Genomic DNA, 113,374 nt, shown 5'->3' with positions numbered 1-113,374 from the left:
GTATTGGGAGTCCCTTGGCATGAGCGTACGCACGGTAAATCCGACAACGCACCCGACTGTCTTCGCCGAGGGTGGTCCCGTCCTCAGGGCTGAATTCGATACTGATGCATCCGACGAGTCGTACAGTATCGGGGCTACTGCTCCCTGCTCGCAGGGCGACGCTTGGACCTTGAATGAGGAGGACAGTGCCGAGCGGGATCAAGGCAAGGTCCTCCCCGGAGACGAAGGCCTGGTCCTTCAAGACCCTCCGCAGTAACTCCACAATGCAATTACCCCTCCCGGCGCCCCGCCCGCAGGTTCCGGTGGGACCGGCTGGTCTTCTAAAGCCCTTAATCGAAGGAATGAAATGTCCGCCGCTAAGCCACATATAAGGATCCTCACGGCAGCGGCTTCCGCGCTCATGATGGGAATGACAATAACCGCATGCGCCGAGAAGGAGCCCAGTACGGCAATCAGTGCCAGGGAAGGCCGGGACCGGGTGGTGGAACTCGTGTTCAATACCGCCGAACAGCTCGACGTCACCGGGTGGTGGCCCCGCAACGGGTCAGCGGGGGCGCGGGAGTGCACCCCCGAAAGCAGCCGTGGACGGGAGGATGCCACCGCCAGTTACAGCTACGACCGCTGGGCACCCCGGGGAACCGACCATATTGGGGATGCCAAGCGCGTCGCCGAGTATTGGGAGTCCCTTGGCATGAGCGTACGCACGGTAAATCCGACAACGCACCCGACCGTCTTCGCCGAGGGTGGTCCCGTCCTTAGGGCTGTATTCAATACCTATGCAGCGGACGAGTCGTACAGTATCGGGGCTACTGCTCCCTGCTCGCCGGGCGACGCCTTTACCTTGAATGAGGAGGACAGCGCAGAGCGGGATCAAGGCAAAGTCCTCCCCGGAGACGAAGGCCTCGTGCTTCAGGACCCTCCACAGTAATCCCACAATGCAATTACCCCTCCCGGCGCCCCGCCCGCAGGTTCCGATGGGACCGGCTGGTCCGCTAAAGCCCTTACTCGAAGGAATGAAATGTCCGCCGCTAAGCCACATATAAGGATCCTCACGGCAGCGGCTTCCGCGCTCATGATGGGAATGACAATAACCGCCTGCGCCGAGAAGGAGCCCACTACGGCAATCAGTGCCCGCGAGGGGCGGGACCGGGTGGTCGAGCTCGTTTTCAATACCGCCGAACAGCTCGATATCACTGGGTGGTGGCCCCGCAACGGGTCAGCGGCAGCGCAGGAGTGCACCCCCGAAAGCAGCCATGGACGGGAGGATGCCACCGCCAGTTACAGCTACGACCGTTGGGCGCCCCGTGGAACCGACCATATTGGGGATGCCAAGCGCGTCGCCGACTATTGGGAATCCCTCGGCATGACCGTACGCACCGTAAATCCGACAACGCACCCGACTGTCTTCGCCGAGGGCGGTCCCGTCCTCAGGGCTGAATTCGACACCTATGCGTCCGACGAGTCGTACAGTATCGGGGCTACTGCTCCCTGCTCGCCGGGCGACGCGTTTACATTGAATGTGGAGGACAGTGCCGAGCGGGATCAGGGCAAAGTCCTCCCCGGAGACGAAGGCCTGGTCCTTCAAGAGCCTCCGCAGTAACTCCACGAAGCAATCCCAGCCTGCCCCGGCGCTGAGCGCTGGCCGTCCGTCGGACAGTTCTCATTTGGTGTGGAGCAGGGGTTATTCGGTTACGGAATGTGGTGGAGTTCCGCTTCAACGTCTAGATCCCTCGCCTGAATCAGTAGAAATGCTGCCCTCCGCGAAAGCGTCTGAGGACGGCCAACGTCACCCTGGATGGTTGTATCGATCATCAGGAGGGCATCGCCGACGATGAGACGCACGCACACTTCCGCGGTGCAGGATCTCAAGGACCCCGACCGGACCTCGGACGGGGTACTCGTCGGCAGTGGCAGGCTGGCGGCAGGGCTGGACCGGCTGGACCTGATTGATGAGTACAAGTTCCTCGTCCAGCCCGAATCACCGGCCACGGTCCCCCACCCTCTACCAGGGTCTTCTCGACAGCACGCGCCGCCTCGAGCTGATCTAGGCGGAACAGCTGAGCAACGGTGCAATCTCCGCGCACTACCGGCGGGCTGGCTGAGGTCCACCGCTCGGGTGCTGCACAGCCACCAGGGCCCTCCCGCTGCCTGAAGTGCACTAGGGTAACCGGCATGGACCGTAGAGACATGGATGGCGCCGCGACACTCATGACCCTGCTGCCTCGTGGGAAGCGCCCCTCATCGGTCCGCACGCTGCTGTCGGGATGGGACATGCTGCAGGCCGATGTCCCATCACGGGAACAGATAGAGACGGCAGCATCGATCCTGGTCGGTTCCGGCCTTGCTGAGGTCGACTCGTCCTGGGGGATGCGGCTCACGGTGGAGGGCGGACGGCTCACAAAGTCCGTGAACGGTTGGCAGGGGATGCGGTTGATCCCGGGGGCGATCGGAGATCTGCTGGCAGGACGCCAGTTGAGCCATGCACCGCTGACTCTGCCTCAGGCGCTTTATGATGCGGCGTGCGAGGACTATTACGACGCGGCCCGACGCCGGGCTGAGCGGGAGCGCGAGCGCCGATCAGGACATCGCTGGTGGTGGCCTGGGCCCTTCTAGGAGCGGCTCCAGGCCAGATAGGCGTCGGCCAGCTGGCGGTGGACGCCGGGGGCAGCCTCGCGGATGGGCGCCACCTGCGGGCGGGTAATCGTCGCAACGGCAACGAGGACCTCGAGGGCCTTGATGTCCTGCCGGATGGCGTCTGCGTCCTTGAGCACGGAGAGCAGCTCATCGAGGGCATCAAGGGCCGGCTGCTGCAAGTGCCCCAACGCTGAGGCATCCTTCGAACCGGAGCGTGCCTGCAGGCCAATGGCGTCAATGAGCGCCCCAAGTTCCATGTCTACCAGCCGGGCGAGCAGGTCGGCCCACGCCGCCGCCGGATCCTGCCCCGCAGCCCCGCGTGCGGCGGTGACAGCATCCAGAATGCGCTCCACCGTGTCTTCAACCACGGCATAAACCAGGTCGTAACGGGACGGGAAATTCCGGTACAGGGTCGCGATACCCACGCCGCCCGCCGCAGCGACCACCTCGAGGGCCACATCACCGCCCCGCTCCGCGAACACATGCTTCGCAGCCCTGATGATTCCCTGTCTGCGCCGTGCCGCGTCAGCCCTCAACGGGACTCCCTCCGAATTGATCCACCGCTCACATCGGCTCCCAGTCTAACCGGAGCAAAAACATCCGGTATTATGTGGAGGGAATTCCTCCACAAAGAAGGTGCACATGTCGACTCCCACTGCTTCCCGAGGCAAGCCCGCGATCATCTGGGCAGGGCTCACACTTGGACTCTCAGTAGTCCTGTTGGCGTTGCTGATGCTGTTTATTTCCCCCTCGCTGTTCTCCGGTCCGCGTGATCTGGGCGTGGGCGTCGTCGGCACGCCTGACCAGGTCGGCACGGCGTCCCGGTACTTGGAGGATCGCTCGCCGGGGGCCTTCGCTGTGCGGAGCTATGACAGCGACGCCGAGCTCGAGCAGGGCATCCGCGACCGGGAAATCGTTGGCGGCTTCGATCTATCCGGCCCCAAAGTCGAGGTCTATGTCGCCAGCGCCGGCTCCACAGCCATCTCCGGCACCGTAAGTACCTCCGGGGCAGCGCTGGCAGGCAGCATGCGGGCGGAAGCCGAGATTGTCGACGTCGTGCCGCTTCCGGCCGCGGACCCGACAGGCGTGGGCATCGGGGGACTCGCCTTCCCCCTGGTCTTTGGAGGCATTGTGCCGGCCGTCGCCTTCCGCTCGATGCTCCCCGGACGGCGAGGCTGGATCTTTGCCGGGCTTCTCGGCTTCTCGGTCGTCGGCGGATTCGTTGTCGCCGGGGTGCTGAAGTACGTCTTCGGCAGCTTTGACGGGGCCGTCCTGCCGGTTGCCGCGAGCGTTGCGCTGGGTATTTCAGCGCTTGCCCTGCCGCTGGCAGGGCTTCATGAGTGTTTCGGCGGGAAGGGCTTTACCATCGCGGCCATGACCATGATGTTCGTGGGGAACCCGTTTGCCGGCATTGCAACCAGTGCCCAATGGCTCCCCTCTGGAGTGGCAGTGATCGGGCAGCTGCTGCCGCCCGGGGCAGCGGGGACGCTCGTTCGGTCCGTTGCGTACTTCGGGGGAGGGGGCGGTGCGGGAGCAGCACTGACCCTCGCCGTATGGGCACTGCTCGGGATCCTGCTGTGGGTCATCGGGCCGCGCCTCAAGCCCGGCACCCAGCCGGGCGGCTCCGCTCCGGTGACGGAGCAACCGGCTGCCGCCTAGGTTGTGTCCGGGGACGGCGCCGGCTGGCACTGAACTTACGTCAAGTGATCAGTTGCTCACACCGAAGGCTTTGCCGATGGTGGAGTCATCGGTGAGGATCCCGAGCATGCATGCCGCAAGGTCGCCGCGGGCGATCGATCCGCGCAGCTTGCCGCCGTCGCCCACCTGATGCGCCTGCCAGGTGCCCGCCGGTGCCTTATCGGTGAGGCCGGTGGGCCGCACGAGCGTCCAGTCCAGGCCGGAGCCGGTCACGGCAGCCTCCTGGGCGTTGTGATCGGCCAGCGGTTTGGCCAGCACGACCCGGGTGATCAGCCCCAGTACGCCGGGCAGCTGCGAACCTGAATCTCCGGCTCCAAGCGAGGACTGCACCAGGAGCCGGCGGACACCTGCCTCCTGCATGGCGTCAACGACGGTCCGGGTGACCGCAGCGCGCTGGTGGGCAATGCCCTTGGCTCCGCCCACCGTGACCACAACGGCGTCAGCTCCGACAACTGCCTCGGATGCCACGGCTGGATCCGTTGCATTGCCCGTGATGGCCCGGACCCCGGCCGGGGCACGGCCGCTGCGCGAAACGACGGTGACAGTATGGCCTGCGTCGTGTGCCAGCGAAGCCAGCTGCGCTCCGGTGCCTGTCGAGCCGCCGATGATGGTGATTTTCACGAAAGTCCTTTGTGTCGTCGTCGTGCCGGGTGGTATCTCCAAGTTTAGTAGGGGCCTGCTCCTACCGGATCAGGGAGGCGGAGCGAAGGGCTGGCATCCTTTTCCCAGCGCATTGCGGGGCGAAAAGGACCCGGTGTGTAATCATCACAGGGTGCCGTCGACCCTGGGAGTTCGGAAAATGCGCTTGAACCGCCTGACCACGCTATGCGCTTCAGCCGCTGCCATTGCCGCACTGGCGCTGGGCGGATGCACCCCCGAGCAACGGGTGAACGACGTGCCCAGCCCAACACCCACTCCGGGCGGGGAAATATCCGTCGCCGAGTCCGGCGTCGTGAATTCCTTCAATCCGCAGACCACGGCGGGCAATACGAGCATCAACCGCAAGCTGGCCTATGCCACCCACTCCGGTTTCAACTACGTGGACAACAACCTGGAGATTGTCCCGCTGGAGGATTTCGGCCGGTACGAAAAACTCTCCGATGACCCGCTCACGGTGAAGTACACCGTCAACGACGGTGTGGCCTGGTCCGACGGCGCGCCGGTAGGCGCTGACGACATGGTCCTGGCGTGGGCGGCGGGGTCCGGGCGGTACGACGACGAGCGGATCGGTGACAACGGAACACCGGTGTCCGGGACCCGCTATTTCGACTATGCCGGCTCCACCGAAGCCCTTGCCCTGACGGGGCTGCCCGAAATCGGCGACGAGAACCGCTCCATCACGCTGACCTACTCCCGGCCATACGCGGACTGGGAAACGGCTTTCGGATCGCTGACGGACAGCGGAGGCATTGCGGTTCCGGCCCATATCGTGGCCGAGGGCGCCGGCCTGGCCGACGAAAAGGCGCTCACCACGCTGCTGCTGCAGACGCCACGGGGCACCCCGCTGGAGCCGGCGCCTGTCAATCCGGAACTGCGCGCCGTCGCCGACTACTGGAACACCGCGTTCAGCGCCGCGGACCTGCCCGAGGACCCGGCTCTCTATCTGTCCAACGGGCCATTCATTGTCCAGGACATCAGCCCCGGCTCCTCGCTGACCCTGGTCCGGAACGAGGACTATGACTGGGGGCCGCTCCCTGAACTTGATGAGATCACCATCCGGTTCATCGAGGATCCCACCGCGCAGGTGGCTGCGCTGAAGGACGGTTCGGTGGACATTATCAGTCCGCAGCCGGACGCCGACCTGCTGCCCGGGCTTCAAGCCCTGGGAAATACCACCCTGCATCAGGGGAACCAGCTCGCCTACGACCATCTGGACCTGAACTTCAACGGCGTCTTCGCCACCCGGGCCGTCCGCGAGGCCTTTATGGAAACGGTTCCCCGGCAGCAGATCGTGGAAGCCACCGTTGCCCAGCTGCAGCCAGGCGCGCAGCCGCTGGACTCCCAGGTGTTCCTCACCGACCAGGCGGGGTATGAGGCGGCAGCGGAAGCGAACGGATCCGAGGCGTTCGCCGAGGCTGATCTGGAGCGTGCCCGGGAACTCCTGGACGGAGAGACGCCCGAGGTCCGGGTCCTTTACGACCGCGACAATCCCTACCGGGCCCGGGCCTTCGAGCTGATCCGGGGCTCGGCGGCACAGGCGGGGTTCACAGTGGTCGACGGCGGCCTGCCCGCCGCCGAGTGGGCGGCCGGGTTGGGCACCGGCAGTTACGACGCGGCGATCTTCGGCTGGACCGCCAGCGGGGTGGGGGTGGCCGGCGTGCCGCAGGTCTTCCGCACCGGCGCCGCGTCCAACTACAACGGGTTTTCCAGCCCGGATGCCGATGCCCTGATGGCCGAGCTGGTGGCGGAGCCCGATGCGCAGCGCCGGGACGAACTCCGGATCGAAATCGACCAGCTGATCTGGGATGCCCGGTACGGACTGCCGCTGTACCAGCTGCCCGGGCTCTCCGCCTCGGCAGACACCATCGAGAAGGTGGAATACATGCCCAATTCCACCGGACTGTGGTGGAACTTCTGGGAATGGGCGGTTGTCCGCTGACGGGTTCGGCGCGGACCACGGGGTTTTACACGCGGATTCCGTCAAAAGACACCATTGCGTCTTAACACGACGCCCGTATGCCAAATCGTTACATCCGCATGTGTTTCTATGTATTTCCTTATCGGCGCTGGGTTCAGGGCCGGAGGCAGGCCTGCCGAAGACGCGACACGGTGATTTGGGACTCCCCGGAGTGAGTACGGTAAACCCCAAAGCCCTATGCTTTTGACTTTGTGAGTCGGCTCACTATCAGCGAGCCGCGGCGCCGACGCCAAAATTGTCGGCCTTATACAGAACATTAGGAGGCGGAATGCGCTTCACACGCACTTCCAAACTGCTCAGCGTTGCGGCTGTAGCCATGCTGGCGCTCAGCGCCTGCGGCGGGGGATCCGACGAGTCCGGCTCGACTGAAGGCGCCGGCGATGCCACTGCCATCATCACGGCCAACGGCACCGAGCCCCAGAACCCGCTGATGCCCGTGAACACCAACGAAGTTGGTGGCGGACGCATCATGGACCTGCTCTTCGAGGGCCTTGTCAGCTACGACGCCAACGGCGCCACGGTCAATGAACTCGCAGAGTCCATCGAGACCGAGGATTCCCAGACCTACACGATCAAGCTGAAGGCTGACCAGAAGTTCACCAATGACGAGGCCATCACGGCCAAGTCCTTCGTGGATGCCTGGAACTTCGGTGCTGCTGCAAAGAACGCGCAGCTGAACTCCTACTTCTTCGAGAGCATCGAAGGGTATGACGACGTCAGCGCCGAAAACGCCACCGTGGACACCATGAGCGGCCTGACCGTCGTTGATGACACCACCTTCACCGTGAAGCTGAGCCAGCCGGAGTCTGACTTCCCGCAGCGCCTTGGTTACACCGCGTTCTTCCCGCTGCCGGCCGGTGCCGTTGAAGATCCGAAGACCTTCGGTGAGAACCCCGTCGGCAACGGCCCGTACATGCTGGCCGGAGAAGGTGCCTGGGAGCACGAGATCGATATCGACCTCGTCGCCAACCCGGACTACACCGGTACCCGCGTGCCGCAGAACGGCGGAGTGACCTTCAAGTTCTACTCCTCCTTCGATGCCGCCTACGCCGACCTGCAGTCGGACAACCTGGACATCCTGGACACCATGCCCAACAGTGCCCTGAAGACGTTCAAGACTGATTTGGGTGAAGGCCGCTACTCCGAAAAGGCGTACGCCGGCAACCAGACCATCACGATCCCGGGCTACCTGCCCGAGTTCTCCGGCGAGGCCGGCCAGCTGCGCCGCCAGGCCATCTCGATGGCCATCAACCGCGACGAAATCACCGAGGTCGTCTTCTCCGGTTCCCGCGAACCGGCCACCGAATTCACCGCTCCCGTGATTGACGGCTACAGCGACAGCGTCCCCGGCAACGAGGTGCTTGAGTTCAACCCCGAGAAGGCCAAGGAACTCTGGGCCCAGGCCGAGGAAATCTCGCCCTGGCCCGCCGGTCAGGCCTTCACGCTTGGTTACAACGCCGACGCCAACCACAAGGAATGGGTTGACGCCGTAGCCAACGGCCTCAAGAACAACCTGGGCATCACCGCCGAGGGCAAGCCGTACGCAACGTTCAAGGAACTGCGCGCCGACGCCACCGCCAAGTCGCTGACCGGAGCCATCCGCACCGGCTGGCAGGCAGACTACCCGTCGCTGAACAACTTCCTGGGCCCGCTGTACGGCACCGGCGCAGGATCCAACGACGGCGATTACTCGAGCGAAGAGTTCGACTCCCTGCTCAGTGACGGCCTTGCAGCTTCTTCACCCGAAGAGGGCTCCAAGATCTTCAACCAGGCACAGGAAGTCCTGCTTAAGGACCTCCCCGTCATCCCGCTGTGGTACCAGGTGGCACAGTCCGGCTGGTCCAACAACGTGGACAATGTTGAAACCGGCTGGAACGGTGTTCCCGTTTACTACAACGTCACGGCCAAATAGCAGAATCTAGACCGACCGAACCGGGGCCCGCCCACAAGGCGGTGCCCCGGTTCGTTTTCGGGTTCTAACCAAGAACAGGTTTATTCATGCGAAATCCACATCCCCCCACACTGCCCGGAGGCCGTTCCTGATGGCCGGGTACGTGATTCGACGCTTCCTCCAAATGATCCCGGTTTTCTTCGGGGCCACATTCCTTGTCTACTTCATGGTGTTCTCCCTTCCGGGTGACCCCATCGCCGCACTGTTCGGCGACAAGCCGGTGAACGAGGCCGTTGCCGCCCAGCTGCGGAGCCAGTACAACCTGGACCAGCCGTTCATCGTCCAGTACCTGCTGTATTTGAAGAACCTGGTGACGTTTAACCTGGGCTTCGACTTCTCCGGCCGCCTGGTCACCGACGTGCTGGCACAGGCCTTCCCCGTGACAATGCGGCTGGCCGTGCTCGCGCTGCTCTTCGAGGCCGTATTCGGCATCGTCTTTGGCCTGATCGCCGGGCTGAAGAAGGGCAAGATCTTCGACAGCACCGTCCTGATTGTCTCGCTCATCGTCATCGCCATTCCGGTGTTCGTCCTGGGCTTCCTGCTCCAGTTCGTGGTGGGCGTCAAGCTGCAATGGACCAGTCCCACCGTGGGCGGCAACGCCGGCTGGACGGACCTGATCCTGCCGGCCATCGTGCTCGGTCTTGCATCCTTCGCCTATGTGCTTCGCCTGACCCGCACCTCGGTGATCGAGAACATGAATGCCGACTATGTCCGCACCGCCACGGCCAAGGGCCTGTCCCGGCCCCGCGTGGTCACCGTCCACATCCTGCGTAACTCGCTGATCCCCGTGGTGACATTCCTCGGTGCGGATCTGGGTGCGCTGATGGGCGGAGCGATCGTCACCGAAGGCATCTTCAACGTGCCCGGCGTCGGCCAGCGGCTGTACCAATCGGTTATCAGGGGCGAAGGGCCCACCATCGTTTCGATCGTGAGCGTCCTTGTCCTTGTCTACGTCGTGGCCAACCTTCTCGTAGACCTCCTGTACGCCTGGCTTGATCCGAGGATCCGTTATGCATAAAGACACCACCAACATCGAGCACTATGTGGCTCCGCTGGAGGAGACCCCTCTGGCTGAGACCGACAAGGTCAAGGACGACGTCCAGCCGCTGAGCCTCTGGGGGGAGGCCTGGCGGAACCTGCGCAGGCAGCCGACGTTCATTATCTCGTCCCTGCTCATCCTGCTGATCCTTGCCGCGGCCGCCTTCCCGGGCCTTTTCACCAGCGCCTCACCGGATGAAAACTGCCTGCTGGCCAACTCCAACGGTGATCCGGTATCCGGGCATCCGCTGGGGTTCACGTTCCAGGGCTGCGACGTTTACGCCCGCGTCATCTACGGAACACGCGCCTCCCTGATGGTTGGCGTGATCACCACCCTGGCCGTCGTCATCATTGGCGGAATCCTGGGTGCGCTGGCGGGCTACTATGGTGGCTGGCTCGACGCCATCCTGGCCCGGCTCGGCGACATTTTCTTCGCCCTGCCGCTCATCCTCGGCGCCATCATCATCATGCAGCTCCCGGCATTCCGGGAGAACCGCACCACTCTCACCGTGGTGTTCACGCTGCTGGTGTTCGGCTGGCCGCAGGTTGCCCGCATCACCCGCGGCGCGGTGCTTTCGGTGCGCAATGCCGACTTTGTCATCGCTTCCCGCGCCCTGGGCGTCTCGAAGTTCTCGGCACTGGTCAAGCACGTCATTCCCAACGCCATGGCGCCGGTCATCGTGATCGCCACCATTTCGCTCGGTACGTTCATTGTCGCGGAAGCAACGCTTTCCTTCCTGGGCATCGGCCTGCCCCCGAGCATCATGTCGTGGGGCAATGACATCTCCTCGGCCCAGAGCTCGCTGCGGACGGACCCGGCAGCCCTGCTGTGGCCCGCCGGCGCCCTGTCCCTTACCGTGCTGAGCTTCATCATGCTCGGTGACGCTGTCCGTGATGCTCTTGATCCGAAGGCGCGCAAACGATGACCATCAACATTGAAAAAACCGCACCGGCGCAGCCGCTGCTGGAGGTCCGCGACCTCGCCATCACCTTCACCACCGCGAACGGCGATGTGCAGGCTGTTCGGAATGCACACCTGACCATCATGCCGGGGGAAACCGTGGCGATTGTGGGGGAGTCCGGTTCGGGCAAGTCCACCACCGCGCTTGCCGCGATCGGCCTGCTTCCGGGCAACGGCCGCGTCAGCTCCGGGCAGATCCTGTTCGACGGCGAGGACATCTCCAACGCCAGCGCCAAAAGGATCCAGGAACTGCGCGGAAACTCCATCGGCATGGTTCCGCAGGACCCGATGTCCAACCTGAACCCGGTGTGGAAGATCGGCTTCCAGGTCAAGGAAACCCTCCGTGCCAACGGGCTTCCGCACGCACCTGCGGATGTTGCCAAGGTACTGGAGCAGGCAGGTCTGCCCGACGCCGCCCGGCGCGCCAAGCAGTACCCGCACGAGTTCTCCGGCGGCATGCGCCAGCGCGCACTGATTGCCATCGGCCTCTCCTGCCGCCCCCGGCTGCTGATCGCCGACGAGCCCACATCGGCCCTGGACGTCACCGTCCAGCGGCAGATCCTGGACCACCTGGAAACGCTGACCGAGGAACTCGGTACCGCAGTGCTGCTGATCACCCATGATCTCGGCCTCGCCGCGGAGCGCGCCCAGAAGGTCGTCGTGATGTACAAGGGGCAGGTAGTGGAATCCGGGCCGGCCCTGGAAATCCTCACCAATCCCCAGCATCCGTACACCCGTAAGCTCGTGGAGTCCGCGCCGTCGCTGGCGTCCAAGCGCATTGACTCGGCGAAGAGCCTGGGCATCGCCAGCGAGGACCTGCTGACCACCGAGGACAGCGGCAAGCTGGCCGTGGCGGACAACGTCATCGAGGTCAAGGACCTGACCAAGGTCTTCAAGCTGCGCAGCGGCCTGGGACGGTCCACCGACTTCACTGCAGTGGACAACGTCTCCTTCAATATCAAGCGCGGCACCACCACGGCAGTGGTAGGCGAGTCCGGTTCGGGCAAGTCCACCGTTGCCCGCATGGTGCTGAACCTGGAGACGCCCACCAGTGGGTCGATCCTGTTCGACGGCGTGGACATGACCACGCTGAACAACAAGCGCCTCTTTGCGTTCCGCCGTCGGGTGCAGCCCATTTTCCAGGACCCGTTTGGTTCCCTGGATCCGATGAACAACATCTTCCGCACGATCGAGGAGCCGCTTCGGGTCCACAAGATCGGGGACTCCAAGTCCCGCGAGGCCAAGGTGCGTTCGCTCCTTGACCAGGTGGCCCTGCCGTCCTCGGTGATGCGCCGCTTCCCGAACGAGCTCTCCGGCGGCCAGCGCCAGCGGGTGGCCATCGCGCGCGCGCTGGCCCTGGATCCCGACGTCGTCATCTGTGACGAAGCCGTGTCCGCGCTGGACGTGCTCGTCCAGGCCCAGATCCTGAACCTGCTGGCTGACCTGCAGTCGGAACTGGGGCTGAGCTACCTGTTCATCACCCATGACCTGGCCGTGGTGCGCCAGATCGCGGACTTTGTCTGCGTTATGGAAAAGGGCAAGCTGGTGGAGACCGGTACCACCGACCAGGTGTTCGACGCTCCGCAGCAGGCCTACACGCAGGCCCTGCTGGCTGCTATTCCCGGTTCACGCCTGGAACTGCCGCCCGAAGTGGCCTAGCGCCCTGCCCCGCCCGGACCGGGCATGCAGAAGGCAGGCGCCCCGCGGGGCGCCTGCCTTCTGCATGGGGCTGCAGTCCGCCGGCGACACGTCCATTAGGGAACTTATGGTCTTCGGATTAGAATGGTAGCGTGCCCGCTGACGGCGGCGCCTTCGGTACATTCTTTACGGAGCATACGTGTAGAGCGGGATTCGTACAGAACGGCCGGATTGACCCGGAAACACCCCGGGCTACTGTGCACCACCTTCGAACTTATCTCCTATGAATTGAGTCCTCACGCATGTCAGAAACCAACACGGCTGTAAATACCGCAGTACGAAGCGATCTCCGCAACGTTGCGATTGTGGCCCACGTTGACCACGGTAAGACGACCCTCGTCGACGCCATGCTGAAGCAGACGAACTCGTTTGCCGCCCACGGAAACGTGGAAGAACGCGTGATGGACTCCGGTGACCTGGAGCGCGAAAAGGGCATCACCATCCTGGCCAAGAACACCACCGTGTTCTACAACGGCCCGGCTGCCAAGGGTGAAACCATCACCATCAACGTGATCGACACCCCCGGCCACGCCGACTTCGGCGGCGAGGTCGAGCGCGGCCTGTCCATGGTCGACGGCGTTGTCCTGCTTGTTGACGCATCCGAAGGTCCGCTGCCGCAGACCCGCTTCGTGCTGCGCAAGGCCCTGGCCGCCAAGCTCCCCGTCATCCTGCTGGTCAACAAGACCGACCGACCTGACTCCCGTATCGACGAGGTAGTCAGCGAAGCCATGGACCTGCTCCTGGGCCTGGCCTCGGACCTCGCGGACGAAGTTCCCGACCTGGACCTGGACCTCGTCCTGAACGTTCCGGTTGTCTACGCAGCAGCCCGCGTCGGCGCCGCTTCCCTGGAGCAGCCGGCCGACGGCTCCGCTCCCGCCAACGACAACCTGGAACCGCTGTTCCAGACGATCATTGACCACATCCCGGCCCCGACCTACAACCCGGACGGCGTCCTGCAGGCCCACGTCACCAACCTGGACGCTTCGCCGTTCCTGGGACGCCTGGCCCTGCTGCGCATCTTCAACGGCACCCTGCACAAGGGCCAGACCGTTGCCTGGGCCCGCGCGGACGGCACCCTGAAGTCCGTAAAGATCACCGAACTGCTGGCCACCAAGGCCCTGGACCGTGTTCCGACCGAATCCGCCGGACCCGGCGAAATTGTTGCCGTTGCCGGTATCGAGGACATCACCATCGGTGAAACCCTCACCGACATCGACAACCCGATGCCGCTGCCGCTGATCACGGTTGATGATCCGGCGATCTCCATGACCATCGGTATCAACACCTCGCCGCTGGCCGGCCGGGTCAAGGGCGCGAAGGTTACCGCCCGCCAGGTCAAGGACCGCCTCGACAAGGAACTGATCGGTAACGTTTCGCTGAAGGTTCTTCCGACCGAGCGTCCGGATGCCTGGGAAGTCCAGGGCCGTGGCGAGCTCGCGCTGGCCATCCTCGTGGAGCAGATGCGCCGCGAAGGCTTCGAACTGACCGTGGGCAAGCCCCAGGTTGTGACCAAGCAGATCGACGGCAAGAAGTGCGAGCCGATGGAGCACATGACCATCGACGTACCCGAGGAATACCTCGGCGCAGTGACGCAGCTGATGGCTGTCCGCAAGGGCCGCATGGTCAACATGTCCAACCACGGCACCGGTTGGGTCCGGATGGAATTCATCGTTCCCGCCCGTGGCCTCATCGGCTTCCGCACCAAGTTCCTCACGGAAACCCATGGCGCCGGCATCTCCTCGTCCATCGCCGAGGGCTACGAGCCCTGGGTCGGCCCGATCGAGTACCGTACCAACGGTTCGCTGATCGCTGACCGCTCCGGCGTCGTCACTCCGTTCGCGATGATCAAGCTGCAGGAACGCGGCTCCTTCTTCGTGGAGCCCACCTCCGAGGTGTACGAGGGCATGATCGTCGGCGAGAACTCCCGCGCCGATGACATGGACGTGAACATCACCAAGGAAAAGCAGCTCACCAACATGCGTGCCGCTTCCTCGGATACCTTCGAGAACCTCACCCCGCCGCGCAAGCTGACGCTGGAAGAATCCCTCGAATTCGCCCGTGAAGACGAGTGCGTCGAGGTCACCCCGGAGTCCATCCGTATCCGCAAGCTGGTCCTCAACGCTTCGGAGCGTGCCAAGGTCACCCGCGCACGCGCCAAGGGCTAATCATTACCACCGCATCAGGGAAGCTGCACCGGGTTCCGCGTTGGCGGGCCCCGGTTGCGGCTGTCCTCGGCGGCCTGCTGGCCGCCGTGCTGGGGACCGGGCTCCACGCCCAGATCCTCTATCTCGGGGACACTGCGGTGCCCCTGGGGGCCGTTGGAGCCCTGGTCCTGAGCTGCGCGATAGCAGTCTTCGCCGGGCTGTGGGCCGGATCGGCAGTCTGGAGTGCAGCGGCGGGCGCCATTGCCTACCTTGTGCTGGGGCTCTTTTCCCTGGACCTGGGGGACACCCCGCTGATCATCACCGGCACTGCCCTGGAAGAACAGCCAGGCATTGTCCTGGCCGGCCTGATCTGGCTTTACGGCCAGGCTGCCGTGACCGTCCTGGCAGTACTCCTGACCAGGCGGGTGCAGGCCCGGGAGCGCAGGTTCCTCGCGGAACAGGCAGCCGCAGAAATGCCAACGCCTTATCCGCCGCCCTATCCGGGCTGAGCAACAGCACAGCTGCACGAAACCAACAGCCGCTGCGGGAAACCGCGGCGGCTGTTTGGTTTTAAGTGGCTGTTCTCCGCGGAGCCCGCCGCGGCGGAGGCGGCGGGATTTCCTTTCCAGCGGTGACCAGGGACCAGGGGACCGTCACCTCGCCGCGTCGTCCGGCCACTGTCACGTCGTCTTCACCGGCGCGGACCAGGGGTCCCAGGACATCGGTGAAACCGCCGTCGATCCGGTAGCGCAGCACCACGCGGGTCCCGGGAGGCAGGGCGCGGAGGACGGCGGAGGGGCTTCGAGCGTTCACCGTTACATGGTACGCGGCACCTCCCGGCTGGGAGATAATGATCTGGGCTACTAACGTGGAACCAACACTTAGTGGATTTTCCCCGTCCGGGATTCTCCGCAGATCAGGAAGGCAAGGGACGTGACGTACGTAATTGCGCAGCCATGCGTGGATGTAAAAGACAAGGCATGTATCGAGGAATGCCCGGTGGACTGCATCTACGAAGGTGAACGCTCCCTCTACATCCACCCCGACGAATGTGTCGACTGCGGTGCCTGTGAGCCTGTCTGCCCCGTCGAGGCCATCTACTACGAGGACGACACCCCCGAAGAATGGGCCGAGTACTACAAGGCCAACGTTGAGTTCTTCGATGACCTCGGCTCCCCGGGCGGCGCCGCCAAGATCGGCAACACGCACAAGGACCACCCCATCATCGCCGGCCTGCCGCCGCAGAACCAAGAGGCATGAGCGCGGTCCCTTCCCGCACCTTCGGGCTGGACCTGCCGGAGTATCCGTGGGAAGCCATGGCGCCGTTTGCCAAGCTGGCCGCCGCGCATCCGGAAGGCGCGGTCAACCTGTCCATCGGCACGCCTGTGGATCCCACGCCGGCCGTGATCACCGACGCGCTGGCGGCTGCCGCTGACGCACCGGGCTATCCCACCACGCACGGCACCCCCGCCCTCCGCGAGGCCATCGCCGCGTGGTACGCCAGGCGCCGCAATGTTCCCGGACTGGACCCGCAGGACATCATGCCCACGGTCGGCTCCAAGGAACTGGTGGCCTGGCTGCCCCTGCTCCTGGGGCTGGGGGAGGGCGACGTCGTCGTTCGCCCCACCGTTGCCTACCCCACCTACGACATGGGCGCCATCCTGGCCGGCGCCACACCGGTGGCAGCGGATGACCTGGATGAGCTCGACGACGCCGTGCGTGCCCGTGTGCGGTTGGTCTGGGTCAACTCGCCGGGCAACCCGACGGGGATTGTGCGCAGCGCAGCGTCCCTGCGGCGCCTGGTGGATTCGGCCCGGGCGGTGGGCGCAGTTGTCGCCTCGGACGAATGCTACGCGGAGCTGGGCTGGGGGGACTGGGACACTGCCCGCGGCGGAGCGCCGGTCCCCAGCATTCTGGACCCGGAAATCAGCGGCGGCAGTAATGACCTGCTTTTGTCGGTATATTCGCTGAGCAAACAATCCAATATGGCCGGCTACCGTGCGGCTTTTGTGGCCGGAGACAGCGGCATCATCGCCAACCTGGTCAACAGCCGCAAGCACGCCGGCATGATTGTTCCCGCGCCGGTCCAGGCAGCCATGATCGCCGCCCTGTCCGACGACGGGCACGTTGCCGCCCAAAAGGATAAGTACCGGGCACGCCGTGAGCTGCTGGTGCCCGCCCTGCAGGCCTTCGGTGCGACCATCCACCACTCTGAAGCCGGCCTGTATCTGTGGGCCACCACCGGCGAGGACACCTGGGCCACGATCGAGCGGCTCGCCAACCTCGGCATCGTGGCGGGTCCCGGAGTCATCTACGGCGACGCGGGAGCCGGTTTCATCCGGATCGCGCTGACAGGCTCCGACGAGCGCGTGGCAGCAGCCGCCGCCCGGCTCTCCGGCGCCAACGCATAACTCCTTCACCGGGGGAGTTCCATGTTTCGCTTCGACAACAACCCGGTTACCGATTAGTGGTAAAGCCTGCCAAAAGGGTAGCGTTTTGCCTGAATAGATTTAGCGGAATTGACTCTATGGGCGCCTCCCCACTCCATGCGACGCCCGTAGCTCTGGTTTCTTCAAACTCCTGAAGGAGACTTAATGACTGAGCGTCCCAGTGCACAGCTGCACTATGGGGAAAACACCGACGACCGTCTGGAACTTCCCCGCGTCGCCGCGGCGGAAGGAAACGACGGCTTCGACGTTTCCAAGCTGCTGAAGCAGACCGGAACCGTCACGTTCGACCCCGGCTTCATGAACACCGCGGCCACCACGTCCGCAATCACCTACATCGACGGCGATGCCGGCATCCTGCGGTACCGCGGGTACCCGATTGAGCAGCTGGCCAAGCACTCCACCTTCCTGGAGACCTCTTACCTGCTGATCTACGGGAACCTTCCCACGCCCACCGAACTGGATGCCTTCGACCAGCGGATCCGCCGCCACACCCTGCTGCACGAAGACCTCAAGGGCTTCTTCGGCGGCTTCCCCCGTGACGCGCACCCGATGCCGGTGCTCTCCTCCGCCGTCAGCGCCCTGTCGACGTTCTACCAGGACTCGCTGGACCCGTTCGACGACGAGCAGGTGGAACTGTCCACCGTCCGCCTGATGGCCAAGCTGCCCGTCATCGCTGCTTACGCGCACAAGAAGAGCATCGGCCAGCCGATGCTCTATCCGGACAACTCCATGAACCTCGTGGAGAACTTCATGCGCCTGAGCTTCGGCCTGCCGGCCGAGCCCTACGAAATCGACCCGGACCTGGTCAAGGCCCTGGACCTGCTGCTCATCCTGCACGCAGACCACGAGCAGAACTGCTCCACGTCCACCGTGCGCCTGGTCGGCAGCTCCAACGCCAACATGTTCGCCTCCGTCTCCGCCGGGATCAGCGCCCTCTTCGGACCGCTACACGGCGGTGCCAACGAGGCAGTGCTGAACATGCTCCGCGACATCAAGTCCACGGGCATGGCGCCCGAGACGTTCATGGAGAAGGTCAAGAACAAGGAAGACGGCGTGAAGCTCATGGGCTTCGGGCACCGCGTCTACAAGAACTACGATCCGCGCGCCAAGATCGTCAAGGCCACCGCCCACGACATCCTGGCCAAGCTCGGCGGCAACGACGAGCTGCTGGACATCGCGATGCGCCTGGAAGAGAAGGCACTGGCCGATGACTACTTCATCGAGCGCAAGCTCTACCCGAACGTAGACTTCTACACCGGCCTGATCTACAAGGCCATGGGTTTCCCGGAGAAGATGTTCACCGTCCTCTTCGCCATCGGCCGCCTGCCGGGCTGGATTGCCCAGTGGCGCGAAATGATGCAGGACCCGCAGACCAAGATCGGCCGCCCGCGCCAGCTGTACACGGGTGTCCCCGAGCGCAACTACCCGACGCGCTAGAGCCGACGGCAGTAAAAAAGGGCCCCCGGAATCCTTTGCGGATTCCGGGGGCCCTTTGCTGTCCGGTCAGGACCTGCTGATCAGGACGCGCAGGTCAGGAGGCGTAACCCTGCGGGTTGTTCTTCTGCCAGCGCCAGTGGTCCTCGCACATGGCTTCCAGGCTGCGGTGCGCCGACCAGCCCAGGTCTGCCAGGGCCGCCGAGGGATCGGCGTAGCTCACGGCGGCGTCACCGGGCCGGCGCGCGGTGATCTCGTAGGGGATCTCCTTGCCTGCGGCCTTGGAGAATGCTGCCAGCACTTCGAGCACGGAAGAGCCGTTGCCGGTGCCAAGGTTCCAGCGGTGCACGCCGGACTTCACTGTGATGTACTGCAGCGCCGCGAGGTGCCCGGCGGCCAGGTCCACCACGTGGATATAGTCACGCACGCCGGTGCCGTCGGGGGTGGGGTAGTCGTTGCCGAAAACCATGACCTTCTCGCGCCGGCCCACTGCCACCTGCGCCACGAACGGCAGCAGGTTGTTCGGGACTCCGGTGGGGTCCTCGCCGATGCGGCCGGACTCGTGCGCGCCGGCCGGGTTGAAGTAGCGCAGCAGGGCAATGTTCCAGCGCCCGTCGGCCGCACCCAGGTCCGCCAGGATGTCTTCGATCTGCTCTTTGGTGCGGCCGTAGGGGTTGACGGCGTCCATCGGCATTTTTTCGGTCAGCGGGACCTCTTCGGACGCGCCGTACACAGTGGCCGAGGAACTGAACACCAGGGTGCGGACATCATGCTTGTCCATCATCCGCAGCAGGGTCAGGGTCCCGCCCACGTTGTTGTGGTAGTAGTACAGGGGCTTGGCCACCGATTCGCCCACGGCCTTGAGCCCGGCAAAATGGATGACGGCATCAATGCTGAAACGGGAAAACACGGCATCCACCGCTGCCTCGTCCAGCAGATCGGCGTGCACAAAGTCCGCCGTACGGCCGGCCAGGTCCTGGACCCGCTTCAGGGATTCTTCGCTTGAGTTGGCCAGGTTGTCCAGCACCACCACGTCGTGGCCGGCCTCCAGCAGGGCCAGCGTTGTGTGGGAACCGATGTATCCCGTGCCTCCGGTAACTAGTATTCGCATAGAGCCAGAGTAGTGGATTTACGCAGCGTGTTTTCGGCTCAGGATTGTTCGGCGACTTCGAAGACGGTCATGACCACGGCATTGTCCGACGTCGGCGCCGGATCCCAGGTGCCGGTGGCCCGGGTCCACCGCTGCTTGTCGAACGCCACCGAGTCCAGGGACAGCGCCTCGGCGTTGGCCACCGCCCACTGTGCCACGGACCAGCCGTAGGAACCCGTTCCGGCTACCGTAATGCGGTTCCCCTCCACCGTTGCATCCACCGGGCCGTAGACCGCGGTCAGGGACGCCAGCACCGCGTCGGGGCTCCCGGAGGTCGACGGCGGCCCCAAGGTACAGGTGAGCGACGCCGGCGACTGTCCGGTCAACGCCGACGCGAAGGCCCGGGCCTCGGGCTCATGGTCGGCGTAGGCATCGGGAAAGGCACTGCGCTGCACGGTCTGGGCGGCAACGGTCAGCGGCAGGTTCAGATAGTCCGGCACCTTTTCCAGGGCGTTGTAGAACGCATTGGAGGCATACACCGGGTCCATGATCTGTTCCTCGCTGCCCCACCCCTGGGACGGGCGCTGCTGGAACAGGCCGCGGGAGTCCGGGCCGGCTTCATCCCCGTAATCGAGGTTGCGTAGCCCGGACTCCTGGATCGCTGTTGCGATGGCTATGGATGCAGCCCTCGGGGGCATGCCCCGCTCCACCGAGATCCCCGCGATCAGGGCTGCCGTAGCCGCCCGGCCCGGAGTCAGCGAGTACTGGACCCCGTCGGCGGTCGCGGTGCACTCGGCGGCGGCCGGCGGCTCATCCTCGGGCTCGCGCAATACCGACACCGCGTAAACGGTGACGGCGACGAGGAAGAGCACTATCAGCGCCAGCACCGGCAGGAACCCGGTGCGGCGTGAGCTGGAATTCAGGGGCATAGGCAGAGGGCCACAGATGCTAGTTGGCGTGCAGAGCGGCGTTCAGTTCCACGCTCGCTCCGCTGCGGGCAAGTGCTTCAACGGTACCGGTGAGCGAATTGCGGCGGAAGAGCAGGTTCGGGACGCCGGAGAGTTCCACGGCCTTTACCGTTTGCGGCTCCTCGCCGGGCACCAGGACTGCCACCCGCGTGCCGGCCGTGACATAAAGGCCTGCCTCCACCACTGAGTCGTCGCCGATGCTGATGCCCACCCCCGAGTTGGCGCCGAGCAGCACCCGCTCGCCGAGGGTGATCTTCTCCCGGCCGCCGCCGGAGAGGGTGCCCATGATCGAGGCCCCGCCGCCGACGTCGGTCCCGTTGCCGACCACTACGCCTGCCGAAATGCGGCCTTCCACCATGGAGACGCCCAGTGTGCCGGCGTTGAAGTTCACGAAACCCTCGTGCATCACGGTGGTTCCTTCCGCCAGGTGTGCGCCGAGGCGGACCCGGCCCGCGTCGGCGATCCGGACGCCGGAGGGCACCACATAATCGGTCATGCGCGGGAACTTGTCCACGCCAAACACGGTAACCGGTCCGCGGGCGCGCAGCCGCAGCCGCACGGCCTCAAAGCCGTCCACGGCGCAGGGCCCGAAGCTGGTCCACACCACGTTCGGCAGCTGGCCGAAGATGCCGTCCAGATTCAGGCTGTTCGGTGCCGTGAGGCGGGCGGAGAGCAGGTGCAGCCGAAGATAGGCATCTGCGGTGGAGGAGACCGGGGCGTCCAGGTCAATCTCGGTGCGCAGGACCTCGCCGCGGGTCCCGCGGGCTGTGTCGGTCATGGCGGCGGCAGCGGCCGAGAGCTCGGCGGCGAGGCCGTCCGGCGCATCATCCGCAGCGGAGGCCAGGGGCGCGAGGGCAGGGCTCGGATACCAGACATCCAGGACGGTGCCGTTCTCGGTAACGGTAGCCAGGCCCAGGCCGGAGGCGGTGCGGGTGGTCGGAGCGGGGGAGGTGCTTGAAGTCATGTTCTTCAGTCTACCGAGCGCCCCGCTGCTTCCACCGGTGCGGGCGGATCCGGCCGCGGGGGAATCGGTAGGGTGGAGGAATGACTGTTTCGCCATCCCCTGCCCTTGACCTGACCCAAGATGTTGCGTCGCTGACCGCCGAGCTGATGGACATCCAAAGCGTGTCCGGCAACGAGCAGCGCATCGCCGATGCAGTGGAGGCGGCCTTGCGTACCCTGCCGCACCTGGAAGTGGTGCGCGACGGCGACTCCATCATCGCCCGCACCATGCTGGGCCGCAGCGAGCGGGTGATCCTGGCCGGGCACCTGGACACCGTGCCGCTGCCCACCGTTGAAGGATCGCGTGGAACGGTTCCCTCCTCCTGGGACGGTGACGTTCTGTACGGCCGCGGCGCGACCGATATGAAGGGCGGGGTGGCCGTGCAGCTGGCCCTGGCCGCAGGGCTGGCCGAACCGTCACGGGACGTCACGTTCGTGTTCTACGACCATGAGGAAGTCGAAGCCTCGCTCTCCGGGTTGGGCCGGCTGCAGGACAGTCATCCGCAGTGGCTGCAGGCGGACTTTGCCGTGCTCCTGGAACCCACCAACGGCACGGTGGAAGGCGGCTGCAACGGCACCATGCGCTTCCACGCCAGCACCGCGGGCAGGGCAGCCCACTCGGCCCGGGCGTGGATGGGGGAGAACGCCATCCACGCGGCGGCCGAAATCCTGACCCGGCTGCGCGACCATGAACCGGCCACCGTGACGGTCGAAGGACTGGATTACCGGGAGTCGCTGAACGCGGTGAAGATCTGGGGAGGCACTGCGGGGAATGTCATTCCCGATGCAGCGACGGTCGAAATCAATTACCGCTTCGCGCCGGACAAGTCCATTGACGAAGCAGATGCGTACGTGCGGAACCTGCTTGCCGGGTTTGACCTGGTCCGGACCGACGCCGCAGCGGGGGCCCGGCCGGGCCTGGACCAACCGGCCGCCGCCAGCTTTGTCGCCGTCGTCGGCGAGGAACCCAAGCCCAAATACGGCTGGACCGACGTGGCCCGCTTCAGCGCGCTGGGTATCCCGGCCGTGAACTTCGGCCCGGGCGACGCGCTGCTGGCCCACACCGACAATGAGCATGTGCGGGCGCAGGACATCCGCGACTGCCTGGCTGCGCTGCGGACCTGGCTGAGCTAGTAACCGGCATGACAAAGGGGAGGACAGGCGTCGCCTGTCCTCCCCTTTGTTGGTGCAGCTTCGGGTGCCGCGGATATCCGCCGGCGCTATTTCACCGGCGCTTCGACACCTTCGGGATCGATGGCGTCTTCACGCTCCAGCAGCTTTCCGGCCCGCGCGCCGAGCAGGCGCGAGAGGCGCTGCGCGGTGAAGGTCAGCAGCATGTTGATCAGGATGAAGATCAAGGCCGCCACGAGCAGGGACGGCAGCATGTTGCCGGCGCCTGCGCCGAAGCGCTGGGCGTTGGCGAGCAGATCGGTGTACCCGATGATGTAGCCCAGCGCGGAGTCCTTGAGGATCACCACGAACTGGCCCAGCAGCGCCGGCAGCATGGCCACGAGGGCCTGCGGGATTTCGATGCTGCGCAGTGACTGCGACGGTGTCAGCCCGATCGCCAGGCCTGCCTCGCGCTGTCCCTTGGGCAGCCCGAAGACGCCCGAGCGTACGAGCTCGGCGATGACTGATCCGTTGTACAGGGTCAGCGCCACCACCACGGCCCAGAACGGTGCGTCCGAAGCCTCCATGGGAGTGGACTTGGCGAAGAACTGGTACAGGAAGATCATCATCAGCAGCACCGGCACGGCGCGCAGGAACTCAACGACGACGTCGCACACCCAGCGCAGCGGAGCCAGCTGGGACAGCCGGCCGAAGCCGAAGACCAGCCCGAAGGCAATGGAGGTGATGACGGCGACGCCGGCAGCCTTCAGGGTTGCGAGCAGGCCCGGCAACAGGGTGTACTGCCAGGTCTCCCACTCCAGGAAAGGCGTCCACTTGGCAGCCTCGAACTGGTCCTTCGCCGCCAGCCCGTTGACGGCAACGGCCAGGATACCCAGCACCAGCAGCGCGCCCAGGACATTGAAGACCAGGATGCGGCGCTTGGCCCTGGGCCCCGGGACATCGAACAGAACAGCCTGCGTGCTCATCGGGCCACCGCCAGTTTCTTCGAGGCCCACGTGGTCAGCAGGCCGATGGGGATCACAATGACGACGAATCCGATGGCAAAGGTCAGGAAGACCTGGGTCATGACGTCGGGCCGGAATTCGATCATGGTCTTCATCAGGCCGGAGGCCTCGGCCACACTGGCCGCGGCGGCCACGGTGGTGTTCTTCACCAGGGCGATCAGCACGTTGCCCAACGGGGCGACGGCGCCGCGGAATGCCTGCGGCAGGATGATCAGCCAGGCGGCGGGGAGGAAGGAGAGCCCGATGGAACGCGCGGCCTCAGCCTGTCCCAGCGGCACCGTGTTGACGCCGGACCGGATGGCTTCGCAGACAAACGCTGCGTGGTAAATGCTCAGCGACAGCACGGCCAGCAGGAAGAAATTGAGCTCGAAGTCCTTGGTGAAATTGACCTGGAGCTGCCCCCACAGGCCCAGGACGGAGAACACCATGATGATGGTCAGGGGGGTGTTGCGGAAGATATTGACGTAGGCGGTGCCGAACCAGCGCAGGCTGGCGATCGGCGAGATCCGCATGACGGCGAGGATGGTGCCGAGCACCAGCGACGCGATGGCAGCCCAGAACGCCAGCTGGATGTTGACCCAGAACGCAGCGACGACGTCGTAATCCTCGAAGAGGGCGAAGAAACCACCCATGATGTACCTCTTCTGTGATGGAAAGAACCGGTGCGTGTGCGCAGAAGGGACTCCCTTCTGCGCACACGCACCGGAGGTTACAGCGGCCGGTCAGCCGCCGGTTGCCTGGCTAGGCGCAGGCCGCCGGGGTCGGCGGGTTCAGCTCGGCGTTGAAGGTGTAATCGGCACCCTCGGTGTTGGCCTTGATGGCCTCTTCCCAGGCGCCTTCTTCGATCATCTTGGTGATGGCCGCATTGATGTCTTCGCACTTCTCGTTGTCCTTGGAGATGCCGACACCGTACTGCTCTTCGGTGAACGGGTTTCCCACGACCTTGAACTTGCCGGCGTTGGCTTCAGTGGAAGCAAGGCCGGCGAGGATGATGTCATCGGTGGTGACGGCGTCAACCTGGCCACCCTGCATGGCGGTGACGCAGTTGGCGTAGCCGCCCTGCTCCAGCAGGTTCACGCCTGCGGCGTAGGTGTCCTTGATCTTCTGCGCGGACGTGGAACCGGTGACCGAGCACAGGGTCTTGCCGTCCAGGTCCTCCGGGCCGTTGATGTCGGAGTTGTCGGCGTTGACCAGCAGGTCCTGGCCGGCGATGAAGTACGGTCCGGCGAAGGCCACGCGCTCCTTGCGGGCGTCGGTGATGGAGTAGGTAGCGAAGATCATGTCCACTTCGCCGTTTTCCAGCACGTTCTCACGCTGTGCGGAAGGGGTTTCCTTCCACTCGATCTGGTCCTCGGAGTAGCCGAGCTCCTGGGCGACGTACTTGGCGACGTCGACGTCGAAACCGGTGTACTCGGCACCTTCCTTGAAGCCCAGGCCCGGCTGGTCGAACTTGATGCCTATGGTGATTTTCTCTCCGGAACCGGTGGAGTCTCCGCTGGCTTCGTTGCCGGCGTCGCTTCCGCAGGCGGACAGGGTCAGTGCTGCGGCGGCGGCGAATGCCACTGCTGCGTAGCGGGTCTTGCGCATGATGTCTCCTTGTTTAGCGGCCTCCCGGACGGGGATGGCCTTGCTTCAAGGGGTTGCCCCCAACTGGTGAAACGAACTGGTGAAACTGGAACGCTGGTGAAAATGTGGTCCGGGAGCGGTGAAACCCCCGGCCGGTACAACTGGTGAAGCGGAAGGTGGTTAGTGGGCGAGGATCTTCCCCAGGAAGTCCTTGGCGCGGTCGCTCTTGGGATTGGTGAAGAATTCCTCCGGAGAGGCCTGCTCGACGATCTGGCCGTCTGCCATGAAGACCACGCGGTCGGCGGCCTTGCGGGCGAAGCCCATTTCGTGGGTCACCACGATCATGGTCATGCCCTCCTTGGCCAGGCCCACCATGGTGTCCAGGACTTCGTTGATCATTTCCGGATCCAAGGCCGAGGTGGGCTCATCGAACAGCATCACCTTGGGCTTCATCGCCAGCGCGCGCGCAATTGCCACACGCTGCTGCTGGCCGCCGGAGAGCTGCGCGGGAAGCTTGTTGGCCTGGTTGGCCACACCCACGCGCTCCAGCAGGTCCATGGCAAGCTTCTTGGCCTCGGCGGACTTCATACCCTTGACCTTGACCGGGCCGAGCGACACATTGTCGACGATGCTCTTGTGCGCAAAGAGGTTGAAGGACTGGAAGACCATTCCGACGTCGGCACGCAGCTTTGCGAGCGCCTTGCCTTCCGCCGGGAGGACCTTGCCGTCGATGGCGATTACGCCGTCGTCGATGGTCTCCAGCCGGTTGATGGCACGGCAGAGTGTCGATTTTCCGGAACCTGACGGTCCGATTACCACTACCACTTCGCCACGGGCAACATCGAGGTTGATGTCCTGGAGGACATGGAGGTCGCCGAAGTGCTTGTTAACGTTTTTCAGTGAAACGAGTGGTGCGGCAGTATCAGGCGTCGCGCCTGCGGATGTGTCACGGGTCATAAGTGAAGATTATCCAAAGATTGTGTCCATTATGTGTCAGGGGGCACAATTACGCGTCAATCGTGACGCAAGAGCAACCAAACGACTCCACCTTGGCGCCTTGTGAGCCCGCACACCTGCAAATGGCTACCCTTGAACCATGGAATTCAGCGACAACACTTCGCCTGCCCGTGCCGTCAGCCCGCGTAAGAGGGGACCCGTGGAACTGCGCCGCGCCCAGGCCGGTTCGCCGCAGTCGGACGCCTATCTGCTGGACACCCAGGACCAGACCCATTTCACGCACACCGACCCCTGGCGGGTGATGCGGATCCAGAGCGAGTTTGTGGAGGGGTTCGGCTCCCTGTCGGAGCTTGGCCCGGCGGTCAGCGTATTTGGTTCCGCGCGGAGCCTGCCCGGCTCCGCCTATTACAAGCTGGGCGAGGAAGTGGGGCGGCTGCTCGCGGTTGAAGGGCTGGCCGTGATCACCGGCGGCGGGCCCGGATCGATGGAGGCAGCGAACAAGGGTGCGGTGGAAGCCGACGGGGTGTCCGTGGGACTGGGCATCGAACTGCCGTTTGAGACCGGCCTGAACGACTGGGTGGATCTGGGGATCAACTTCCGGTACTTCTTTGTCCGCAAGACGATGTTCGTGAAGTACGCCCAGGGCTTTATCGTCCTGCCGGGCGGATTCGGCACCATGGATGAACTCTTTGAAGCCATGACGCTGGTCCAGACCCAGAAGGTCACGTCCTTCCCGATCGTGCTGATCGGTACGGCGTTTTGGACGCCGCTCCTGGACTGGGTCCGGAACACGCTGCTCGCCGAAGGCATGGTCTCGGCCAAGGACCTGGAGCTGATCCATGTGGTCGACGACCCCGCGGAGGCCGTCCGGCTGATTATCGCCGACAGTGCCGGGCACCTTTCCCCCTAGCCGGAGCGGGACCCGGGACAGGGAGCGGGACTGGGAGCAGGGGAGGCGGCGACCCATCTGGCACGATGGACAGGTGACAACCTTCCTGGTCTTCGTAGCTGTCCTGGCCGCCGGGGCAGTGGCCCTGGCGGCAACCGGACTCCCGGACTCCCGATTCTCCCGGGTGCTCCCCGGGGTCCGGCCGTCCCGTCGTTCTGCCACAGGGGCGGCCGTGCCCGCCGACCCCGGCCTGGCTGAGCCTGATCCGCGCCTGCCGCCGGTGTTGCTGCCCGAGCATCCCCGGCCATCCGATATTGGCAGGCTGCGGTTTTCCGTAGGGCTGCGCGGCTACCGCATGGACCAGGTGGACGCGGTGTTGGACCGGCTGGCCACGGCGCTCGCCGAACGCGATGCAGCCGTGGCCGATCGCGATGCCGCGCTCGCCGCCGCACGGCGCCCTCCCGCCGCCGATCCCGGCCGGCCGGGCCAGGCATGAGCGTTGTGAAGGGGGCAGACGGACGGCTTCGCTGCCCCTGGGCAGGGGCCAGCCCCGACTACCAGCGCTATCACGACGAGGAATGGGGCCGGCCGGTCACCGGTGAAACGGCACTCTTTGAACGCCTGAGCCTCGAAGCCTTCCAATCCGGGCTGAGCTGGATCACCATCCTGCGCAAGCGGCCGGCCTTCCGGGCAGCGTTTGCCGGTTTCGACCCCGCCGCGGTTGCACGCTTTACCGATGCGGACCGCGAGCGCCTGCTGGCCGACGCCGGAATTGTCCGTAACCGGGCCAAGATCGACGCCGTCATAACCAACGCCCGGGCGCTGCTGGAGCTGCCCGACGGCGAGAGCCTGGGCGGCCTGCTGCAGGCGCACCGGCCCGATCCGGCACGCCCGGCACCGGTGGACAGCTCCGATGTTCCGGCCATCACGCCCGAGTCCACGGCACTGGCAAAGGCCCTGAAACAGCGGGGCTTCCGTTTTGTCGGGCCCACCACTGCGTACGCCATGCTGCAGGCCACCGGCTACGTCAACGACCATCTGGAGAACTGTTGGGTGCGGCATGGAGGGTAGGGCAGCAACGGAGCGCGTGGACCCGCCGCCGCCGTCGGGCCCCAACGCCGCCCTGGCAGGCATCGCCGCCTCCCTGGGCGGTGCCTTTGCCCGCTGGCCCTGGTATGCCCGGGTCGCGCTGGTCTGGGCACTGGCCCGGGTCTTCTCCTTCGGCGTTTTTGTGGCGGTGGCAGCCCGCCAGGGACTGAACCCCTGGGGCTGGGCGGGACCGCCGTCGTACCTGCAATTCATCGGCGCCTGGGACAGCGAGTGGTATCAGCAGATCTTCGCGGGCGGCTACCCAACGGAGATTCCCCGCGATGCGACCGGCCGCGCCCTGGAGAACGAGTGGGCGTTCTACCCGCTCTTTCCCGGCCTGGTCCGGGCACTGGATGCGGTCACCGGGCTGGGCTGGCAGGTGCTCGGCCCGCTCGTCGCCACGGCAGCGGGGTTCGCGGCAGCCCTGATGGTCTACCGGCTGTTCGCACTGCGGGCTCCGGCGGGCACCGCACTGTGGGGCGTGGTGTTCGTGGCGGTCTGCCCGGTGTCCCCGATCCTGCAGGTGCCCTACGCGGAATCCCTGAACCTGCTGCTGCTGGCGGCGGCCCTGTACCTGCTGGTCCAGCGCCGCTACCTCACCGCTGTGCCGGTGGTGCTGGTGATGTGCCTTTCCCGCCCCGTGGGAGTTGCCTTCGCCCTGATGATGGCGGTGCTGTTCATCCGCCGCTGGATCCGGCACCGCGCCGAGCCGTTTCCCGGAACCGAGGCCTGGCGCATGATTGTGCTCGGCCTGGCGTCCGGTATCGGCGCCCTGGCCTGGCCGGCGCTCGCCTGGGCCGCCACGGGGGAACTGCGGGCCTACACGGACACCGAAACTGCCTGGCGCGGTGACAGCCTGGCACTGTTCAAGCCCTGGTTCGTGGAGGCTGAACGGCTTTTCGGGCCGGTCTGGGGCCCGGTTGTGCTGCTGCTGCTGGTGGCCTTTGCCGCCCTCTATCTGAATTCCGGATCCGTCCGCCGGATTGGGGTAGAGCTGCAGGTGTGGTGCGGGGCCTACTTCCTGTACCTTCTGGCGTTCCTGAATCCGCTGACCAGCACCTTCCGGCTGCTGTTGCCGCTGTTCCCGCTGGGCCTGGCCCTGGCTTCCCTCAGTGGTTCGCGGGCCTACCGGTGGAGCGTGGCCGTGGCATTTCTGGTCCTGCAGATTGTCTGGGTCACATGGCTCTGGCGGTGGACTCCGCTGCCCGGCGGAGGCGATTATCCACCCTGACTCTGTGTCGCGGAACACATGAAATTTCGTTTGCTTCGTGTTTGTACGGAATAATGAAGGACAATTGCCGCCGGAGCTGGTTTGAGGCCGTGCGACAGAGGATTACATGTGTGACTGGGGGATCGCCCGCAGCGCACTGTGAAAGGGGAACTGGAACATGGCTGCAATGAAACCGCGCACAGGGGATGGGCCTATGGAGGTCACCAAGGAAGGGCGGAGCCTGATCCTTCGGGTACCGATCGACGGCGGCGGCCGCCTTGTCGTGGAACTGAACGCCGAGGAAGCCGGCATGCTCAAAGACTGCCTGCTGGGCGTCACGAGCAGCTAGGAAGCGAAACCATGCAGCTGCCTTCCAATGGATCCGCCAAGGCCGCCCCGAAGAACAGGGCGGCCCCCGGGCCTGATCTGCCGGGCACGGCGATGACCGCTGTGTCCGCAATCGGGCAGCTAAATGCACGGACCGGCGCCCCCACCGCCGGGACCGGGCTCCACCCTGCTGCCTCCGAAGGTGTTGATGTCCTGGTCGTGGCACTGGCTGCCGCAGCAGAAACCAGCGCCCGGGAAGACACGGAGGAAGCACTGCACCCCACTCCGGCGCCCCGCAGGGGCGCCGTGGAAACGGCGCTGGCCTACGGTGTGGACGTGGCAGCCCGTGCTGCCACCGCCGGTTTTACCGGCAAGGCCGGGGAAACGCTCCTGGTCCAGCCGCCGTCGGGCCGCGCTGAAGAGCTGCCGGGCAAACTGATTTACCTGGGCGTCGGCGACGAGTCGGTCCAGGGCATGCGCAAGGCCGGCGCCGCGCTGGCCCGGACAACCCGGGGAGACGCGAAGGTCCGGGCGGCAGTCCTCGACGGGCTGGGCGCTGAGGCGCAGCAGGCATTCCTTGAAGGCTTTTTCCTCGGCGGCTACCGTGCCCCGAGACTGGGCAAGACGCCCGCGGGTCCGCCCATGGCCCGGGAAATGGAACTTACCGGGCTTGATCCCGACGCCCTGCGCCTGGCGGAAATCACCGCCCGCGCGGTCTGGTTCTCCCGCGACCTCACCAACCTGCCACCCGATGTCGCCACCCCGGAGTGGATGGCAGCGCAGAGCCGCGCTGCCGCCGCCCGCGCCGGGCTGGAAATCACTGTCCTGGACGAGGCGGAGCTGAAACGCCGCGGCTTCGGGGGCCTGCTTGCCGTCGGATCTGGGTCCGCGAACCCGCCGCGGCTGGTCCAGGTCTCCTACCGCCCGGCAGCGGAGACCGGAGCGCACGTTGTCCTGGCCGGCAAGGGCATCACCTTCGATTCCGGCGGCATCTCCCTGAAGCCGCGCGACGCCATGATGAGCATGAAAATGGACATGGCCGGCGCCGCCGTCGTCCTGGCCGTCGTCGAGGCTGCTGCAGCCCTGGGCCTTGAACACCGTGTCACTGGTGTGCTGGCGCTGGCGGAAAACGCCATCGGCGGCTCGGCCTACCGCCCCGGGGACGTGGTGAGGACCTATAACGGCACCACGGTTGAAATCGGCAACACCGACGCCGAAGGCCGGATGGTGCTGGCAGATGCCCTCGCCTACGCCGCGGCCGAACTGTCCCCGGATGTCCTGGTGGACATTGCCACGCTGACCGGTGCCGCGGCCCTGGGCCTGGGCCAGCAGCACGGGGCACTGTTCTCCAACACGCCCGGGCTGCTCAGGGCCATGGAACAGGCCGGGCAGGTATCCGGCGACCGGATCTGGCAGCTGCCGCTGGTGCACGAATATGAATACGCCCTGGAATCAGACACCGCGGACTTGGCGCATGTGGCGCCGCCGGCCCTGAAATTCGGTGCCGGGGCCATCGTGGCCGCACTGTTCCTGGAGAAGTTCGTCGACGGCGTTCCGTGGGCCCACCTGGACATTGCCGGACCCATGCGGGCCGGATCGGACAACCATGAAACCGCCAAGGGTGCCACGGGCTTTGGCACCCGGCTGCTGATTTCGTTCCTGCGTAATGCAACATTTCCGCCGAAGGCGCAGGACGCCGGCTAGGACAGTCCGCGCCTTAGGCGCCGGCCCTAGTAGTTGGTCTTGACGGCCAGCAGCAGGCCGTCGCCGGTGGGCAGCAGCGAGGAAACCAGTTCCTCGTTGTCGCGGATGGCCTTGCCGACCTTGCGCATGGTGGTGGTGGTCGCGTCCCGGATGGCCGGGTCCGAAACCTTGCCATGGTCCAGTGCGTCATTGACCACCAGCATTCCTCCCCGTTTGAGCAGGCGCACGGCCTGGATGACGTACAGGGGGAAGTTCGGCTTGTCGGCGTCGATGAAGACCATGTCATAGGCGCCGTCGGTCAGCCGGGGGAGGACCTCGGCGGCCCGGCCGGAAATAGTGCGGGTCCGGTTGCCCGCCACCCCTGCCTCGCGGTAGGCCTCGCGGGCGGCCCGGAGGTGGTCCACATCGGAGTCAATGGTCGTCAGGACGGAGGCCCGCCCCAGGCCGCGCAGCAGGCTCACACCCGATACCCCGGCGCCGGTTCCCACTTCCACGACGGTCTGGGCCTTGGAGGCAGCAGCAAGCACGGTCAGCGCCGCACCCACGCCCGTGGACACCGGAGTGACACCCAGCTCATAGGAGCGGTCCCGCGCCCGCAGCAACACTTCGTCCTCGAAGGGCAGTCCCTCCGTGTAGGACCAGCTGGTCTGCTTGTCGGCGCTCATTCATGTCACTTTCATAGGAGGGAACCGTGCTCAGTCAAGCTTAAGGCCCAGCGGGGCCCCGTCCGGCCTCTTAGTGCAGTCCGCCACGCCGGAAACGCGCCTATCTGCACAAGGGCGCCAACCCAAGGCCGCGGATGCGAACCTTGCCTGCCTGCACCAACCGTGCTAACAGAGAACTCCCAGATTGATGGGCCAACATTAACGAAAAGCAGAAACAGCACGGAGAATCGTCACGCCTACGGCGGGACAGCGACGCGGAAGGGAAGGAGGAAGACAATGACGACGACGTCCTCTGCGGCAGCCGGCACGCCGGAAGACTCCGTTTGGGTGCGACCCTCATGGGAGGAAGTCGTGACTGCCCATTCTGCCAAAGTATACCGGCTGGCCTATCGGCTGACGGGAAACCGGCACGACGCCGAGGACCTCACCCAGGAAGTGTTCGTCCGCGTCTTCCGTTCCCTGGCTAACTTCCAGCCTGGCACCCTCGACGGCTGGCTGCACCGCATCACCACCAACCTCTTCCTCGACCAGGCGCGCCGCAAGAGCCGGATCCGGTTTGACGGCATGAGCGAGGAGACCGAGAGCCGGCTGCCGAGCAACGGACCCGGCCCGGAACGCAGTTTCGAGTTCAACAACCTTGACGTGGACATTGCCCGCGCCCTGGAGGAGCTTCCCCCGGATTTCCGCGCCGCCGTCGTCCTCTGTGACTTGGAAGGCCTGTCCTACGACGAAGTGGCACGCGCCCTCGGAGTCAAACTTGGAACGGTCAGGTCCCGGATCCACCGCGGCCGGACCATGCTCAAGGAGAAGCTGGCGCACCGGGACCCGCAGGCCCGCCGCCCTGCCGCACCGCGGCTCTCCCTTCCCCGCGTGGCAGGCGCCAACTAAGCTGATGCGCCATCCCAAACGCCTCCTTCAGGAATACCTGGATGACCAGGCCACACCCTCCCGGGCCGCGGCCGTCCAAGCCCACCTCGCGCGCTGCGCTGCCTGCCGTGCCGAGGCCGCCCGTGAACGCCGGCTGCGCAGCAGGCTGCGAACCGCGGAGGTTCCCGTTGCCCGACCGGAACTGCGCGAGCATACCGACCTTGCCGCGCGGCGTGCTGCCGGGGGAGACGCCGGCGGATATGCAGCAGAGCCGGACCCAGCCGCACACCGGCGGCGCCACCGGCTCATCAGCGCAGCGGGAGCAGTTGCGGCAGCCGTCGGGCTGGTGCTTTCCACCGCCTATCTGCTGGGCAGCTGGAACAACGGCGAATCCCTGAACAACGCCGCACCGGGGCTGGCCGCAGGCTGGACCGAGGTAACCGATGGTGCCGGCGGCACCCTCTCCGCCGACCAGATCACCGACCTGCGGGCCCGCGGCTGGGCATGTCCGGAACTGCGCTCAACCGGCATGTCCCTGGTTGCGGCAAAGGCAGCACGGATTGACGGCCAACCGGCAGTGGTCATGACCCTTCAAGGCCAGGGCAGCACCGTGACCATCTACGAGACCCGGCCGGCCGGTTCCAGCTCCAATGCCCCGGTTGTGGATGGCGTGACCGGACGTGCCGTTAAGGACGAGGGTTTTGTTCTGCAGGAACAGGAGCCGGGCCGACCCCAGGTATGGCTGCATCCGCAGCGCCCGCAACAGGCGGTGCTGGCGGCCGAGGGAGTGGCCTACACCGTGGACGCCGCGCCGCCCGGAGAGGTCCTCGACAATGCGGTGCGCGAGATTTCGCTGACCGAATCATCCCGGCTGGTGCTGCACCCGCCCGAAAGCGCCCAGGGCGTCTGGGACCGCATCCAGCGGGGACTGGCAATTATGGCCGGCAACGGAAACAACAGGTGACCCCCAGCCCAAGTGGCTCCTTGCAACGCGGAAAAGGTAGTCTTCACAAGTGATCGGAATCAATGGCTATGAGCTGCTCGTCCTGGCGATCCTTGCCGTGGCCGTGCTCGGGCCCGAACGCCTCCCGGAGTATGCCTCCCAACTGGCCCGCCTAATCCGCGAACTGCGGCGGATGGCCTCCGGTGCACGGGACCAGCTCCGCGAAGAGGTGGGACCGGAAATCGACGAGGTGGACTGGCGGAAGCTTGATCCGCGCCAGTATGACCCGCGCCGGATCATCAAGGAAGCCCTGCTGGACGATTTCGAAGACGCCGTCAAACCTGTCAGCGCCAAGCCTTCTGCCGCCCGCACCCCGGCTGCCGGCAGTTCCGCTGCAGCCGGCGTTGCTCCTGCTCCGGGAACCCCGTCACAAGATGCCGGTCCGGCCCGAACGCAGCCGCCCGCCGTCACGCCGCTGGTGCGGCTGGAAAGCGGCGCGCCGGCGCCGTTCGACACCGAAGCGACCTAGGCTACCGCGGACTGACGTCCAATTTCAGGCCGGAGAGCCCGCGCGGACGCCGGGCAAGGACACCGGCAATCCGCCGCAGTTCCGCCCCGGCCGACCCCTCCACCGACGCCGCACGGGAAAGCACCACCGGCGCACCGGCATCTCCGCCCGTACGCAGGTCCACGTCCAGGGGGATGCTGCCGAGCAGGGGAATGTCCTTGCCGAATGCCGCACTGAGCCGCTTGGCGACAATATCCCCGCCGCCGGAACCGAACAGCTCCATCCGTTCACCGGTGGGTAGTTGCAGCCAGGACATGTTCTCGATGACGCCGGCTACGCTCTGGCCCGTCTGGGAAGCCACTGAACCGGCACGTTCGGCCACGTCGGCAGCTGCCGCCTGCGGCGTGGTGACCACCAGGATTTCGGACTGCGGCAGCAGCTGGGCCACGGAGATGGCAATATCGCCGGTGCCCGGGGGCAGATCCAGGAAGAGCACGTCCAGATCGCCGAAATAGACATCCGTCAGGAACTGCTCCAGGGCCCGGTGCAGCATCGGACCGCGCCAGGCGACCGGAGCATTGCCGTCCACGAACATGCCGATGGAGATGGTCTTGATCCCGTAGGCCACGGGAGGCAGGATCATCTCGTCCACACGGGTGGGCGGCGCGGTGATGCCCAGCAGGCCCGGCACGGAGAACCCGTGTACGTCGGCATCCACGATCCCGACCCGCAGGCCGGCAGCAGCCATGGCCGCCGCGAGGTTCACCGTGACGCTGGACTTGCCCACCCCGCCCTTGCCGCTGGCCACGGCGTAAACCCTGGTCAGGGAGCCCGGACGGTTGAACGGGATGTCTTTGGCCCCGCCCGGACCGCGCAGCTTTTCCTTCAGCGCGGTGCGCTGGTCGGCGCTCATGACGCCCAGGTCCACCCGAACGTCGGTGATGCCCTCGACACCGGCCAGGACGCGTTCGACGTCGGCGGTGATGGTCTGGTGCAGCGGGCACCCGGCGATGGTGAGCAGGATGCCCACTGAGGCGGCGCCGTCGTCGTCCACTGACACGCCGGCGACCATCCCCAGCTCGGTGATGGGGCGCCGCAGCTCCGGATCCAAAACGGAATCCAGGGCTGCCAGGGCACGGTCTGCTGTTGATTGCATAACCACGCCCCTAGCCTTCCCTCCCGCCGGGATTGAGTTTCGGCATGGATTCCGTGGCGGCTGAATCGCGCCGGCGGTTTCCGCGCCGTGCATGGCCGTCCTCGGGCGGATCATTGGCTTCCAGCAGCTCCTCGAGCAGGCTGCGGAGTTCGGAGCGCACATAGTCACGGGTTGCCACTTCGCGCAGGGCGATGCGCAGTTCGGCGATCTCCCGGGTCAGGTATTCCGTGTCCATGAGGTTGCGCTCTGCGCGTTCGCGGTCCTGGCGTACTGACACCCGGTCGCGGTCATCCTGCCGGTTCTGGGCCAGCAGCAGCAGCGGTGCAGCGTAGGAGGCCTGCAGCGAGAGCATCAGGGTCAGCAGCGTGAAGCCCAGGGCGACGCTGTCAAAGCGCAACGGCTCCGGCCCCCACGTGTTCCAGACCAGCCAGACCACGCAAAAAATCGTCATGTAGACGAGGAACGTCGGCGTGCCCATGAAACGGGCAAAGTTCTCGGTGGCGTGGCCGAAGGCGTCAGGGTTCGGCGAGAGCCGCGGCAGCCAGCGGGTGCGGGCGGTACGGGGCGTATCCAGGCCGCTGGTCTGGGACTTTACTTTTTCAGCCATGGGTCCTTCCCTGCTTAGCATCAGTGGCGGTGTCGTCGGAGGCGCGCCAGTCATCGGGGAGCAGGTGGTCCAGGACATCGTCCACTGTCACCGCCCCCACGAGCCGGCCGCCGTCGTTCACGACGGGGAGCGAATTGAGGTTGTAGGTGGCGAGCATCCGGGAGACCTCGCTGATGCTCGCGTGGTCCCGCACCGGCTCCAAGTCTGTATCAAGGATATTCCCCAGTGCTTCGGGAGGTGCCGACCGCAGCAGCTGCTGGATGTGCACGACGCCGAGGTAGCGTCCGGTGGGCGTCTCCAGCGGCGGCCGGCAGACATAGATGGAGGACGCCAGGGCGGGGGTGAGCTCCTCCCTGCGGACGTGGGCAAGGGCCTCAGCCACCGTCGCTTCGGGCGGGAGGATCACCGGCACCGGCGTCATCAGCGACCCGGCCGTGTCCTCCTCATATTCCATGAGGCGCCGCACGTCGCGGGCATCCTCGGGTTCCATGAGCTGCAGGAGCTCTTCCTTTTGCTCCTCGGGCAGCTCGTTCAGGAGGTCGGCGGCGTCGTCGGGATCCATCTCCTCGAGGACGTCCGCGGCACGTTCCACATCCAGGGACTGCAGGATCTGCACCTGGTCGTCGTCGGGCAGCTCCTGCAGCACATCCGCGAGGCGTTCGTCCTGCAGCTCACTGGCCACCTCGATGCGGCGCTTCCCGCTCATCTCGTGCAGCGCCTCAGCAAAGTCGGCGGCCTTCATGTCATCGTTCTGGGCAACGAACTGAGTGGCTGCCTGCGGTCCGCTGATATCCCAGTGGTAAATGTCAGCCCAATCAATGATGACGGGCTCTCCGCGGCGGCGCAGGGACCGCAGCCGCGGCGCAGCGGCGCCCCGGCGGACAAACAGGTTGGAGACATGCCAGTCGCCGGCCCTGTTCTGCTCAATGGCGATGTCCTCAATGGTGGCTTCGCCGCTGCCGTCCCGCAGGAGGACCCTGCGGTCGAAGAGCTCGGCCACCACGAGCATTTCCGCACCGCGTTGTTCGAAGCGGCGCAGGTTCACCAGCCCCGTGCAGATGATCTGGCTGGGGTCCATCGAGGTGATGCGGGTAATCGGCACGAACACGCGTTTCTTCCCGGGGACCTCCACCACGATGCCGACGGCCTGCGGAGGACGCCCCGGCCCGCGGTCGAGCACGACGGCGTCGCGCAGCCGGCCCAGCCGGTCACCGAGCGGGTCGAAGACGTCGAGGCCGAGCAGGCGCGCAATAAAGACACGGGTAGGATTTTTGCTCACATTCTTAGGCTACGTGGTGGCTGGTATATCCGGCGTATCCGGGTGAGGGTCCGCAGCCCCGGCGGCCGACCCTCACACCTGCCGCAACGGTGCAGGTACCCGGGGTGTTCCTTAGTTCACCGGAAGCGATAAGGGCACCGACGGAGCCGGATGTGGGACAGAATGGAGGAATGTCAAACCTCTTCGGTTCAAAGCCGCCACGCGATGAAGGCCGCAGCCTGCCCCAAGGTGAAACGGTGGGCCGGTACACCGCCTACCTGGACGCCCAGAAGGCCGTTGATTATCTGGCGGACAGCAAATTCCCGGTCCAGATGGTCTCCATCATCGGCAACGAGCTGAAGTCGGTTGAACGGGTTACCGGCAGGCTGTCCTATCCGAGGGTGGCGTTGTCCTCAGCGGCAACCGGCGCCTGGTTTGGATTGTTCGTTGGGCTGGCGCTGATGCTGTTCGCCGGCGGCGAGTCCTACATCTCCCTGATTCCGTCGATGGCCCTGGGCGCGGTGTTCTGGCTGCTGTTCGGAATCCTGGCCTACGCGCTGCAGCGCGGACGGCGCGATTTCACCTCCACCAGCCAGGTGGTGGCCACCAGCTACGACGTGATTGTTGCAGCCAACGCCGCAAACGACGCCCGGCACCTGCTCCGGCAGCTCCCGATGGTCGGCCAGCACGGCCATCCCCAGCCGTATCAGGGCCAGCCGCCGTACCAGGGCCAGCCGCCGTATCAGGGCCAGCCGGGCGGACCCGGCACTGCTCCCGAGCGTCCCGCAACCTGGGCCAACCCGTATGGTGCAGCCACAGGCAACCAGCCGGGTGCTGACGCGTCCGCGCCTGCCGAGGGCGCGCAGGCGCCGGGAGCCTCCACTGCCGGACAGGGAAGCGTACCCCGCGGGCAGTTCGCCGATCTGCCGGACGGCCGCCCGCAGTATGGGGTGCGGCTTCCGTCCCCGCAGGAACAGCCGGCCGCCGGCACCGCCGAAATCGGCGGGGGCGGTCCCGGCGAGGGCGGTCCCGGCACCGATGTGGACCCGGACGCACAGAGCAATGATGCACAGAGCAATGATGCACAGAGCAACGATGCACAGGCCAAGGACGCCGGCGCCCGGGACAGCCGGTAGCCACGCCGCCACACAATTGGCTCAAACAAGAGGCTCCGTACCCCCGATGGGGTGCGGAGCCTCTTGTGTATGAAGGTGCTTGCCTAGCAAACTGCTGCCTACTCGGCGGCGTAAATGCCTGCCATCCAGTTTTCGACGTCCTCCGGGTTGCGCGGCAGGGCCGCACTGAGGTTGACCGGCCCCTCGGCGGTGATCAGGATGTCATCCTCGATCCGGACGCCGATGCCCCGGTATTCCTCGGGAACCGTCAGGTCTTCGTTCTTGAAGTAGAGGCCGGGCTCGATCGTGAAGACCATGCCTTCTTCGATGATGCCGTCCAAGTAGAGTTCCTTCCGCGCCTGGGCACAGTCGTGAACATCCAGGCCAAGGTGGTGGCTGGTGCCGTGCGGCATCCAGCGGCGGTGCTGCTGGCCTTCGTCGGAAAGTGCCTCGTCCAGCGGTACCGGAAGCAGGCCCCAGGAGTCGAGGCGCTCGGCCAGGACCCGGACGGCGGCGGCATGGACATCGCGGAACTTTGCGCCCGGGACTGCGGCGGCGAAGCCGGCATCTGCGGCATCCAGCACGGCCTGGTAGATCTTGCGCTGCACGGGGGAGTACGTGCCGTTGACCGGGATGGTGCGGGTGACATCGGCGGTGTACAGGCTGTCGGCCTCAACTCCGCCGTCCAGCAGCAGCAGCTCACCGGCGTTGACGGTGCCGTTGTTGCGGATCCAGTGGAGCACGGTGGCGTTGTTGCCGGCCGCGGCGATGGTGTCGTAGCCGAGGTCGTTGCCTTCTTCACGGGCCCGGGCGAAGAAAGCACCCTCCACCACGCGCTCCCCGCGCGGGTGGGCAATGGCCCGCGGCAGGGCCTTGACCACGTCGGTGAAGCCGTTGACCGTGGCAGCCACTGCGGCTTCCATCTGCTTGATTTCCCAGGCGTCCTTGATCAGGCGCAGCTCGGACAGCGCCTCCGTCAGTTCCCCGTCCAGGGCATCAAGTGCACCCAGGTCAACGTTCTCCGGGTCCATGGCGGTGTTGTAGCGGACAGTGTCCACCAGCGCGTCGACCATCTCATCAACCTTGCGCAGCAGGCGAACGGAGACGCCGCCGAACTGCGGGTCTCCGACGTTGGACGTGATGGCGGTTTCGGCTTCGTCCAGGTGGCGGGTCGGGAGGTCCAGCAGGGCGCTGACCTGCTCCAGGCCCAGCCGGGACCCGATCCAGAAGGCACCGTAGCGGGCGTTGGAGTAGAACTCTTCGCTGTCCGTGCCGGCGAGGGGGCGGAAGTACAGGACCGCGGTGTGGTTGCCGCCGTCGTCGCCAGTTCCCGGCTCAACCGGTTCCATGATGAGGATGGCGTCGGGTTCCTGGTCCAGGCCCAGCCCGGTCAGGTGCGCAAAGCCGGAGTGCGGCCGGAAGCGGTAGTCGGTGTCATTGGAACGGACCTTCAGCGGTCCGGCGGGAACCACCAGGCGTTCACCCGGGAAACGCTCCGACAGCGCACGACGGCGCCGGGCGGCATGGGGGGCCACTTCGGCGGTGGCCGGAAGGGCTGTTTCGTCGTCGGCCCAGCCGGTGGCCATGAACGCCTTGTAGGCTGCGTTGGAGGGCTTCTGCGAGCGGTTGTTCACGCGGTCATCCAAGGGCTGCCCTTCCGAGGGCTCCTCGAGTCCCGACGTGTTGGCGGTGGTCAGTGGATTCGCATCAGTAGTCACCCCTCCATGGTCTCACCGCCCGGGCTGGGCAGCCAAACATCCCGGGGCGCCTGTACCCGTGCCGGTTCCGGTCCCCCGTGCCGGACCAAGTAGATTGAGCAGGTGAGAATCGACCTGCACACGCACTCAACAGTCTCCGACGGAACCCAGCCGCCGGCGGAGGTGATGCGGTCCGCCCGCCAGGCGGGACTCGACGTGGTGGCACTGACGGACCACGATTCGACCGCCGGCTGGGACGAGGCGGCCGAGGCGGCGCAGGAACTGGGCCTGGGCCTGGTGCGGGGCATGGAGGTGTCCTGCCGCAGCGAAGAGGGGATCAGCGTCCACGTGCTGTCCTATCTGCACGATCCGACCCATCCGGAGCTGCTGGCTGAAATTGCCAAATCCCGGACCGCCCGGGTCTCGCGCGCCGAGCTGATGGTCCAGCGGCTCGCGGAGGACTATCCGATTAACTGGGAGCTGGTGCAGGAACACGTGGCGCCCGGGGCAACGATCGGCCGGCCGCACATTGCCGATGCCCTGGTCGCAGCGGGTGTGGTGCCCAACCGCTCCGCTGCCTTCTCGGGCATCCTCACCGCCCGTTCACGCTACTTCGTGGCGCACTACGCACCGGACCCGGCCCGCGCCGTCGACCTCATCCGGCGCGCCGGGGGAGTTCCGGTGTTTGCCCATCCGGTGGCTTCCTCGCGGGGGCGGGTGGTGGGGGAGAAGACCTTCCGGGACATGATCGACGCCGGCCTGCTCGGGGTGGAGGCCGACCACCGGGACAACCCTGCCGAGGGCAGGGTCTGGCTGCGGCAGCTGGCTGCGGATAACTCGCTGCTCGTCACCGGCTCCAGCGACTATCACGGCACGGGCAAGCCGAACCTGCTGGGGGAATTCACCACTGACCCCGCCGTCCTGGAGAAAATGGGCGAACTGGCCACCGGAACGCCGATCCTCTTCGCCTGACTTTCCCTGCTAGCCGACGGCGTCGGCCGGCAGGGGAGCTGCAGCGCCCGGCGCGGAAACGATGTCGGCGGCATGCCCCAGCCGCTTGGACATCACGTCGATTGCCTGTGGATTGGCATCCACGCAGACAAACTTCCGGTTCAGTTTCGCTGCCACGGCGCCCAGGGTGCCGGAACCGGCGAAGAAGTCCAGGACCCAGTCACCCTCACGGCTGCTGGCAGCCACGGTCCGCCGGAGCAGGCCCTCGGGTTTCTGCGTGGGGTAGCCGGTTTTTTCCTTGCCCGTGGGCGAGACAATGGTGTGCCACCAGACGTCGGTGGGCAGCTTCCCCAGAGCGACCTTTTCCGGTGTCACCAGCCCCGGGGCCATGTACGGTTCACGGTCCACTTCGGCGTTGTCGAAGTGGTACGCGGCGGGGTTCTTCACATAGACCAGGATGTTGTCGTGCTTGGCCGGCCAGCGGTTTTTCGCCCGTCCGCCGTAGTCATAGGCCCAGATGATTTCGTTGAGGAAGCAGTCCCGGCCGAACAGGGCATCCAGCATCACCTTGGCGTAGTGCACTTCGCGGTAGTCCAGGTGCACGTACAGGGTGCCGTCATCGGCCAGCAGCCGCCAGGCTTCGGCCAGGCGCGGCTCCAGGAACGCCCAGTAATCGTCAAAGGCGTCGTCGTAGCTGGAGAGCAGGCCCTTGACCGTGCTGTAGCTGCGGCCCTTGAAACCGACGCGGTCGCCGCTGCCGTCGGCGCTGCGGACCATGGTGGTCTGCTGGCGGCGCTGGGACCGGCCGGTGTTAAACGGCGGATCCACATAGATCATGGTGAAGGCGCCGTCCGGCAGGGTAGGCAGGAACACTGCGTTGTCCGCGTGTACCACCAGCGACCTGCCGTCCGGCGACCAAAGGGGTGTGCTCATGGGCTGTGGTGACTGCCCGGCTATTCGGCTGCGCTGTTGTCGACCACTTCGCCGTTGCGGCGGCGGGTACGGGTGCGGCTGCGGCGGGGACGGTCGGCAGCGGGTTCAGCTGCCACCGGCGTCTTCTCAGCCTTCGCGGGGGCAGCAGGGGCCTCCGCGGAACGGCGGGTTCCTTCGCGCTTGTCCGAGCGGCCCCGGTCGCCGCCGCGGGGACGGTCGCCCCGGGTGCCGCCGGAACGCGAACGGTCGCCGCTGCGGGCGCCGTCGCGGGAGCCTTCCCGGGAGGACGACGCCGCAGTGTTCTTCTTGCCGGTTTCGCCCAGGTCTTCGATTTCCTCGGCATTGATGCCGGCCAGGGTGCGCTTGTTGCGCGGCAGGCGGCCCTTGGTGCCTTCGGGGATATCCAGGTCCGTGTACAGGTGCGGCGAGGAGGAGTACGTTTCCACGGGCTCGGCCTGGTCCAGGCCCAGTGCCTTGTTGATCAGGCCCCAGCGGGGAACGTCGTCCCAGTCAACGAACGTCACTGCCGTGCCCTTGTTGCCGGCACGGCCGGTGCGGCCCACCCGGTGCAGGTAGGTCTTTTCGTCTTCGGGGCACTGGTAGTTGATCACGTGCGTGACGTCGTCGACGTCGATGCCGCGCGCGGCGACGTCGGTGGCCACGAGCACGTCGACCTTCTCGTTGCGGAAGGCGCGCATGGCCTGCTCGCGTGCACCCTGGCCCAGGTCGCCGTGCATGGCGGCAACGGCAAAGCCGCGGTCGGCCAGCTCTTCGGAGAGCTTGGCGGCGGTGCGCTTGGTCTTGGTGAAGATGATGGTGCGGCCGCGGCCCTTGGACTGCAGGATGCGCGAAACCACTTCACTCTTGTCGAGGTTGTGGGCGCGGTAGACAACCTGGCGGATGTCCTTCTTGGTCATCCCCTCGTCATCCGGATCGGCGGCGCGGATGTGGGTGGGCTTGGTCATGTAGCGCCGGGCCATGGCGACGACGGCGCCGGGCATGGTGGCCGAGAAGAGCAGCGTCTGGCGGACGGCCGGGGTGGCGGCCATCAGGGTTTCGACGTCGGGCAGGAAGCCCAGATCCAGCATCTCGTCGGCCTCGTCGAGCACGACAATGCGCACGTTCTTCAGCGACAGGTGCTTCTTGTTGTAAAGGTCGATCAGGCGGCCGGGGGTGCCGACCACGATCTCCACGCCCGCGGTGAGGGCTTCGAGCTGGGGCTCGTAGGCACGGCCGCCGTAGATGGTGACAATGCGGGCGCCGCGGCGCTTTGCAGCCGTGGACAGATCGCCGGCGACCTGCACGGCAAGCTCACGGGTGGGGACCACGATCAGGGCCTGCGGGGCGCCGGGTACGGCGAGGGTGGCGTACGCCTCGTCGTCGGGCGCGATCACACGCTGGATCGCGGGAATGCCGAAGCCCAGCGTCTTGCCGGTACCGGTCTTGGCCTGGCCGATGATGTCATGGCCGCCGAGCGCTACGGGCAGCGTCATGGACTGGATGGGGAACGGATGCGTGATCCCGGCCTCCGCCAGCGACTCGACGATGTCGGAGCGGACACCGAAATCGGCGAAGGTCAGTTCGGGAATTTCGGCTGCTGCCTGCGTGGTGGCCAGGGTCTCGGCCACGTGCAAAGCTTCGTTGCTGTCATCGGCGGTGAGGTGACGGGAGTCGTCCACCTGGGAAAGTTCAGTGTTCAATTAAATACCGTTCAGTTAGGCATCGCGGCACCAGGCTCGACGAGTGGCTGTAACAGCCCATACCGGAGCGGATGGCGCGCGCATGATGCGTCCAGCGGAAGCCGATCGCGGGCTAACAACTGCAGGCCGGCCGCGGGGCATAGGGCCTTCGCCGGCGGCCGAAAATATCAAGATCGCGTAGGTATTGCGGGTCTGGGTCTATCAGACGACCGGGCATCCATTTACTACCACCCAAGTCTACCCGGTGGGTGCCGGTGCCATCGCATTGGTGCGCGCGGCGCGCGGGGCCGCTTGGGGACAAGGTGCCCCCCACCCCGGCCCGGTGCGGCCCTGACGCGGGGCCGAAGGTACGCTGGGGTCCATGACTGAGCGGACACCCACCGAGCCCCTTTCCCCTCTCGGCGCCGATTCCCCGGCCGATATTTACCGCCGCTTCCTTGCAGACCTCTTTGGCGTCATGGCCTATGGAGAGCTTTCGGCGTTTGAACGGATGTCCTCCGATGCCCGTTTTTCACCGACGCTGCATGACCGCACGGTGCTGGGCGCTCTGGCGGTGCGCGAGTACGAGCACTTTGAACGCGTGAGCGCCCATCTGCAGGAGCTGGGCCTGGACCCGGAGGAAGCCATGCGTCCATTCCAGCCCTCGGTGGATGCCTTCCACGACCGGACCAAGCCCGCTGACTGGTTCGAGTCGCTGATGAAGTTCTACGTCACCGATGCCATTTCGGATGACTTTTACCAGGCTGTCGCGGCCCGGCTCGACCCCGAAACAGCGTCACTGGTCCTGGGCCTGCAGGAAGCCGAGCCCACCGGCGGGGTGCTCGAGGCGCGGCTGCAGCAGGCCCTGGCCGATGACCCGCGGCTCGCGTCGCGGCTGGCCCTGTGGGGCCGCCGGCTGGTCGGCGAAGCACTGACCCAGGCCCAGCGGGTACTCCTGGAACGCGCCGTCCTGGGCGGGCTGCTTCAAGGCACGGTCCAGGGGATCTACGAAGACGAAGTCAAGATGCTCTTCGCCGCCCTGACCCGCAGCCACTCCCGGCGGATGAACCGGTTGGGACTTACCGCCTAAGCCGCGGCCGCGACACGCCCGCAGCCGAACCGGCAGGGCGCACACCGGTTGTACGCTGTGCTCGCCGGGCTGATCGCCGGCCGCAGCCGGAACGTAGTCCGCTGCGAAGAAACGGTGTCCGCCAGGGGCGGAACCTCGTGGGGGGTGCCTCTATGGTTTTCGTCAAGCAGCTGAAGGCAGGTTCTTCAGCGCTGCGGCGCGTTGCCCTGACACTGTGCGCCGGGATCCTGCTGGTGTCCGGCGCCGGCGTTGGCACCGGGGCCGAGCCGGCCTCGTGGGACCAGCCGCCGTCGTCCCAGGCCCCGGACCGAACTCCGGCCGGCACTGGCTGCCGCCAGGCGCTCGGCGGAATCGAGCGGTCCTCCCGGGTGTGTGCAGCGGTATCAGTACATGGGCACGGTTCCCTGATCCGGGTGCCGGGCCTGGAAAGGATGATGACGTATGACGCGGCGATCGCCCGCTCAGCTGTCGTCATCGGCGATTCACAGACGGGGCCGGATACGTGGGTGGACCGCGGACTCAAAGAACTGGGCTTCCGGACGGTCCTGCGGGGTGCGGGAGGCACGGGCTACACCGTGGGAAACGGCACAGTGGGCAGCTATTACACGGCCCTTGTCAAGGAGCAGTGGCTGCTGCCGTACGGAAACCCGAAGCTGGTGATCCTGCAAGGGGGCGGCAACGACGCCGGACGCGCAGCAGATTCCGAGATCGCCAAGGCCGCAGCCGGGCTGGTCCGGGAGATGCGCCGCACCTATCCGCACTCGAGGCTGGTGATGGTGGGGGTCATCTCCACCAAGAGAACATCCGCCGGAATCCGCCGCGCTGAGGTGGACCAGGTGCTGGCTGGCGTGGCGGCACAGGAAGGAGTGGAGTTTCTGAGCGTGGGGGACTGGTGGGACCGGTACTCGCTGAGACCGTTGCTGCAGCCTGACGGGCGGCACTTCACCGCCGCGGGACACCAGGCAGCCGGGACGGTCTTCGCCACGGAACTGGGGCGACTGCTTGAAGGCGCGGGCCCAGGCCCAGGCTAGAGACGCAGGATCGCTTCCAGCGCGGCGTCGTCTTCATCCCGTCTCCGGGGACCCACGATGAGGGCGGCAGCGACGGCTGCGACAGCACCGGCGAGGGGCGGCGCCGCCCACGTCAGCCAGAAAAGATCAGGGTCGGAACCGGTGCCGATCAGCTGCAGGACCAGCCACAGAAGCAGGCCGGCGGCCATGGCCAGGCCGGGGAGCAGGAAGATGCCGTAGCGCGAGCGGCGCTTGTCGATACCCCACACGATGAAGCCGGCTGCCAGCGAGGCAAGCGCGGACACAACCAGAGTGATCATCTTCCTGCCTTCCGGTGAGGGCCTAGAGCGCGCCGAAACCGACGCGGCGGACCTCTTCGGCTCCGATTTCCACGTAGCCGATGACGCCGGCCGGAACCAGGATCAACCGGCCCTTCTCGTCCTTCAGGCGCAGTTCCTTCGACCCGCTGATGGCTTCGGCCACCAGATCGGCAACGGCGTCGGCGTTCTGGTTCGACTCAAAGACAATCTCGCGGCCAACATTCTGAATACCGATTTTTACTTCCACCGTGAGGCCTCCTGTATTAATGAACGTATCCGGATGTAAGAACGGATCCGGTTCGAAATCTACTCTAGATCTCTTTCGGGAACCGACTGATTCCGCGCCAAGCTAAACGGTAGACAAGTTCGGACGCCGCATCGATGTCCAGGTCTCCGTCGGTCTCCAGCCAGTAGCGGGCACTCACCTGAGCCATTCCGGCCAGGGCCCGGCCCAGCAGGGTGGCCTCCAGAGGGGAGAGTTTGGTGTCTTCGGCAATCACCCCGGCAATATTGCTGGCGAACAAGGCATTGAACTCCTCGATCCGGGCACTGATCTCGACGTCGGACGTGAGGTCGGATTCAAACACCAGCCGGTGCCCCTGGCTGTCCTGGGCCACGAAGCGGAAATACGCGCGCATGGTTTCCCGCACCCGCAGCTTGTTGTCGGTGGTGGAGTTCAACGCGGTGGTGAGGAACTCCGTCAACGTCCCCAAGTGGTTCTCCAGCAGCGCCAGGTACAGCTCGCGCTTGCCGGGGAAATGCTGGTACAGGACCGGTTTGCTGACTTGGGCTGCTTCGGCAATGTCATCCATGGCCGCGCCGTGGAAACCGTTGCTGACAAAGACCTCCTGCGCGGCGCTCAGCAGTTGGCGGCGGCGTTCTTCCCGGGGTAGCCGGGTTGACTTGCCGGTTTGCTGGTTGCTCACGGGTATGGACCTCTCAACGTTCCCGGACAAGGCGCCCGGGCAATGTTGCCCAGTTTACCCGCGGGTAATAAAAGCGGCAGCTTCCGCGCCGGAAATGGGGCATTAGATTGGGACCTATGACTGAGGCCAACAGGACACTGCCACCACTGGTCGCCCCTGCCGCGGAACTGACCCGCGAGGAGACCCTGCGCTATTCACGGCACCTGATCATGGAGGAGTTCGGGCTCCCGGCCCAACTCCGGCTGAAGAATGCCCGCGTCCTGGTCATCGGAGCCGGCGGCCTGGGGTCGCCGGCGCTGCTCTATCTTGCCGCGGCGGGGGTGGGCACCCTGGGGATCCTCGACGACGACACGGTCGAGGGGTCCAACCTGCAGCGCCAGGTGATCCACGGTGTCTCGGACATTGGCGGTTCCAAGGCCGAGTCGGCCCGGCGCAGTGTCCTGGAACTGAACCCGCATGTGTCGGTGCAGCTGCATCCCGTGCGCCTGGACGCCTCCAATGCCCTGGAGATTTTCGCCGGCTACGACCTGGTGCTGGACGGCACCGACAACTTCGCCACCCGTTACCTCGTTAATGACGCCGCGGAAATCCTGGGCCTGCCCTATGTCTGGGGGTCCATCCTGCGGTTTGACGGCCAGGTAAGCGTGTTCTGGGGACGGCACGGCCCGACCTACCGCGACCTGTATCCGCAGGCCCCGCCGCCCGGCTCGGTTCCCTCCTGTGCCGAGGGCGGTGTGCTGGGCGTGTTGTGCGCACAGATTGGTGCGGTCATGGTCAATGAGGCCATCAAGCTGATCACCGGAACCGGGAGGACGCTGCTGGGCAGGGTCCTGGTGTTGAACGCCCTGGACATGGCCTGGCGGGAGATCCGGCTGCGGAAGGACCCCACAGCGCAGCCGGTCACCGGGTTGGCTGACTATGAGGCGTTCTGCGGACTGCCCGCAGCCGGCGCGCAGGGTGCCGACGCCGGCGTCCCCGAGATTGGTGTCCATGACTTGGCCCGGCTGCTGGCCGACCGCGCCGCCGGCGCCGGCGAGTTTGATCTGCTGGATGTCCGCGAGCCCGGGGAACACGCCGTGGTCCGGATCGATGGGTCGGTGCTGATGCCGCGGGGAAGCATCCTGTCGGGGGAGGCGGTGCCGGTGCGCGGACGAACGCTCTATATCCATTGCAAGTCCGGTGTCCGGTCAGCGGAAGTCGCGGGATTCCTTCGCGGCCAGGGCTATACCGACGTGTTCAACGTGGCCGGCGGCGTGGTGGAGTGGGTGCGGGAAATCGAACCGGCGAAACCCTTGTACTGAACGGAACGTACTGAACGGAACCTGTACCGGGGAACCCCGATACTGAGCCGGAAGTGTACTGGGCCGGGTCTGGCTAGGCGGACTCTGCTTCGTCTGAAGCAAGGTCGCCGTGTCCGGGGTGGCCGTGCTCCGGGGCGGCGGGGCGGTGGCGCTGGACCGGCCGGTCCGGTGTGATGCCGAAAAGCGCTTCGAGGCCCTTGATGTAGTCGTCCTGCTGGCCGCTGGCGGCCAGTTCACGGGCCCGGACGGTGGGCACGTGCAGCAGCTGCTTGACCATGCGGCGCATGGCGAACTCGACTTCGTCTGCAGCGCCGGTGCAGCCGTGCTGGGCGCGGACCTTTTCCAGTTCCGAATCCAGGACATTCAGGGTGTGGCGGCGCAGGGCCACGATCGCGGAGTCCATCTGCCGGCTGAGCTGCTGTTCGGAGAAGGCCTTGGCGGCGTCGGCGACGATCCCGCTGGCCTGCTTCAGGGACTCGGCCTGCTCGGCGGGTGCTGCGAGGCGGACCGATTCCAGGGTGATCAGGTCTACGCCGTCCACTTCCCGCACTGCGGGTTCAAAGTCATGGGTCAGGGCCAGGTCGATGATGATCAGCGGCTGGGTGGACTGTGCCCGCACCCGGCGGATGTCAGCGGCGCTGACCTGGCTGTCGCTGCCGCTGCAGCCGATGACGACGTCGGCTGCGGCCAGTACGGCGGGCAGGGAATCGCGGGTCAGGGGAGTGCCTCCGCGCGACGCAGTGAAGGATTCGGCGCGGTCAGAGGAGGAATAGACACTGATGTTGGCACAGCCGCGTTCCTTCAGCAGGGCCATGGTGGCGCCGGCGTAGGCGCCGGTTCCGAAGACGACAACTTCCTTGTTCCGCCAGTCGGTGTCCACGGAAAGGTCGGTGGCCAGCTCAAGGGCCACAGAGACAATGGACAGCCCCCGCTTGCCCAGCGCGGTCAGGGCGCCAACGTCCTTGGCTGTACGGGAGGCAGTCTGGAAAAGCCGGGTCAGGCCGCCGCTGGCGGTGCCTTTTTCCTGGGCTTCGATCAGCGCCCGCCGGACCTGGCCGGCAATTTCGCGTTCGCCCACGACGGCGGAGTCCAGCCCCGCGCCCACGGCAAACAGATGCTTGGCCACGGATTCGCCGGTATTGGTGGTGAAGGATCGGGACACCAGATCCTTGGCCAGGCCGGAGTGCCGTGCTATCTCCGCGACGACGGCGGAGCGGGCGGCTTCAATGTCCGCCTCCGACTTCGCCTCGCAGTAGACCTCGAACCGGTTGCACGTTGCCAGGACCACTGATCCGGACACCGCCGATCCGGTTTCAAGCAGGGAGGAGGAGACCTGGGAAGCGCCGGCGCTGAGGCGGGCAACAGTTTCCAGATCAACATCGGAATGGGTCGCAATAAGGGAAAGTAGAACCACAGTGCCTCAATAGTAGCCACCGCGGCTGTGTTCACCCCAATAGGGAGCCCTAACTCACATCACATTTGGGCGTGTTTCACCTCACTAGTGGAGCGCCTGGCCACGCTCTGGGCACGTTCGGTTATCCATTGGCGCCGATTTTGGAGAGAATCAGGGTATGACTCTTAGCGCCTCTCATCCGCTCATGGATGGCCGCACGGCCGATTCCCCCCTGATCACCGCCTACCGGGGTGGAACCCCGTCCCGCCGGCCGGTCTGGTTTATGCGCCAGGCCGGAAGGTCGCTGCCCGAATACCGCAAGCTCCGCGAGGGGACCGCGATGCTGGATTCCTGCCTGGACCCGGCCATGGCCTCCGAGATCACCCTGCAGCCGGTCCGCCGGCACGACGTCGACGCGGGGATCTTCTTCTCGGACATTGTGATCCCGCTGAAGCTGGCCGGCGTCGACGTGGACATCGTTCCCGGCGTCGGCCCCGTCCTCGGGACGCCGGTGCGGACTGCCGCCGACGTCGCCGCGCTGCCGGTGCTGACCGACGCGGCCCTGGAACCGATCCGCGAAGCCGTCCGCCTCACCGTGGCGGAACTGGGAAAGACGCCCCTGATCGGCTTCGCCGGAGCACCCTTCACCCTTGCCGCCTACATGGTGGAGGGCAAGCCCTCCCGCGACCACCTTGGCCCGCGCACCATGATGCATGCAGATCCTGATGCCTGGCAGGCACTGACCTCCTGGGCTGCCGATGCCTCGGGCATGTTCCTGCGCGCACAGCTCGAAGCGGGCGCCAGCGCCGGCCAGCTGTTCGATTCCTGGGCCGGATCGCTGGGACTGGATGACTACATCCGCCACGTTGCCCCTGCCTCCGCACGCGCCCTGGGCCATGTCCGGGATCTGCAGGCTCCGCTGGTGCACTTTGGCACCGGCACCTCCGAACTGCTGGTCGCCATGCGCGACGTCGGCGTGGACGTTGTAGGCGTCGACTACCGGCTGCCCCTGGATGAGGCCAACCGTCGGCTCGGCGGCAGCACCCCGCTGCAGGGCAACATCGACCCGGCCCTGCTGAATGCGCCCTGGCCGGTGCTCGAAGCCCATGTCCGCGACGTCCTCGCCGCCGGCGCAGGGGCCCCCGGCCACGTGGTGAACCTGGGCCACGGCGTCCCCCCGGACACCGACCCGGACGTCCTCACGCGGGTGGTCAAGCTCATCCACTCGGTGGAGCCGTAACCATGCCGCATCGCCCGGTCCTTCCCCATTTCGCCGCCGGACGCAAGCCCGCCCCAAGCGCGGACCCCACGGAAACCGCCGTCCCTGTCCGCACTGCGGTGGTCATCGGTGGCGGGATCTCCGGCCTGATCGCAGCCCGCGACCTGGCTCGCAGCGGGCTGTCCGTGACATTGCTGGAAGCCGGCCCGGAGCTCGGCGGCTGCGTGGGAACGCACCGCGTGGCCGGCCTGGCACTGGACAGCGGGGCTGAGTCCTTCGCGACCAGATCGCCGGCCGTTGCCGACCTGGTCGCCGAGCTGGGCCTGGCCGACGCCGTCGTCAGTCCCATCCCCGGCGGCGCCTGGCTGCAGCTTCCGGGCGAGGACGTTGCCGCTGCGGCCCAGCCGATGCCGCAGAGCGGGATGCTCGGGATCCCCGCGGATCTGCGCGGGCCCGAAATCGTCAAGGCAATCGGCCGTGCCGGGGCCGCCCGTGCCGCCCTGGACAAGGTGTTGCCGGTGGGCGGCCTGGCCCGCCGGGAAAGCGTCAGCCTGGGCGAGGTGGTCCGCGCCCGGATGGGTGAGGCGGTGCTGCGCCGGCTGGTGAGCCCGGTGGTCGGCGGCGTCTACTCCTCCGATCCGGATGTCCTCGATGTCGATTCCGTGGCGCCGGGACTGCGTGCCGCCCTGGCCAAGCACGGCTCACTGGCCGCCGCGGTGGGCTCCCTGCGCGCCGCCGCGCCCGCAGGGTCAGCTGTTGCCGGCCTGGCCGGCGGCATGGGGATGCTGAGCCGTGCCCTTGAAGAGGATCTGCTGGCCCGCGGCGTGAAGCTCGAAACCGGCACCGCCGTCGACGCCGTTGACCGCGCTGGCGACGGTTGGACCGTGAGCGCCTCCGGGCGGACCTTCAGCGCTGATGCGCTCGTCATGGCCACCGACGGCCCCGCCGCCGTGGACCTGCTGGCCGCCACTGTCCCGGAACTGGCGGCAGCCCGCCCGGGCCCCGGCCCCGGCGTCGCCCTGGTGACCCTGGTAGTGGACCAGCCGGACCTGGATGCCCATCCCCGTGGCACCGGAGTACTCGTGGCAGCGGAGGTCGACGCCGTCGACGCCAAAGCCCTGACCCACGCCACCGCCAAATGGCAGTGGCTGGCGGACTCCACCGGCCCCGGAACGCACGTGCTGCGCCTGTCGTACGGGCGGGCACTCTCGGCTGCCGCGGCGGCCGGCGATACCCGGCCCGGCCCGGTGGACCGGGAGGACGACGACCTCTTTGCCCAGGCGCTGGCCGACGCCTCCGTGCTGCTGCAGGTTCCCCTGGGCGTGGACGACGTCGTCGGCTGGGACGTGGTGCGCTGGGTGGGCGCACTACCCTCGGCCGCCGTCGGGCACCGGGACCGGGTGGCCTCGGTCCGCGCCGCGGTGGAGCAGGTTCCGGGCCTGGAAGTCGTCGGCGCCTGGCTGGCCGGCACCGGACTGGCCGCCGTCACCACCGATACCCGCGCCCGGATCCGGGGCCTGGTGGAGCAGCTGTAGGAAGCTGTGACATTTACCACTTTCTACAAGAAGTAGAAGTGGAGTATTTCGTCTAAGCCTGCCCGGAAGGGCAGACTGTTAATCATGAGTGAGCCCATGGGTCAGAGCACCGAAGCAACAGCCGCAAACGAAGAACAGTTCTTTACCCTCTGGACCGTTTTCAAGCGGTCCGCTGCGGGTGGAGCGGGCGCTACGGCGGCCGGATCCGAAGAGGATACCCGGGCCTTCGAGGCCCTCACCGCACAGCTGGCGGACCGGCACGTCACCCTGCGCGGGCTGTACGACGTCTCCGCGATGCGCGCCGACGCCGACATCATGGTGTGGCTGCACGGCGGCCGCGCCGAAGACCTGCAGTCCGCCATCCGCGACATCCGCCGCTCGGGCCTGTTCGCCGGCACCGAGATCGCCTGGTCCGCGATGGGCGTGCACCGCGATGCCGAGTTCTCCAAGAACCACTGGCCCTCCTACGCCCGCGGCATCGATCCCGAAGCCTGGATCTGCGTCTACCCGTTTGTCCGCTCCTACGAGTGGTACCTGCTGCCCGCCGAGGAACGCGGCAAGATGCTCCGCGACCACGGCATGCTCGGCCGCGAATTCCCCCAGGTCCTGGCCAACACCGTGGCCTCCTTCGCCCTGGGCGACTGGGAATGGATCCTGGGCCTGGAAGCCCCCAACCTGACTGACCTGGTGGACATGATGCGCCACCTGCGCTCCACCGAGGCGCGCAACCACGTCCGCGAGGAAATCCCCTTCTACACCGGCCGGCGTATTGCCGCCGCCGAAGTTGCCGAGGTACTGAAATGACAACCACCGCTCCCAACGAGTCCGCAGCGTTCGACCCCTTTGAGGGCGTTGACGAAAACGGCCGGATGGCACCGAAGCATTACGACGCCATCCTGCTGGCCTCCTTCGGCGGCCCCGAAGGCCAGGAAGACGTCATTCCCTTCCTGCGCAACGTCACCCGCGGCCGGGGCATCCCGGACGAGCGGCTTGAAGAAGTGGCCACGCACTACCGGGCCAATGGCGGCATCAGCCCCATCAACGAGCAGAACCGTGCACTGAAGGCTGCCCTCGAGGCCGAGCTGAAGCGCCGCGGCATCGACACTCCGGTGCTGTGGGGCAACCGCAACTGGGCGCCGTACATCAAGGACGTGCTGCAGGAGGCCTACGACACTGGCTACCGCCGGCTGCTGATGGTCACCACCAGCGTCTATTCCTCGTACTCCAGCTGCCGCCAGTACCGCGAAGACCTGGGCATGAACCTGCTCGCCACCGGGCTGGACAAGAAACTGCAGGTGGACAAGGTCCGGCAGTACTTCGACCATCCCGGCTTCGTGGAGCCTTTCGTTGAAGGCGTCCGCGATTCGCTGGCGAAGGTGCGCGAACAGCTCGCTGAGCGCGGTGACGACGAGGGCAAGATCGAGATCCTCTTCTCCACCCACTCCATTCCCACCGCCGACGCCGAGGCCTCCGGCCCGCGCGACCGTGAGTTCGAGGAGGGCAGCGCCTACGTGGCGCAGCACCTCGCCAACGCCCGGGCCATCATCGACCGCATCCCCGAGGCCGCAGGCCTGGACTGGCAGCTGGTCTACCAGTCCCGTTCCGGATCCCCGCACACCCCGTGGCTGGAACCCGACATCAACGACGCCATCGCAGAGCTGCCCGCCAAGGGCGTCAAGGGCGTGGTGATTGTCCCCCTGGGCTTCGTCAGCGACCACATGGAGGTCCTCTGGGACCTCGACACCGAAGCCATGGCCACCTGCACCGACCTGGGCCTGGCGGCACACCGCGCACCCACCCCCGGTATCCACGACACCTTTGTGGCCGGGCTGGTGGACCTGCTGACCGAGCGCACCGTTGAAAACAACATTTCCGACCGTCCGGCCGTGACCAAGCTGGGTCCCTGGTACGACGTCTGCCGCCCCGGCTGCTGCGCCAACCTGCGCGGCGAGAAGCCGACCATCGCCGGCGCCGATTCCACAGTGGGTGTGCAGTAGTGGCGCATTCGCCGGTGTTGATCGGTACCCGGGGCAGCGCCCTGGCCGTCACCCAGACCACCACGGTGGCCAACGCCCTCTCCGAGCTGGGCGGGTTCGAGGTTGACCTGGTCCGGGTCCGCACCGAAGGCGACATCAACCGCGCCGCGCTCTCGCAGATCGGCGGCACCGGCGTCTTCGTGGCGGCACTGCGCGATTCGCTGCTGCGCACGGACTGCGACGTGGCCGTTCACTCCCTGAAGGACCTGCCCACCGGGCCCGCCGAAGGACTGACCATTGGCGCTATTCCGGCCCGGGTGGATGTCCGGGACGCCCTCTGCGCCCGTGACGGGCTGACCCTGGCCCAGCTGCCGGCCGGAGCGCGCGTGGGCACCGGCTCCCCGCGCCGGGCCGCGCAGCTGCGTGCTGCCCGCCCCGACCTGGAGATCGTGGACATCCGCGGCAACGTCGACACCCGCCTGGGCCGCGTTGCCGGCCTGGTGGAGGGCGCCCCCGGCGACCTCGACGCCGTCGTCCTGGCCGCCGCAGGGCTGGCCCGCCTGGGCCGGCTGGGGATGGTCAGCGAATTCCTTGATCCCTCCGTTATGCTGCCCGCCCCCGGGCAGGGCGCCCTGGCCGTGGAATGCCGCACCGCCGACGCTGCCGAGGGTCCGCTCAGCCGGGCCCTGGCCGGCTATGACAACTACGCCTCCCGGCTGACGGTCACTGCCGAACGCTCGCTGCTGAACCGGCTGGAAGCCGGCTGCACAGCACCGATCGGCGCCCTGGGCTCGCTGACTGAATCCCGCCTGCACCTGGAAGCCGTGGTGTGCAGCGACGACGGCACGCAGGTCATGCGGCGCTCCGCCGCGACGGCCGAACTGGACGAAGACGGCGCACGCGCCCTGGGCGTGCGCCTCGCCGAGGACCTGCTCGCGGCCGGCGCGGCGTCCCTGACGGACCTGCCGGTGCGCTGATGCGTCTGCTTCAGAGCCGCTGACGTGGCAGAACGCAAAACCGGGCCGGACCTGGCCGGGCTCCAGGTGATCCTGCCACGGACACCGGACCGGGCGGCGCCCATGGTGGACGAGCTGCGCCGGCATGGGGCAGCGGTGTCCCTGATGCCGCTGATCGACTTTCAGTTCCCGGCCGACACAGCCGCGCTGGACACGGCACTGAAGTCGCTGCGCAACGGACGGTTCGCCTGGGTGGTGTTCACCAGCGTCACCACTGTGCGGGCGATGGTCCGGCGCTGCGCCGCACTCGGCGTTCCGGCCGCCACCGCGGTGCCGGCCGGAACCCGGATTGCCGCCGTCGGAACCGGAACGCGGCAGGCCCTGGAAGAGATCGGCCTGGATGTTGACCTGATGCCCGAGGGCGACCACTCCGCCCGCGGCCTGGCCGCTTCCTGGCCGCACCCCGAGGACTCCGATCCGGAGGGCGCGGCACTGCGCATCCTGCTGCCGCAGGCCGACCTGGCCGACCCCGCGCTGCGGACCGACCTGGACGGTCTCGGCTGGGACGTCCACGCCGTCACCGCGTACTGCACCGTCGACTATCCGGCGACCGGAGTGCGCTTCACCCCCGAGGTTCCCGCCTCCGAAGACCTGCTCACCCCGGAGGCCTTTGCCGCCGCGCCAGCCGGCCCGCGCGCCGTCGTCCTCACCTCACCCAGCATCGTCCGCCGTTTCCTGCGGCTGTGCTCCCCGGTGCCGCCGCAGACCCTGCTGGTGGCGATCGGTGACAGTACCGCAGCCCAGATGGAGCAGCAGGGCCTTTCCCCGCATGCCGTGGCGGCCCAACCGACCCCGGCGGGAATAGCCCGGGCCCTTGCCGTTGCTGTCTCTACTGGCCCCTTGACCTAATTTTCCCCAGATCCGGAAGGCAGAACTTTTCATGAGTTTCCCCCAGCACCGTCCCCGCCGCCTCCGCACCACGCCCGCCATGCGCCGGCTGACCGCGCAATACCGCCTGGATCCGGCCGAGCTGATCCTTCCGGCCTTTGTCCGTGAGGGCATCACGGAACCCAATCCGCTGAGCTCCATGCCCGGCGTCGTGCAGCACACCCTGGATTCCCTGAAGAAGGCCGCAGCGGAAGCAGCTGAACTGGGCGTGGGCGGCATCATGCTCTTCGGCATCCCCGCGGAGCGCGACGCCGTGGGCAGTGCCGGCACCGATCCAAACGGAATCCTGAACCGGGGCATCGCCGCGGTCCGGGAGGAAGTGGGCGACGAACTGGTCATCATGAGCGATGTCTGCCTGGATGAATTCACCGACCACGGACACTGCGGCGTGCTGGATGCCCAGGGCCGCGTGGACAACGACGCGACCCTGGAGATCTACGGCCGGATGGCCGTGGAGCAGGCCCGCGCCGGTGCCCACGTGCTGGGTCCGTCCGGCATGATGGACGGCCAGATCGCCGTCATCCGCGCCGCCCTGGATGAGGCTGGCTATACCGATGTGTCACTGTTCGCTTATGCGGCCAAGTACGCCTCCGCGTTCTACGGCCCGTTCCGCGAAGCCGTGGACTCCCAGCTCACCGGCGACCGCCGCACCTACCAGATGGACGCCGCCAACCGCCGCGAGGCGCTGCTGGAGGTCGAGCTGGACCTCGAAGAAGGCGCCGACATGGTGATGGTCAAGCCCGCCATGAGCTACCTCGACGTACTGGCCGACGTCGCCGCCATGTCCCCGGTGCCCGTGGGCGCTTATCAGATCTCCGGCGAATACGCGATGATTGAAGCTGCCGCCGCCAACGGCTGGATTGACCGCCGCCGGGCCATTGAAGAGTCCGTGCTGGGCATCAAGCGGGCCGGCGCGAACATGATTCTCACGTACTGGGCCGCCGAACTGGCGACCTGGCTGAAGGAAAGCAAGTAATGGCCTCCGTAACACCAGTTTCCACTACCTCCTCGCAGGAGCTCTTCGACCGCGCCCGTGCGCTGATGCCGGGCGGGGTGAACTCGCCGGTGCGCGCCTTTGGCTCCGTGGGCGGCACACCGCGGTTCATGGTCTCCGCCAAAGGCCCGTACATCACCGACTCCGAGGGTCGGGAATACGTGGACCTGGTCTGCTCCTGGGGGCCGGCCCTGGTGGGGCACTCCCATCCGGACGTCCTCGCGGCAGTCCACGCCGCCGTCGACAACGGCCTGTCCTTCGGGGCCTCCACCCCGGCCGAGGCGGAACTCGCCCAGCTGGTGATGGACCGGATTCCGGCCGTGAAGCGCCTGCGCATGGTCTCCACCGGCACCGAAGCCACCATGACCGCCATCCGGCTGGCCCGCGGCTTCACCGGCCGCAACCTGGTGATCAAGTTCGCCGGCTGCTACCACGGCCACCTGGACGGGCTGCTGGCCGCCGCCGGCTCCGGCCTGGCCACGCTGGCCCTGCCCGGCTCCGCCGGCGTCACCGAGGCCACGGCTGCGGAAACCCTGGTGCTGCCGTACAACGACGTTGCCGCGGTCGAGGCAGCCTTCGCCGAGCACGGACCGAACATCGCCGCCGTCATCACCGAAGCGGCTCCGGCCAATATGGGCGTGGTCACGCCGGAACCGGGCTTCAACGCCGCGCTGTCCCGCATCACCGCCGAGCATGGCGCACTGCTGATCCTGGACGAGGTCCTCACCGGCTTCCGTACCGGCCCGGCCGGCTACTGGGGCCTGACCGGCGCCGTCGAGGGCTGGACTCCGGACCTGTTCACCTTCGGCAAGGTCATCGGTGGCGGCATGCCCGTTGCCGCCCTGGGCGGCCGTGCCGATGTCATGGACTACCTCGCCCCGGTGGGACCCGTCTACCAGGCCGGCACTCTCTCCGGTAACCCGATTGCCATGGCGGCCGGTGTTGCCACCCTCAAGGCGGCAACGCCAGAGGTCTACGCCACCGTTGACGCCCGCTCCGCCGAGCTTTCCGCCGCTGTGTCCGCAGCGCTGGACGCCGCGGGTGTGGACCACAGCATCCAGCGGGCCGGGAACCTGTTCAGTGTCGCCTTCGGTACCTCGGCCACCGGAGTCCACAACTACGAGCAGGCCCAGGCGCAGCAGGCGTACCGGTACAAGCCGTTCTTCCACGCCATGCTGGAGGCCGGGGTGTACCTGCCGCCGTCGGTCTTCGAGGCCTGGTTCCTGTCGGGCGCGCACGACGACGCCGCCATGGAGCGCATCTATGCCGCACTGCCGGCCGCGGCCCGGGCTGCTGCCGACGCCCAGCCGTAGGAGCGGGTTTCCCGCAGGCAAAAAAGTACCCCGCACCGGTCACCGGTGCGGGGTACTTTTATGTGCTTTGCGGCGGGAACCGGGCCTAGAAGGCTGCGGTCACGTCACCGTTCGGCCAGGTCTCTTCGATGAAGGCCTTCACCTCGGGGGAGTGCAGCAGCTCTTCGAGCTTGTCGATCCGGGCGTCCTTATTGCCGGTCTTCCAAGCCAGGAAGTTGGCGTACGGATTGTTCTCCACGGATTCCACCAGCAGGGCGTCATCGGTGCTCAGGCCGGCAGCCAGGATGTAGTTGCCGTTGAGGATGGCCAGGTCCACAGTGGGATCGCTGAGGTCGTTGACCAGCAGTTCGGGCTGGTTCTCGACGAAGTCCAGTCCCTTGGGGTTCTGCTCGTCCGTCAGGGCGAGCACCGAGGCATCGGCGTCGATGTCCTTCAGCAGCCCGGCTTCTTCGAGCAGCGTCAGGGCGCGGGCCTGGTTGGAGGGGTCATTGGTGATGGCCACGCGGGCACCCTCGCCGACGGCGGTGACGTCGTCGTGCTTTTCCGAGAACACCGCGTACGGCTCCACATGCACTCCGGCGCCGTGCTCGAAGTCGTAGCCCTGGGACTGGACCTGGGACTCGAAATAGGGCAGGTGCTGGTAGTAGTTGGCGTCCAGGGATCCGTCATCGAGGGCGATGTTCGGCGTGATGTAGTCGTCGAATTCCTTGATGTCCAGCTCCAGGCCGGCGTCCGCTGCCAGGTTGTCCGCCACGAACGCCAGGACCTGCGCGTGCGGCATCGGGCTGGCGCCGACGGTCAGGGTCACGGGGTTTGCCGGATCCAGGATGTCCACGCTGGTGGAGGCGTCGGAGCCTCCACAGGCCGACAGCGTCAGGGCTGCGGCCACGGCGGTGGCTGCGAGGGTCAGTGATTTACGCATTGGATGCGTTCCTTTCAAGTGACACGGGCCGGGAGACTTCCGGTCCGGACAGGGGCAGCTAGCGGCTACTGGCTGCAGATTCTGTGGCGTGGTCCCGGGGACCGTTTTCGCGGGGGAGGACGGCGGGGGCTGCGGCGGCGGGGGCTGCTGCGGCTGCGCGGCGGCGCCGCTTGGCTCCGCCGTCGGCCGAGCGGTGGTCAACGCGGCCGGCGATGGTGTCGCCGACGATCTGGATGACCTGCACGATCGCGACAATGACGATGATCGTGACCACCATGACGCCGCTGTCAAAGCGCTGGACGCCGTAGTTGTACGCGAGCTTTCCCAGCCCGCCGCCACCCACGATGCCCGCCATGGCCGAGTAGCCCACGAGGGTGACCATGGTAGTGGTCAGCGCCGAGACCAGGCCCGGAAGCGCTTCGGGCAGCAGGACCTTGGTGATGACCTGCATCTTGGTGGAGCCCATCACCAGTGCGGCGTCGATCTTGCCGCCGGAAACATCGCGCAGGGCGGTTTCGACCAGGCGGGCGAAGAACGGGATGGTGCCGATGCTCAGCGCGACGCAGGCAGCGATCGGCCCGATCGAGGAGCCGGTGATGAGCCGGGCCAGCGGAATGAGCGTGACCATCAGGATCGCGAACGGCACCGAACGGGTGATGTTCACGATGATGTCGCTGACAATCCGGTTGGTCACCCGCATCGGGCGCAGCCCGCCGGGGGCGCTGGTGTGCAGGAAGATGCCCAGCGGCACGCCGATCAGCAGCGTCACGATCCCGGAGATGGCGACCATCTGCAGGGTTTCCACAATGGCGTCCGGCAGGGCCTTGGTGATGCCCGGGTTGTTCAGGAGTTCGGTGAGGAAATTCATGCTGCCACCTCCACGGCGACGCCCTGTGCGGCGAGGTAGTCGGTCACGGCGGTCATATCGGTATGGACATCTAGCTGGATCCTCAGCCGTCCAAAGCGGCGGCCGGCCAGGGTTTCCACGCTGCCGGCGAGGACGTTCACGTCGGTGTCGAAGCGCCGGGTGAGGGCGGAGAGCACCGGATCCGTGGCACTGGATCCGGTCAGCAGCAGTTCCAGGACCGGGCCGGTGGGATCCCCGGGGAGGATGGGCGTGGCGGGCAGCGGAATGAGTGCCTTGGCCAGGCGGCCGCCGAGATTGGAAGCCACTTCGTTCAGGGGTCCGTGTTCGGCCACGCGTCCGGCCTCCAGCAGGGAGACGGAATCGCAGATGCGCTTCACCACGTTCATTTCATGCGTGATGATCAGCACGGTCAGACCCAGGCGGTGGGACAGATCGGCAATCAGGTCCAGGATGTCGTCGGTGGTGGACGGATCCAGGGCCGACGTCGGTTCATCGCAGAGGAGGATGTCCGGGTCGGAGGCCAGTGCACGGGCGATGCCCACGCGCTGTTTCTGCCCGCCGGACAGCTGGGCCGGGTAAGCTCCGGCGAAGCTCTCCAGCCCGACCAAGCGCAGAAGGTCAGCGACCTTGTCCTGGATGACCTGCTTCTTGGCTCCGGCGAGCTCCAGCGGATGGGCGATGTTCGCTGCAGCGGTGCGGGAATCCATCAGGTTCGCGTGCTGGAACACCATGCCGATGCGGCGGCGCGCGGTACGGATTTCGGAGTCCTTCACCGCGGTCAGTTCCCGGCCGTCAATGGTTACCGAGCCCGACGTCGGCCGGTCCAGCAGCGTGAGGCAACGCACCAGCGTTGACTTGCCGGCGCCGGAGTGTCCGATGATCCCGTGAATGGATCCCTTCGGCACGCTCAGGCTGACGCCGTCAAGCGCGGTGACATCGCGGTCGCCCTGGCGGTATACCTTGCGCAGGTCGGTAACTGTGATCATTGATCCTCGTGGTCTACGTATCGGTGCTGGTCAGCGGGCAGTCGCCGGGCACAGGGGAGGTGCTGGGCAGATCAGTGTGCCGGGCCAAACTGGGGGTGTCTGCCAATCGCGTGGCACGAGACGCTTGGTCCCTTTTAAGGAGCCTTGGAAGGAATCTCCTTCGGAACGCCTGGGGCGCCATCAGCGCCTGACACAGCCCTCAGTATCTCATGTACGGGGCCAAGGACATGACTTGGGGACTCTGCATGAAGCCGCGCTCCGGCGGCGTCCGGCGTGGATGCCGGTCCCTCGTCAGGCGCGGGCGGGCCAGGTTCCGTCGACCACTGCTTCGGGATCCTTGCGGCGGAGATAGTCCTGGAAACTCGCCGCCTGGGCACTGGCCCAGCCGATCTGCGCCTGATGCAGGAATCCGGCGTCGCCGTGCAGCACGGGGAACTTTCCGGCCATGGCACGGGCAACCCCGATGGTGGCCATCACATCGGCGGCGGACGTGTGGGCGTTCTCGAAGCCGACGCCGTAGTGCTCGGTCAGCGCCGTCAGCGTGCGCTTGCCGCGCCGGTACTTGTCCACCTGCTTGTCCAGGATGTAGGGGTCGATCACCGGGGACGGAATCGGGGCGTTCAGGCCAAAGCGTTCGCATTCACGGTTCAGGACCGTGAAGTCATAGGAGGCGTTAAAAGCCAGGACGGGTATGCCGGCGGCAAACATGCCGCCAAGCACGCCGGCAATTTCGGCCGTGACCTCGGCAGCGGGGCGGCCTGCGGCGCGGGCATGTTCGGTGCTGACGCCGTGGATGGCTGCGGCTTCCTCCGGGATGTCCTCCTCGACGGCGGCGAGCCACTCATGATGCTGGCGGACCTCCCCCTGGCCGTCCACCAGGATGATGGAGGCGGTGACGATGCGTGCGGTGTGCGGGTCCCGGCCTGTGGTCTCAAGGTCGAAGGCCGCGTGGGGGAGTTCATGCCAGCTGTTCATGAAATAAACGTACCGGCGGGCACCGACATTCGAAGATTCCCGGCCCCCGTGCCCGGAGGATTAGGCTGGGTGGCATGGGCGATGAGTATGTCGAAGCCGTGCGCTCGGTGGTGGCGCTGATACCTTCGGGCCGTGTCCTGTCCTACGGGGACATCGCGGAAATCCTCAACGAGGGCGGTCCCCGGCAGGTGGGCGCCGTCCTGTCAGGCAACGGCTCGAACCTGCCCTGGTGGCGGGTCATCCGTGCCGGTGGCGAACCTCCCCTCGGCCACGGCGGCCGGGCGCTGGCGGAGTACCGCGCGGAGGGAACGCCGCTGACGGGGGAGCCGGACGACGACGGCGGTGGTTACCGGGTGCGGATCGGAGCGGCCCGCTGGTTCCCCTCGGAGCAGGACTGGAACGTGATCGAGGGGGTCCGTGCCCGGCTGGCACGGCGGAACGGGAATGTCGGCGGGACGTGATGAAGTAGAGGCATGAGCGTAAAACTGCACCTGGTTGCCCCGTCGGCCGGTTCCCTCGAGGCTCCGGCCCTGAGCCCGGACCAGCAGGCCGTGGTGGACCTGCCCGCCGGCAGCGGACCGGTGCTGGTCCTGGGCGCCCCCGGCACCGGAAAGTCCACTGTGCTGGTCGAAGCTGCCGCTGCGCGGATCAGCCGCGGCCTGGACCCGGCCGGACTGCTGCTGCTCGCGCCCACCCGACTGGCCGCAGCCTCCCTGCGTGATGCCCTCTCCGCCCGCCTGCAGGGAACCCTCAGCACCTCTCCGGCACGCACCTGGGCCTCCTACGCCTTTGACCTGATCCGGCGGGCCAAGGCGGAGGGCCGGCTGCCGTACATCACCCGGGCACCGAAGCTGCTCTCCGGCGCCGAGCAGGACGTCATCATCAAGGAACTGCTTGAGGGTCACGGCCAGCAGGGAGTTCCTGCCCTGCCGTGGCCCGAGTCCCTGGACCTGGCGCTGCCCACCCGCGGTTTCCGGCAGGAGATCCGCCAGCTCTTTGACCGCATCATCGAATACGGGATACCGGCGGAGCAGGTCGCCGATCTGGGACGCCGGCACAACCGCCCGGACTGGATTGCCGCCGGGGCCCTGTACGCCGAGTACCGCGATGTCCTGGACATCCGGATGCCCGAAGCGTTCGACCCGGCCGGGATCATCACCACCGCCCTGCAGATCCTGGAATCAGACCCGGAGTTCCTGGCTGCCGAGCAGGCCAGGCTGCAGTTGATCCTGGTCGATGACCTGCAGGAAGCCAACCCGGCCATCCACGCCCTGCTCGGGCTGCTCGCCCGCGGACGGGACACCCTGGTCACTGCCTGCCCCGACACCGTCGTCCAGGGGTTCCGCGGAGCCCGACCCGATCTGCTGGGCAAGCTGGGCGACACCTTGGGGGACCAGCTGCAGACTTTCGTGCTCTCCGGTCCGCACCGGCTCACCGGGTCCATCGCCACCGCATGGCTCCGGACCGCGTCGCGGATCTCCGTGGTGGGCCAGCTTCCCCGCTACCGTGCGGCGGTCCTCCCGGCAGCCGCCGGGGAGCCAGCCGGGGAGCCCGCCGTGGAGCCAGCCGGCGAGGGCGCCGTCGTCGCCGTTCCGGACGGAACCGCCGGCCGCGCCGAGGCCCATGTGGTGGACTCACCCATGCACGAGCTGCGCTACATCGCCCAGCGGATCCTCGAAGCGCAGCTGCTGGACGGGCGGCCGCTGGAGGACATGGCAGTGATCGTACGCACCGGCGGCCAGCTCGCCCGGATCCAGCGCTTCCTCAGCGGCCAGGGCATCGATGTGAAGGTCCCCGTCGCGGAAAAGGCGGTGCGGGACGAAGCAGCCGTGCGGCCGCTGCTGGAGGCCTTCGCCATCGTGCTCGATCCGCAGCTGCTCACACCGGAGGCAGCCGTGTCGCTGCTGACCTCCCGGATCGGCGGCGCCAGCTCCATTGAACTGCGCCGGCTGCGCCAGTCACTGCGCCGGGAGGAGCTGCGCGGCGGAGGCGGACGCACCAGCGACGCCCTGCTGGTGGAAGCTCTGCTGGACCCGCTGTCCCAAAGCGGCCTGGCGCTCGCAGGCCTGTCCTGGGAGGCCCGCTCGGCGCAGCGCACCGCGGCGATGCTGCGGGCCGGGCGGGCGGCGGCGGAACAACCCGGAGCCACTGCCGAAACGGTGCTCTGGGCACTCTGGTCGGCATCCGGATGGTCCAAGAAGTGGGCCGAGACGGCCCTGTCCGGGGGACCCGCCGGAGCCCGCGCGGACCGCGACCTGGACGCCATCATGGCCTTGTTCCAGACCGCTGAACGCTATGTCGACCAGCTGCCCGGCTCCACCCCCGCCCAGTTCCTGGACTACCTGACCAGCTCGGAACTGCCGATGGATACCCTGGCAGCCCGTGCCCAGCGCCGCGACGCCGTGGAACTGCTCACGCCGGCCAGCGCCGCCGGGCGGGAATGGCCCATGGTCATCGTCGCCGGGGTGCAGGAGGGCGTGTGGCCCAACCTGCGCCTGCGTGGGGAACTGCTGGGCAGCGGAGACCTGGTGGCCGCCATCGAGCACGGCGACGGCTTCGCCAAACACCGCAGCCCGCAAACGCTGATGCACGCCATCCGGCACGATGAACTGCGCAGCTTCTCCACGGCCGTGTCACGGGCCAAGGAGACGCTGATCTGCACGGCCGTGTCCTCCGACGACGAGCAGCCCTCCGCGTTCCTGGACCTGGTGGAACCGTTGCCGCCGCACGCGGTGAAGCGGGAGCGCACCGAGGTGCTGCGCCCGCTGACGCTGCGCTCCCTGGTGGCGGAACTGCGCGCCTACACGCAGCAGGCAGCCGACAAGCCGGAGCTGGCCAGGGAAGCGGTCCATCACCTGGGCACCATGCTCAACCATCCGGTCCGGGTGCCCGGCGCGGCGCCGTCGGACTGGTGGGGGCTGGCCGAGCTGTCCACCACCGCGCCGGTGATCCCCGATTCGACGCCCATTCCGGTCTCCCCGTCCAAAGTCGACGCCGTGCTCAAGTCGCCGCTGAGCTGGTTCGTCTCCGCTGCCGGCGGCGAGCAGGCCACGGACTTCGCGCGGTCCCTGGGCACGCTGGTACACCAGATCGCCCAGGACCTGCCCGATGCCTCGGGCGGCGAATACGTCCAGGAGCTGCAACGGCGCTGGCCCGCACTGGGCATGAAGGACAACTGGGAAGGCAAGGTGGACTTCAAGCGGGCCGAGACCATGGTGCGCAAACTCGCCGAGTACGTGCTCGCCATGCGCCGGGACGGACGGTCCCTTGTGGACGTGGAACGTGATTTCGCAGCCGAGGTTCCCGTGGAGGTCAGGGGCGTGGAACGCACTGCGCTGCTGCGCGGCCAGATCGACCGGCTGGAGATCGACGCCGAGGGGCGGCTGTTCATCGTTGACCTCAAAACCGGTAAATCCGCGCCCAAGGGCGAAGACCTTCAGTCCCATCCGCAGCTGGCCGCCTACCAGGAGGCCATCCGCGAAGGCGCCGTGAACCGCGCCAAACCGGACGAAGCCGATGAACCGGCGGCCGCGCCGTTGCTGCCGGGCGGAGCCGCCCTGGTCCAGCTCGGTACCACCAGCAAGGGTGTTGCCGTGCAGCAGCAGCCGCCCCTGGAGCCGGAGGACACCAGTGCCCGCGACATGGTCCGCCAGGCGGCAGCACTGATGTCCGATGCCAGCTTCGAAACCGTCCACGACCCCACCCGCAGCGGATTTGGCGGCCACGGCTGCCGTTTGCCCGAAATCTGCCCGCTGTGTCCCGAAGGAAAGCAGGTCACCGAATGAGTGCCTCCCTGACCGAAATGCCGCCGGCCGAAACCCCCGGCGCGCCCCGGTACTCGGCACGGGAGCTGGCTGAACTGCTGCACACCGACCCGGCGCACCCGGTGCAGTACCCCACCGATGATCAGATCGGCATCATCGAGGCACCCCTGGAACCGCTGCTGGTCATCGCAGGCGCCGGGTCCGGAAAGACCAAGACCATGGCGGACCGGGTGGTGTGGCTGGTTGCCAACGAGCTGGTGCGCCCGGAGCAGATCCTGGGAGTGACCTTCACCCGCAAGGCCGCCGGCGAATTGGACAGCCGCATCCGGCAGCGGCTGGACCTGCTCTACCGCGTCCAGGCATCCGGCACCGCCGACCCGTCACTGGTGCCGCCGGGAACCGATGCCGCCGACGGCACCGATGCCCGGCTGGATCCAACCGTTTCCACGTACCACTCCTACGCCAACGGCATTGTGAACGACTACGGGCTGCGCCTGGGGGTGGAACGCGATTCAGTCATGCTGGGCGGGGCCCAGTCCTGGCAGCTGGCCACCGAAGTCGTCGAGGCGTATTCGGGGGACTTCGAGCACTTCACCTCAGCCAAGTCGACCCTGGTCAACGGCGTCCTGCAGATGGCCGGCGAATGCGCCGAGCACCTGCGCAGCCCGGCCGAGGTCCGGGAACACCTGGATGCCCACCTCGACGCCGTCGCCGCCCTCCCGTATCTGGCGGGCAAGCCCAAGGCGGCACCGGCGGCAGTGCAGAAGCTGATTGACAGGCTGCGGACCCGGATTTCCGTAACCGAACTGGTTGACGCGTACCGCCGCGCGAAAGCCGAACGCCGGCAGCTGGACTTCGGTGACCTGGTGGAACTGGCGGCCCGGATCGCTGCCACCATCCCCGAGGCCGTGGAGATGGAGCGGGCCAAGTACAAGGTGGTGCTGCTGGATGAATTCCAGGACACCTCCCACGCCCAAATGGTCCTGTTCTCGCAGCTGTTCGGAGACGGCCGCGCCGTCACCGCAGTGGGGGATCCGCACCAGTCCATTTACGGGTTCCGCGGCGCCTCTGCCGGCCAGCTCGGGACCTTCCGGGACCAGTTTCCGCTCTTCCTGCCGGACGGCACCCGCGCCCTGGCACCGGTCGCCAACCTCTCCGTGGCCTGGCGCAACTCCACCGCCATCCTGGCCACCGCCAACGCGGTGTCAGCCCCGCTGAACAAGACCGCGCCCTGGCTGACCCACCAGCGGCTGCCGCATGTGCCCGAACTGGAGGCCAAACCCAAGGCCCCCGTGGGCGAGGTGTATCTGGGCCGCTACCTGGCGGATGTCTCGGTTGCCGCGGCCGGTGATCGCCCGGCCATCCTGGGCGAGGCCGACGCCGTGGCCGAGCAGGTGCTCGCACACCGCAACCGCTGGTTTGAGACCGACGACGCCGGGAACCGTCTGCACCCCACCGTGGCGGTGCTGTGCCGTGGCCGCAAACAGTTCGGCCCGATCCGTGAAGCCCTGGAGGCACGCGGGATTCCGGTGCAGATTGTCGGCCTGGGCGGTCTGCTCTCCACCCCCGAAGTGGTCGACGTCCTGGCGGTGCTGCGGGTGCTCGGCGACCCGGGCCGGTCCGATTCCATGCTCCGGATCCTGGCCGGAGCCCGCTGGCGCATCGGACCGGCGGACCTGATGGCCCTGGCCGATTGGTCGCGCCATCTGGCGAGTGTCCGCGAACGGGCCGTCTCCGTGGCCGATGCCTCCGACGTGCACCGTCCAGACGAGCTGGCCGGCACCGAAACCGTAGTGGAAGCGGACCTGGTGGAGGCCGGTTCCCTGGTGGAAGCCGTTGACTCGCTGCCGCGGCCGGACTGGGTGTCCGGGGCGGGCCGGTCGATCTCGGCAGAGGGCCTGCGCCGGCTGCAGCTGCTGCGCGATGAGCTGCGGGACCTGCGCGGCTACGTCGGTGAAGACCTCACCACCCTGATCGGGGAAGTGGAGCGGCGCATCCTGCTGGACATCGAAGTGGCTGCCAAGCCCGGCATCACGATCCATGAATCCCGGCGGAACCTGGACGCCTTCCTCGACGCGGCAGCCAGCTTCAGCTCCTCCAGCGAACGGGTGGACCTCACTGCCTTCCTGGCCTGGCTGGAAGCCGCCAACGACGAAGAAAACGGGTTGCCCGTCACCCAGCTCGAAGCAAGCCGCGAGGCGGTGCAGCTGCTGACCGTGCACGCCTCCAAGGGCCTGGAATGGGATGTGGTGGTGGTCCCGGGGCTGAACAAGGGGCAGTTCCCGAACGACCGCGACTCCCGCTGGAGCAGCGGCGAGGGATCCATTCCGTGGCCGCTGCGCGGAGACGCCCCGGACCTGCCGCAGTGGGACTGGGAACAGGAGGACCAGAAAAGCTGGGTGCAGAGTGAAAAGCTCTTCAGCGAAGATGCCCGGGGCCATGCCGAACGCGAAGAGCGCCGGCTGGCCTATGTGGCTTTCACCCGCGCGAAGTTTGTCCTCATCTGCACCTCAAGCGTGTGGGGCGGCGGGCGGTCCAAGCCGACGGCGGTTTCCCCCTATCTGCAGGACCTGTACGACCTGGGGGAGGCTGGGGCGCCCGGTTTCACCCTGTTGTCCTGGGTACAGCCGGAGGATGAAGGGGACGCCAACCCGGCCAACGCGGACGTGCGGCGGCAAAGCTGGCCGATCGACCCGCTGGGCGGGCGGCGCGCAGCGATGGAAGGCGCAGCGTCAGCCGTGCTTCAGGCGGCCGCCCGGCAGGCCGGGCGCGTGGGCCAGGCGGAAATCGACATCCTGGACGGGATGGACGGACTGTCGGAAGAACCCCCGCACGAGTCCTCTCCGAGCGTGTTCGAACCCACCCGGTGGGCGCGGGAAGTGGAACTGGTCCTGGCCCGGCACCGCCCGCCGAACGAGGTAGTGGAGGTGGAGCTGCCCGCTCACATCTCCGCCTCCTTGCTGGTGGATTTGAAGGACGATCCCGACGAGGTCACCCGCCAGCTGCGTCGCCCCGTACCGCGGGAACCCGGAATGGCGGCGCGCAAGGGCACCGCCTTCCACGCCTGGGTGGAGGAGTTCTTCGGTACCGCCGGGATGCTGGACATTGACGAACACCCCGGAGCCGCAGACGCGTATGTGGACGAGGCGTACCAGCTCGACGACATGATCGCCACGTTCGAATCGTCCCCCTGGGCCCAGCGCACGCCCGCCTATATCGAGGTGCCGGTGGAGACCCGCGTGGACGCCGTGGTGGTCCGCGGCCGGATTGACGCCGTCTTCCAGGATGCGGACGGAACCTGGGACCTGATCGACTGGAAAACCGGCGCACCCCCGTCAAAGGAAAAGCTGGAGGTCCGCTCCGTGCAGCTGGCGGTGTACCGCCTGGCCTGGGCGCGGCTCAAGCAGGTGCCGCTGGAGAAGGTCAACGCGGCGTTCTACTACGTCGCCGCAGACAAGCTGATCCGCCCGTTCAACCTCCTGGGCGAGGCAGAGCTCGAGGACATCATCCGGGCGGCGAACTCTGCATCCTAGCGGTTGAAAAAAGGGTGCCGCCGTCCCGGCTGGGACGGCGGCACCCTTTTCCATTCGGACTAAGGAGTGGCCCGGCGCAGCGTCCCGTAGGATCCGGCAGCCAACACCACGCCTGCCAGCAGGAGCCAGCCGGTCAGGACGAGCGGGGTCAGCTGGACAAACCATGCCCCAACAGCTGCCCACGATTCGGTCCAGGTGGCTGCTGCGACCGCTCCCAGCAGAATCAGCGCGAGGCCGATAAAGGCGATCGTCAGGCCGGTGGAACGCCACCGCTTGTAGACCGTGGCGAACCAGAAGCCGGCCATGAACAGCAGGGTCGTGAGGGCGAAGTACAGCAGGATCTGCGTGTACCAGGCTGCCTCAGCGATCCAGGGAAGGGCGAAAATATGGGCCTGGATGCCCCATCCGTTGGTGGCTTCCTCCACGATGCCCAGCAGCCAGTAGAGGACGCCGAGCCCGAAGGCCATTACCGCGAAGAGGCCAAGCGTGCCGAAATAAAAGGAACGCCGGCTCACGCTCATCGCCTGGGAAAACGGGAACGTGAGGGTCAGCGCCTGCACCCCCATCCCGAGGAAATACCACATGACCGCCTGGCCGGAGAAAGCCAGGTTGGGTGCACCGCTGTCCGGAATGACGGCGATGATGGCCAGGGCAATCAGGGTGGAGGAAACGAGGATGATTGCCGGGATCCACAAATAGATCCACTTGTTGAGCAGCTGCATCCGGGCTACTGCGAATGCGCGGTTCATTGCAGGACCTCCAGGTTCTTGTCGCTGTCCTCCGCCGGGGAGCCGTAGGATTCGTCGGCCCGCAGTGTCCGCCGGACGACCAGCTGCTGCAGGGAGACCGGAGCCAGCTCCAAACCGAGGGCCAGCGCGAGCTCACGGTCGCCGTCGCCCAGCGGCGTGTCCACGGTGACCGACGCCAGTGCGCCCAGTCCGTCCCGGTGCAGGACCGGTCTTCCGCCCACGAACTTCTCCACCGCGGCGGAGGATCCGGCGACGGCAAAGGCGGAGCCGGTGATGGAGTCCACCTCGTCGTCCATGACGATCCGTCCGTGGTCGATGACGATGACGTGCTCGAGCAGGTTGGCCACTTCATCGATCAGGTGGGAGGAGAGGATCACCGTGCGGGGATGCTCCGCGAAGTCGGTCAGCAGCCGGTCGTAGAAGAGCTGCCGGGCCACGGCATCCAGGCCCAGATACGGTTCGTCGAAGAAGGTCAGCTCCGCCCGCGATGCCAGGCCAATGATGACGCCGACGGCAGAGAGCTGGCCACGGGAGAGCTTCTTGATCCGGTGCTTTTTTGGTTGGGGGAGCTGGAAGTCTTCCAGGAGTGTCTGCGCCAGGTCCTTGTTCCAGCGGGGAAAGAACAGCGCCGCAGCGTCCAGGGCATTGCAGATGGTGAAGTCGTCGGGGTACTTCTGCGATTCCCGGACAAAGCACAGCCTGGACAACACGTGTTCATTTTCGAACGGGTCGGCGCCGAAGACCCGCACTTCACCGGAGCTGGCGAATTCCTGTGCGGTGAGGATGGACATCAGCGTGGTCTTGCCGGCGCCGTTGCGGCCCAGCAGGCCGTAGATGCGGTTGGGCTCCAGATTCAGGGTCACATTGTCCAGGGCCAGTTGGTCCCGGTAGCGGCGGGTGAGGCCGCGGGTCTGGATGACGTTCATGGTGCCGGGGTCCCTTCATGTTCAACGGCACTGCGGTGGAGGAGCTCGGTAAGTTCCGCGACGCCGATCCCCAGTTTTCGTGCTTCAGCGGCGACGGGTTGTACGTACTGGCGGTAGAACTGCCCGCGGCGCTTGGCCAGGACGATGGCACGGGCGCCGGGAGCAACAAACATGCCGATGCCGCGCCGTTTGTACAGCAGACCCTCGTCAACCAGCAGATTGACGCCCTTGGCCGCGGTTGCTGGATTGATCCGGTAAAACGCGGCGATCTCGTTCGTGGAAGGCACCTGGCCCTCTTCGGGCAACACACCGTCCAGGATGTCCCCTTCGATGCGTTCGGCAATCTGCCAGAAGATGGGCCGGGTGTCATCGAAAACGCTCATGGCGTAGGGGTGGAGTTCATGAGGGCCTCAGCGGTCAGTTGGTTAGTTAGTGATGTAATGAACCATAGGACTGACGGCGGGTCCGGGCAAGGGGTACCGCAGGGTTTTTTCGGGGCCGAACGACTACTTGGAAGCGGTATCCGGTTTCGGGGAATCCACGGGCAGGACGGTCACCGCAGCCAGGGTTCCGGTTTCGGGGCCGGCCACGACTTCATCCTTCACGGCAGCCGGCGAACCGGTTTCGTCAGGTCCGGCGGTGTCCTCGGCCGCGGCGTCCTGTGCCACCGGGGCTTCGGGTGTTATGGGGCTCACGCTGACCCGTGCCGAGCCGGCATTGGCCGAGGCTGCGCTGTTCGAAGATGCACTCTTCAGGGCTGTGCTGCCCGACGCCGCACCGGGCAAGCCGGCACCGTTCCGGGGCGCGGCGGACGGGGCAGCGGCCGGAGCGCGGCCTGCCGCCCGGGCTCCGGCTGCCCGGGCTTCAGCAGCATCTGCGGCAGCCTGGTCCGCCATCGCGGCTTGTGCGGCGGCAGCGGTGGCGGCTTCTTCGGCGGCCTTGGCTGCGGCCTCCTGATCCAGGATGTCCGCTTCGAGGGTGGCGAGCATTTCCTCGGCCTCGGCGATCATGGCAGGATTCTCTGCGGCAACGCCGCGGACCAGCCACTGCGCCAACGCGAATTCGGCAGACAGGGCCGCCCTGCGGATCAGGTGCGGGTCCGGCGTTTCGGAGCGTGCGGCGTTGTAGGCGGAATGAACCGCCTCCGTGAACGTGGGGTCGTTGGCGGCGATCAGCCAGGCAAAATCATCTGCCGGGTCGCCGATGCGCAGGTCAGTCCAGCCGGTGACCGCGCTGATACGTCCGTTGGAGACCAGCAGATTGTCTTCGTGCAGGTCGCCGTGGACCACTGAAGGGTTGAACCGCCACAGGGTGACGTCTTCCAGGGCATGCTCCCAGCGCCGCAGCAGGACGGCGGGGATCTTGCCGGTGGTGGCAGCCTGGTCGAGTTCGTTCAGCTTGCGCTGGCGGAATTCGTTGGCCGAGTAGCTGGGCAGGTCGGCGTTGTTCACCAGGTCCTGCGGCAGGCTGTGGATGGCAGCCATGGCCCGTCCCACCTCGCGGGGGAGCGTTCCGCCTTCGGCAACCAGGGAATCAATGTCCCGGGTGGAACCGGGCAGGTCCGAATACACGAACGTGCACAGATCTCCCTGCCGTACCGTGCCTGCGACGTAGGGCAGGGCAAAGGGCAGCTCCGCCCGGACTGCGGGTACGAAGGTGCGCAGCACCAGCAGCTCGGTCTCCAGGCGCATGCTGGCGTCTATGTGCTTGGGTGAACGCACGCGCCATTGCTTACCGGCTTCGTCGACCAGAACGGCAGCGTCGAAGTCGGCAGCGTCGTCGGGGGAGCCGGCGACACCGGTCGGGGCGAGCCCGGGGACGGCGGCGCTGGCCATTGCGGCCAATTCCATGGGGGTGCGTTTCACATCTCCAACGGTAGAGGTATATGTGGTGTGAATAACCATAGGCCGGCGGCGAGTCGCCGGATGCGTGAGCAATAACTCACGCGCGGCAGGCAGCCGGGCACCGACTACAGGTTCGAGCGCGCAAGTCAGTACGGTAGAGGCATGAGCAGCCCAGCACCGGTAGCAGTCATCCCCCCACTCGGAATCTTGCCGCTGGCCCGCACCGCCGTGGACCGCGGTTCGGACCGCCGGATCGCGGCGGATCTCTTTGAACAGATCCGTACCGGGCCCGCCACCCGGGTCATGTACATGGCCGGCGGCAGGGCACTGATCAGCGACACCGAGGTGGTGCTTTCCCCGGTGGCGGAGTCCGGCTTCGGCGCCGTTCCCGTCTATCTGGGCCGCACCCTGGCCGACGCACAGGAACCGGCCGGCACCGACGTCGTGCTGGTGACCCTGGCACAGGAGGATCCGCTGCTGGAGAACGACGGCGCCCGCTGGGCATCGCTGCGCGACGCCGCGGTGCTGCTGGGCGAACTGGACACCGCCTTGTTCGTGGAGGCCGCCGCCATTTCCAACTGGCACGCCACCCACACCCACTGCCCGCGCTGCGGAGCTCCCACCGTTCCCGAACAGGGCGGCTGGGTCCGCCGGTGCACCGAAGACGGCAGCCAGCACTTCCCGCGGACCGATCCGGCCATCATCGTGGCGATCACCGATCCTGCGGACCGGCTGCTGCTCGGCTCCGCCGCCGCATGGAAGGGCAACCGCTACTCCACGCTCGCGGGCTTTGTCGAGCCCGGGGAATCCCTTGAGGGCGCCGTCATCCGTGAGGTCGCCGAGGAATCCGGGCTGAGGGTCCACTCGCCGCAGTACATGGGCTCGCAGCCCTGGCCGTTCCCGTGTTCGCTGATGCTTGGCTTCACCGCCCGCACCGAGGACCCTGCGGCCACGCCCGACGGCGTCGAAATCTCCGATGTCCGCTGGTTCACCCGGCAGGAGCTGGGGGAGGCCGTGGCCAGCGGCGAAATCACCATTGCCGGCGGCATCTCCATTGCCCGGAACCTGATCGAACAATGGTACGGCGGCCCCATCGCCGAACCGGATGCCGGAGCCCGCGCATGAGCGCTGAAACCGTCGAATCCCGCATCCTCGCGGGCCTGGATGACGAACAGCGTGAAGTCGCCACCTCCCTGACCGGTCCGCTGTGTGTCCTGGCCGGCGCCGGCACCGGTAAGACCCGGGCCATCACGCACCGGATGGCCTACGGTGTGCACACCGGCGTGTACAAGCCCCAGCGCGTGCTGGCCGTAACCTTCACCGCCCGCGCCGCCGCGGAAATGCGGACCCGCCTTCGGGACCTGGGCGCCGGCGGGGTGCAGGCCAAGACCTTCCACGCGGCAGCGCTGAAGCAGCTGCAGTATTTCTGGCCGCAGACCGTGGGCGGCCAGATGCCTGACCTGCTCAGCCACAAGGCCCAGTTCATCGCCGAGGCCGCCCGCCGGCTGCGGCTGTCCACCGACCGGGCCGCCATCCGCGACGTCGCAGCCGAGATCGAGTGGGCCAAGGTTTCCATGCTCACGCCCGAGAGTTACGTTTCGGCAGCCAAGGACCGGGACGCCCCGGCCGGCTTTGACCACATCGCCATCTCCCGGATTTTCCAGGCCTACGAAGACGTGAAGGTGGACCGCAACGTCATCGACTTCGAGGACGTCCTGCTGATCACCGTGGGGATCCTGCAGGAAGACCCCCGCGTGGCGGCGACCGTGCGGGACCAGTACCGGCACTTCGTGGTGGATGAGTACCAGGATGTTTCCCCGCTGCAGCAGCGGCTCCTGGATTTGTGGCTCGGCGGACGCGACGAGTTGTGCGTGGTGGGCGATTCCAGCCAGACCATCTACTCCTTCACCGGCGCCACCTCCAAGCACCTCCTGGGCTTCCCGTCCCGTTTCCCGGATGCGCCCATCGTCAAGCTGGTCCGCGACTACCGGTCCACTCCGCAGGTGGTGGGCCTGGCCAACCGCATCCTGGCCGCCCGCACCGCCGAGGGCGAGCGCTCGCGGTTCGCCCCGCCCTGGCCCAAACCGCTGGAGCTGATCGCCCAGCGTCCGGCCGGTCCGGAACCCACCTTTACCGAGTGCGCCGACGACGACGCCGAGGCCGCCTCCGTGGCCGAACGCATCAAGGCGCTGATCAAGGAGGGCGTGCAGCCTGCCGAGATTGCCATCCTGTTCCGCACCAACGGGCAGTCCCAGGCGTATGAGCAGGCCCTGGCCACCGCCGGCATCGGCTACCAGCTGCGCGGCGGCGAACGGTTCTTTGCCCGCCGCGAGGTCCGCGACGCGATGCTGCAGCTGCGCTCCGCCTCCCGCTCGGTGGGCAACGAGCCGGTGCCCCAGCTGGTCCGGGACATCCTGGTGTCCCTGGGCTACACCCCGGAGGCACCGGACGGCGGTGGAGCGGTGCGGGAAAAGTGGGAGTCGCTCGCTGCCCTGGTCTCGCTGGCCGATGAACTGCACACCACCCGGACGCAGGATCCGGATTCCATCTTCACGCTGATGGATTTCGTGGCGGAGCTGGAGGAGCGCGCTGCCGCCCAGCATGCTCCCACGGTCCAGGGCGTCACGCTGGCGTCGCTGCACTCGGCCAAGGGCCTGGAGTGGGATGCGGTGTTCCTCGTGGGCCTGAGCGAGGGCCTGATGCCCATCTCCTTCGCGGATACCCCCGAAGCGGTGGATGAGGAGCGGCGGCTGCTGTACGTGGGCATCACCCGTGCCCGCGTCCATCTGAACCTGTCCTGGTCCACGGCGCGCACTCCGGGCGGCCGGGCCAACCGGAAGCCTTCCCGGTTCCTGGACGGCCTGCGCCCGCAGACTGCCCGCGACGTGCAGCGCTCGGTGGCGCCCAAGGCCGTCTCGCGGCGCAAGGCCAGCGGTCCGGCCAAATGCCGGGTCTGCGGATCCCTGCTGGAGACCGGCGCCGAACGCAAGGTGGGGCGCTGCGGGGACTGCCCCGTGACCTACGAGGAAAGCACCTTTGAGGCACTGCGGGAGTGGCGCCGCGAGGCAGCCGCGGAAGCCGGCGTCCCGGCGTTCGTGGTCTTCACCGACGCCACGCTGGTGGCCATCGCCGAAGACCGCCCGCCGTCCCTGAACCGGCTCGCCACGCTGCCCGGCGTGGGGCCGTCCAAGCTTGAGCGCTACGGCGAGGCGGTCCTGCAGGTGCTGGCCGCCAATTAGCGCTGCGGGATGGATTCCCGCAGCTGCTACGAAGCGGCCGGGGAATCCTGCAGCTGCAGCCGGCAGCCGCACTCGGGGTGAAAGCGCAGCTTTTTCAGGCCGAGGTGCCCGTCGGCAGCCCGCAGGGCCAGGACCGCCGACCAGGTGGTCGGCTGCACCACGCCGTCCAGGAAGGCCAGCACCTGCACTGCGGCGGCTCCGGCGGCCAGTACGGCGCCGGCGCCTTCCTCCCCGGCCGGCACTGCTTCGGCCCCGCCCCGGCCGAGGGCTTCGGCTGCGGCGTACCAGTTCAGGTCGCCGCCGGCCAGCGCCAGCTCCAGGCACTCGAGGCAGGGGGTGAGCCCGGGGACCACCAGCGGGCCGATGTCCACGCCCGTCTCCTGGACCGTCACCGCGAGGTGGGGGTGCTCGCGTGCCGGCCTGCCCGGAGCGCGTCCTGCTATCGGCGGTCCGCCGATGCTGACCGCCAGGTCCAGGTGCGCCGGCTGCAGGCCCGGGGTCCGGGCGGCGTTCGGCAGGACCTGGACAGTGGGGTCGAGCCGGTAGATCTGCCGCTTCACTGCCTGCGCCCGCCCCATGCCCAGGTCCGTCAGCGGGTAGCCGGGACCAATGTCGACCGGCAGCACCACACCCGGATCGGACAGGACCAGGGTGCCCACCCCGGCGGAAGCCAGGGTCCGGGCCAGCAGGGAACCGATCCGCCCCAGCCCGGAGACCTCCACTGCGGCACGTGCCCGGCTGCGCATAAACACTGAGCCGTCCAGCCGGTACGCAGCCGAAAGGCGGTCGCTGTCCCCGGCCAGCCGTTCCGAGCGCAAGCCGGGAATCGAGGGGCCGGACCGGTCCGGTGCGCCGGGGCCCGGACAGGGGAGCAGGACCGGGGCCAGGGCCTGGGTCAGCGACCTGGCACGCTGCGCGGGAACCGAACAGCGGCTGGCCGCGGCGGCCTCCGCGCCGTCGGGCAGCCCGCTGCGCAGCGCCGCGAGGAACGCCAGATCGCTATCCTGCAGTCCGCGCAGCACCAGGGCGTCCGGCCCCAGCCCGAACTGGCGGGCTGCCCGGGAGAGCTCCACCACGTGAAGCCCGGGATTGATCCTCATGTGCGAATCCTCCTGTCGGAAACCGGCCATGCCGTAGCAGCTCTCCGGCTGCGGGCCCGCCGGCCCCGGCTCCGCCATCTTGGCACCTCGGAAGGAAGCCGCTCCGGGGTTATCCACAGGCGCACGGGCCCGGCAGCGCCTCGCCTAGGGTTAAGCCATGCCTTCAGGAGATCTGCCTAGCTCGAAACACCGCGTCCAACGGCCCGCCGCCGCCGTTCCGTCGGTGACCAGCACCGGTATTCCCATTGAAGTCCGCCGTTCGGCCAAGCGCCGGCGCACGGTGAACGCGGCCTTCCGGGATGGAAAGGCCATCATTTCGATTCCGGCGCACTTCACCCACGCCCAGGAAGCCGAATGGGTCCAGCGCATGGTGGTGCGCCTGGAACAGCGCACGGCCCGCTCCCCGCTCGCGGATCCGCAGTCCGCTCCGGAAGAACTCGCCGCCCGCGCGGCCGAGCTGTCCCGGCGCTACCTCAACGGCGAGGCACAGCCGGTGTCCGTCCGGTGGGTCAGCAACCAGAACTCGCGCTGGGGGTCGGCCACGCCGGCCCGCGGAACCATCCGGCTCTCCGACAAGCTGCAGGGCATGCCCGGATGGGTGGTGGACTACGTGCTGCTCCACGAGCTGGCACATCTGATCGAGCCGTCGCACTCCGCTGCGTTCTGGCGCCTGCTGGCGTCCTACCCGCAGACGGAAACAGCCAAGGCCTACCTCTCGGGCGCGGCCTTTGCCAGCTCCCGCGGCCTGGAAGGCCCCATGACGGAAGACCAGGGAGCCGACGAGCCCCCTGAAGACTAGGCGGACCAGACGAAGCGCTACCGGGAACGACGACGGCGGCCGGGAAGGTCCGGTAAGGAACCTCCCGACCGCCGTCAGCAACACCGTCAGTTGGGCTGTTGCGGATCAGGCCTGGGGCCGGCCGCCCTCGGGCGCGTCGCCGTCGTCGTCTTTGCCGTTATCGCCGGGATCATTCCCCTCGCCGGGGGTGGTGTCGGAGCTGTCGGAATTATCGGAGCTATCCGAACTGTCCGCATCCGGCTCAGGGGTGTCGAAGTCACCGTTGAGCAGGCGCGTCAGGGCTGCATCGACGTCGGAATCGGACGCTTCGAGCAGTTCGCGGCGCTTGCTGAAGCCCTTCGGATCATCCAGGTCCTTGGATGTCGGCATGAGGTCGGGGTGCTCCCAGACGGCGTCGCGCCCTTCGATGCCCCGTTCCTCGCGCAGCTGCGACCACAGAGCAGCTGCGTCACGGAGCCGGCGCGGCCGCAGTTCCAGGCCCACCAATGAGGAGAACGTGTGCTCGGCGGGACCACCACTGGCCCGGCGGCGCCGGATCATTTCCCGCAGGGCGCCCGCGGACGGAAGGTTGACGGTGGCGGCAGCGGTGACTTCATCCACCCAGCCCTCCACCAGGGCCAGTGCCGTTTCGAGGCGCTCCAGTGCGGCCGACTGGGCAGGGGTCCGCTCCGGCTGGAAAACGCCGCCGGAGAGGGCTTCCTGAATGGACTCCGGATTGGAGGGGTCCAGGTCCCGGGCGACTTCCTCGATCTTGGATACATCGATGTGGATGCCGCGGGCATAACTTTCGATGGTGCCGAAAAGGTGCGAGGACAGCCACGGGGCATTCGCGAACAGGCTGGCGTGGGCTGCTTCGCGGACAGCCAGGTAGAGGCGGATCTCAGCCTCGGGGATGTCCAGGCCCTCACCGAATTTGGCAACGTTCGCCGGGAGCAGCGCCATGGTTCCGCCGGCCAGCGGAAGGCCGATGTCGGTGGAGCTGACTACTTCCTTGGACAGGGCGCCGACGGCCTGGCCCAGCTGGATGCCGAACATGGCACCACCCATGTTGGCCAGCATGGACGAGGCGCCACCCATCATCGCCTTCATTTCCTCGGGCAGCTGGGTCGTGATGGCGTTGGAGAGTGCCTGGGAGATGCTCACGGCCACCGGCTCGGTCAACCGCTTCCAGGAGTCCATGGTGGCCTCTACCCATTCCGCCCGGCTCCAGGCCTTGCCCAGCGCTGATGTCGTGGCAAAGTCGGTCACCGGATCGAGCCACAGCTGGGCCAGGCGCAGCGCTTCGTCCACTTCCCGGCTCTGCGCCGGCTGCACGGAGGGATCACTGTCGGTGGCGGCGACCCGGCGGGCGTTGTCCTTGGCCAGCTGCCAGTTGACCGGGCCCTCGGAGGAAGCGGTGAACATGGCCTGAACCTGCTGCATCATCATCGCCATGGCGTTGGGGTCCGAGGGCAGTCCTGCTGCCTTGGCCAGTTCCTGCGGATCCATACCGCCCGCGCCTGCTCCGCCGAAGAGCTTGGCGAGCATCTCGGAGAGCGGATCCTGGGGGTTGTCCCCGGAGTCGGAAGGGTTGGAGCTCATGGATACCACCGGTCCTGTGGAAGATTTATGTGCATAATCCGGCGCAGGCAGGGCGTTCGGTAAGGGCTCTGGCTGCTCCGGACCACGGCCGTTGCGTAACGGCCCTGGTTTCCCCACGTTACCGGCAGCTCCTGAATCCTGTCCTGCATTCGATGATCCGTTCGCTGACGGCAAAGACCCTGGGCCGCAAATCCCCGCCGCCGGAAGGCGCCGGGGCGTAGGCTGGTGGCAGTATCCGCCGTGTCAGCCGCCGCAGAGCACTGCCCGGCTTCCCGTCTCAGAAAAGGGTTGGCCGCTTGCGCCCCTCAGATCGTCCGCATGACCCTCCCGTGTCACCCGCCCCCTTCCGGGAAGCTGCTCCGTACCGGGCCGACCCGCGCTCCCGTGCAATGACGGTCTGCGCGGCGCTGGCCCTGGGTCTGGGCGCCGCCGCCCTGTTCCTGCCGGCACCGTATGTGGTGGAGTCCCCGGGCCCCACCTTCAATACGGTGGGTACCGTGAAAAACGACTCCGGCGGGGAAACGCCGCTCATCGAGATCGAAGGCCGCACCAGCTATCCCACAAACGGGGAACTGGATTTGACCACTGTCTATGTGGCCGGCGGCCCCGGCTCCAACATGGGCTTCCTGGAAGCCGTCGGCGCCTGGCTGGACCCCCAGGACGCCGTCGTTCCCGAGGAGTTCGTCTATCCGCGTGGCACTACGGGGGAGGACGTGGACGAACAGAACGCCGCAGCGATGACCTCCTCGCAGGAAGCTGCCGTCGCCGCGGCGCTGCGCGAGCTGGACATCCCCTTCACCGAGGAGCTCTCCGTAGCCGAACTGGTGGAGGGGTCCCCCGCCGCCGGCAGCCTGCAGGCAGGAGACGCCCTGGTCCGGGTGGACGGCACGGACATTGACGGGATCGATACCCTGCGCACGCAGCTGCAGGACAGCGCGGGCGAGCCCGTCGAGGTCGGGTTCCGGCGCGACGGCGTGGAGCAGTCGGCGTCGATCACCCCGGAGCAGGGGGAAAACGGCAACTATCAGCTGGGGATTTTCCTGGCCACCAGTTTCGAGTTTCCCTTTGAGGTGACCATTGCCCTGGACAATGTCGGCGGTCCGTCCGCGGGCATGATGTTCGCCCTGGGCATCGTGGACCGGCTGACCCCGGAGCAGCTGACCGGCGGAAAGCACTTCGCCGGCACGGGCACCATCGACTCGGCCGGGAACATCGGTGCGATCGGCGGGATCCAGCAGAAGATGGTGGGCGCCTCCGACGCCGGTGCGCAGTTCTTCCTGGCCCCGGCGGACAACTGCGGGGAGGTCGTGGGGAACATCCCCGACGGACTCGGCGTCGTCCGGGTTGCCACGCTGGATGAGGCACGCAGCGCGGTTCAGGCGCTCGCATCCGGCACCAATCCGGCGGACCTGCCGCAGTGCGCGGCGGGCTAGGAAGGCCCGGAATCGTGCGGGCGTCGCATCACGATCGTGAAAAGGTTCGTAGCGTCATCCCGTCCCAGTGGTCCGGCGCAACGAAGACAAGGCAGAATGAGAAATGCACGGCAACTTGCAAAGGGGACAAAAAAATGTCCATCGCATCCCATAGCAGGCACCGTGGACCGACGCACCGAACGATGAGGTAAAAGTGACTTCCGGACCAAACGGCCCATTCTCCCGACCAACCCCGCGTACGGGCACCCGCCAGGGCAACAGGCGCGGCCCCAGCCCCCTGATTGCCACCCTGATCGTGGTGGCCGTACTGGTGGTGGGCTTCGTCTACTTCTCCCAGGTGTACGCCGATATCCTCTGGTACAACCAGCTGGGCTACCTCGAGGTCTTCGTCAAGGAAAACCTGACGCGGATCGCCATGTTCGCCGCTGCATTCATCGTGATGGCCGGCTGCGTCTTCGCCAGCATCCGCGCGGCCTATGTCTCCCGCCCGGTCTATGCTCCGGACAGCGCCCTGCAGGATAACCTGAACCGCTACCAGGCCCAGCTGGAGCCGGTCCGCAAGCTCCTGATGATCGGCATCCCCGTCGTCGTCGGCGGCTTTGCCGGCACTGCAGCCATGTCCATGTGGCAGCAGGCGCTGTTGTTCTTCAACCGCCGGGAGTTCGGCCAGACCGATCCCGAATTCGGCCTGGACTTCAGCTTTTACCTCAACACGCTGCCGTTCCTGGGCTTCATCGTGGGCTTCCTGATCAGCGTCGTCGTCATTTCCGGTATTGCCGGCCTGCTCACCCATTACCTGTACGGCGGCATCCGCCTCGAGGAAAAGGGCATCTTCACCTCCCGGCAGGCACGCATCCACATTGCCGTGATCGCCGCGGCCTTCCTGCTCCTGCAGGCTGCCAACTTCTGGCTGGACCGCTTCGATACCCTGTTGAGCACCTCCGGCACCTGGACCGGCGCCCTGTACACGGACGTTGAAGCGGTCATCCCCACTAAGACCATTCTCACCGTTGCCTCGGTGATCGTGGCCCTGCTGTTCATCGTTTCCGCGTTTATCGGCCGGTGGCGCCTGCCGATCATCGGTACCGCCATGCTGATCATCACCGCCATTGTGGCCGGCGGCGTGTATCCCTGGATCGTCCAGCAGTACCAGGTCAAGCCCTCGGAGCTGAGCAAGGAATCCCCTTACATCCAGCGCAACATCGAGCTGACCCGTGAGGCCTATGGCCTGGACGAGACCGAGGTCATCGATTACAAGGCCACCGTTGAAGCCAACGCGCGGGCCCTGGAGAAAGACTCAGGCACCACGTCCAACATCCGCCTGCTGGATCCGAACGTGGTTTCCCCGGCCTTCTCGCAGCTGCAGCAGTTCCGCCAGTACTACCAGTTCCCGGAAACCCTGAATGTTGACCGCTACGAAATCGACGGCGAGGTCCAGGACACCGTGATTGCGGTGCGTGAACTGAACACCGAAGGAGTCCCCTCCGGCTGGGTCAACGAGCACATCCTGTACACGCACGGCTACGGTGTGGTTGCGGCCCGCGGCTCCACGGTCCAGGCCGACGGCAAGCCCAGCTTCATGGAATCCGAGATTCCGTCCACCGGTGTGCTTGGCACCTACGAGCCGCGCATCTACTTTGGCGAGTCCTCGCCCGATTACTCGGTGGTGGGAGCACCCGATGGATCGGCGCCCCAGGAGATCGACCGTCCGCAGACCGGCGAATCCGATACCGAGTCCCAGACCACGTTCGACGGCGAGGGCGGCCCCAGCGTGGGCAACCTGTTCAACCAGCTGGTCTACGCCATCAAGTTCCAGTCCACCGAACTGCTCCTCTCGGATGCCATCAATCCCGAGTCCCAGATCCTCTACGACCGTGATCCGCGCGAACGCGTGGAGAAGGTCGCCCCGTACCTGACCGTGGACGGCAATGCCTACCCCGCAGTCGTGGACGGCCGGGTGAAGTGGATCGTGGATGGCTACACGACCAGCAAGTACTTCCCGTACTCCACCCAGCAGGAACTGCAGGCGGCCACCACCGACTCCCTGACCACCGGCGCGGCAGCGCTGCCGGCGGATAAGGTCAACTACATCCGCAACGCGGTCAAGGCCACCGTGGATGCCTACGACGGCTCCGTGACCCTGTACGCCTGGGATGACGAGGACCCGCTGCTGCAGTCCTGGCAGAGTGTCTTCCCGTCCACGCTGAAGCCGTACAGCGAGATGTCCGCGGACCTGATGGCGCACGTACGCTACCCGGAGGATCAGTTCAAGGTCCAGCGCGAGCTCATGGGCAAGTACCACGTCACCAACGCCGATTCGTTCTACAAGAACGACGACGCGTGGAGCGTTCCGAACGACCCGACGGTGGCGAACTCCGATGTGAAGCAGCCGCCGTACTATCTGTCCCTGCAGATGCCGGGCCAGGACGAGACAGCCTTCTCACTCACCACGCCGTTCATTCCCTTCGTTTCCCCCAACGGCGAGGCCCGTAACGTGCTGTACGGGTTCCTGTCCGCCGAGGCGGATGCGGGAACCGGCGAGGCCGGTGTCAAGAGCGAGGACTACGGCAAGCTCCGGCTGCTGTCGCTGCCGACTGACACCGTGGTTCCGGGGCCGGGCCAGGCCCAGAACCGGTTCAACTCCGACCCGACGGTCTCCAATGCGCTGAACCTGCTGCGCCAGGGTGCCTCCGAGGTTATCAACGGCAACCTGCTGTCCCTGCCCGTGGGCGGCGGCATGCTCTATGTCCAGCCGGTCTACGTGCAGTCCTCCGGCGACGCGTCGTACCCGACGCTGCAGCGCGTGCTGGTCAACTTCGGTGAGAAGGTGGGCTTCGCTCCCACCCTCGACGAAGCGCTGAACCAGGTCTTCGGCGGAGACTCCGGTGCCATTACCGGCGACTCCGAGAATGTCGGGCAGACGCCGGGCACCGGAACCGGAGAGGTTCCGGGCAACACCACAGCCGAAGCCGATCTGGCCGCCGCGCTGGACGACGCCGGTGCCGCCATCCAGGAGGGGCAATCCGCACTGGCCGCGAACGACTTCGCAGCCTATGGTGCAGCCCAGGACAAGCTCAACCAGGCCATCCAGCGCGCCATTGCGGCGCAGGAAGCCATGGAAGCTGCTGCCGGAAAGACCGACGGCGGAACCACCGGTGCCACGGAGGGTGCGACTCCCGCACCGACCGAGGGCGGCTAAGGCCCGGCTCCGGCCGGGTGTTGCAGGGGCCGATTTGCAGCCGGGCCCCGCGGCGGGTAGAGTTAACTATCACGCCGCGGGGTGGAGCAGTTCGGTAGCTCGCTGGGCTCATAACCCAGAGGTCGCAAGTTCAAATCTTGCCCCCGCAACCAAATAGCAGAAAACGGGAAGTCCCGGTCAGCGATAATGCTGACCGGGACTTTCTGCATTGTGGCCGGCACCCGGCCTAGACTCCCACCATGGGCAGACGCGCAGTGCCTGCAGATAACGGCAAGGACCACACACCGGCTGAACCGGCCGGTTCGACAGTGGAGCGCAGGGAAACCGCACTGGAGAGAACCGACCGCAACTGGAACGACCTGCTGCAGGAGCTGCGGGTGCTTCAGACCGGCATCCAGATCCTCACCGGCTTCCTGCTCACCCTTCCCTTCCAGCCCCGGTTCCAGGAACTTACCCCGGTGCAGGTCCTGGTGTACCTCAGCCTGGTTCTCATGTCGGTGCTGATTACCGCCCTGCTGATGGCGACGGTGGTGATGCACCGGACATTTTTCCAACAACGGATCAAATCCGAGCTGGTGCGCAGCAGCGATGTGCTGCTGCGCATCACCATTGTCCTGGTCGGCCTGATCCTGGTCGGGACGCTGGGGCTGATCTTCGACTTGGTGCTGGGGTCCGGCGTCGGACTCATTGCGGCAGGCACCTTCACCATCGTCCTGGTGCTGTTGTGGGCGGTCCTGCCACGCCACATCCGCACGCGGGCACTGCGCCGTCGAAACGGCTAGGCCGAAACGGCTGGCCATCCTCTGGGGGAGAGGGCGACCATAAACGCCGAACGGGCGGCACCCGGTACAGCGGGTGCCGCCCGTTCGGTGCGGGAGGCGTCAGTCCGGGCCGGAGAGCAGGGACTAGTTCTGGCCGATTGCAGACTGTCCGGATCCGGCGCTCTTCAGGGCGGCCAGACGGGCCTCGACCTCGGTCTGCTCGCCCAGGTCTTCCAGGCTCTCGAACTGGGCGTCCAGGCTGGAGGCCGCAAGTTCGTTGGCTCCACGCACCCTGGCTTCCTCGCGGCGGATCTTCTCTTCGAAACGTCCCACCTCGGAGGTGGAGTCCATGACGTCGATGCTCTTCATGGCCTCGTGCATCTGGGTCTGCGCGTGCGCGTTGCGGGCACGGGCAATCAGTTCGTCGCGCTTGCTCTGCAGCTGGTTCAGCTTGCCCTTCATCTGGTCCAGGCCGGTCTTGAGCCGTTCCACGATTTCTTCCTGCGAGGCGATGGTCGGCTCGGCACCCTTGGCTTCGTTCTCCGATGCCATCTGCCGCTGGATGGCCACCTTGGCAAGGTTGTCGAACTTCTGTGCGTCAGCGGTGTTGCCGGCGGCACGGAATTCGTCGGCCTTCCGGGAAGCGGCCAGCGCCTTGTTGCCCCAGTTTCGCGCGTTCTGGATGTCCTCGTTGTAGTCATCCTGCAGCATGCGCAGGTTGCCAATGGTCTGGGCGACGGCGCTTTCGGCCTCAGCGATGTTGTTGCTGTAGTCCCGGACCATCTGGTCCAGCATCTTCTGCGGGTCCTCGGCCTGGTCGAGGATGGCGTTGATGTTGGCCTTGGCCAGCTGGGTGATACGTCCAAAGATTGACTGCTTTACCACGGTGTCTGCCTTTCGATTGTGCGAACTGGACCTGCTGAAAAATCTCATTGTCGTGCCTCGTGCCGCATGCCTTGCCTAGAAGCTTCCGCCGCCGCCACCGAAACCGCCGCCGCCTCCACCGCCGCCGAAGCCGCCGAAGCCGCCCCCGCCCCAGCCGCCGCCTCCGCCTCCGCCGCGGAGGATGGAGTCGATGAGGATACCGCCCAGGATGGCACCACCCAGACCGGAACCACCGCCGCGTCCGCCGTACATGCCGCCGCCGCCGAAGCCGCCGCCCATCCCGCCGAACCCATCGACGTCCTGCTGGGCCATATCCGCTGCCTGCGCCGCCAGGGCATTGGCCTGCTGGGCGTAGGCCAGCGCGCTGACCGGGTCCGAGGACTGCAGGGCAATAGCCTGCTGGAGGTTACGCTCGGCCTCCGCAAGCCGGGTCCTGGCCTCGCTGCCGACACCGCCCCGGCGGGCGCGGATGTAGTCGGAGGTGCCGGAAATCTGAGCCTGCGCAGCCATCACGGCGTGCTGCAGGGAATCCCTCGCCCGCCGTTCCTGTTCCTGCTGGTCCCGGATCCCTTCCAAGGCGGTGTCCAGCTGCGCATTGGCTGCTTCCAACCGGCGGAGCAGGTCCACGGGGTTGTTCCTGACCGTTGCCTCCCGCTCAATGGCGGCCAAGGCTGCCTCCACGCCGGCCACCGGGCCGGCCAGGCCGGCGTTGGCGCCGTTGGCTGCGACGGCGCGGGCCTGCGCCAGGTCCTGCCGGGCATCGGCAACCGCCCGCTGCAGTTCGTTCCGGGCGGAGTCCAGTTCACGGCCGGTTCTTTCGATCGCGTCCAGCAGCACGTTGGACTGGTGGACGCTCTCCTCGGCGGCCCGGACTGCCACCACTGCTCCGGCCGTGTCGCCTTCATCTAGGCGTACCTGCGCTGTGGAAGCGGCGTTCTCGACGAATTCCAGCCGTTCGCGGGCCTGCTCGATGTTGTCGGAGATCTGGGTGATCGCGGAATCCGCGTAGCGCTGGCGCAGCTCGGCAAGGGACCGTTCCGCGGCATCGAGCCGTCCGCCGGCGGACTGACCGTTCCGGCGTGCCTCGGCGACGGCGGCGGGAGCGTTCTTCTCCAGCTCCCGCAGCGCGTCGAAGTCTTCCTTGTGTGCCTGCAGGGACTGGTTAACTGCCTCGCACCGGCGGATGATGTCCTTCAGCCAGCTGCGCTGCTGCGCCTCGGTGTCGGGAATATGGTCATCCAGCTGCTGCTGCATCTTGAACGATTCGCTCATGTGGTTCTTTGCCGCGGCCAGGTCCTCGGTGAAGGTCTTCACCGCCTCGTCTCCGTAGGAGGCCATCGCGAAGGCGAGCTCCTGCTCGCTGGACTTGATGGCGTCGTCGGCCGCCACCAGCAGACTCCCTGCCCGCTTGCGCAGGTCAGCCACGCTGAGTTCGTCCAGCGGATCAACGGGCGGGGCGGGCTCGCCGCGGGCGGGGCCGGCGGTAACGGCGCCCTTGCTGCGGCTGCGGAAGAACAGGAAGGCTGCACCGCCGCCCAGCAGCACGATGCCGCCGATCAGGAGGACCGGCGCCAGGCTGGCTCCGCCGCCGGAACCGCCAGCGGAACCGCCACGGGAATTGCCGCTGCGCCCGGATTCGAGGGCGCCGGCTGCACTGACCGCTGCCGCAGCCCAGTCTTCGGAGCTGATGCTCTCCTTGCCGAACAGCTCGTCGGTGGCTGCTTCGACCACCGCATTGCCCTGCTCTTCGGTGAGCGCGGAGCCCTCGGGTACCGAAACCCGCAGCTCCCGGCTGTCAGTGGCGATGCTCAGCAGCACCTCGCGGGCGCCCATATTCTCGCGCTCCACCACCTCCTCGCCCCAGGCAACGGGATCCGAGGGATTCGTGAACTCATCCACATAGACCACAAAGAGGGTGTAGCCGCTGTCCTGTCGTGTTTCCGTGATCGCTTCACGGACCTCTGCGGCGTCGGAACCCAGCACAGCGGCGTCGTCCACCACGAACTGTCCCGGCGGGATGGTTACCGGGGGCACTGCCGTGGCGGCGGTGGCCGAACCCGTCAGCACCGCAATACTCAAACCCAGTACGGCAGCTAGCCGCTTGGTCTTCAACCGCATAAATTGTCCTCAGGTTCCTCGTGGCGTCTGACGATCCGCTGCGTTCTGCCGGGGCCCGGGGCTCCCTTTCGGGCGGGCCGGCACGTGGTTTGATTCTATGGTTCGCCTGATAGCCAGTCCACCACGTCCGCCGCTGCTGCGCTTTCGGCTAACTCTCAGGAACCGTTCAGGAACCTCTGGCGCAGGTCACAGAAAGTGCTGTCATAGTTGAGAAAGCACAACTTCGACGCGCATACCGATGTGGAAAGGACAGCACATGTCTGAGCAATACGGGGGCACCGACGGCCCGCAGCGTCCGCTGCCGCCCCAGCCGCCTGCCCCTCCTGCCTCATCCAACCCTGCCTCAGCCAATGACGGATCCGCAGGGGACAGCGCGCACGATCGCCAGACGCAGCAGTTCCCGGATCCCGCGTCGCCCTCAGGGCCCGCCCATCCGGGCGCACAGCCGCAGCCCCAAAACCAGCCGTTCTACGGTTCGGGCCAGGGGCAGCATCAGTACGGAACCCCCGGCTACGCCCCTGCCACGGCATCGGCTCCCCGCCGCTTCGGCGCCGGGACCCTGGTGGCCGGGATGCTGCTTGCAGGGCTCCTGGGCGGCGGTGTCGCGGTCGGTGCCGATGCCCTGCTGGATAACGATTCCCAGGCCTCAAGCTCCGGCCAGCCCCGGTCCGTGGTGGTCAACAACGAAGACAGCGTCAACGCCGTCACGGCGGCAGCAGTGAAGGCTTCCCCGAGCGTGGTCACGATCGATGTCTCGGCCAGCGGCGGCTCCGGCACCGGCTCCGGGATCATCCTGGACGACGACGGACATATCCTCACCAATACCCACGTGGTCACGCTGGGCGGAACGGTGGCTTCTCCGACCATCGAAGTCCAGGACAACGAAGGGCGCGTGTTCGCTGCCACCATCGTGGGCACCGACCCACTGTCCGACCTGGCCGTCATCAAGGTCGACGCCCCCAACCTCACCCCCGCAACCCTGGGGGATTCGGACGACCTCAACGTCGGAGATACCGTTATTGCCATCGGAGCCCCCTTGGGTCTTGCCGGGACCGTTACTGACGGCATTGTCTCCACCCTTAACCGCACCATCAGTGTGCAATCCTCGGCGGCACCCGAATCGGAGTCGGACGGGTCCGGCGAGGATGACGGCAACGGCTTCCGCTTCGCACCCCCGGACGGCTCAAGCCAGAGCCAGACCAGCGCCAGCAACTCCATTTACCTGGACGTCATCCAGACGGATGCAGCCATCAACCACGGAAACTCCGGCGGCGCCCTGGTGAACACCAGCGGCGACATCATCGGTGTCAACGTCGCCATTGCCTCCGCCAGCGAGGAAAGCGGCAGTATCGGCGTCGGGTTTGCGGTGCCGATCAGCTATGCCGAGCGGGTGGCGCAGGAGATCATCCGCGACGGTTCGGCCACGCACGGCTTCCTCGGTGTTTCGGTCACCCCCGCCACGGCCTCCGATTCCTCCACCTTCACGGTGGGCGCTGAAGTGGCCGAGAACCCCGCGGCCGGCACCCCCGCCGCGCAGGCCGGCCTGAAAACCGGCGATGTCATCACCGCGGTGAACGGCATCCCCGTCACCGACGCACAGTCGCTGACGGCCGCCATCCGGATGCAGGCAGCGGGCAGCAAAGTCACCATCGACTACGCCCGCGGGACCAGCACCGACAGCACGGATGTGACGCTGGGCAACTCAGCCGACCAGTAGCAGCGCACATCCAAGACGGCACAGGGACTGCCTTCCTCACAGGGAGGGCAGTCCCTTTGCCGTTCACCGGCCCGGTTCTTCCACCACGAAACCTGCACCCGAGCCTCTGACAGTGTGATTAGCTTATTCAGTCGCCCTGCGCGGGTGGTTCCGGAGCCCGGTACAGCCGCGCCCGGAAAGGTTTCCAACGCAGAAAGGCCCCGCATGCAGGAATCAGCCAGCAGGCCCCTGAACATTGTCGTTTTGGTGAAGCACGTACCCGATGCCCAGTTTGACCGGCACCTCTCCGGGCCGGGCCACACCCTGGACCGTTCCGAGTCCATCCTGTCCGAGCTGGACGAATACGCGCTTGAAGCAGCCCTGCAGCTGGCCGAGGCCCGTGGAGGACAGGCCGCTGGAAACAGTGTCACCGCCCTGACCATGGGGCCGGACGCCGCAGTGAATGCCGTAAAGAAGGCCCTGCAGATTGGCGCCTACCGGGGCGTGCACGTAAACGACCCAGCCCTGGCCGGATCCGATGCAGCCGCCACCTCGCTCGTGCTCGCCGCCGCGCTGGCCCAGGTGGGCGGCCCCGAGGGCGGTCCGGGCATCCCCGACCTCGTGGTGACGGGCATGGCCTCCACCGACGGCGAGACCTCACTGGTACCGGCGCAGCTGGCCGAACGGCTGCAGCTGGCCCAGGTCACCTTCGCCTCCGAGCTGGAGGTGGCAGACGACGACGGCGCCGCCGTCGTCCGCGCCCGCCGGAACGGTGATTCCTACTCCGAGACGCTGGAAGCGCCCCTGCCGGCGCTGGTCTCCGTCACCGACCAGGCCAACGATCCGCGCTATCCCAACTTCAAGGGCATCATGGCGGCCAAGAAGAAGACCATCACGGTCCTGTCGCTGCAGGATCTGGGGATCGATCCCTCCCAGGTGGGACTGGACGGTGCCTGGACCACGGTTGCGGCATCCGCTCCCCGGCCGGCCCGCTCCGCCGGAACCGTTATTACGGACGACGGCGACGCCGGTGTCCGCCTGGTGGACTTCCTCGCCGCACAGAAACTGATCTGAATCCTTCCAACCGGCGCCGCTCCGGCTGCGCCCGATGCCTTTAAGGAGAGTCCACCATGGCCTCTGTCCTGGTCTTTATCGACGTCCCGGGGCTGCCGCTGCCGCGCGCAAGCCGAGAACTGCTGACCATCGCCGGCACGGTGGGCGAACCTCTCGTGGCCAGCCCCCGCGCCCTGGACCCGGACGTCCTGGCAGCCCTGGGGGAGTACGGCGCACGCGCCGTCTACGAACCCGCGCAGCCGCTGGACGATGTCCTGATCGCAGCCAAGGCTGCCTTCCTCGCCGCTGCGGTCCGCGCCGCGGATCCTGCCGCGGTCCTGCTCGGCAATTCCTTCGAGGACCGCGAAGTGGCAGCCCGCATCGGCGTGAAACTGAATTCCGGGGTCATTACCGACGCCGTGGCCGTGGCGCCGGACCTGTCCGTGACCAAGTCCGTCCTGGCCGGCTCCTACACCTCCACCTGCCGGGTGCAGACCGGTGTTCCGGTTATTACGGTCAAGGCCAACAGTGTTGAGCCCGCAGAACCGCAGGCGGCGGCCGTGCCCGAGCGCCGGCTGGTCGACGCCGTCGACGCCGGGCCGGCAGCGCGGATCACCGGCCGCACGGAAAAGCGCGTCAGCGGACGTCCCGAGCTGTCCGAGGCCCGCGTGATCGTGGCCGGCGGCCGCGGCATGGATGGCAACTTCGGCCCTGTGGAGGACCTCGCCGATGCGCTCGGCGGAGCGGTGGGCGCCTCCCGTGCAGCCACCGACGCCGGCTGGATCGAGCACTCCGCGCAGGTGGGCCAGACCGGCAAGACGGTGTCGCCGCAGCTCTACATTTCGGCCGGCATCTCCGGAGCGATCCAGCAGAAAGCCGGCATGCAGACGGCCAAGGTGATCGTGGCCGTGAACAAGGATCCGGACGCACCGGTCTTCGAGATCGCCGATTTCGGCATCGTTGGCGACGTGTTCTCGGTACTTCCGCAGGCCACCGAGGAAATCAAGAAGCGCAGGTCCTAATGCACATCTCTGCCCAAGTCCCGCAGACCGTCAAAAGGGTACTGGCCTTCGCTGCCCACCCGGACGACATCGACTTCGGTGCGGCTGGAACCATCGCGGCCTGGACCGCAGCCGGCGCCGAGGTGTCCTACTGCATCATGACCGCCGGGGACGCCGGGGGCTTTGAACCGGGGAACCGGGAGGGTATTACCGAGCTGCGCAGCAGCGAACAGGCCGCGGCCGCGGCGCTGGTGGGGGTCCGGGACCTTCACTTCCTGGGCGAGCGGGACGGCTTCCTGGCCGTCACCGACGAGGTGGTGGGTAAGGCCGTGGCCCTCATCCGCACGGTACGTCCCGACGTCGTCCTGTCGATGCATCCGGAACGGAACTGGGACCGGATCCAGGCCAGTCATCCGGACCACCTGGCCTGCGGAGAGATCGTCACGCGGGCGGTGTACCCGGCGGCGGAGAATCCCTTTGCCTACCCGGAGCTGGCCGGGCAGGGCCTGGAGGCCTACAAGGTTCCGTGGCTGTGGTTCTATGGCGCCCCGCGGGAACGCGAAAACCACGCGGTGGACATCAGTTCCACGGTGGATGCCAAGCTCGCTGCCATCCGCGTCCACGCCAGCCAGCATCCGGACATCGACCGAATGGAAACCGCGGTGCGCGGCATGCTCGCGGAGAACGGGCGCCGGTTCTCTCTGCCCGACGGCGCCCCCGCCGAGGCGTTCCACGTGGTGGGCGTCAACACCGACCAGACGATCGCAGGTTTCTAGGCGGAGAAGGGGATCTCCAGGACCACGGGCAGGGTTGGAGTAACCGAGCCGCCGTCGGGCTCCACAGTGACTGCCACCGCGCTGTAGGGATCGATACCGGTCAGCTCCGTGGCCTTGGACCCGGACACGTCCTCGCCGGTCATGGTGCCCACCGAAACCGGCGCCGAGCCGTCCGCGGGAACGCGCCACATTTGGTAGACGGAGCCTTCGGGCGGGGCGGGAACCCCGCTGAGGGTCACGACGGCGGCGTCCTCGCCCTTGGACAGGGCCACCTCGGCTGTTCCGCCGGTGGGCAGCTCGATCACGCGCTGCTGCAGGTCCGAGGCCTGCAGCACTTCCTCGCTCACGGAATCCGGGTCGAGGTTGGAGGCAATACTGACCCCGCCCACCACTATGGCGGCCGCGGCGGCTCCGGCCAGGATCCAGCGTCCCGCAGCCCCCAGCGGGCTGCGCCGGCTGCGGCGGGCAGCCAGTTCGTCCCCGGGCTGTGCGGACGGAGCAGCAGTTGTCGGCTGCGGGGTGCCGCCGGTCCCGGCTTCACGCCCGGGCAGCCGGGCGACGATCCGCTCGAACAGGTCAGCCGGTGGAGCAGCTTCGGCCCGGTAGCCCCCGGCGAGGGCTTCCCTCGTTCGCCAGACCCGTTGCAGGAAGGCCTGCCGCAGGGCAGGATCCGCCTGTTCCAGGGCGTTGTCCACTGCCTGCTGCTCTTCGCGGGGGAGTGCGTCCAAGGCGTAGACTTCGGCCCATTCCAGCAGCCGGCCGTTTGCCAGATCCTGGTTGAGCGTGTCCTCAGCGCTGTTCTCCGGCATCTGCGTTCACCCCCAGGCAATTCTTCAATCGGATCAGGCCGTCGCGGATCCTCGACTTGATGGTTGGCACTGCGGCGTTGAGCTTTTCCGCGACTTCACGATAGGTCAGCCCGCCGTAGTAGGCCAGCCGGACCGATTCACGCTGGGTGTCAGTCAGTGACTGAAGGCAGGCCGTCACGGCCTCGGCGTCCAGCCGCTGGGTGACGGTGTCCACCACATTGTCATAGTCAGGCTCCTGCATGGCTGCGCCGTAGCGTGCCTCGCGGTTAGCCGAGCTCTGTTCGGACCGGACCCGGTCCACGGCCCGGCGGTGGGCCAGGGTCAGGAGCCAGGCCAGCGGTGAGCCCAGCGCCGGATCAAAGCGGGCGGCGTTGGTCCAGACCTGCAGGTAGACCTCCTGGGTGGTGTCTTCGCTGAGTTCGGCGTCAATCAGCACCCGCCGGGCCAGCCCGTACACCCGCCGGGAGGTCTGGGCATAAAAGGCGGCAAAATCGTCCTGGCTGCCCCGGGCAATGCCTGCCAGCAGGTCCTCGAGCGGAGTGTGCGGGCCGGTCTGCGCGGCGGCGTTCCCCGCGGCTTTGCCTGCCGATGGCGCCGCGGAGGCCTGCGAGGGGGAATGCCTGCCCTGATTGGACGTGTCCATAGGGCTCCAGCATAGAGGCCCGGATGCCGTCACCGGAATCAGGGTTTCCAGGCGTGCCGCAGCAGCCGTGTCCTCGGTCTGTCCCTGTACTCGCATGCAGGGTCTTCGCAGCCACGGGCTGCGCGGATGGGCCGGACCGGATGCGTCCGACTGGGCCGGACCGGATGCGTCCGACGCCCGGCGCTGCCCTTAAGGCCGGACGGCAGACGCGATCAGGGTATCGGCGTTCAAATTGTGTTCTTCGCCGAGCAGGGCCAGGAAACGCTCCTTGACCCTCCCGGCAGCTTCGGGGTCGGCCGGAAGAAGGTGGCGCAGCCCGCTGCCGAGCACCAGGGACCAGGCCAGCGACGGGCTGAGCTGGACCTGCGCCGGAGTGGACAGGACCTTGGCCTCCTCCAGCCCCAGGCCTTCGAGCCAGGCCGTGAGCTTCTCGGGGGTCTCCAGGCGCCGGACGCTGGCTCGCGCCGCGGCGAGGTTCCTTTCCCGGTCGGGCTCTTCCCGGGTGCACTCCTGGACCAGCAGGTCGGTGAACGGCGACAGCGAGCCTTCCGCCCAGGTGCTCACGGCCAGGCGTCCGCCGGGCCGCAGCATGGAGACCAAATGGGCGGCCCCTGCGTCCATGTCCGGCAGGAAGAAGATCGAATAGGCGGCGAGGACAACGTCATAGGGTTCATCGCTGGTCCAGGCGGTGACATCGCCCTGAAACAGCGAGACGTTCTCCAGGGACAGGGTGGTTGCCTTTGCCTGCGCCAGGGTGAGCATCGCGGCGGAAAGATCCACTCCGTGGACCCGTGCACCCGGTCCGGCATACTGTGCGGCCGGAATAGTGGTCGCCCCGGTACCGCAGCCAGCGTCGAGGATGCTCTCGCCCAGGCCGATTTCAGCCGCAGCCACCAGGGCGTTGCCCATCGGGTTCCACAGCGAGGGGGCCAGCCGCTCAAAGTCGGCGGCGCCGTCGTCGAACGCTGTTCCAATAGTGGTCTCAGGCATGAGGCGGTCCTTAGAGCTGTGCGCCTTCGAAGCCTTGCTGGCGCCAGGCTTCGTAAACGGCGATGGATGCGGAATTGGCAAGGTTCAGGGACCGCAGTGACGGCAGCATCGGCAGGCGGACACGGGCGGTGACGTGCGGATCCTGCAGCACGTCCTCGGGCAGGCCCACCGATTCCCGGCCGAACATCAGCACGTCGCCCGGCTGGTAGGCAATGTCGGTGTAGGAGGTTTCACCGGCCGAGGTGAAGGCATAAACCCGTTCCGGGGCCAGCGCCTTCCATGCCGCCTCGAGGTTCGGATGGACGTGCAGGACGGCGAGGTCATGGTAGTCCAGGCCGGCACGGCGCAGCTTGGAGTCCTCCAGCTCGAAGCCCAGCGGCTCAACGAGATGGAGTTCGGCTCCGGTGATGGCGGCAAGGCGGATGGCGTTGCCGGTATTGCCGGGAATTTCAGGGCTGTGGAAAAGAATGCGGAACACACCCCCATCCTATGCCCGCGCCCGCTAGCGGGTAGACGCATCAATCAGCCCGCCGAGAACCGGTAGCTGCACCACATTGGGCTGGGGTCCGTCGTTGAAGAAACGCCGGAGCTCGCGCTGCAGGGTTCCGGCGTTGCCCACATGGACCATGGCCGGGGAACGCCGGCTCAGCGAGGGCGGATAGTCCACCACGGGCTCGAAAGGGTTGCCGTTGGGGCTGTGCAGCAGGACCCACCCGGTGACGTTGCACTCCGGGAAGCGGTCCTGCAGCGTGCGGACGGAATCGGCCAGCCGTCCAGTGTTTACTTCCCGGCCGCGGTTGCGCAGGTGGCGGCCGTCCCAGTTGTAGTTGCCCGGTGCGGCCAGCTGCGATTCCAGCACCGCCATCCGGTACCCGCCGAGCAGCACATGGCCGACGTCCAGGTTCCCGCCGCGCGGTGAGCGGTCCGGCATGTGGAGCCCGTTGACCAGGCGCCCGGCTGGATAATCGGCCAGCAGCGTTCGTTGCAGCAGACCGATGGTGAGGACCTCGCCGTCGTACCGGGCCGCGGCGCCCGACCCCAGCCGCGAGAAAAAGCCGGGGCGGCGCGGAGAGCCGTGCACCTGCTGCCCGGCCAGGGCCAGCGGCAGCACCGGAGGCGAGCCCGGGGAAAAATCGGGAACAAAACGCGGCGCATCAGCGAGCGCATCCCGGGCCGGTCCAGCGGACTGCGGGTAGGCGGTGCGGGCCTGCGAAGGCCCCGCGGTCCCGGCTGCCGATCCTGCCCCCGGCCTTGTGCCGCGGCCCAGCCGCAGGTCATAGGCAGCCTTGTGCGCGGGGTCGGACAGCACCTCGTAGGCCTGGGCAACGATGTGGAAGGTCTCACTGCTTCCGCCGGCGTCGGGATGGGTGGCCCGGGCCGCTTTACGGTAGGCCGCCTTGATCTGGTCCGCCGTGGCCGCGGGGGTGATACCCAAAACCTCATACAGCGTTTTGGGCGACGTACTCACGGCGGTTCCTCTCTGGTTGCCCGGCGGGTCTCGTGGCCGGCGGGTCAGTTTGCCTGCGGTCCTGCAGATGCGGGGCCTGCGGGGCTCAGGCTTACACGGGTATAACGTCGCAGCGCGCCACTACGTTTCCCAGCCTTTCCTCGGAAGGCCCGGTGCCGGCGGATTCGCTGTGCGGAAGCACGATTCTAGCCCCCGCGGTAGCTGGCCTGGGTTGCGCTGATGATCCGCGGACGCTGGGGATCCGTATTCTCAATCACGACGGTGGCATGAAGGGCGGGATCGGAATCGGCGAAATAAAGCCGTTGGCCACCCACATAGCGTTGCAGGAGGGGATGGTCCGGATCGGCAGGAGACCCGTCACGGACCGCCATCCGGGCGGCACTCACGGCAAACGGAACGTCTAGAAACACGGAAAAGTCCCACTCCGGGGCCAGTTCGCGCCGGTGCAGGAAAAGGCCGTCCACCAGGACTACGGCGTTGGGGGCGGCCGGTTCCGGCTCCGGTGCCAGCACCGCGTCAGTCCGAAGATCATGTCCGGCCCGCCGGAAGGAGCCGCTGCCCCCGGGTTTCAATGGGGTCAGCACATAGGACCGGAACTGCTCCAGGTTGTAGGAGTCCAGGCGAAACCCGGCGGCGGAGCGCTGCCCCCGCCGGTAGCGGGTGGCGCGCCGGTGATGGAAGTCGTCCAGGGAAATCCGGAGGACAGGCCGCGGATCGGGGGCGGAAACCACTTCGGCTGCCACCGCGTCGGCAAACATGGTCTTCCCGGATCCATCCACGCCGTCCACCGCAACGAACACCCGGCGTTCCGGCGCCGCAGCGGCCAGCCGGGTGGCCAGGGCAGGCAGGAGTGTCACAGCAGCAGTCTGCCACGGCCGCGCAGGCCCTCCGAAGAGGAATCGGCAACCGTACCAATCACCGTTAGAATTGGACGGTGCCCGTGTACCTAGATCACGCGGCGACCACGCCTATCTCGGCATCGGCCCTCGCCGCACTCACGTCAGAACTTCGCCGCAGCGGAAACCCGTCCTCGCTGCACGGCTCAGGCCGCCGCGCCCGGATGGTGGTGGAGGAATCGCGCGAGGCCCTGGCCGCCGCCGCCGGGTGCCATCCCTCGGAAATCATCTTTACTTCCGGCGGCACCGAGGCGGACAACCTGGCCGTGAAGGGCCTGTACTGGTCCCGCCGCGACGCCGACCCGGCCCGCACCCGCATCCTCTGCTCTCCGATTGAGCACCACGCAGTCCAGGACACGGTCCAATGGCTGGAAAAGCACGAGGGAGCCACCGTTGTGTGGCTGCCGGTGGACGCCGACGGCGTGGTGCCCCTGGATGCGATCCGCGCGGAACTGGAAGCCCATGCCGACACCACGGCACTGCTCACCGTGATGTGGGCCAACAACGAAGTGGGCACGGTCCAGGACATCCCGGCCATCACGGCGCTCGCCCACTCCTATGGCGTGCCCGTCCACACCGATGCCGTGCAGGCTTTTGGCGCAATCGCTGTGGACTTCCGCGCCGCGGGCGTTGACACCATGGCCATCAGCGGCCACAAGATCGGCGGCCCGGTGGGCATCGGCGCGCTCGTCGTCGGGCGCGCCGTCAAACTCACACCGGTGATGCACGGTGGCGGGCAGGAGCGGGATATCCGCTCGGGAACGCTTGACACCCCCGGTATTGCCGCCTTCGCTGCCGCGGCCCGCGAGGTCACGGAGAACCTTCCGGCCGAATCAGCCCGGCTGCGTGCCCTGCGCCAGGACCTGGTCACCGGCGTCGAGGCCCTCATCCCCGCCGCGCAACTGCGCGGACCGCGCGACGACGGCACCGACGGCAGCCATGCCAACGGCATGCCCCGCCGGCTGCCGGGCAACGCGCACTTCACCTTCCCCGGCTGCGAAGGGGATTCGCTGCTGTTCCTGCTGGACCTGGCCGGAGTGGAATCCTCCACCGGTTCGGCCTGCACGGCAGGAGTGCCGCGGCCCTCCCACGTCTTGCTGGCCATGGGGCTGAGCGAAACACAGGCCCGCGGCGCGCAGCGCTTCAGCCTCGGGCATACAACCACCCGCGAAGACGTTGATACGTTGTTGGCCGCTTTGCCTGAAGCCTATGAACGGGCCAAAAAGGCCGGAATGGCCTCCCACGTCAGCAGCATCCAAACAGCAGGAACAGGTTTTACTTCATGAAGGTATTGGCAGCAATGAGCGGCGGAGTGGACTCCGCGGTAGCAGCAGCACGGGCAGTGGAAGCAGGGCACGACGTCGTCGGCGTCCATTTGGCGCTCTCGCGCATGCCCGGGACCCTGCGCACCGGCAGCCGCGGCTGCTGCACCATCGAGGACTCCCGCGACGCCTGGCGCGCGTGCGACATCCTGGGCATCCCGTACTACGTCTGGGACTTTTCCGAGCGGTTCAAGGAAGACGTGGTGGACGATTTCATTGCCGAATACGCCGCCGGCCGCACCCCCAACCCGTGCATGCGCTGCAACGAGCGGATCAAGTTCGCCGCCCTGCTGGAAAAGGCCCTCGCCCTGGGCTTTGACGCCGTCTGCACCGGCCACTACGCCAAGGTCATCACCGACGCCGACGGCAACCCGGAACTGCACCGCGCGGCAGACTGGGCCAAGGACCAGTCCTACGTGCTGGGCGTACTGACCCACGAACAGCTCAAGCACTCGATGTTCCCGCTGGCCGAAACCCCGTCCAAGGCCGAGGTCCGGGCCGAGGCCGAGCGCCGCGGGCTGTCCGTGGCCAACAAGCCGGACAGCCACGACATCTGCTTCATTCCCGATGGCGATACCCGCGGCTGGCTCGAAGAGCGCATCGACATGACCGAGGGCGACATCGTTGACGCCTCCGGCGAGAAGATCGGCACCCACCCCGGCGCCAACGCCTTCACCGTGGGCCAGCGCAAGGGCCTGAAGCTGGGCCGTCCGGCCGACGACGGCAAGCCCCGCTTCGTGCTCGAAATCCGGCCCAAGGAAAACAAGGTCATCGTGGGCCCGGAGAAGCTGCTGAATATCGACCAGATGCGCGGGATCAAGATCTCCTGGGCCGGGCTGCCGATTCCTGAGATTGCTGCCCGGGCACCTTTTGACTGCATGGTGCAGGTTCGTGCGCACGGCGATCCCGTGGCGGCCCGCGGCTGGATGGAAGACGTGGCCACCGATGAAGACGGCGGCGGAACCCGTGAGGAGCTGGTGGTGCGGCTGGACGAGCCGATGCGCGGCGTCGCTCCGGGCCAGTCCATGGTGATCTACCAGGGCACCCGCGTGCTGGGCCAGGCCACCATTGACGCGGCGCGGTCCCTGGAATGGGATCCCAACGCCGTCTCCTGAGGTCCGCGGCGTAATGTGCTCTGCCCCGGCGTGGCCCGGACCCTAGACTGGAGCTATGACCCAGACACCCGCAGAAGAGTTCGACCCCACGGCCAGTTCCCTCGCCGGGAAGGTATCCGACGACGTCATGCAGGAGCTGCTCGCCGTGCGCAGCAGCATCGACAACATCGACGCCACGCTGGTCTATCTGCTGGCCGAACGGTTCAAGGCAACCCAGCGGGTGGGCTTCCTCAAGGCCGAGCACAGCCTTCCGGCCGGCGACCCGGGGCGCGAGGCCGCGCAGATCAGCCGGTTGCGGCGCCTGGCTGAAGACGCACACCTGGATCCGGCCTTCGCCGAGAAATTCCTGAACTTCATCATCAGCGAGGTCATCCGGCACCATCAGGCGATCTCCGACAACCACAACGGCGGCAACAGCAATGCAGCGGGACTCTGACCAGCGGGAAACCCACACCCCGGACATCCAGCCGGCTTCCACCACGGTGACGGCCACAGCGCTGGGCTCCTGGCCGGGCACCGACCCGGCAGAGGCCACCCGGATCATCCGGGGCGAACTCGGTGACCCCCACCTTCCGTTCCTGGTGGAACTGCCGGCGCGCGGCCCCGGAGCCGATGCCCTGGGCCGCACCGCCGCGCTGCTGGTTGACCTGGCAGTCGACGTCCAGCCGCACGGCTGGCGGCTGGTGCCCCGCCCCGGCAAGGACCACCGGCGGGCCGTGTCCCTGCTGGGCCAGGACATCAACGCCCTGGCCGACGTCGCCGGCGTGGAGGAGAGACCCGGAAAGGCACTGAAGGTTTCACTGCGCGGGCCGCTGTCCCTGGCCGCCGGACTGTATCTGCACAGCGGCGAGCGGGCACTGTCCGATGCCGGTGCCCGGCGCGAGCTGCTGCAGTCCCTGGCCGCCGGTGCAGCGGACTTCGTGGCCCGCGTCCGGGAGGCCGTGCCGGGAGCCGACATCATTGTCCAGCTCGACGAACCGGACATTGCCGACGTGCTCGGCGGGACCATCCCCACGGCCAGCGGCTACCGCACCCTGCGCTCGGTGCCTGCCTCCGAGGTGTCCTCGGCCTGGCAGCAGATGATCGAGGCGCTTTCCGGGGCCGGTGCCGCGCAGACCGTACTCCGGCTGCCGGAGGCGGCCCGCTCGGGCGCCCTGCGGGCCGGAGCCCAAAGCCCGTTCGCCCTGGCCCTCGGAGCCGGCGCAGACGGCGCGGCCCTGCCCGCCGAAGGCCTCACCGGCCGGGACTGGGAGGGGATCGCCGAGGCAGTGGAGGGCGGGCGCAGCATTTGGCTGGGCGTCCTGCCGGTCCCCGGCGGGGACAACGGAAACACCGCAAATACCGAGCCGCGGCAGGTCAAGGCCCTGGTCCAGGACGTGCTGCGGCCTTGGTCCAAGATCGGCCTGCCGGCCACGGCGCTGCCCGCCCTGCGCCTCACGCCGGCCGGGGAGCTCGCCGAGGCATCGCCGTCGTCCGCCCGCCGGGTACTTAGCCGCCTCACTCAGACCGCCGAAGCCCTGACCCAGGTTGCGGCTGAAGGCTGAGCCGGTTTCCTGGCCGGCGCTGCGCTTTCGGGCTGGGACTTGCGCCTAGAGCCGGCGTTCCCACCGCGCCGGCAGGGCATCAGCCGGGAGCAGCCCGTCCCAGGTCCGGGTCGCGTAGTGAAAGCTCCCGTCATAGACGAAGACCGTTCCGGCTTGCCGCTGGATGACGCGGGTGGTGATCCGAAAGGTGCCAGTGGCGTCGTCGTGCCACTGCTCCACCTGGGCGTCAGCGGCGGCGAACGCCGGCAGCGGGACCCGCAGCGGCCCCAGGAAGAGCCGGCTGCTGGGCGAATCCATGCGCAGGTGCCCCTGCTTCGTCACGGCCAGCATCAGGTCGGTGGCCAGGTTCCGCTTCCGGCCCAGGTAGTCGGTCAGGCTTCCGGGCCCGGTCAGTACGGTGGTGTCCTCGAAAACCCGGCTGCCGCCGGGGAAGCGGAAGGTCCGCACCGCCGTCAGCGCCGGCCGGTTCCACGGGTCCAGATGCGGATAGTTGCGGATCGTGAAGGGGATCTGTGTCCCGTAGTCGGGGAAAAAAGCGTTGGAGACCGGAATCAGCCCGAGCAACGGGCGCAGCCAGGCGCGCGGGCAGCCTGCCGTTTCAAAGACGCCTGTCCCTTCGCCGTACATCCCTCCGCCGGGCGCAGCCGAGAAGTACTCCTGCAGCTGTGGCTGCAGCCGGCCGAAATCGGCACCGAGGACACTGCGGTACACGGACTCCATGCTTACAACCTCCCGGTGGCCTTGAGCCTGAGGTAGAGATCCGCGAGCCGGGGCGGCAGCTCATGCGGGGTTTCGTCAACGACTTCCGCGCCCATCGAGCGCAGCTGCGCCGTCACCGCCGCCCGGTCCAGCAACGCGCGCTCGGCTGCTGCGGCCCGGAAGGCCTCGGTGGCGGTATCGCGGTGCCGGCGCAGGTCCTCCAGCTCGGGGTCCCGCACCGAGGCAATCACCACCACGTGCTTGTCCAGCAGCTGCGGCAGCACCGGCAGCAGGCCCTCTTCAATGGCGCCGGAATCCAGGGCGGTGATCAGCACCACCAGGGAACGGTGTGCGGAGACGGACTGCACCGCGCCGGGGACCAGCGAAAAATCGGCTTCAATGAGTTCGGCTTCCAGCGGTGCCATGGCCGTGACCAGCTGGTGCAGGAGGTTGCCCTTTCCGGCGGAGCGCACCCGCGCCCGGATCCGGCGGTCAAAGGCCAGGAAGTCCACCCGGTCGGCACCGCCGTGGGCGAGCATGGCCAGCAGCAGCGCGGCTTCGATCCCGGTGTCGAGCCGGGGTTCCTCGCCGATCCTGGCCGCAGAGGTGCGGGACGTGTCCAGGGCCAGGATGACCCGGCGGTCCCGTTCCGGACGCCAGGTCCGCACCACCGTGTCCCGGCGCCGGGCGGTGGCCCGCCAGTCGATGGAGCGGACATCGTCGCCGCGCACGTAATCGCGCAGCGAATCGAACTCGGTGCCTGCGCCGCGCAACTGGACCGAGGCGTTCCCGTCCAGCTCCCGCAGCCGCCGCAGCTTCGAGGGCAGGTGCGCCTTGGCATGGAAGGGCGGCAGGACCCTCAGCTTCGCCGGGCACGGCAGGGTCTGTTGCCGGGCCGCGAGTCCCAGCGGGCCGAAGCTGCGCACGGCTACCGTCTTGCTGTCCAGCTCTCCGCGCCGCTCCGGTGTCAGCGTAACCGTGAAGCGCCGGGTTTCACGCCCGGGGATCTGCAGCCGCTGGACGGGGTTGAGCGCGCCCGCCGAGGGCTGCCAGCCGTCCCGGAAGCTGCCGCGCAGCATGCGCGGACCGGTGTTGGTGATGGTCAGTTCCACTTCGGCGGTTTCACCCAGGCGAACGCCCGCCGGTTCGGCGCGTGCCAGGAGCAGCGCGCCTGGGGGTGCTGCAGCCAGAAGGTCCGCAGCGACGGCGGCAGTGAGCAGCAGCAGCCACAGCCAGATCGCGGTGCTGCCCGGGAACAGCAGCACCGCCACTGTTCCTGCTGCGGCCAGGAAGACCAGCCGGCCCGAAATCGCCATGGCTGCCCGGCGTCCTAGCGCGGCACCGGGACGGTGGCAAGGATGCTGCCGAGCACATCGTCCACGCTCACGCCGTCCATCTGGGCTTCCGGCCGCAGCGACACCCGGTGCCGCAGGGCCGGCAGGGTCAGGGCCTTGACGTCATCCGGGGTGACGAACGTGCGGCCCGAGAGCCAGGCCCAGGCCCGGGAGGTGTTCAGCAGTGCAGTCGCCCCGCGCGGCGAGACCCCCAGCTGGAACGACGGCGCCGCGCGGGTGGCACGGACCAGGTCCACGATGTAGCCCAGCACCTCCGGAGCCACCTCCACCCGGGCCACCGCCTGGCGCGCCTGTTCGAGGTCCGCGGCCGTGGCGACGGCCTGCACGCCTGCCCCCGCGAGGTTGCGGGGATCGAATCCGCCGCTGTGGCGCCGGATAATCTCTATTTCATCCTCGCGTCCGGGCAGGTCCAGGGTCAGCTTCAGCAGGAAGCGGTCCAACTGCGCTTCGGGCAAGGAATAGGTTCCGTCATACTCCACCGGGTTCTGGGTGGCTGCGACGATGAACGGGTCCGGGAGCGGAAGCGAGACCCCGTCCACCGAAACCTGGCGCTCCTCCATCGCCTCCAGCAACGAGGCCTGGGTCTTGGGGGGAGTGCGGTTGATCTCATCGGCCAACAGGATGTTGGTGAACACGGGGCCGTGGCGGAAGGTGAACTCCGAGGTCCGGCCGTCATAGATCAATGAGCCGGTCACGTCCCCTGGCATCAGGTCCGGGGTGAACTGGACGCGTTTGGTGTCCAGGTCCAGGGCCGCTGAGAGGGTGCGCACCAGCAGGGTCTTGGCGACGCCGGGAACACCTTCCAGCAGCACGTGCCCGCGGGACAGCAGGGCAATGATCAGTCCCGTTACGGCGGCATCTTGGCCCACCACTGCCTTGGCCACCTCCCGCCGGACGGCCAGCAGCGCCTCCCGGACCGGGTCGCCGGCCGCCGGAGTGTCCAGCGATCCTGACGGGGGAGCGGGCGGGGCCGGGGCAGGCTGCGGGGCCGGGCCCGCTCCGTACGGCTGATACTGCTGGCTCATGATGCGGTGACCTCTTCCTCTAGGGCTTGCAAATCCTGCGACCAATTCACCAGTGCCGCGTTGGTCGCCGGCAGCGGCCCGTTCAGCAGCGCTTCGACGTCGGCCTGCCGCCGCCCGGTGGCAGCGGCAGCAGCCCGTACCACCATATCCGCGGTGCTCTGCGGTCCCACCCGCAGCCGGGATGCCAATCGGGTCAGCGTTGCAGCACGGAAGGTGGCTGCGGCGCGTTCGGTTGCCCTGCTGTCCTGGTACAGCCGGGCCCGCCCCTCCGCAGTCTCCGCCGACCGGACCACCACAGGCAGCGGCTCCGCCGCCAGCGGGCCCAGCCGCCGGCCGCGCCAGAAGGCAGCCAGCAGTGCCACGACCAGCAGCCACAACAGCACCGGATCCACCCACTGCGGCAGCAGCGACTGCGGATCCACCGGACCCTGTCCGGCGGGGATATCGGAAACCGTGGGCAGATACCAGATCAGCGTGCCGGTTGACCCCAGGGTCCGCAGGGTCAAGGCAGCGTTTCCGCGGCTGGCCAGCGACTCATTGGCCAGCAGGCCAGCGTTTCCCAGCACGACGACGCCGCCGGTGCCGTCGGCCGCATACACGCCGGAGTCACCGCCGGAGGCTGTGAAGCAGGTCAGAGGTGCCCGGTAGGCCAGTCCGCCGCCGTCGATATTCTCCGCGGCCAGCGCATCTGGCGCGTCGCAGCCGGGACTGAGCGCGGCGTCAGCGCCGTCGTCGGGCATGACGCCGGCGGCCCGGATCCCCGGAGCCAAGGCCGCGAGTTGTTCAAAGGAGGGCTCAACGAGCACCTGCCGCCGGGCCTGCCCGTTCAGCTCCTCCAGCTGGGACGGGCCCAGGTACCCGGACGGGTCCACCAGCAGCAGGGTCGCGTCCTCACCGCGCCCGGTCAGGAGCGAGCGGGCTTCGGCGTGGGAGGAGGGCACCAGCACCTCGACGCCCTGTTCAGCCAGGATCTCGGCCGCTGCCATGGAACCCGCTGGGGCAGGGTTCACGGGGGACAAGGCGGTGTTGTCGCCGGTGCCGCGGAGCAGGCCCAGGACCACGACCAGGCACAGCACCAGTCCCAGCACAATCCATAGCCGCCACGCCCGCAAGCGGGCGCGGAGGGTGGCCCGGAAGGATCCGGACGGGGCGTTGCGTGCCGCCGGGCGCGCGGAGGCAGGGGCCGGAGCGGGGGCGGTCACCGGGGCACCGCCAGGGTTCGCGCCGGGGCAGCGGTTGCGGCCGGGGCGGAGCGTTCCAGCATCAGGTCCAGGTCCCGGGCGCGCTCGGCATCCACGGATGTTGCCAGGAGATGCCCGTACCGGACCTCGTCGAAGCGCCGGGCCAACCAGCGGATTTCCGGTGCGGCTGCCGGAAAGGAACCGGCCAGCGCCTGCCCTGCCTCGGCCGCCGTCCGGCCGGCCTGCGGATCGAGGATGACGCGCTCTTCGGCTGTCCTGATGAGGGCACGCAGTCTTTCGGTCAGCGCCGTGTCCCACTCACCGCGCGCCGCAGCCTCCTCCGAAAGCCTGCGGTGGTCCACCGCTACCCGTTGTTCGCCGGCGTCGAAAAGCTCCTTCCGGCGCCGGGCGTTCAACCGCGGCCGCACCAGCACTATGGAAACTGCGAGTACTGCCGCCGCGCCCCCGGCGATCAGCAGCACTCCCAGCGACGGATCCACGCCGGTGAGGCCGTCCAGGAGGTCAGCGAAAAACTCCCGCACCCATTGCCAGAACCTTTCGATCAGGCCGGGCTTGGCATCCTGGTACACGGAGCGGGAGAGTTCGCGTTCAGCCCACTCCCGCCCCTGCCCGCCGTCCGGAACAACCGGGACCTCCAAGGGGACGAGGCCCTGGAAAGCCACAGGTTGGGGGAGCCTCATCCCGGGATGCCGGGATTCCTGCGGCCCGGAACCAGGCCGTCGTCCTGGCCGGAAAGTTCCTGCTCCTTCATCAGCGTGATATCGAACCCCTCGCGGCGCATGCGCAGGTCCACGTACAACAGGGACGTCACGCCGGCCTGGAAGGCGTAGCCCACGGCGCTGAAAAAGGTGGTGATGGCCAGGTTCAGGGCGACCAGGGCAACGGCGGTGCCGGCGCCGCCGTCACCGCCGCTGCCGAAGGCGCCGAGGAAGCCCAGGATCAGGGCCACGGGTGTGGTGATGATCGAGGAGACGACGGTGACGAGCACCGTGGTCAGCGCCAGGATGCCGAAGGCACGCCAGAAGTTGCGGCCGGTCAGCTGCCAGGAACGGCCCAGCGACCGGAAGACTCCTGCCGGTTCCAGGACCAGGGCCGCAGGAGCCAGGGCCAGCTTGACGGCAAGCCACGCATACACGGCAACCAGGGCGAGGACGCCCACGATGACCAGGGGAATGCCCGCCGCGCCCAGCGTGTCCACGATCAGGATCAGGAGGAATCCGAAAACCACGAACCCGACGATGATCATCGCCGTCAGCAGCAAACCGAGTCCGGCCAGCGGGAGCAGCCTGGTGCGGCAGAGTTTCCAGGTCTGGGCGAAACCCGTTTTCAGGTTCAGGATGGATCGGGCCACGGGGACCACGAGGATTCCCTGCAGCAGCAGGACGCCGACGGCGGAGACAATGCCCAGGAGGGTGGCGGCTGTCAGCGAGGAATCCACGGCAGCCTCGGCAGCATCCATGTCGCCGCCCATCACTGCGGGGGAGAAGAGGTCCCGGGCGAAGAAGAAGGTCAGCAGGGCGACGACCGCCTGGATCAGCAGCGCCGTGCCGAAGGTTGCGGCTGCGTTCCGGCGGCAGGCCTGGAAGGCGCCGTCAAGCAGTTCCCCCAGGCGCAGCGGCCGCAGGGGAATGACGCCGGGTTTCGGGGGCGGTGACCAGCCGCCCTGCTGCAGGGGAGCCCCCCACTGCTGGGGCGCTCCCCACTGCTGCGGCGCGCCGTGCTGCCGGTCCGCCTGGGGCGCGGCAGGTTCCTGGCTCCAGGGGTTCTGCCCGCCCCAGGGGTTCTGCGGAGGCTGCGGCGCAGGGTATGGAACGCCCCACTGCCCGGGTCGGGCGTCCGACGGCGGCTGCGGCAACGGGGACTGTCCCCACGGCGGGGGAGCCTGCTCCGGATCCCGGGTGCCGGACGTGCCGGCGTCGTCCGGGCCGGACCCCGGCACGGACGGCTCCTGGCGCTCCGGCGGGATGGCGCCGCTGTGATTGTCCTGACCCAAGGTGTGCCCCCAAAAGAGTTGTTTGCCCTGACCCGACTATAGTTCCAGACCAAACCTGCCGTCCCGGGCAAACAGCGGCAGAAACTATGTCCTCTAGGATGATAGGGATATTGTCCGCTGTTCCGGTGTCCCGCGACACACATATGCGCCGCATCCGGGTTCAGCTGGCAGTGGTTCACCGGGAGTACCCGGACAGCCGGGAGGGCCGCCGCCCGGGAACGCACCGCAACGAGGAACCGGCTTGAGCAGTCAACTGGGGACAGGGAGTTATGAAGGCACGCATATTGGTCGTTGACGACGACGAAGCACTGGCCGAGATGATCGGCATTGTGCTCCGCAACGACGGGTTCGACCCTGTCTTCTGCGCGCACGGGTCCAAGGCACTGGAGATCTTCCGCAATTCCAAACCGGACCTTGTCCTGCTTGACCTGATGCTGCCCGGCATCGACGGCATCGAAGTCTGCCGGCAGATCCGCGCCGAGTCCGATGTCCCCATCGTGATGCTGACCGCCAAATCCGATACCTCCGACGTCGTGCGCGGCCTGGAATCAGGGGCGGACGACTACGTGCCCAAGCCCTTCAAGCCGGCGGAACTGGTCGCCCGCGTCAGGGCCCGGCTGCGCCCGGGCGACACCAAGGCGCCCGAAAGCCTGAGCATCGGCGAGGTTGCCATTGACGTGCCCGGCCACGTGGTTTCCCGCGGTGCCGACACCATCTCCCTGACCCCGCTGGAGTTCGACCTGCTGGTGGCCCTGGCCCGGAAGCCGTGGCAGGTCTTCACCCGGGAAATGCTCCTGGAGCAGGTCTGGGGCTACCGCCACGCCGCGGATACCCGGCTGGTCAACGTCCATGTGCAGCGGCTTCGTTCCAAGATCGAGCGCGACCCCGAAGCACCCGAAATTGTCCTGACGGTGCGCGGTGTCGGTTACAAAGCCGGCCAGAGCTAGGCGCCCGCGGGCTTCGGTCCTCAGGACCGAAGTCCTGCCGGCGGCACTGCTTTCCCTGAAACGGGTCCGGGACGCCCTGCGCAAGGCAACATTCCAGCGCATCGCCCGGAGGTGGCGGCGGTCGCTGCTGTTCAAGACGGTAGTGGCCACGCTGCTGCTGGTCACCCTGGCCTGCGCCGGCGTCGGCGCCTTCCTCTCGCACCAGATCGCCGGTGCCCTCTATGAAGAGCGCCTGAGCCAGTTCCAGGCTGAAGCCACCGCCGGCCTGAACTCCGCCAAGGAGAACTTCCGGACCACGGCCGCAACCGACCGGGAAGGCACCGAACGCCTGGTCTCCAACACCCTCTCGCTGCTGGAGGGCCAGGGCGCCGATGCACGCCGGCTGTACCTGCTCACCCCCATGCCGGACCAGGACCAGAACCTGTTTGTCTCCCAGACCCTGGGGGAGGGCATCACCGCGGGGAGCATTCCTCCGGCGCTGAGCGAGTCCATCCGCAGCATCGACGTGAACAACGAGCAGGACACCATCCACTGGTCTCCGCTGGCGCTCGCACACGGCGAACCGGGCCTGGCCTACGGCACGAAGGTCACCCTGCCGCCGGACAGCGCCGAGTATGCGCTGTACCTGATCTATGACCTCGAGAGCATGCAGCAGACCCTGGACGACATCCACCGGATCCTCTGGATTGCCGGCGGACTGATGCTCGTAATCATCGGCACCATCGCCTGGATCGTGACGAAAGCAGGGGTGGGCGCCGTCAGTAATGCCGCCTCCGTGTCGGAGAAGCTGGCTGCCGGTGAGCTGCAGGAACGCATGGTGGTCAAGGGCGAGGACGAAGTGGCGCGACTGGCCGCTTCCTTCAACCACATGGCTGCCACCCTGCAGGACCAGATCACGCAGCTGGCCCAGCTCTCGCGCATGCAGCAGGTCTTCGTTTCCGACGTCTCGCACGAACTGCGCACCCCGCTGACCACCGTGCGGATGGCTGCTGAGGTGCTTTACGACGCCCGCGAGGGCTTCGACCCGATCAGCCGCCGCTCCACCGAACTGCTCTACCACCAGGTCGAGCGTTTCCAGGCGCTGCTCGCCGACCTGCTCGAGATCTCCCGCTTCGACGCCGGCGCTGCCACTCCGGACCTGGAACCCACCGACATTTTCACCGTGGTCCGCGATGTCATCGACGCCACCGAACCGCTGGCCATGAACATCGGCTCTGAAATCACCGTCGTATCGAAGGAGGCCAGCTGTATGGTCGACGCCGACCCCCGGCGGATCGAGCGGATCCTGCGCAACCTGGTCGTCAACGCCCTGGAACACGGCGAAGGGGAGCCCATTGAAATTGCCATTGCCTCGAACCTCGACGCCGTCGCCGTCGCCGTGCGCGACCACGGCATCGGCATGACCGACGACGAAGCCTCCCGCGTCTTCGACCGGTTCTGGCGTGCCGACCCCGCCCGCGCCCGCACCACCGGTGGCAGCGGACTGGGCCTGTCCATCGCCGTCGAGGACGCCCTGCTGCACGGCGGGCTGCTCCAGGCCTGGGGCCGGCCCGGCGACGGCGCCTGCTTCCGCCTTACCCTGCCCCGCCGCAACGGGGTGCCCTTCACCGAATCACCGGTTCCCCTTTCGCCGTACGACTCGGGCCGCGGGCCGCGGGCACTGGCTGCTGCAGCGGCCCCGGCCGAGGAGGAGCGAGATGTCCCGTAAACCCCTCAGGCTGCTGGCGATGGCCGCAGCACTACTGGCAGTGCTCACCGGATGTTCATCCATTCCCACGACCGGGCCCGTTGGCACCGCCTCCGCCGAAAGCGGTGGCGGCAGTGCGCTCGTAGACACCTTCGTGCTGGCGCCGCGCGGTCCCAGCGACGAGGGCGGCGAGACGCCGCAGCAGATCCTGCAGGGATTCATCACCGCCGGCACCGGCGCGGCCGACGACTACAGTGTTGCCCGCGAATTCCTGACCGACAGCCTCGCCGATACCTGGTCGCCCACGGACCGGGTGCTCATCTACGGGGCCGATCCGAACATCGTTCCGGACCCGGACGGCAACAGCTATTCCGTGCAGCTCGAAGTCGTGGGTGCACTGGATGCCCGCGGGATCCGGACGGACAAGGCCTCGGGCACCACCGAAACGCTGTCCGCGTCGCTGGAACAGGTGGACGGGCAATGGCGGATCAGCTCCGTGCCCAACGGAATCATGATCTCCGAGGTCAGCTTCTCCCTGCTGTTCCTGGCCCATAACCTCTACTTCTATTCGAGCACCTACGACTTCTGGGTTCCGGACACCCGCTGGTTCGTACAGAAGGCAGGCATCGCCGCCAACGTCGTCAAGGCCATGCTCGAAGGCCCCGCACCCTATCTCCAGGGCGCAGTCACCAGCGCGTTCCCTGCCGGCACGGCCCTGGCCCGTGAAGCCGTTCCCGTGGTCTCGGGGGTGGCTGCGGTGGACCTTTCCGCCGAAGTCCTGGAGGACTCCAGCGACCTGAACCGGCAGCAGATGTCGCTGCAGCTCACGCAGAACCTGACCCAGCTGAACAACGTGAATTCGGTCGAGATGACCGTCAACCAGCGCGCCGTCGACCTGGGCAAGGAAAACGGATCCCCCGTCGAGGCAATGGCCGATCCGGAAGTCGGCGGCACCCAGATCACCGTGTCGCAGAACGAGCTGGCGTATTTCAAGGACATGCAGCCGCTGGCCATTGAAGGCATGCCCAGCGTCGCCGAATACTCCCCGCGTGATCCGGCGCTGTCCCTGGACCTGTCGACGATCGCGTTCCTGGACGCGGACCGTTCCGCCCTGTTCCTGACCGGCCCGAACCAGGAAACCCGGCAGGTGGCCGAGGGCACTTCGCTCACGGCCCCCAGCATCGATCCCCAGCAGTGGACCTGGACTGCGTCCGCCGGCGGATCCGGCGCCGGCGTCCTGGCGTTGCCTCCGGGCGGTGAAGCAGACGACATGGTGAACCTGCCGGTCGCCTGGCTGGCCGGCGTCACCGTTTCTGAACTGCGGATCTCCCGCGACGGTGCGCGGGCGCTGCTGGTTACCAACGAGGGCGGAACCAGCCACGTGCTGGTCGCCGGTGTGGTGCGCGACGCCGGGGGCGTTCCCCGAACGCTGACCACTCCGCTGGAGCTGGCGGTCTCCGCCGGTTCGGGGCCGGGCATCGCCGAGGCACCTCCGGTGAACCGGGCCAAGTGGGTTTCCGAGGACTCCGTACTGGTGGCACAGACTGCTGCCGAGGGGCAGGTGGTTCCGGTGATCCTGAGCCTGGGCAAAGATCCGGAAGCCCTGGCCGGCCTCGCCGGAATCACGGGACTCAGCGCGGGCAAGGGCGAGCAGAATATCTACGCTCAAACATCGACGGCCATGTTCAAACGGATGGGCAACAGCTGGTACGAGGTAGGCGAAGGACTGCGGGACCCGGCGTTCCCCGGCTAGCCGTCCTCCACCGGGGTCCGGCCCGCCGGGCGCCGGTGCGGTTGTTCCACTTCCGCCGGGGGAGCTCGGGCGCCTCTGGTACGGGACTGCAGACTGGCCGGCATGCCGGAACCTGGTTACACCGACCGCCTGCTCCTCCTCGCTGACCACTGGCGGCTGCGTCCGTGGCCTGCTGCCGCCGGCGCCGCGGCCGCCGACCTGGGCGCCGTCCTGCTGCCGACGTCGTGCGTAGTCTGCGGCTGCGCCGACCACTCGCTGTGCGTGCCGTGCCGGGCACTTCTGCGGCGCAGCACGGCCCGCCCGTACTACGCCCACGAGGCAGCCGAGGCCCTGCCCGGGGCCCTTCCGGTCCTGGCCGCCGGGCGTTACGCCGGCGGGCTGGCCCAGGTTCTGCTGGCCTACAAGAACCACGGACACACCGACCTCGCCCCGGTTTTGCGCCCCGTCCTGGCCGGAGTGCTGCACCGGGCCGCCGAGGACGCCGGAGCGCGCGGACTCGTCCTGGTGCCTGTCCCCGGGACGGCGCGGGCCCTGCGGCGACGCGGTTACAGTCCGCTGGACCTGCTCCTGGGGGCACTGCGTGCCCGGCGGCTGCTGCCCGCACAGACAACCCTGGCGCCACTGGTTGTCCATTCCCGGCCGGGCCGGGGCGCCGCAGGGCCCGGAACGCGGGGTGCCGTCGTCGTTCCCCGCCCCGGCGGCCAGAAAAGCCTCGGAAAAAGGGGGCGGCGGGCCAATGTTTACGGAACGATGACGGCCGGAGCGCCGGGCTCCC

104 protein-coding genes and 1 tRNA gene (2 of these 105 only partly in view) are annotated in these 113,374 nt (G+C 67.2%); 60 read left to right on the top strand and 45 right to left on the bottom strand.

Going from position 1 to position 113,374, the window contains the following annotated elements:
• The 4 genes from KKR91_RS13005 to KKR91_RS12990 all read left to right on the top strand — a co-directional run.
• Positions 1 to 256, top strand: the 3' portion of a protein-coding gene (locus tag KKR91_RS13005; protein ID WP_215057240.1) for a hypothetical protein. The gene continues 194 nt to the left of window position 1, outside the view; only the last 256 of its 450 coding nucleotides appear in the window; the start codon falls outside the window, past its left edge; it ends in the stop codon at positions 254 to 256.
• Between the two features lie 153 nt (positions 257 to 409).
• Positions 410 to 928: a hypothetical protein gene (locus tag KKR91_RS13000; protein WP_215057238.1), complete on the top strand. Its 519-nt coding sequence runs from the start codon at positions 410 to 412 to the stop codon at positions 926 to 928.
• A 153-nt stretch (positions 929 to 1,081) separates the two neighbouring features.
• Entirely contained in the window at positions 1,082 to 1,600 is a 519-nt protein-coding gene (locus KKR91_RS12995; RefSeq protein WP_215057236.1) for a hypothetical protein, read from the top strand.
• A gap of 572 nt (positions 1,601 to 2,172) precedes the next feature.
• Positions 2,173 to 2,613: a hypothetical protein gene (locus KKR91_RS12990; RefSeq protein WP_210231139.1), complete on the top strand. Its 441-nt coding sequence runs from the start codon at positions 2,173 to 2,175 to the stop codon at positions 2,611 to 2,613.
• Here the strand turns inward: KKR91_RS12990 and KKR91_RS12985 are convergent.
• Entirely contained in the window at positions 2,610 to 3,170 is a 561-nt protein-coding gene (locus KKR91_RS12985; protein WP_210232190.1) for a TetR/AcrR family transcriptional regulator, read from the bottom strand. The genes KKR91_RS12990 and KKR91_RS12985 overlap by 4 nt on opposite strands.
• Before the next feature lie 106 nt (positions 3,171 to 3,276).
• On the opposite strand from KKR91_RS12985, the gene KKR91_RS12980 reads away from it, so the two are divergent.
• Positions 3,277 to 4,293 (top strand): hypothetical protein, encoded by a 1,017-nt coding sequence (locus KKR91_RS12980; RefSeq protein WP_210231141.1) that lies wholly within the window; start codon positions 3,277 to 3,279, stop codon positions 4,291 to 4,293.
• 48 nt (positions 4,294 to 4,341) lie between these two features.
• Here KKR91_RS12980 and KKR91_RS12975 read toward each other — a convergent pair whose 3' ends face one another.
• On the bottom strand, positions 4,342 to 4,953 hold the full coding sequence (locus KKR91_RS12975; RefSeq protein WP_210231142.1) for an NAD(P)-dependent oxidoreductase: 612 nt from the start codon (positions 4,951 to 4,953) through the stop codon (positions 4,342 to 4,344).
• A gap of 178 nt (positions 4,954 to 5,131) precedes the next feature.
• On the opposite strand from KKR91_RS12975, the gene KKR91_RS12970 reads away from it, so the two are divergent.
• The 7 genes from KKR91_RS12970 to KKR91_RS12940 all read left to right on the top strand — a co-directional run bounded on the left by KKR91_RS12970 (position 5,132) and on the right by KKR91_RS12940 (position 15,271).
• Positions 5,132 to 6,931, top strand: a complete 1,800-nt coding sequence (locus KKR91_RS12970) for an ABC transporter family substrate-binding protein (RefSeq protein ID WP_210231143.1) — start codon at positions 5,132 to 5,134, stop codon at positions 6,929 to 6,931.
• A gap of 307 nt (positions 6,932 to 7,238) precedes the next feature.
• Positions 7,239 to 8,882: a peptide ABC transporter substrate-binding protein gene (locus tag KKR91_RS12965; RefSeq protein ID WP_210231144.1), complete on the top strand. Its 1,644-nt coding sequence runs from the start codon at positions 7,239 to 7,241 to the stop codon at positions 8,880 to 8,882.
• Between the two features lie 130 nt (positions 8,883 to 9,012).
• On the top strand, positions 9,013 to 9,939 hold the full coding sequence (locus KKR91_RS12960) for an ABC transporter permease (protein WP_210231145.1): 927 nt from the start codon (positions 9,013 to 9,015) through the stop codon (positions 9,937 to 9,939).
• Positions 9,932 to 10,885 carry an ABC transporter permease gene (locus KKR91_RS12955; protein WP_210231146.1) on the top strand — a complete coding sequence of 318 codons (954 nt, stop codon included), beginning with the start codon at positions 9,932 to 9,934 and terminating at the stop codon, positions 10,883 to 10,885. The genes KKR91_RS12960 and KKR91_RS12955 overlap by 8 nt, the downstream gene beginning before the upstream one ends.
• Positions 10,882 to 12,579, top strand: a complete 1,698-nt coding sequence (locus KKR91_RS12950) for an ABC transporter ATP-binding protein (RefSeq protein ID WP_210231147.1) — start codon at positions 10,882 to 10,884, stop codon at positions 12,577 to 12,579. Before KKR91_RS12955 ends, KKR91_RS12950 begins: the two co-directional genes overlap by 4 nt.
• A 281-nt stretch (positions 12,580 to 12,860) precedes the next feature.
• Entirely contained in the window at positions 12,861 to 14,783 is a 1,923-nt protein-coding gene (typA, locus tag KKR91_RS12945) for a translational GTPase TypA (RefSeq protein ID WP_210231148.1), read from the top strand.
• Between the two features lie 86 nt (positions 14,784 to 14,869).
• Complete coding sequence (locus KKR91_RS12940) at positions 14,870 to 15,271, top strand: hypothetical protein (RefSeq protein ID WP_210231149.1); 402 nt, start codon at positions 14,870 to 14,872, stop codon at positions 15,269 to 15,271.
• 61 nt (positions 15,272 to 15,332) lie between these two features.
• Here the strand turns inward: KKR91_RS12940 and KKR91_RS12935 are convergent, their stop codons facing one another.
• Positions 15,333 to 15,575 (bottom strand): putative acetyltransferase, encoded by a 243-nt coding sequence (locus KKR91_RS12935; RefSeq protein ID WP_210231150.1) that lies wholly within the window; start codon positions 15,573 to 15,575, stop codon positions 15,333 to 15,335.
• A gap of 120 nt (positions 15,576 to 15,695) precedes the next feature.
• Between KKR91_RS12935 and fdxA the strand changes: the two genes are divergently transcribed.
• The 3 genes from fdxA to KKR91_RS12920 all read left to right on the top strand — a co-directional run bounded on the left by fdxA (position 15,696) and on the right by KKR91_RS12920 (position 18,649).
• Positions 15,696 to 16,022 (top strand): ferredoxin, encoded by a 327-nt coding sequence (gene fdxA / locus KKR91_RS12930; protein ID WP_210231151.1) that lies wholly within the window; start codon positions 15,696 to 15,698, stop codon positions 16,020 to 16,022.
• Positions 16,019 to 17,173 (top strand): succinyldiaminopimelate transaminase, encoded by a 1,155-nt coding sequence (dapC, locus tag KKR91_RS12925; protein WP_210231152.1) that lies wholly within the window; start codon positions 16,019 to 16,021, stop codon positions 17,171 to 17,173. The genes fdxA and dapC overlap by 4 nt, the downstream gene beginning before the upstream one ends.
• A gap of 183 nt (positions 17,174 to 17,356) precedes the next feature.
• Positions 17,357 to 18,649, top strand: coding sequence for a citrate synthase (locus KKR91_RS12920; protein WP_210231153.1), 1,293 nt, complete (start codon positions 17,357 to 17,359; stop codon positions 18,647 to 18,649).
• A 94-nt stretch (positions 18,650 to 18,743) separates the two neighbouring features.
• Here KKR91_RS12920 and galE read toward each other — a convergent pair whose 3' ends face one another.
• From galE to dapD, 3 genes are read right to left on the bottom strand one after another with little or no spacing between them, the layout of a single operon-like run.
• On the bottom strand, positions 18,744 to 19,757 hold the full coding sequence (galE, locus tag KKR91_RS12915) for a UDP-glucose 4-epimerase GalE (protein WP_210231154.1): 1,014 nt from the start codon (positions 19,755 to 19,757) through the stop codon (positions 18,744 to 18,746).
• Positions 19,758 to 19,795: 38 nt separating this feature from the next.
• Positions 19,796 to 20,665, bottom strand: a complete 870-nt coding sequence (locus tag KKR91_RS12910) for a hypothetical protein (protein ID WP_210231155.1) — start codon at positions 20,663 to 20,665, stop codon at positions 19,796 to 19,798.
• Between the two features lie 19 nt (positions 20,666 to 20,684).
• A complete protein-coding gene (gene dapD, locus KKR91_RS12905) occupies positions 20,685 to 21,668 on the bottom strand; it encodes a 2,3,4,5-tetrahydropyridine-2,6-dicarboxylate N-succinyltransferase (protein WP_210231156.1) in 984 nt (327 codons plus the stop codon).
• Between the two features lie 80 nt (positions 21,669 to 21,748).
• On the opposite strand from dapD, the gene dapE reads away from it, so the two are divergent.
• Positions 21,749 to 22,840, top strand: coding sequence for a succinyl-diaminopimelate desuccinylase (gene dapE, locus KKR91_RS12900; RefSeq protein WP_210231157.1), 1,092 nt, complete (start codon positions 21,749 to 21,751; stop codon positions 22,838 to 22,840).
• A gap of 86 nt (positions 22,841 to 22,926) precedes the next feature.
• Here the strand turns inward: dapE and KKR91_RS12895 are convergent, their stop codons facing one another.
• From KKR91_RS12895 to KKR91_RS12880, 4 genes are all read right to left on the bottom strand, one after another.
• Positions 22,927 to 23,802: an amino acid ABC transporter permease gene (locus KKR91_RS12895; RefSeq protein ID WP_210231158.1), complete on the bottom strand. Its 876-nt coding sequence runs from the start codon at positions 23,800 to 23,802 to the stop codon at positions 22,927 to 22,929.
• The gene (locus KKR91_RS12890) at positions 23,799 to 24,473 is read right to left on the bottom strand and encodes an amino acid ABC transporter permease (protein ID WP_210231159.1); all 675 of its coding nucleotides are present in this window, start codon (positions 24,471 to 24,473) and stop codon (positions 23,799 to 23,801) included. The genes KKR91_RS12895 and KKR91_RS12890 overlap by 4 nt, the downstream gene beginning before the upstream one ends.
• 109 nt (positions 24,474 to 24,582) lie before the next feature.
• Positions 24,583 to 25,428 (bottom strand): glutamate ABC transporter substrate-binding protein, encoded by an 846-nt coding sequence (locus KKR91_RS12885; RefSeq protein WP_210231160.1) that lies wholly within the window; start codon positions 25,426 to 25,428, stop codon positions 24,583 to 24,585.
• A gap of 159 nt (positions 25,429 to 25,587) precedes the next feature.
• Positions 25,588 to 26,364, bottom strand: coding sequence for an amino acid ABC transporter ATP-binding protein (locus tag KKR91_RS12880; RefSeq protein ID WP_210231161.1), 777 nt, complete (start codon positions 26,362 to 26,364; stop codon positions 25,588 to 25,590).
• A gap of 139 nt (positions 26,365 to 26,503) precedes the next feature.
• Between KKR91_RS12880 and KKR91_RS12875 the strand changes: the two genes are divergently transcribed.
• From KKR91_RS12875 to KKR91_RS12850, 6 genes are all read left to right on the top strand, one after another.
• The gene (locus KKR91_RS12875; protein WP_210231162.1) at positions 26,504 to 27,274 is read left to right on the top strand and encodes an LOG family protein; all 771 of its coding nucleotides are present in this window, start codon (positions 26,504 to 26,506) and stop codon (positions 27,272 to 27,274) included.
• A 73-nt stretch (positions 27,275 to 27,347) separates the two neighbouring features.
• Positions 27,348 to 27,749 carry a DivIVA domain-containing protein gene (locus KKR91_RS12870; RefSeq protein ID WP_210231163.1) on the top strand — a complete coding sequence of 134 codons (402 nt, stop codon included), beginning with the start codon at positions 27,348 to 27,350 and terminating at the stop codon, positions 27,747 to 27,749.
• On the top strand, positions 27,746 to 28,324 hold the full coding sequence (locus tag KKR91_RS12865; RefSeq protein ID WP_210231164.1) for a DNA-3-methyladenine glycosylase I: 579 nt from the start codon (positions 27,746 to 27,748) through the stop codon (positions 28,322 to 28,324). Before KKR91_RS12870 ends, KKR91_RS12865 begins: the two co-directional genes overlap by 4 nt.
• The gene (locus KKR91_RS12860) at positions 28,314 to 29,573 is read left to right on the top strand and encodes a hypothetical protein (RefSeq protein ID WP_237687376.1); all 1,260 of its coding nucleotides are present in this window, start codon (positions 28,314 to 28,316) and stop codon (positions 29,571 to 29,573) included. Before KKR91_RS12865 ends, KKR91_RS12860 begins: the two co-directional genes overlap by 11 nt.
• Positions 29,574 to 29,730: 157 nt before the next feature.
• On the top strand, positions 29,731 to 29,901 hold the full coding sequence (locus KKR91_RS12855) for a DUF3117 domain-containing protein (protein ID WP_210231165.1): 171 nt from the start codon (positions 29,731 to 29,733) through the stop codon (positions 29,899 to 29,901).
• Positions 29,902 to 29,912: 11 nt separating this feature from the next.
• Entirely contained in the window at positions 29,913 to 31,583 is a 1,671-nt protein-coding gene (locus KKR91_RS12850) for a leucyl aminopeptidase family protein (protein WP_237687375.1), read from the top strand.
• 26 nt (positions 31,584 to 31,609) lie between these two features.
• Here the strand turns inward: KKR91_RS12850 and KKR91_RS12845 are convergent, their stop codons facing one another.
• Positions 31,610 to 32,248, bottom strand: a complete 639-nt coding sequence (locus KKR91_RS12845) for an O-methyltransferase (RefSeq protein ID WP_210231166.1) — start codon at positions 32,246 to 32,248, stop codon at positions 31,610 to 31,612.
• Positions 32,249 to 32,524: 276 nt separating this feature from the next.
• Between KKR91_RS12845 and sigE the strand changes: the two genes are divergently transcribed.
• The 3 genes from sigE to KKR91_RS12830 are packed head-to-tail and all read left to right on the top strand — an operon-like array spanning position 32,525 to position 34,587.
• Complete coding sequence (sigE, locus tag KKR91_RS12840; RefSeq protein ID WP_210231167.1) at positions 32,525 to 33,136, top strand: RNA polymerase sigma factor SigE; 612 nt, start codon at positions 32,525 to 32,527, stop codon at positions 33,134 to 33,136.
• Positions 33,137 to 33,140: 4 nt separating this feature from the next.
• Complete coding sequence (locus KKR91_RS12835; protein WP_210231168.1) at positions 33,141 to 34,079, top strand: zf-HC2 domain-containing protein; 939 nt, start codon at positions 33,141 to 33,143, stop codon at positions 34,077 to 34,079.
• A gap of 49 nt (positions 34,080 to 34,128) precedes the next feature.
• The gene (locus KKR91_RS12830) at positions 34,129 to 34,587 is read left to right on the top strand and encodes a twin-arginine translocase TatA/TatE family subunit (protein WP_210231169.1); all 459 of its coding nucleotides are present in this window, start codon (positions 34,129 to 34,131) and stop codon (positions 34,585 to 34,587) included.
• 1 nt (position 34,588) lies between these two features.
• On the opposite strand, the gene KKR91_RS12825 is transcribed toward KKR91_RS12830, so the two are convergent.
• Genes KKR91_RS12825 through KKR91_RS12815 form a run of 3 tightly spaced genes read right to left on the bottom strand, consistent with a single transcriptional unit; the run spans position 34,589 to position 37,608 of the window.
• Positions 34,589 to 35,722: an Mrp/NBP35 family ATP-binding protein gene (locus KKR91_RS12825; RefSeq protein WP_210231170.1), complete on the bottom strand. Its 1,134-nt coding sequence runs from the start codon at positions 35,720 to 35,722 to the stop codon at positions 34,589 to 34,591.
• Between the two features lie 10 nt (positions 35,723 to 35,732).
• Complete coding sequence (locus KKR91_RS12820; protein WP_210231171.1) at positions 35,733 to 36,329, bottom strand: DUF1003 domain-containing protein; 597 nt, start codon at positions 36,327 to 36,329, stop codon at positions 35,733 to 35,735.
• Entirely contained in the window at positions 36,322 to 37,608 is a 1,287-nt protein-coding gene (locus KKR91_RS12815; protein ID WP_210231172.1) for a magnesium transporter, read from the bottom strand. The genes KKR91_RS12820 and KKR91_RS12815 overlap by 8 nt, the downstream gene beginning before the upstream one ends.
• Positions 37,609 to 37,778: 170 nt before the next feature.
• On the opposite strand from KKR91_RS12815, the gene KKR91_RS12810 reads away from it, so the two are divergent.
• On the top strand, positions 37,779 to 38,723 hold the full coding sequence (locus KKR91_RS12810; RefSeq protein WP_210231173.1) for a YflT domain-containing protein: 945 nt from the start codon (positions 37,779 to 37,781) through the stop codon (positions 38,721 to 38,723).
• Between the two features lie 98 nt (positions 38,724 to 38,821).
• Here KKR91_RS12810 and KKR91_RS12805 read toward each other — a convergent pair whose 3' ends face one another.
• Positions 38,822 to 40,420 (bottom strand): aminopeptidase P family protein, encoded by a 1,599-nt coding sequence (locus KKR91_RS12805; protein WP_420481399.1) that lies wholly within the window; start codon positions 40,418 to 40,420, stop codon positions 38,822 to 38,824.
• Positions 40,421 to 40,522: 102 nt separating this feature from the next.
• Between KKR91_RS12805 and KKR91_RS12800 the strand changes: the two genes are divergently transcribed.
• Entirely contained in the window at positions 40,523 to 41,371 is an 849-nt protein-coding gene (locus tag KKR91_RS12800) for a PHP domain-containing protein (protein ID WP_210231174.1), read from the top strand.
• 9 nt (positions 41,372 to 41,380) lie between these two features.
• On the opposite strand, the gene KKR91_RS12795 is transcribed toward KKR91_RS12800, so the two are convergent.
• Positions 41,381 to 42,283 (bottom strand): DNA-methyltransferase, encoded by a 903-nt coding sequence (locus KKR91_RS12795; RefSeq protein WP_210231175.1) that lies wholly within the window; start codon positions 42,281 to 42,283, stop codon positions 41,381 to 41,383.
• Positions 42,284 to 42,303: 20 nt separating this feature from the next.
• Complete coding sequence (locus KKR91_RS12790) at positions 42,304 to 43,911, bottom strand: DEAD/DEAH box helicase (RefSeq protein ID WP_237687625.1); 1,608 nt, start codon at positions 43,909 to 43,911, stop codon at positions 42,304 to 42,306.
• 433 nt (positions 43,912 to 44,344) lie between these two features.
• Here KKR91_RS12790 and KKR91_RS12785 point away from each other — a divergent pair, with 433 nt between their 5' ends.
• Complete coding sequence (locus KKR91_RS12785; protein WP_210231176.1) at positions 44,345 to 45,052, top strand: ferritin-like fold-containing protein; 708 nt, start codon at positions 44,345 to 44,347, stop codon at positions 45,050 to 45,052.
• Between the two features lie 152 nt (positions 45,053 to 45,204).
• Positions 45,205 to 46,083 (top strand): SGNH/GDSL hydrolase family protein, encoded by an 879-nt coding sequence (locus KKR91_RS12780; protein ID WP_210231177.1) that lies wholly within the window; start codon positions 45,205 to 45,207, stop codon positions 46,081 to 46,083.
• Here KKR91_RS12780 and KKR91_RS12775 read toward each other — a convergent pair.
• From KKR91_RS12775 to KKR91_RS12765, 3 genes are all read right to left on the bottom strand, one after another.
• On the bottom strand, positions 46,080 to 46,382 hold the full coding sequence (locus tag KKR91_RS12775; RefSeq protein ID WP_210231178.1) for a hypothetical protein: 303 nt from the start codon (positions 46,380 to 46,382) through the stop codon (positions 46,080 to 46,082). The genes KKR91_RS12780 and KKR91_RS12775 overlap by 4 nt on opposite strands.
• 22 nt (positions 46,383 to 46,404) lie before the next feature.
• Positions 46,405 to 46,629 (bottom strand): DUF3107 domain-containing protein, encoded by a 225-nt coding sequence (locus KKR91_RS12770; protein WP_210231179.1) that lies wholly within the window; start codon positions 46,627 to 46,629, stop codon positions 46,405 to 46,407.
• Between the two features lie 64 nt (positions 46,630 to 46,693).
• Complete coding sequence (locus KKR91_RS12765; protein WP_237687374.1) at positions 46,694 to 47,308, bottom strand: TetR/AcrR family transcriptional regulator; 615 nt, start codon at positions 47,306 to 47,308, stop codon at positions 46,694 to 46,696.
• A 116-nt stretch (positions 47,309 to 47,424) separates the two neighbouring features.
• On the opposite strand from KKR91_RS12765, the gene moeB reads away from it, so the two are divergent.
• A complete protein-coding gene (gene moeB, locus KKR91_RS12760) occupies positions 47,425 to 48,609 on the top strand; it encodes a molybdopterin-synthase adenylyltransferase MoeB (protein ID WP_210231180.1) in 1,185 nt (394 codons plus the stop codon).
• 73 nt (positions 48,610 to 48,682) lie between these two features.
• On the opposite strand, the gene KKR91_RS12755 is transcribed toward moeB, so the two are convergent.
• Entirely contained in the window at positions 48,683 to 50,023 is a 1,341-nt protein-coding gene (locus KKR91_RS12755; RefSeq protein ID WP_210231181.1) for a glutamyl-tRNA reductase, read from the bottom strand.
• A 157-nt stretch (positions 50,024 to 50,180) separates the two neighbouring features.
• Between KKR91_RS12755 and hemE the strand changes: the two genes are divergently transcribed.
• The 8 genes from hemE (at position 50,181) to hemL (ending at position 58,943) form a co-directional block, all read left to right on the top strand.
• Positions 50,181 to 51,242 carry a uroporphyrinogen decarboxylase gene (hemE, locus tag KKR91_RS12750; RefSeq protein ID WP_210231182.1) on the top strand — a complete coding sequence of 354 codons (1,062 nt, stop codon included), beginning with the start codon at positions 50,181 to 50,183 and terminating at the stop codon, positions 51,240 to 51,242.
• Positions 51,243 to 51,244: 2 nt separating this feature from the next.
• Entirely contained in the window at positions 51,245 to 52,756 is a 1,512-nt protein-coding gene (gene hemG, locus KKR91_RS12745; RefSeq protein ID WP_210231183.1) for a protoporphyrinogen oxidase, read from the top strand.
• Positions 52,757 to 52,840: 84 nt separating this feature from the next.
• The gene (hemQ, locus tag KKR91_RS12740) at positions 52,841 to 53,560 is read left to right on the top strand and encodes a hydrogen peroxide-dependent heme synthase (RefSeq protein WP_210231184.1); all 720 of its coding nucleotides are present in this window, start codon (positions 52,841 to 52,843) and stop codon (positions 53,558 to 53,560) included.
• Positions 53,557 to 54,753, top strand: a complete 1,197-nt coding sequence (locus KKR91_RS12735) for a ferrochelatase (RefSeq protein WP_210231185.1) — start codon at positions 53,557 to 53,559, stop codon at positions 54,751 to 54,753. The genes hemQ and KKR91_RS12735 overlap by 4 nt, the downstream gene beginning before the upstream one ends.
• Entirely contained in the window at positions 54,753 to 55,709 is a 957-nt protein-coding gene (gene hemC / locus KKR91_RS12730) for a hydroxymethylbilane synthase (RefSeq protein ID WP_210231186.1), read from the top strand. The genes KKR91_RS12735 and hemC overlap by 1 nt, the downstream gene beginning before the upstream one ends.
• 24 nt (positions 55,710 to 55,733) lie before the next feature.
• Positions 55,734 to 56,597 carry a uroporphyrinogen-III synthase gene (locus tag KKR91_RS12725; RefSeq protein WP_210231187.1) on the top strand — a complete coding sequence of 288 codons (864 nt, stop codon included), beginning with the start codon at positions 55,734 to 55,736 and terminating at the stop codon, positions 56,595 to 56,597.
• A gap of 31 nt (positions 56,598 to 56,628) precedes the next feature.
• Positions 56,629 to 57,612, top strand: coding sequence for a porphobilinogen synthase (gene hemB / locus KKR91_RS12720; RefSeq protein ID WP_210231188.1), 984 nt, complete (start codon positions 56,629 to 56,631; stop codon positions 57,610 to 57,612).
• A complete protein-coding gene (gene hemL / locus KKR91_RS12715) occupies positions 57,612 to 58,943 on the top strand; it encodes a glutamate-1-semialdehyde 2,1-aminomutase (protein WP_210231189.1) in 1,332 nt (443 codons plus the stop codon). The genes hemB and hemL overlap by 1 nt, the downstream gene beginning before the upstream one ends.
• Positions 58,944 to 59,028: 85 nt before the next feature.
• On the opposite strand, the gene KKR91_RS12710 is transcribed toward hemL, so the two are convergent.
• From KKR91_RS12710 to KKR91_RS12695, 4 genes are all read right to left on the bottom strand, one after another.
• Positions 59,029 to 59,865: a MetQ/NlpA family ABC transporter substrate-binding protein gene (locus tag KKR91_RS12710; protein ID WP_210231190.1), complete on the bottom strand. Its 837-nt coding sequence runs from the start codon at positions 59,863 to 59,865 to the stop codon at positions 59,029 to 59,031.
• Positions 59,866 to 59,923: 58 nt separating this feature from the next.
• The gene (locus KKR91_RS12705; RefSeq protein ID WP_210231191.1) at positions 59,924 to 60,733 is read right to left on the bottom strand and encodes a methionine ABC transporter permease; all 810 of its coding nucleotides are present in this window, start codon (positions 60,731 to 60,733) and stop codon (positions 59,924 to 59,926) included.
• Positions 60,730 to 61,719, bottom strand: coding sequence for a methionine ABC transporter ATP-binding protein (locus tag KKR91_RS12700; protein ID WP_210231192.1), 990 nt, complete (start codon positions 61,717 to 61,719; stop codon positions 60,730 to 60,732). The genes KKR91_RS12705 and KKR91_RS12700 overlap by 4 nt, the downstream gene beginning before the upstream one ends.
• 291 nt (positions 61,720 to 62,010) lie before the next feature.
• The gene (locus tag KKR91_RS12695; RefSeq protein ID WP_210231193.1) at positions 62,011 to 62,694 is read right to left on the bottom strand and encodes a 3'-5' exonuclease; all 684 of its coding nucleotides are present in this window, start codon (positions 62,692 to 62,694) and stop codon (positions 62,011 to 62,013) included.
• Between the two features lie 74 nt (positions 62,695 to 62,768).
• Here KKR91_RS12695 and KKR91_RS12690 point away from each other — a divergent pair, with 74 nt between their 5' ends.
• The 3 genes from KKR91_RS12690 to KKR91_RS12680 are packed head-to-tail and all read left to right on the top strand — an operon-like array spanning position 62,769 to position 69,991.
• Positions 62,769 to 63,155 (top strand): MGMT family protein, encoded by a 387-nt coding sequence (locus tag KKR91_RS12690; RefSeq protein WP_210231194.1) that lies wholly within the window; start codon positions 62,769 to 62,771, stop codon positions 63,153 to 63,155.
• 12 nt (positions 63,156 to 63,167) lie between these two features.
• Positions 63,168 to 66,479, top strand: coding sequence for an ATP-dependent helicase (locus KKR91_RS12685; RefSeq protein WP_210231195.1), 3,312 nt, complete (start codon positions 63,168 to 63,170; stop codon positions 66,477 to 66,479).
• Complete coding sequence (locus KKR91_RS12680; protein WP_210231196.1) at positions 66,476 to 69,991, top strand: ATP-dependent helicase; 3,516 nt, start codon at positions 66,476 to 66,478, stop codon at positions 69,989 to 69,991. The genes KKR91_RS12685 and KKR91_RS12680 overlap by 4 nt, the downstream gene beginning before the upstream one ends.
• A gap of 59 nt (positions 69,992 to 70,050) precedes the next feature.
• Here the strand turns inward: KKR91_RS12680 and KKR91_RS12675 are convergent, their stop codons facing one another.
• The 4 genes from KKR91_RS12675 to KKR91_RS12660 form a co-directional block, all read right to left on the bottom strand.
• The gene (locus KKR91_RS12675) at positions 70,051 to 70,740 is read right to left on the bottom strand and encodes a hypothetical protein (protein ID WP_210231197.1); all 690 of its coding nucleotides are present in this window, start codon (positions 70,738 to 70,740) and stop codon (positions 70,051 to 70,053) included.
• Entirely contained in the window at positions 70,737 to 71,666 is a 930-nt protein-coding gene (locus tag KKR91_RS12670) for an ABC transporter ATP-binding protein (protein ID WP_210231198.1), read from the bottom strand. Before KKR91_RS12670 ends, KKR91_RS12675 begins: the two co-directional genes overlap by 4 nt.
• Positions 71,663 to 72,049: a GntR family transcriptional regulator gene (locus tag KKR91_RS12665; RefSeq protein ID WP_210231199.1), complete on the bottom strand. Its 387-nt coding sequence runs from the start codon at positions 72,047 to 72,049 to the stop codon at positions 71,663 to 71,665. The genes KKR91_RS12670 and KKR91_RS12665 overlap by 4 nt, the downstream gene beginning before the upstream one ends.
• A gap of 123 nt (positions 72,050 to 72,172) precedes the next feature.
• Positions 72,173 to 73,531, bottom strand: a complete 1,359-nt coding sequence (locus tag KKR91_RS12660; protein ID WP_210231200.1) for a macrolide 2'-phosphotransferase — start codon at positions 73,529 to 73,531, stop codon at positions 72,173 to 72,175.
• Between the two features lie 141 nt (positions 73,532 to 73,672).
• Between KKR91_RS12660 and nudC the strand changes: the two genes are divergently transcribed.
• Positions 73,673 to 74,635 (top strand): NAD(+) diphosphatase, encoded by a 963-nt coding sequence (gene nudC / locus KKR91_RS12655; RefSeq protein ID WP_210231201.1) that lies wholly within the window; start codon positions 73,673 to 73,675, stop codon positions 74,633 to 74,635.
• Positions 74,632 to 76,749: an ATP-dependent DNA helicase UvrD2 gene (locus KKR91_RS12650; RefSeq protein ID WP_237687373.1), complete on the top strand. Its 2,118-nt coding sequence runs from the start codon at positions 74,632 to 74,634 to the stop codon at positions 76,747 to 76,749. Before nudC ends, KKR91_RS12650 begins: the two co-directional genes overlap by 4 nt.
• Before the next feature lie 26 nt (positions 76,750 to 76,775).
• On the opposite strand, the gene KKR91_RS12645 is transcribed toward KKR91_RS12650, so the two are convergent.
• The gene (locus KKR91_RS12645) at positions 76,776 to 77,849 is read right to left on the bottom strand and encodes a ThiF family adenylyltransferase (protein WP_210231203.1); all 1,074 of its coding nucleotides are present in this window, start codon (positions 77,847 to 77,849) and stop codon (positions 76,776 to 76,778) included.
• Positions 77,850 to 78,006: 157 nt separating this feature from the next.
• On the opposite strand from KKR91_RS12645, the gene KKR91_RS12640 reads away from it, so the two are divergent.
• Positions 78,007 to 78,648, top strand: coding sequence for a M48 metallopeptidase family protein (locus KKR91_RS12640; protein WP_210231204.1), 642 nt, complete (start codon positions 78,007 to 78,009; stop codon positions 78,646 to 78,648).
• 105 nt (positions 78,649 to 78,753) lie between these two features.
• On the opposite strand, the gene KKR91_RS12635 is transcribed toward KKR91_RS12640, so the two are convergent.
• The gene (locus KKR91_RS12635) at positions 78,754 to 80,229 is read right to left on the bottom strand and encodes a zinc-dependent metalloprotease (RefSeq protein WP_210231205.1); all 1,476 of its coding nucleotides are present in this window, start codon (positions 80,227 to 80,229) and stop codon (positions 78,754 to 78,756) included.
• A 329-nt stretch (positions 80,230 to 80,558) separates the two neighbouring features.
• Here KKR91_RS12635 and KKR91_RS12630 point away from each other — a divergent pair, with 329 nt between their 5' ends.
• The 4 genes from KKR91_RS12630 to KKR91_RS12615 all read left to right on the top strand — a co-directional run bounded on the left by KKR91_RS12630 (position 80,559) and on the right by KKR91_RS12615 (position 85,643).
• Positions 80,559 to 81,662: a YlbL family protein gene (locus KKR91_RS12630; protein ID WP_237687372.1), complete on the top strand. Its 1,104-nt coding sequence runs from the start codon at positions 80,559 to 80,561 to the stop codon at positions 81,660 to 81,662.
• A gap of 193 nt (positions 81,663 to 81,855) precedes the next feature.
• On the top strand, positions 81,856 to 84,861 hold the full coding sequence (locus KKR91_RS12625; protein WP_210231206.1) for a UPF0182 family membrane protein: 3,006 nt from the start codon (positions 81,856 to 81,858) through the stop codon (positions 84,859 to 84,861).
• 75 nt (positions 84,862 to 84,936) lie between these two features.
• Positions 84,937 to 85,013, top strand: a tRNA-Met gene (locus tag KKR91_RS12620).
• A gap of 87 nt (positions 85,014 to 85,100) precedes the next feature.
• Positions 85,101 to 85,643 carry a DUF6328 family protein gene (locus tag KKR91_RS12615; RefSeq protein ID WP_237687371.1) on the top strand — a complete coding sequence of 181 codons (543 nt, stop codon included), beginning with the start codon at positions 85,101 to 85,103 and terminating at the stop codon, positions 85,641 to 85,643.
• Positions 85,644 to 85,766: 123 nt separating this feature from the next.
• Here KKR91_RS12615 and KKR91_RS12610 read toward each other — a convergent pair whose 3' ends face one another.
• Together KKR91_RS12610 and KKR91_RS12605 are read right to left on the bottom strand one after the other, a co-directional pair.
• Positions 85,767 to 86,507, bottom strand: coding sequence for a PspA/IM30 family protein (locus tag KKR91_RS12610; protein WP_210231207.1), 741 nt, complete (start codon positions 86,505 to 86,507; stop codon positions 85,767 to 85,769).
• A 75-nt stretch (positions 86,508 to 86,582) separates the two neighbouring features.
• Positions 86,583 to 88,625, bottom strand: coding sequence for a TPM domain-containing protein (locus KKR91_RS12605; protein WP_210231208.1), 2,043 nt, complete (start codon positions 88,623 to 88,625; stop codon positions 86,583 to 86,585).
• Between the two features lie 256 nt (positions 88,626 to 88,881).
• Between KKR91_RS12605 and KKR91_RS12600 the strand changes: the two genes are divergently transcribed.
• From KKR91_RS12600 to KKR91_RS12585, 4 genes are all read left to right on the top strand, one after another.
• Positions 88,882 to 90,342 carry a S1C family serine protease gene (locus KKR91_RS12600; protein ID WP_210231209.1) on the top strand — a complete coding sequence of 487 codons (1,461 nt, stop codon included), beginning with the start codon at positions 88,882 to 88,884 and terminating at the stop codon, positions 90,340 to 90,342.
• A gap of 204 nt (positions 90,343 to 90,546) precedes the next feature.
• Entirely contained in the window at positions 90,547 to 91,395 is an 849-nt protein-coding gene (locus KKR91_RS12595) for an electron transfer flavoprotein subunit beta/FixA family protein (protein WP_210231210.1), read from the top strand.
• A gap of 56 nt (positions 91,396 to 91,451) precedes the next feature.
• Complete coding sequence (locus tag KKR91_RS12590; protein WP_210231211.1) at positions 91,452 to 92,396, top strand: electron transfer flavoprotein subunit alpha/FixB family protein; 945 nt, start codon at positions 91,452 to 91,454, stop codon at positions 92,394 to 92,396.
• A complete protein-coding gene (locus tag KKR91_RS12585) occupies positions 92,396 to 93,151 on the top strand; it encodes a PIG-L deacetylase family protein (RefSeq protein ID WP_210231212.1) in 756 nt (251 codons plus the stop codon). Before KKR91_RS12590 ends, KKR91_RS12585 begins: the two co-directional genes overlap by 1 nt.
• On the opposite strand, the gene KKR91_RS12580 is transcribed toward KKR91_RS12585, so the two are convergent.
• The 6 genes from KKR91_RS12580 to KKR91_RS12555 all read right to left on the bottom strand — a co-directional run bounded on the left by KKR91_RS12580 (position 93,148) and on the right by KKR91_RS12555 (position 97,918).
• Positions 93,148 to 93,960 (bottom strand): anti-sigma factor, encoded by an 813-nt coding sequence (locus KKR91_RS12580; RefSeq protein ID WP_210231213.1) that lies wholly within the window; start codon positions 93,958 to 93,960, stop codon positions 93,148 to 93,150. The two genes, KKR91_RS12585 and KKR91_RS12580, sit on opposite strands and share 4 nt — an antisense overlap.
• Positions 93,941 to 94,603 carry an ECF RNA polymerase sigma factor SigK gene (gene sigK, locus KKR91_RS12575; protein ID WP_210231214.1) on the bottom strand — a complete coding sequence of 221 codons (663 nt, stop codon included), beginning with the start codon at positions 94,601 to 94,603 and terminating at the stop codon, positions 93,941 to 93,943. The genes KKR91_RS12580 and sigK overlap by 20 nt, the downstream gene beginning before the upstream one ends.
• Before the next feature lie 189 nt (positions 94,604 to 94,792).
• On the bottom strand, positions 94,793 to 95,593 hold the full coding sequence (locus KKR91_RS12570) for a class I SAM-dependent methyltransferase (RefSeq protein ID WP_210231215.1): 801 nt from the start codon (positions 95,591 to 95,593) through the stop codon (positions 94,793 to 94,795).
• 10 nt (positions 95,594 to 95,603) lie between these two features.
• Positions 95,604 to 96,071 carry a tRNA (cytidine(34)-2'-O)-methyltransferase gene (locus KKR91_RS12565; RefSeq protein WP_210231216.1) on the bottom strand — a complete coding sequence of 156 codons (468 nt, stop codon included), beginning with the start codon at positions 96,069 to 96,071 and terminating at the stop codon, positions 95,604 to 95,606.
• A gap of 24 nt (positions 96,072 to 96,095) precedes the next feature.
• Complete coding sequence (locus KKR91_RS12560; RefSeq protein WP_210231217.1) at positions 96,096 to 97,061, bottom strand: J domain-containing protein; 966 nt, start codon at positions 97,059 to 97,061, stop codon at positions 96,096 to 96,098.
• Positions 97,062 to 97,246: 185 nt separating this feature from the next.
• Positions 97,247 to 97,918 (bottom strand): nucleoside/nucleotide kinase family protein, encoded by a 672-nt coding sequence (locus tag KKR91_RS12555; RefSeq protein WP_210231218.1) that lies wholly within the window; start codon positions 97,916 to 97,918, stop codon positions 97,247 to 97,249.
• Between the two features lie 77 nt (positions 97,919 to 97,995).
• Here KKR91_RS12555 and KKR91_RS12550 point away from each other — a divergent pair, with 77 nt between their 5' ends.
• The 4 genes from KKR91_RS12550 to KKR91_RS12535 are packed head-to-tail and all read left to right on the top strand — an operon-like array spanning position 97,996 to position 101,938.
• Positions 97,996 to 99,243 (top strand): cysteine desulfurase family protein, encoded by a 1,248-nt coding sequence (locus KKR91_RS12550; protein WP_210231219.1) that lies wholly within the window; start codon positions 97,996 to 97,998, stop codon positions 99,241 to 99,243.
• A complete protein-coding gene (gene mnmA / locus KKR91_RS12545; RefSeq protein ID WP_210231220.1) occupies positions 99,240 to 100,394 on the top strand; it encodes a tRNA 2-thiouridine(34) synthase MnmA in 1,155 nt (384 codons plus the stop codon). The genes KKR91_RS12550 and mnmA overlap by 4 nt, the downstream gene beginning before the upstream one ends.
• Positions 100,395 to 100,449: 55 nt before the next feature.
• Positions 100,450 to 100,830, top strand: coding sequence for a chorismate mutase (locus KKR91_RS12540; RefSeq protein WP_210231221.1), 381 nt, complete (start codon positions 100,450 to 100,452; stop codon positions 100,828 to 100,830).
• Entirely contained in the window at positions 100,814 to 101,938 is a 1,125-nt protein-coding gene (locus KKR91_RS12535) for a uroporphyrinogen decarboxylase/cobalamine-independent methonine synthase family protein (RefSeq protein ID WP_210231222.1), read from the top strand. Before KKR91_RS12540 ends, KKR91_RS12535 begins: the two co-directional genes overlap by 17 nt.
• Before the next feature lie 45 nt (positions 101,939 to 101,983).
• Here KKR91_RS12535 and KKR91_RS12530 read toward each other — a convergent pair whose 3' ends face one another.
• Genes KKR91_RS12530 through KKR91_RS12505 form a run of 6 tightly spaced genes read right to left on the bottom strand, consistent with a single transcriptional unit; the run spans position 101,984 to position 108,212 of the window.
• Positions 101,984 to 102,658 (bottom strand): DUF4166 domain-containing protein, encoded by a 675-nt coding sequence (locus tag KKR91_RS12530; protein ID WP_210231223.1) that lies wholly within the window; start codon positions 102,656 to 102,658, stop codon positions 101,984 to 101,986.
• A 2-nt stretch (positions 102,659 to 102,660) separates the two neighbouring features.
• A complete protein-coding gene (locus tag KKR91_RS12525; protein ID WP_210231224.1) occupies positions 102,661 to 103,953 on the bottom strand; it encodes a DUF58 domain-containing protein in 1,293 nt (430 codons plus the stop codon).
• Between the two features lie 14 nt (positions 103,954 to 103,967).
• Positions 103,968 to 105,017: an AAA family ATPase gene (locus KKR91_RS12520; protein ID WP_210231225.1), complete on the bottom strand. Its 1,050-nt coding sequence runs from the start codon at positions 105,015 to 105,017 to the stop codon at positions 103,968 to 103,970.
• The gene (locus KKR91_RS12515) at positions 105,014 to 106,219 is read right to left on the bottom strand and encodes a DUF4350 domain-containing protein (protein ID WP_210231226.1); all 1,206 of its coding nucleotides are present in this window, start codon (positions 106,217 to 106,219) and stop codon (positions 105,014 to 105,016) included. The genes KKR91_RS12520 and KKR91_RS12515 overlap by 4 nt, the downstream gene beginning before the upstream one ends.
• Positions 106,216 to 106,881, bottom strand: coding sequence for a DUF4129 domain-containing protein (locus KKR91_RS12510; RefSeq protein ID WP_210231227.1), 666 nt, complete (start codon positions 106,879 to 106,881; stop codon positions 106,216 to 106,218). Before KKR91_RS12510 ends, KKR91_RS12515 begins: the two co-directional genes overlap by 4 nt.
• Before the next feature lie 14 nt (positions 106,882 to 106,895).
• Positions 106,896 to 108,212, bottom strand: coding sequence for a glycerophosphoryl diester phosphodiesterase membrane domain-containing protein (locus KKR91_RS12505; protein ID WP_210231228.1), 1,317 nt, complete (start codon positions 108,210 to 108,212; stop codon positions 106,896 to 106,898).
• 269 nt (positions 108,213 to 108,481) lie between these two features.
• On the opposite strand from KKR91_RS12505, the gene mtrA reads away from it, so the two are divergent.
• The 4 genes from mtrA to KKR91_RS12485 form a co-directional block, all read left to right on the top strand.
• A complete protein-coding gene (gene mtrA / locus KKR91_RS12500; RefSeq protein ID WP_210231229.1) occupies positions 108,482 to 109,159 on the top strand; it encodes an MtrAB system response regulator MtrA in 678 nt (225 codons plus the stop codon).
• Positions 109,131 to 110,867: an MtrAB system histidine kinase MtrB gene (gene mtrB, locus KKR91_RS12495; protein WP_237687370.1), complete on the top strand. Its 1,737-nt coding sequence runs from the start codon at positions 109,131 to 109,133 to the stop codon at positions 110,865 to 110,867. The genes mtrA and mtrB overlap by 29 nt, the downstream gene beginning before the upstream one ends.
• Positions 110,857 to 112,599: an LpqB family beta-propeller domain-containing protein gene (locus tag KKR91_RS12490; RefSeq protein ID WP_210231230.1), complete on the top strand. Its 1,743-nt coding sequence runs from the start codon at positions 110,857 to 110,859 to the stop codon at positions 112,597 to 112,599. The genes mtrB and KKR91_RS12490 overlap by 11 nt, the downstream gene beginning before the upstream one ends.
• 102 nt (positions 112,600 to 112,701) lie before the next feature.
• Positions 112,702 to 113,374 carry the 5' portion of a ComF family protein gene (locus KKR91_RS12485; protein WP_210231231.1) on the top strand. It continues 164 nt past the right edge of the window, so only the first 673 of its 837 coding nucleotides appear in the window; it begins with the start codon at positions 112,702 to 112,704; the stop codon falls past the right edge of the window.

The sequence above is a fragment of the Arthrobacter jiangjiafuii genome, assembly GCF_018622995.1.
GTDB classification, from domain to species: domain Bacteria; phylum Actinomycetota; class Actinomycetes; order Actinomycetales; family Micrococcaceae; genus Arthrobacter_B; species Arthrobacter_B jiangjiafuii.
The sequence above is the reverse complement of the archived record's forward strand: the minus strand, read 5'-3'. Positions and strand labels throughout refer to the sequence as shown.

What these genes read in the sequence shown, in the direction of transcription:
- KKR91_RS13000 (WP_215057238.1), top strand. Translation starts at nt 410, where the DNA reads ATGACAATAACCGCATGCGCCGAGAAGGAGCCCAGTACGGCAATCAGT.
- KKR91_RS12995 (WP_215057236.1), top strand. Translation starts at nt 1,082, where the DNA reads ATGACAATAACCGCCTGCGCCGAGAAGGAGCCCACTACGGCAATCAGT.
- KKR91_RS12990 (WP_210231139.1), top strand. Translation starts at nt 2,173, where the DNA reads ATGGACCGTAGAGACATGGATGGCGCCGCGACACTCATGACCCTGCTG.
- KKR91_RS12980 (WP_210231141.1), top strand. Translation starts at nt 3,277, where the DNA reads ATGTCGACTCCCACTGCTTCCCGAGGCAAGCCCGCGATCATCTGGGCA.
- KKR91_RS12970 (WP_210231143.1), top strand. Translation starts at nt 5,132, where the DNA reads ATGCGCTTGAACCGCCTGACCACGCTATGCGCTTCAGCCGCTGCCATT.
- KKR91_RS12965 (WP_210231144.1), top strand. Translation starts at nt 7,239, where the DNA reads ATGCGCTTCACACGCACTTCCAAACTGCTCAGCGTTGCGGCTGTAGCC.
- KKR91_RS12960 (WP_210231145.1), top strand. Translation starts at nt 9,013, where the DNA reads ATGGCCGGGTACGTGATTCGACGCTTCCTCCAAATGATCCCGGTTTTC.
- KKR91_RS12955 (WP_210231146.1), top strand. Translation starts at nt 9,932, where the DNA reads ATGCATAAAGACACCACCAACATCGAGCACTATGTGGCTCCGCTGGAG.
- KKR91_RS12950 (WP_210231147.1), top strand. Translation starts at nt 10,882, where the DNA reads ATGACCATCAACATTGAAAAAACCGCACCGGCGCAGCCGCTGCTGGAG.
- typA (WP_210231148.1), top strand. Translation starts at nt 12,861, where the DNA reads ATGTCAGAAACCAACACGGCTGTAAATACCGCAGTACGAAGCGATCTC.
- dapC (WP_210231152.1), top strand. Translation starts at nt 16,019, where the DNA reads ATGAGCGCGGTCCCTTCCCGCACCTTCGGGCTGGACCTGCCGGAGTAT.
- KKR91_RS12920 (WP_210231153.1), top strand. Translation starts at nt 17,357, where the DNA reads ATGACTGAGCGTCCCAGTGCACAGCTGCACTATGGGGAAAACACCGAC.
- galE (WP_210231154.1), bottom strand. Translation starts at nt 19,757, where the DNA reads ATGCGAATACTAGTTACCGGAGGCACGGGATACATCGGTTCCCACACA.
- KKR91_RS12910 (WP_210231155.1), bottom strand. Translation starts at nt 20,665, where the DNA reads ATGCCCCTGAATTCCAGCTCACGCCGCACCGGGTTCCTGCCGGTGCTG.
- dapD (WP_210231156.1), bottom strand. Translation starts at nt 21,668, where the DNA reads ATGACTTCAAGCACCTCCCCCGCTCCGACCACCCGCACCGCCTCCGGC.
- dapE (WP_210231157.1), top strand. Translation starts at nt 21,749, where the DNA reads ATGACTGTTTCGCCATCCCCTGCCCTTGACCTGACCCAAGATGTTGCG.
- KKR91_RS12895 (WP_210231158.1), bottom strand. Translation starts at nt 23,802, where the DNA reads ATGAGCACGCAGGCTGTTCTGTTCGATGTCCCGGGGCCCAGGGCCAAG.
- KKR91_RS12890 (WP_210231159.1), bottom strand. Translation starts at nt 24,473, where the DNA reads ATGGGTGGTTTCTTCGCCCTCTTCGAGGATTACGACGTCGTCGCTGCG.
- KKR91_RS12885 (WP_210231160.1), bottom strand. Translation starts at nt 25,428, where the DNA reads ATGCGCAAGACCCGCTACGCAGCAGTGGCATTCGCCGCCGCCGCAGCA.
- KKR91_RS12880 (WP_210231161.1), bottom strand. Translation starts at nt 26,364, where the DNA reads ATGACCCGTGACACATCCGCAGGCGCGACGCCTGATACTGCCGCACCA.
- KKR91_RS12875 (WP_210231162.1), top strand. Translation starts at nt 26,504, where the DNA reads ATGGAATTCAGCGACAACACTTCGCCTGCCCGTGCCGTCAGCCCGCGT.
- KKR91_RS12865 (WP_210231164.1), top strand. Translation starts at nt 27,746, where the DNA reads ATGAGCGTTGTGAAGGGGGCAGACGGACGGCTTCGCTGCCCCTGGGCA.
- KKR91_RS12860 (WP_237687376.1), top strand. Translation starts at nt 28,314, where the DNA reads ATGGAGGGTAGGGCAGCAACGGAGCGCGTGGACCCGCCGCCGCCGTCG.
- KKR91_RS12855 (WP_210231165.1), top strand. Translation starts at nt 29,731, where the DNA reads ATGGCTGCAATGAAACCGCGCACAGGGGATGGGCCTATGGAGGTCACC.
- KKR91_RS12850 (WP_237687375.1), top strand. Translation starts at nt 29,913, where the DNA reads ATGCAGCTGCCTTCCAATGGATCCGCCAAGGCCGCCCCGAAGAACAGG.
- KKR91_RS12845 (WP_210231166.1), bottom strand. Translation starts at nt 32,248, where the DNA reads ATGAGCGCCGACAAGCAGACCAGCTGGTCCTACACGGAGGGACTGCCC.
- sigE (WP_210231167.1), top strand. Translation starts at nt 32,525, where the DNA reads ATGACGACGACGTCCTCTGCGGCAGCCGGCACGCCGGAAGACTCCGTT.
- KKR91_RS12835 (WP_210231168.1), top strand. Translation starts at nt 33,141, where the DNA reads ATGCGCCATCCCAAACGCCTCCTTCAGGAATACCTGGATGACCAGGCC.
- KKR91_RS12825 (WP_210231170.1), bottom strand. Translation starts at nt 35,722, where the DNA reads ATGCAATCAACAGCAGACCGTGCCCTGGCAGCCCTGGATTCCGTTTTG.
- KKR91_RS12820 (WP_210231171.1), bottom strand. Translation starts at nt 36,329, where the DNA reads ATGGCTGAAAAAGTAAAGTCCCAGACCAGCGGCCTGGATACGCCCCGT.
- KKR91_RS12810 (WP_210231173.1), top strand. Translation starts at nt 37,779, where the DNA reads ATGTCAAACCTCTTCGGTTCAAAGCCGCCACGCGATGAAGGCCGCAGC.
- KKR91_RS12795 (WP_210231175.1), bottom strand. Translation starts at nt 42,283, where the DNA reads ATGAGCACACCCCTTTGGTCGCCGGACGGCAGGTCGCTGGTGGTACAC.
- KKR91_RS12785 (WP_210231176.1), top strand. Translation starts at nt 44,345, where the DNA reads ATGACTGAGCGGACACCCACCGAGCCCCTTTCCCCTCTCGGCGCCGAT.
- KKR91_RS12780 (WP_210231177.1), top strand. Translation starts at nt 45,205, where the DNA reads ATGGTTTTCGTCAAGCAGCTGAAGGCAGGTTCTTCAGCGCTGCGGCGC.
- KKR91_RS12775 (WP_210231178.1), bottom strand. Translation starts at nt 46,382, where the DNA reads ATGATCACTCTGGTTGTGTCCGCGCTTGCCTCGCTGGCAGCCGGCTTC.
- moeB (WP_210231180.1), top strand. Translation starts at nt 47,425, where the DNA reads ATGACTGAGGCCAACAGGACACTGCCACCACTGGTCGCCCCTGCCGCG.
- hemE (WP_210231182.1), top strand. Translation starts at nt 50,181, where the DNA reads ATGACTCTTAGCGCCTCTCATCCGCTCATGGATGGCCGCACGGCCGAT.
- hemG (WP_210231183.1), top strand. Translation starts at nt 51,245, where the DNA reads ATGCCGCATCGCCCGGTCCTTCCCCATTTCGCCGCCGGACGCAAGCCC.
- hemQ (WP_210231184.1), top strand. Translation starts at nt 52,841, where the DNA reads ATGAGTGAGCCCATGGGTCAGAGCACCGAAGCAACAGCCGCAAACGAA.
- KKR91_RS12735 (WP_210231185.1), top strand. Translation starts at nt 53,557, where the DNA reads ATGACAACCACCGCTCCCAACGAGTCCGCAGCGTTCGACCCCTTTGAG.
- hemB (WP_210231188.1), top strand. Translation starts at nt 56,629, where the DNA reads ATGAGTTTCCCCCAGCACCGTCCCCGCCGCCTCCGCACCACGCCCGCC.
- hemL (WP_210231189.1), top strand. Translation starts at nt 57,612, where the DNA reads ATGGCCTCCGTAACACCAGTTTCCACTACCTCCTCGCAGGAGCTCTTC.
- KKR91_RS12710 (WP_210231190.1), bottom strand. Translation starts at nt 59,865, where the DNA reads ATGCGTAAATCACTGACCCTCGCAGCCACCGCCGTGGCCGCAGCCCTG.
- KKR91_RS12705 (WP_210231191.1), bottom strand. Translation starts at nt 60,733, where the DNA reads ATGAATTTCCTCACCGAACTCCTGAACAACCCGGGCATCACCAAGGCC.
- KKR91_RS12700 (WP_210231192.1), bottom strand. Translation starts at nt 61,719, where the DNA reads ATGATCACAGTTACCGACCTGCGCAAGGTATACCGCCAGGGCGACCGC.
- KKR91_RS12695 (WP_210231193.1), bottom strand. Translation starts at nt 62,694, where the DNA reads ATGAACAGCTGGCATGAACTCCCCCACGCGGCCTTCGACCTTGAGACC.
- KKR91_RS12690 (WP_210231194.1), top strand. Translation starts at nt 62,769, where the DNA reads ATGGGCGATGAGTATGTCGAAGCCGTGCGCTCGGTGGTGGCGCTGATA.
- KKR91_RS12685 (WP_210231195.1), top strand. Translation starts at nt 63,168, where the DNA reads ATGAGCGTAAAACTGCACCTGGTTGCCCCGTCGGCCGGTTCCCTCGAG.
- KKR91_RS12680 (WP_210231196.1), top strand. Translation starts at nt 66,476, where the DNA reads ATGAGTGCCTCCCTGACCGAAATGCCGCCGGCCGAAACCCCCGGCGCG.
- KKR91_RS12675 (WP_210231197.1), bottom strand. Translation starts at nt 70,740, where the DNA reads ATGAACCGCGCATTCGCAGTAGCCCGGATGCAGCTGCTCAACAAGTGG.
- KKR91_RS12670 (WP_210231198.1), bottom strand. Translation starts at nt 71,666, where the DNA reads ATGAACGTCATCCAGACCCGCGGCCTCACCCGCCGCTACCGGGACCAA.
- KKR91_RS12665 (WP_210231199.1), bottom strand. Translation starts at nt 72,049, where the DNA reads ATGAGCGTTTTCGATGACACCCGGCCCATCTTCTGGCAGATTGCCGAA.
- nudC (WP_210231201.1), top strand. Translation starts at nt 73,673, where the DNA reads ATGAGCAGCCCAGCACCGGTAGCAGTCATCCCCCCACTCGGAATCTTG.
- KKR91_RS12650 (WP_237687373.1), top strand. Translation starts at nt 74,632, where the DNA reads ATGAGCGCTGAAACCGTCGAATCCCGCATCCTCGCGGGCCTGGATGAC.
- KKR91_RS12645 (WP_210231203.1), bottom strand. Translation starts at nt 77,849, where the DNA reads ATGAGGATCAATCCCGGGCTTCACGTGGTGGAGCTCTCCCGGGCAGCC.
- KKR91_RS12640 (WP_210231204.1), top strand. Translation starts at nt 78,007, where the DNA reads ATGCCTTCAGGAGATCTGCCTAGCTCGAAACACCGCGTCCAACGGCCC.
- KKR91_RS12635 (WP_210231205.1), bottom strand. Translation starts at nt 80,229, where the DNA reads ATGAGCTCCAACCCTTCCGACTCCGGGGACAACCCCCAGGATCCGCTC.
- KKR91_RS12615 (WP_237687371.1), top strand. Translation starts at nt 85,101, where the DNA reads ATGGGCAGACGCGCAGTGCCTGCAGATAACGGCAAGGACCACACACCG.
- KKR91_RS12605 (WP_210231208.1), bottom strand. Translation starts at nt 88,625, where the DNA reads ATGCGGTTGAAGACCAAGCGGCTAGCTGCCGTACTGGGTTTGAGTATT.
- KKR91_RS12600 (WP_210231209.1), top strand. Translation starts at nt 88,882, where the DNA reads ATGTCTGAGCAATACGGGGGCACCGACGGCCCGCAGCGTCCGCTGCCG.
- KKR91_RS12595 (WP_210231210.1), top strand. Translation starts at nt 90,547, where the DNA reads ATGCAGGAATCAGCCAGCAGGCCCCTGAACATTGTCGTTTTGGTGAAG.
- KKR91_RS12590 (WP_210231211.1), top strand. Translation starts at nt 91,452, where the DNA reads ATGGCCTCTGTCCTGGTCTTTATCGACGTCCCGGGGCTGCCGCTGCCG.
- KKR91_RS12585 (WP_210231212.1), top strand. Translation starts at nt 92,396, where the DNA reads ATGCACATCTCTGCCCAAGTCCCGCAGACCGTCAAAAGGGTACTGGCC.
- KKR91_RS12580 (WP_210231213.1), bottom strand. Translation starts at nt 93,960, where the DNA reads ATGCCGGAGAACAGCGCTGAGGACACGCTCAACCAGGATCTGGCAAAC.
- sigK (WP_210231214.1), bottom strand. Translation starts at nt 94,603, where the DNA reads ATGGACACGTCCAATCAGGGCAGGCATTCCCCCTCGCAGGCCTCCGCG.
- KKR91_RS12570 (WP_210231215.1), bottom strand. Translation starts at nt 95,593, where the DNA reads ATGCCTGAGACCACTATTGGAACAGCGTTCGACGACGGCGCCGCCGAC.
- mnmA (WP_210231220.1), top strand. Translation starts at nt 99,240, where the DNA reads ATGAAGGTATTGGCAGCAATGAGCGGCGGAGTGGACTCCGCGGTAGCA.
- KKR91_RS12540 (WP_210231221.1), top strand. Translation starts at nt 100,450, where the DNA reads ATGACCCAGACACCCGCAGAAGAGTTCGACCCCACGGCCAGTTCCCTC.
- KKR91_RS12535 (WP_210231222.1), top strand. Translation starts at nt 100,814, where the DNA reads ATGCAGCGGGACTCTGACCAGCGGGAAACCCACACCCCGGACATCCAG.
- KKR91_RS12530 (WP_210231223.1), bottom strand. Translation starts at nt 102,658, where the DNA reads ATGGAGTCCGTGTACCGCAGTGTCCTCGGTGCCGATTTCGGCCGGCTG.
- KKR91_RS12525 (WP_210231224.1), bottom strand. Translation starts at nt 103,953, where the DNA reads ATGGCGATTTCGGGCCGGCTGGTCTTCCTGGCCGCAGCAGGAACAGTG.
- KKR91_RS12520 (WP_210231225.1), bottom strand. Translation starts at nt 105,017, where the DNA reads ATGAGCCAGCAGTATCAGCCGTACGGAGCGGGCCCGGCCCCGCAGCCT.
- mtrA (WP_210231229.1), top strand. Translation starts at nt 108,482, where the DNA reads ATGAAGGCACGCATATTGGTCGTTGACGACGACGAAGCACTGGCCGAG.
- KKR91_RS12490 (WP_210231230.1), top strand. Translation starts at nt 110,857, where the DNA reads ATGTCCCGTAAACCCCTCAGGCTGCTGGCGATGGCCGCAGCACTACTG.